This window comes from Bradyrhizobium sp. Ken64, from assembly GCF_055807555.1.
In genome coordinates, this window is sequence record NZ_JBVVPA010000004.1 from 342,464 (window position 1) to 455,846 (window position 113,383).

At 64.3% G+C, this 113,383-nt stretch carries 105 protein-coding genes (1 of these 105 only partly in view); 56 read left to right on the top strand and 49 right to left on the bottom strand.

All coding sequences use genetic code 11. From position 1 onward, the window contains the following. On the top strand, positions 1 to 218 hold the 3' end of the coding sequence (locus tag AC0L2F_RS09745; protein WP_473248239.1) for an LLM class flavin-dependent oxidoreductase. 796 nt of this gene lie to the left of the window's left edge; 218 of the gene's 1,014 nt are visible here — the last part of the coding sequence; its start codon lies beyond the left edge, outside the window; it ends in the stop codon at positions 216 to 218. 45 nt (positions 219 to 263) lie between these two features. Here the strand turns inward: AC0L2F_RS09745 and AC0L2F_RS09750 are convergent, their stop codons facing one another. Together AC0L2F_RS09750 and AC0L2F_RS09755 are read right to left on the bottom strand one after the other, a co-directional pair. After that, positions 264 to 1,109, bottom strand: a complete 846-nt coding sequence (locus AC0L2F_RS09750; protein ID WP_473248240.1) for a prephenate dehydratase — start codon at positions 1,107 to 1,109, stop codon at positions 264 to 266. 21 nt (positions 1,110 to 1,130) lie between these two features. Continuing rightward, entirely contained in the window at positions 1,131 to 1,871 is a 741-nt protein-coding gene (locus AC0L2F_RS09755; protein WP_007605349.1) for a 3-deoxy-manno-octulosonate cytidylyltransferase, read from the bottom strand. A 218-nt stretch (positions 1,872 to 2,089) separates the two neighbouring features. Here AC0L2F_RS09755 and AC0L2F_RS09760 point away from each other — a divergent pair, with 218 nt between their 5' ends. From AC0L2F_RS09760 to AC0L2F_RS09785, 6 genes are all read left to right on the top strand, one after another. Then, positions 2,090 to 2,644 (top strand): c-type cytochrome, encoded by a 555-nt coding sequence (locus AC0L2F_RS09760; RefSeq protein ID WP_473248241.1) that lies wholly within the window; start codon positions 2,090 to 2,092, stop codon positions 2,642 to 2,644. A 209-nt stretch (positions 2,645 to 2,853) separates the two neighbouring features. Then, positions 2,854 to 4,755 (top strand): extracellular solute-binding protein, encoded by a 1,902-nt coding sequence (locus tag AC0L2F_RS09765; protein WP_473248242.1) that lies wholly within the window; start codon positions 2,854 to 2,856, stop codon positions 4,753 to 4,755. A 14-nt stretch (positions 4,756 to 4,769) separates the two neighbouring features. Next, the gene (locus AC0L2F_RS09770; protein ID WP_473248243.1) at positions 4,770 to 6,650 is read left to right on the top strand and encodes an extracellular solute-binding protein; all 1,881 of its coding nucleotides are present in this window, start codon (positions 4,770 to 4,772) and stop codon (positions 6,648 to 6,650) included. After that, positions 6,647 to 7,756: a microcin C ABC transporter permease YejB gene (locus AC0L2F_RS09775; protein WP_007605353.1), complete on the top strand. Its 1,110-nt coding sequence runs from the start codon at positions 6,647 to 6,649 to the stop codon at positions 7,754 to 7,756. The genes AC0L2F_RS09770 and AC0L2F_RS09775 overlap by 4 nt, the downstream gene beginning before the upstream one ends. Further along, a complete protein-coding gene (locus AC0L2F_RS09780; RefSeq protein ID WP_473248244.1) occupies positions 7,756 to 8,937 on the top strand; it encodes an ABC transporter permease in 1,182 nt (393 codons plus the stop codon). Before AC0L2F_RS09775 ends, AC0L2F_RS09780 begins: the two co-directional genes overlap by 1 nt. Positions 8,938 to 8,941: 4 nt before the next feature. Continuing rightward, positions 8,942 to 10,579 carry an ABC transporter ATP-binding protein gene (locus AC0L2F_RS09785; protein WP_473248245.1) on the top strand — a complete coding sequence of 546 codons (1,638 nt, stop codon included), beginning with the start codon at positions 8,942 to 8,944 and terminating at the stop codon, positions 10,577 to 10,579. Between the two features lie 6 nt (positions 10,580 to 10,585). Here AC0L2F_RS09785 and AC0L2F_RS09790 read toward each other — a convergent pair whose 3' ends face one another. Then, entirely contained in the window at positions 10,586 to 11,440 is an 855-nt protein-coding gene (locus tag AC0L2F_RS09790) for a C40 family peptidase (RefSeq protein WP_473248246.1), read from the bottom strand. Then, positions 11,433 to 12,806, bottom strand: a complete 1,374-nt coding sequence (locus AC0L2F_RS09795) for a leucyl aminopeptidase family protein (RefSeq protein WP_473248247.1) — start codon at positions 12,804 to 12,806, stop codon at positions 11,433 to 11,435. The genes AC0L2F_RS09790 and AC0L2F_RS09795 overlap by 8 nt, the downstream gene beginning before the upstream one ends. A gap of 202 nt (positions 12,807 to 13,008) precedes the next feature. Here AC0L2F_RS09795 and AC0L2F_RS09800 point away from each other — a divergent pair, with 202 nt between their 5' ends. The 3 genes from AC0L2F_RS09800 (at position 13,009) to AC0L2F_RS09810 (ending at position 15,904) form a co-directional block, all read left to right on the top strand. Continuing rightward, complete coding sequence (locus tag AC0L2F_RS09800) at positions 13,009 to 13,212, top strand: hypothetical protein (RefSeq protein WP_063994676.1); 204 nt, start codon at positions 13,009 to 13,011, stop codon at positions 13,210 to 13,212. A gap of 268 nt (positions 13,213 to 13,480) precedes the next feature. After that, positions 13,481 to 14,980, top strand: coding sequence for a metallophosphoesterase family protein (locus AC0L2F_RS09805; RefSeq protein ID WP_473248248.1), 1,500 nt, complete (start codon positions 13,481 to 13,483; stop codon positions 14,978 to 14,980). Positions 14,981 to 15,076: 96 nt separating this feature from the next. After that, positions 15,077 to 15,904, top strand: a complete 828-nt coding sequence (locus AC0L2F_RS09810) for a tetratricopeptide repeat protein (RefSeq protein ID WP_063994677.1) — start codon at positions 15,077 to 15,079, stop codon at positions 15,902 to 15,904. Positions 15,905 to 15,981: 77 nt separating this feature from the next. Here the strand turns inward: AC0L2F_RS09810 and AC0L2F_RS09815 are convergent, their stop codons facing one another. The 10 genes from AC0L2F_RS09815 to AC0L2F_RS09860 form a co-directional block, all read right to left on the bottom strand. After that, positions 15,982 to 16,956 (bottom strand): type II secretion system F family protein, encoded by a 975-nt coding sequence (locus AC0L2F_RS09815; RefSeq protein WP_007605386.1) that lies wholly within the window; start codon positions 16,954 to 16,956, stop codon positions 15,982 to 15,984. A 9-nt stretch (positions 16,957 to 16,965) separates the two neighbouring features. After that, positions 16,966 to 17,943 (bottom strand): type II secretion system F family protein, encoded by a 978-nt coding sequence (locus AC0L2F_RS09820; protein ID WP_007605387.1) that lies wholly within the window; start codon positions 17,941 to 17,943, stop codon positions 16,966 to 16,968. Positions 17,944 to 17,959: 16 nt separating this feature from the next. Further along, positions 17,960 to 19,423, bottom strand: a complete 1,464-nt coding sequence (locus AC0L2F_RS09825; RefSeq protein ID WP_007605388.1) for a CpaF family protein — start codon at positions 19,421 to 19,423, stop codon at positions 17,960 to 17,962. 21 nt (positions 19,424 to 19,444) lie between these two features. Continuing rightward, positions 19,445 to 20,713 (bottom strand): CpaE/TadZ family protein, encoded by a 1,269-nt coding sequence (locus tag AC0L2F_RS09830; RefSeq protein ID WP_007605389.1) that lies wholly within the window; start codon positions 20,711 to 20,713, stop codon positions 19,445 to 19,447. Then, complete coding sequence (locus tag AC0L2F_RS09835) at positions 20,710 to 21,447, bottom strand: CpaD family pilus assembly protein (protein WP_063994679.1); 738 nt, start codon at positions 21,445 to 21,447, stop codon at positions 20,710 to 20,712. Before AC0L2F_RS09835 ends, AC0L2F_RS09830 begins: the two co-directional genes overlap by 4 nt. Before the next feature lie 17 nt (positions 21,448 to 21,464). Next, positions 21,465 to 22,940: a type II and III secretion system protein family protein gene (locus AC0L2F_RS09840; protein WP_007605391.1), complete on the bottom strand. Its 1,476-nt coding sequence runs from the start codon at positions 22,938 to 22,940 to the stop codon at positions 21,465 to 21,467. Between the two features lie 11 nt (positions 22,941 to 22,951). Continuing rightward, on the bottom strand, positions 22,952 to 23,749 hold the full coding sequence (cpaB, locus tag AC0L2F_RS09845; RefSeq protein WP_473248249.1) for a Flp pilus assembly protein CpaB: 798 nt from the start codon (positions 23,747 to 23,749) through the stop codon (positions 22,952 to 22,954). Positions 23,750 to 23,876: 127 nt separating this feature from the next. Further along, entirely contained in the window at positions 23,877 to 24,401 is a 525-nt protein-coding gene (locus tag AC0L2F_RS09850) for an A24 family peptidase (RefSeq protein WP_035974674.1), read from the bottom strand. A gap of 122 nt (positions 24,402 to 24,523) precedes the next feature. Beyond that, complete coding sequence (locus AC0L2F_RS09855; RefSeq protein ID WP_167552274.1) at positions 24,524 to 24,670, bottom strand: hypothetical protein; 147 nt, start codon at positions 24,668 to 24,670, stop codon at positions 24,524 to 24,526. 67 nt (positions 24,671 to 24,737) lie between these two features. Beyond that, positions 24,738 to 24,902 (bottom strand): Flp family type IVb pilin, encoded by a 165-nt coding sequence (locus tag AC0L2F_RS09860; RefSeq protein WP_007599783.1) that lies wholly within the window; start codon positions 24,900 to 24,902, stop codon positions 24,738 to 24,740. A gap of 261 nt (positions 24,903 to 25,163) precedes the next feature. Here AC0L2F_RS09860 and AC0L2F_RS09865 point away from each other — a divergent pair, with 261 nt between their 5' ends. The 4 genes from AC0L2F_RS09865 to AC0L2F_RS09880 all read left to right on the top strand — a co-directional run bounded on the left by AC0L2F_RS09865 (position 25,164) and on the right by AC0L2F_RS09880 (position 28,136). Further along, a complete protein-coding gene (locus tag AC0L2F_RS09865; protein ID WP_007605401.1) occupies positions 25,164 to 25,991 on the top strand; it encodes a sterol desaturase family protein in 828 nt (275 codons plus the stop codon). Between the two features lie 153 nt (positions 25,992 to 26,144). After that, complete coding sequence (locus AC0L2F_RS09870) at positions 26,145 to 26,639, top strand: pilus assembly protein N-terminal domain-containing protein (RefSeq protein ID WP_007605403.1); 495 nt, start codon at positions 26,145 to 26,147, stop codon at positions 26,637 to 26,639. Positions 26,640 to 26,925: 286 nt separating this feature from the next. Then, on the top strand, positions 26,926 to 27,498 hold the full coding sequence (locus tag AC0L2F_RS09875; RefSeq protein ID WP_007605404.1) for a TadE/TadG family type IV pilus assembly protein: 573 nt from the start codon (positions 26,926 to 26,928) through the stop codon (positions 27,496 to 27,498). A gap of 23 nt (positions 27,499 to 27,521) precedes the next feature. Further along, positions 27,522 to 28,136, top strand: a complete 615-nt coding sequence (locus AC0L2F_RS09880; protein WP_035974676.1) for a TadE/TadG family type IV pilus assembly protein — start codon at positions 27,522 to 27,524, stop codon at positions 28,134 to 28,136. Positions 28,137 to 28,247: 111 nt separating this feature from the next. Here the strand turns inward: AC0L2F_RS09880 and AC0L2F_RS09885 are convergent, their stop codons facing one another. The 3 genes from AC0L2F_RS09885 to AC0L2F_RS09895 all read right to left on the bottom strand — a co-directional run bounded on the left by AC0L2F_RS09885 (position 28,248) and on the right by AC0L2F_RS09895 (position 30,581). Next, the gene (locus AC0L2F_RS09885; RefSeq protein WP_007599788.1) at positions 28,248 to 28,460 is read right to left on the bottom strand and encodes a cold-shock protein; all 213 of its coding nucleotides are present in this window, start codon (positions 28,458 to 28,460) and stop codon (positions 28,248 to 28,250) included. Positions 28,461 to 28,728: 268 nt separating this feature from the next. After that, entirely contained in the window at positions 28,729 to 29,016 is a 288-nt protein-coding gene (gene infA / locus AC0L2F_RS09890) for a translation initiation factor IF-1 (protein ID WP_007599789.1), read from the bottom strand. 23 nt (positions 29,017 to 29,039) lie between these two features. Then, positions 29,040 to 30,581, bottom strand: coding sequence for a DEAD/DEAH box helicase (locus tag AC0L2F_RS09895; RefSeq protein ID WP_050992548.1), 1,542 nt, complete (start codon positions 30,579 to 30,581; stop codon positions 29,040 to 29,042). A 479-nt stretch (positions 30,582 to 31,060) separates the two neighbouring features. On the opposite strand from AC0L2F_RS09895, the gene urtA reads away from it, so the two are divergent. The 15 genes from urtA (at position 31,061) to AC0L2F_RS09970 (ending at position 45,178) form a co-directional block, all read left to right on the top strand. Then, a complete protein-coding gene (urtA, locus tag AC0L2F_RS09900) occupies positions 31,061 to 32,383 on the top strand; it encodes an urea ABC transporter substrate-binding protein (RefSeq protein ID WP_473248250.1) in 1,323 nt (440 codons plus the stop codon). An 84-nt stretch (positions 32,384 to 32,467) separates the two neighbouring features. Beyond that, positions 32,468 to 34,075 (top strand): urea ABC transporter permease subunit UrtB, encoded by a 1,608-nt coding sequence (urtB, locus tag AC0L2F_RS09905; protein WP_473248251.1) that lies wholly within the window; start codon positions 32,468 to 32,470, stop codon positions 34,073 to 34,075. Then, the gene (gene urtC / locus AC0L2F_RS09910; protein ID WP_063994681.1) at positions 34,072 to 35,250 is read left to right on the top strand and encodes an urea ABC transporter permease subunit UrtC; all 1,179 of its coding nucleotides are present in this window, start codon (positions 34,072 to 34,074) and stop codon (positions 35,248 to 35,250) included. Before urtB ends, urtC begins: the two co-directional genes overlap by 4 nt. Further along, on the top strand, positions 35,247 to 36,008 hold the full coding sequence (gene urtD / locus AC0L2F_RS09915; RefSeq protein ID WP_027515450.1) for an urea ABC transporter ATP-binding protein UrtD: 762 nt from the start codon (positions 35,247 to 35,249) through the stop codon (positions 36,006 to 36,008). Before urtC ends, urtD begins: the two co-directional genes overlap by 4 nt. Positions 36,009 to 36,011: 3 nt before the next feature. Continuing rightward, a complete protein-coding gene (urtE, locus tag AC0L2F_RS09920) occupies positions 36,012 to 36,707 on the top strand; it encodes an urea ABC transporter ATP-binding subunit UrtE (protein WP_007605420.1) in 696 nt (231 codons plus the stop codon). 31 nt (positions 36,708 to 36,738) lie between these two features. Further along, entirely contained in the window at positions 36,739 to 37,569 is an 831-nt protein-coding gene (locus AC0L2F_RS09925) for an urease accessory protein UreD (RefSeq protein ID WP_007605422.1), read from the top strand. 24 nt (positions 37,570 to 37,593) lie between these two features. Continuing rightward, positions 37,594 to 37,896 carry an urease subunit gamma gene (locus tag AC0L2F_RS09930; RefSeq protein WP_007605424.1) on the top strand — a complete coding sequence of 101 codons (303 nt, stop codon included), beginning with the start codon at positions 37,594 to 37,596 and terminating at the stop codon, positions 37,894 to 37,896. A 111-nt stretch (positions 37,897 to 38,007) separates the two neighbouring features. Then, entirely contained in the window at positions 38,008 to 38,313 is a 306-nt protein-coding gene (locus AC0L2F_RS09935) for an urease subunit beta (protein ID WP_007599812.1), read from the top strand. Positions 38,314 to 38,370: 57 nt separating this feature from the next. Beyond that, positions 38,371 to 38,910, top strand: coding sequence for an HD domain-containing protein (locus AC0L2F_RS09940; protein WP_063996794.1), 540 nt, complete (start codon positions 38,371 to 38,373; stop codon positions 38,908 to 38,910). 37 nt (positions 38,911 to 38,947) lie between these two features. After that, positions 38,948 to 40,663 carry an urease subunit alpha gene (ureC, locus tag AC0L2F_RS09945; RefSeq protein WP_063994684.1) on the top strand — a complete coding sequence of 572 codons (1,716 nt, stop codon included), beginning with the start codon at positions 38,948 to 38,950 and terminating at the stop codon, positions 40,661 to 40,663. Between the two features lie 142 nt (positions 40,664 to 40,805). Further along, positions 40,806 to 41,105: a putative quinol monooxygenase gene (locus tag AC0L2F_RS09950; RefSeq protein ID WP_007599815.1), complete on the top strand. Its 300-nt coding sequence runs from the start codon at positions 40,806 to 40,808 to the stop codon at positions 41,103 to 41,105. Positions 41,106 to 41,119: 14 nt separating this feature from the next. Further along, complete coding sequence (locus AC0L2F_RS09955) at positions 41,120 to 41,731, top strand: urease accessory protein UreE (RefSeq protein ID WP_063994685.1); 612 nt, start codon at positions 41,120 to 41,122, stop codon at positions 41,729 to 41,731. Beyond that, positions 41,712 to 42,440, top strand: coding sequence for an urease accessory protein UreF (locus AC0L2F_RS09960; RefSeq protein ID WP_473248291.1), 729 nt, complete (start codon positions 41,712 to 41,714; stop codon positions 42,438 to 42,440). The genes AC0L2F_RS09955 and AC0L2F_RS09960 overlap by 20 nt, the downstream gene beginning before the upstream one ends. Before the next feature lie 159 nt (positions 42,441 to 42,599). Beyond that, complete coding sequence (ureG, locus tag AC0L2F_RS09965; protein ID WP_007599817.1) at positions 42,600 to 43,223, top strand: urease accessory protein UreG; 624 nt, start codon at positions 42,600 to 42,602, stop codon at positions 43,221 to 43,223. Between the two features lie 296 nt (positions 43,224 to 43,519). Beyond that, positions 43,520 to 45,178: a CHASE domain-containing protein gene (locus AC0L2F_RS09970; RefSeq protein WP_473248252.1), complete on the top strand. Its 1,659-nt coding sequence runs from the start codon at positions 43,520 to 43,522 to the stop codon at positions 45,176 to 45,178. A 7-nt stretch (positions 45,179 to 45,185) separates the two neighbouring features. Here AC0L2F_RS09970 and AC0L2F_RS09975 read toward each other — a convergent pair whose 3' ends face one another. From AC0L2F_RS09975 to AC0L2F_RS09995, 5 genes are all read right to left on the bottom strand, one after another. Continuing rightward, positions 45,186 to 45,794: a TetR/AcrR family transcriptional regulator gene (locus tag AC0L2F_RS09975; RefSeq protein ID WP_473248292.1), complete on the bottom strand. Its 609-nt coding sequence runs from the start codon at positions 45,792 to 45,794 to the stop codon at positions 45,186 to 45,188. Positions 45,795 to 45,881: 87 nt separating this feature from the next. Next, entirely contained in the window at positions 45,882 to 47,024 is a 1,143-nt protein-coding gene (locus tag AC0L2F_RS09980; protein WP_473248253.1) for an OpgC domain-containing protein, read from the bottom strand. 188 nt (positions 47,025 to 47,212) lie between these two features. Then, a complete protein-coding gene (locus AC0L2F_RS09985) occupies positions 47,213 to 47,668 on the bottom strand; it encodes a hypothetical protein (RefSeq protein ID WP_007605433.1) in 456 nt (151 codons plus the stop codon). A 76-nt stretch (positions 47,669 to 47,744) separates the two neighbouring features. Continuing rightward, positions 47,745 to 48,116 (bottom strand): ElaB/YgaM/YqjD family protein, encoded by a 372-nt coding sequence (locus tag AC0L2F_RS09990; protein ID WP_007599824.1) that lies wholly within the window; start codon positions 48,114 to 48,116, stop codon positions 47,745 to 47,747. A 78-nt stretch (positions 48,117 to 48,194) separates the two neighbouring features. Further along, entirely contained in the window at positions 48,195 to 49,307 is a 1,113-nt protein-coding gene (locus AC0L2F_RS09995) for an AI-2E family transporter (protein WP_063994688.1), read from the bottom strand. A 209-nt stretch (positions 49,308 to 49,516) separates the two neighbouring features. Here AC0L2F_RS09995 and AC0L2F_RS10000 point away from each other — a divergent pair, with 209 nt between their 5' ends. Beyond that, positions 49,517 to 50,335 (top strand): L,D-transpeptidase, encoded by an 819-nt coding sequence (locus AC0L2F_RS10000; protein WP_473248254.1) that lies wholly within the window; start codon positions 49,517 to 49,519, stop codon positions 50,333 to 50,335. A gap of 17 nt (positions 50,336 to 50,352) precedes the next feature. Continuing rightward, on the top strand, positions 50,353 to 51,006 hold the full coding sequence (locus tag AC0L2F_RS10005) for a DUF2865 domain-containing protein (protein ID WP_473248255.1): 654 nt from the start codon (positions 50,353 to 50,355) through the stop codon (positions 51,004 to 51,006). A 160-nt stretch (positions 51,007 to 51,166) separates the two neighbouring features. Here AC0L2F_RS10005 and AC0L2F_RS10010 read toward each other — a convergent pair whose 3' ends face one another. Next, on the bottom strand, positions 51,167 to 53,260 hold the full coding sequence (locus AC0L2F_RS10010; RefSeq protein ID WP_063994689.1) for a methyl-accepting chemotaxis protein: 2,094 nt from the start codon (positions 53,258 to 53,260) through the stop codon (positions 51,167 to 51,169). Positions 53,261 to 53,535: 275 nt separating this feature from the next. On the opposite strand from AC0L2F_RS10010, the gene AC0L2F_RS10015 reads away from it, so the two are divergent. Continuing rightward, positions 53,536 to 53,691: a Thivi_2564 family membrane protein gene (locus AC0L2F_RS10015; protein WP_007599832.1), complete on the top strand. Its 156-nt coding sequence runs from the start codon at positions 53,536 to 53,538 to the stop codon at positions 53,689 to 53,691. 67 nt (positions 53,692 to 53,758) lie between these two features. On the opposite strand, the gene AC0L2F_RS10020 is transcribed toward AC0L2F_RS10015, so the two are convergent. The 3 genes from AC0L2F_RS10020 to cysD form a co-directional block, all read right to left on the bottom strand. Then, positions 53,759 to 55,924 (bottom strand): malate synthase G, encoded by a 2,166-nt coding sequence (locus tag AC0L2F_RS10020; protein WP_473248256.1) that lies wholly within the window; start codon positions 55,922 to 55,924, stop codon positions 53,759 to 53,761. Between the two features lie 378 nt (positions 55,925 to 56,302). After that, positions 56,303 to 58,240 carry an adenylyl-sulfate kinase gene (gene cysC / locus AC0L2F_RS10025; RefSeq protein WP_063994691.1) on the bottom strand — a complete coding sequence of 646 codons (1,938 nt, stop codon included), beginning with the start codon at positions 58,238 to 58,240 and terminating at the stop codon, positions 56,303 to 56,305. Positions 58,241 to 58,259: 19 nt separating this feature from the next. Next, entirely contained in the window at positions 58,260 to 59,054 is a 795-nt protein-coding gene (gene cysD, locus AC0L2F_RS10030; protein WP_473248293.1) for a sulfate adenylyltransferase subunit CysD, read from the bottom strand. A gap of 245 nt (positions 59,055 to 59,299) precedes the next feature. On the opposite strand from cysD, the gene cysG reads away from it, so the two are divergent. From cysG to AC0L2F_RS10090, 12 genes are all read left to right on the top strand, one after another. Beyond that, positions 59,300 to 60,724: a siroheme synthase CysG gene (cysG, locus tag AC0L2F_RS10035; RefSeq protein WP_473248257.1), complete on the top strand. Its 1,425-nt coding sequence runs from the start codon at positions 59,300 to 59,302 to the stop codon at positions 60,722 to 60,724. Next, complete coding sequence (locus AC0L2F_RS10040) at positions 60,721 to 61,038, top strand: DUF2849 domain-containing protein (RefSeq protein ID WP_007605455.1); 318 nt, start codon at positions 60,721 to 60,723, stop codon at positions 61,036 to 61,038. The genes cysG and AC0L2F_RS10040 overlap by 4 nt, the downstream gene beginning before the upstream one ends. 11 nt (positions 61,039 to 61,049) lie before the next feature. After that, complete coding sequence (locus AC0L2F_RS10045; RefSeq protein ID WP_063994693.1) at positions 61,050 to 62,705, top strand: nitrite/sulfite reductase; 1,656 nt, start codon at positions 61,050 to 61,052, stop codon at positions 62,703 to 62,705. Next, a complete protein-coding gene (locus AC0L2F_RS10050; protein WP_473248258.1) occupies positions 62,692 to 63,207 on the top strand; it encodes a DUF934 domain-containing protein in 516 nt (171 codons plus the stop codon). The genes AC0L2F_RS10045 and AC0L2F_RS10050 overlap by 14 nt, the downstream gene beginning before the upstream one ends. Further along, on the top strand, positions 63,204 to 63,935 hold the full coding sequence (locus AC0L2F_RS10055; RefSeq protein ID WP_063994695.1) for a phosphoadenylyl-sulfate reductase: 732 nt from the start codon (positions 63,204 to 63,206) through the stop codon (positions 63,933 to 63,935). Before AC0L2F_RS10050 ends, AC0L2F_RS10055 begins: the two co-directional genes overlap by 4 nt. Positions 63,936 to 64,055: 120 nt before the next feature. Then, positions 64,056 to 65,057, top strand: a complete 1,002-nt coding sequence (locus AC0L2F_RS10060) for a sulfate ABC transporter substrate-binding protein (protein ID WP_473248259.1) — start codon at positions 64,056 to 64,058, stop codon at positions 65,055 to 65,057. A 36-nt stretch (positions 65,058 to 65,093) separates the two neighbouring features. Then, a complete protein-coding gene (gene cysT / locus AC0L2F_RS10065) occupies positions 65,094 to 65,930 on the top strand; it encodes a sulfate ABC transporter permease subunit CysT (protein ID WP_081747971.1) in 837 nt (278 codons plus the stop codon). A gap of 9 nt (positions 65,931 to 65,939) precedes the next feature. Next, positions 65,940 to 66,851 (top strand): sulfate ABC transporter permease subunit CysW, encoded by a 912-nt coding sequence (cysW, locus tag AC0L2F_RS10070; RefSeq protein WP_473248260.1) that lies wholly within the window; start codon positions 65,940 to 65,942, stop codon positions 66,849 to 66,851. Next, positions 66,841 to 67,878 (top strand): sulfate/molybdate ABC transporter ATP-binding protein, encoded by a 1,038-nt coding sequence (locus AC0L2F_RS10075; RefSeq protein WP_473248261.1) that lies wholly within the window; start codon positions 66,841 to 66,843, stop codon positions 67,876 to 67,878. Before cysW ends, AC0L2F_RS10075 begins: the two co-directional genes overlap by 11 nt. Before the next feature lie 90 nt (positions 67,879 to 67,968). Continuing rightward, positions 67,969 to 68,472 carry a CAP domain-containing protein gene (locus AC0L2F_RS10080; protein ID WP_063994697.1) on the top strand — a complete coding sequence of 168 codons (504 nt, stop codon included), beginning with the start codon at positions 67,969 to 67,971 and terminating at the stop codon, positions 68,470 to 68,472. Between the two features lie 78 nt (positions 68,473 to 68,550). Then, on the top strand, positions 68,551 to 69,726 hold the full coding sequence (locus AC0L2F_RS10085; protein ID WP_473248262.1) for a DUF3734 domain-containing protein: 1,176 nt from the start codon (positions 68,551 to 68,553) through the stop codon (positions 69,724 to 69,726). A 1-nt stretch (position 69,727) separates the two neighbouring features. Beyond that, positions 69,728 to 70,516 carry a 3-hydroxybutyrate dehydrogenase gene (locus tag AC0L2F_RS10090; protein ID WP_007605472.1) on the top strand — a complete coding sequence of 263 codons (789 nt, stop codon included), beginning with the start codon at positions 69,728 to 69,730 and terminating at the stop codon, positions 70,514 to 70,516. Between the two features lie 234 nt (positions 70,517 to 70,750). Here AC0L2F_RS10090 and AC0L2F_RS10095 read toward each other — a convergent pair whose 3' ends face one another. The 3 genes from AC0L2F_RS10095 to AC0L2F_RS10105 form a co-directional block, all read right to left on the bottom strand. Further along, the gene (locus AC0L2F_RS10095) at positions 70,751 to 71,575 is read right to left on the bottom strand and encodes a sulfite exporter TauE/SafE family protein (RefSeq protein WP_007605473.1); all 825 of its coding nucleotides are present in this window, start codon (positions 71,573 to 71,575) and stop codon (positions 70,751 to 70,753) included. A 197-nt stretch (positions 71,576 to 71,772) separates the two neighbouring features. Beyond that, on the bottom strand, positions 71,773 to 73,140 hold the full coding sequence (locus AC0L2F_RS10100; protein WP_473248294.1) for a flippase: 1,368 nt from the start codon (positions 73,138 to 73,140) through the stop codon (positions 71,773 to 71,775). 265 nt (positions 73,141 to 73,405) lie between these two features. Next, the gene (locus tag AC0L2F_RS10105; RefSeq protein ID WP_063994700.1) at positions 73,406 to 74,245 is read right to left on the bottom strand and encodes a protein-disulfide reductase DsbD domain-containing protein; all 840 of its coding nucleotides are present in this window, start codon (positions 74,243 to 74,245) and stop codon (positions 73,406 to 73,408) included. A gap of 142 nt (positions 74,246 to 74,387) precedes the next feature. Here AC0L2F_RS10105 and AC0L2F_RS10110 point away from each other — a divergent pair, with 142 nt between their 5' ends. Continuing rightward, positions 74,388 to 75,032 carry a YqgE/AlgH family protein gene (locus tag AC0L2F_RS10110; RefSeq protein ID WP_007605477.1) on the top strand — a complete coding sequence of 215 codons (645 nt, stop codon included), beginning with the start codon at positions 74,388 to 74,390 and terminating at the stop codon, positions 75,030 to 75,032. A 136-nt stretch (positions 75,033 to 75,168) separates the two neighbouring features. Here the strand turns inward: AC0L2F_RS10110 and AC0L2F_RS10115 are convergent, their stop codons facing one another. Both AC0L2F_RS10115 and AC0L2F_RS10120 read right to left on the bottom strand, forming a co-directional pair. Then, positions 75,169 to 76,056 (bottom strand): TauD/TfdA dioxygenase family protein, encoded by an 888-nt coding sequence (locus AC0L2F_RS10115; RefSeq protein WP_473248263.1) that lies wholly within the window; start codon positions 76,054 to 76,056, stop codon positions 75,169 to 75,171. 202 nt (positions 76,057 to 76,258) lie between these two features. Beyond that, the gene (locus tag AC0L2F_RS10120; protein WP_063994702.1) at positions 76,259 to 77,038 is read right to left on the bottom strand and encodes an SDR family NAD(P)-dependent oxidoreductase; all 780 of its coding nucleotides are present in this window, start codon (positions 77,036 to 77,038) and stop codon (positions 76,259 to 76,261) included. Positions 77,039 to 77,136: 98 nt separating this feature from the next. Here AC0L2F_RS10120 and AC0L2F_RS10125 point away from each other — a divergent pair, with 98 nt between their 5' ends. Next, complete coding sequence (locus tag AC0L2F_RS10125; protein WP_063994703.1) at positions 77,137 to 77,874, top strand: SDR family NAD(P)-dependent oxidoreductase; 738 nt, start codon at positions 77,137 to 77,139, stop codon at positions 77,872 to 77,874. A gap of 73 nt (positions 77,875 to 77,947) precedes the next feature. Further along, entirely contained in the window at positions 77,948 to 78,322 is a 375-nt protein-coding gene (locus AC0L2F_RS10130; protein WP_063994704.1) for a CsbD family protein, read from the top strand. A gap of 170 nt (positions 78,323 to 78,492) precedes the next feature. Here AC0L2F_RS10130 and AC0L2F_RS10135 read toward each other — a convergent pair whose 3' ends face one another. Both AC0L2F_RS10135 and AC0L2F_RS10140 read right to left on the bottom strand, forming a co-directional pair. Beyond that, positions 78,493 to 80,181 (bottom strand): SGNH/GDSL hydrolase family protein, encoded by a 1,689-nt coding sequence (locus AC0L2F_RS10135; RefSeq protein ID WP_473248264.1) that lies wholly within the window; start codon positions 80,179 to 80,181, stop codon positions 78,493 to 78,495. A gap of 188 nt (positions 80,182 to 80,369) precedes the next feature. Further along, positions 80,370 to 81,764, bottom strand: a complete 1,395-nt coding sequence (locus AC0L2F_RS10140; protein WP_473248295.1) for a lytic murein transglycosylase — start codon at positions 81,762 to 81,764, stop codon at positions 80,370 to 80,372. A 206-nt stretch (positions 81,765 to 81,970) separates the two neighbouring features. Here AC0L2F_RS10140 and AC0L2F_RS10145 point away from each other — a divergent pair, with 206 nt between their 5' ends. Further along, positions 81,971 to 82,846: a UTP--glucose-1-phosphate uridylyltransferase gene (locus tag AC0L2F_RS10145; RefSeq protein ID WP_027515491.1), complete on the top strand. Its 876-nt coding sequence runs from the start codon at positions 81,971 to 81,973 to the stop codon at positions 82,844 to 82,846. Positions 82,847 to 83,037: 191 nt separating this feature from the next. Here the strand turns inward: AC0L2F_RS10145 and AC0L2F_RS10150 are convergent, their stop codons facing one another. Continuing rightward, the gene (locus AC0L2F_RS10150) at positions 83,038 to 84,534 is read right to left on the bottom strand and encodes a sensor domain-containing diguanylate cyclase (protein ID WP_473248265.1); all 1,497 of its coding nucleotides are present in this window, start codon (positions 84,532 to 84,534) and stop codon (positions 83,038 to 83,040) included. Positions 84,535 to 84,678: 144 nt separating this feature from the next. On the opposite strand from AC0L2F_RS10150, the gene AC0L2F_RS10155 reads away from it, so the two are divergent. After that, the gene (locus tag AC0L2F_RS10155; RefSeq protein ID WP_473248266.1) at positions 84,679 to 84,942 is read left to right on the top strand and encodes a DUF7662 domain-containing protein; all 264 of its coding nucleotides are present in this window, start codon (positions 84,679 to 84,681) and stop codon (positions 84,940 to 84,942) included. A 175-nt stretch (positions 84,943 to 85,117) separates the two neighbouring features. Here the strand turns inward: AC0L2F_RS10155 and AC0L2F_RS10160 are convergent, their stop codons facing one another. Both AC0L2F_RS10160 and AC0L2F_RS10165 read right to left on the bottom strand, forming a co-directional pair. Then, positions 85,118 to 87,994: an EAL domain-containing protein gene (locus AC0L2F_RS10160; protein WP_473248267.1), complete on the bottom strand. Its 2,877-nt coding sequence runs from the start codon at positions 87,992 to 87,994 to the stop codon at positions 85,118 to 85,120. Between the two features lie 154 nt (positions 87,995 to 88,148). Beyond that, positions 88,149 to 89,147, bottom strand: coding sequence for an NAD(P)H-quinone oxidoreductase (locus tag AC0L2F_RS10165; protein WP_007605500.1), 999 nt, complete (start codon positions 89,145 to 89,147; stop codon positions 88,149 to 88,151). A 111-nt stretch (positions 89,148 to 89,258) separates the two neighbouring features. Between AC0L2F_RS10165 and AC0L2F_RS10170 the strand changes: the two genes are divergently transcribed. Continuing rightward, on the top strand, positions 89,259 to 89,450 hold the full coding sequence (locus tag AC0L2F_RS10170) for a DUF1192 domain-containing protein (RefSeq protein ID WP_063994709.1): 192 nt from the start codon (positions 89,259 to 89,261) through the stop codon (positions 89,448 to 89,450). A gap of 552 nt (positions 89,451 to 90,002) precedes the next feature. Then, positions 90,003 to 90,512: a protease adaptor protein RcdA gene (gene rcdA, locus AC0L2F_RS10175; RefSeq protein WP_007599893.1), complete on the top strand. Its 510-nt coding sequence runs from the start codon at positions 90,003 to 90,005 to the stop codon at positions 90,510 to 90,512. Between the two features lie 154 nt (positions 90,513 to 90,666). Here the strand turns inward: rcdA and rpmE are convergent, their stop codons facing one another. Next, entirely contained in the window at positions 90,667 to 90,894 is a 228-nt protein-coding gene (rpmE, locus tag AC0L2F_RS10180; protein WP_007599895.1) for a 50S ribosomal protein L31, read from the bottom strand. Between the two features lie 230 nt (positions 90,895 to 91,124). Between rpmE and AC0L2F_RS10185 the strand changes: the two genes are divergently transcribed. Then, positions 91,125 to 92,951 (top strand): ABC transporter ATP-binding protein/permease, encoded by a 1,827-nt coding sequence (locus AC0L2F_RS10185; RefSeq protein ID WP_473248268.1) that lies wholly within the window; start codon positions 91,125 to 91,127, stop codon positions 92,949 to 92,951. A 501-nt stretch (positions 92,952 to 93,452) separates the two neighbouring features. Here the strand turns inward: AC0L2F_RS10185 and AC0L2F_RS10190 are convergent. The 4 genes from AC0L2F_RS10190 to AC0L2F_RS10205 form a co-directional block, all read right to left on the bottom strand. Beyond that, the gene (locus AC0L2F_RS10190; protein ID WP_473248269.1) at positions 93,453 to 93,674 is read right to left on the bottom strand and encodes a hypothetical protein; all 222 of its coding nucleotides are present in this window, start codon (positions 93,672 to 93,674) and stop codon (positions 93,453 to 93,455) included. 111 nt (positions 93,675 to 93,785) lie between these two features. Continuing rightward, positions 93,786 to 94,232 (bottom strand): GNAT family N-acetyltransferase, encoded by a 447-nt coding sequence (locus AC0L2F_RS10195; RefSeq protein WP_473248270.1) that lies wholly within the window; start codon positions 94,230 to 94,232, stop codon positions 93,786 to 93,788. A 164-nt stretch (positions 94,233 to 94,396) separates the two neighbouring features. Beyond that, on the bottom strand, positions 94,397 to 95,425 hold the full coding sequence (locus AC0L2F_RS10200) for a peptidoglycan -binding protein (protein WP_007599914.1): 1,029 nt from the start codon (positions 95,423 to 95,425) through the stop codon (positions 94,397 to 94,399). 4 nt (positions 95,426 to 95,429) lie between these two features. Further along, complete coding sequence (locus tag AC0L2F_RS10205) at positions 95,430 to 96,452, bottom strand: flagellar motor protein MotA (protein WP_473248271.1); 1,023 nt, start codon at positions 96,450 to 96,452, stop codon at positions 95,430 to 95,432. Positions 96,453 to 96,646: 194 nt separating this feature from the next. Between AC0L2F_RS10205 and AC0L2F_RS10210 the strand changes: the two genes are divergently transcribed. The 4 genes from AC0L2F_RS10210 to AC0L2F_RS10225 all read left to right on the top strand — a co-directional run bounded on the left by AC0L2F_RS10210 (position 96,647) and on the right by AC0L2F_RS10225 (position 103,678). Further along, on the top strand, positions 96,647 to 97,666 hold the full coding sequence (locus tag AC0L2F_RS10210) for an SAM-dependent methyltransferase (protein ID WP_473248272.1): 1,020 nt from the start codon (positions 96,647 to 96,649) through the stop codon (positions 97,664 to 97,666). A 212-nt stretch (positions 97,667 to 97,878) separates the two neighbouring features. Next, entirely contained in the window at positions 97,879 to 99,069 is a 1,191-nt protein-coding gene (locus AC0L2F_RS10215; protein ID WP_473248273.1) for an efflux RND transporter periplasmic adaptor subunit, read from the top strand. A gap of 6 nt (positions 99,070 to 99,075) precedes the next feature. Continuing rightward, positions 99,076 to 102,234, top strand: coding sequence for a multidrug efflux RND transporter permease subunit (locus tag AC0L2F_RS10220; RefSeq protein ID WP_473248274.1), 3,159 nt, complete (start codon positions 99,076 to 99,078; stop codon positions 102,232 to 102,234). Between the two features lie 298 nt (positions 102,235 to 102,532). Continuing rightward, a complete protein-coding gene (locus AC0L2F_RS10225; RefSeq protein WP_473248275.1) occupies positions 102,533 to 103,678 on the top strand; it encodes an AAA family ATPase in 1,146 nt (381 codons plus the stop codon). Between the two features lie 24 nt (positions 103,679 to 103,702). On the opposite strand, the gene AC0L2F_RS10230 is transcribed toward AC0L2F_RS10225, so the two are convergent. From AC0L2F_RS10230 to tkt, 8 genes are all read right to left on the bottom strand, one after another. Beyond that, positions 103,703 to 104,488, bottom strand: coding sequence for an inositol monophosphatase family protein (locus tag AC0L2F_RS10230; protein ID WP_007605524.1), 786 nt, complete (start codon positions 104,486 to 104,488; stop codon positions 103,703 to 103,705). An 85-nt stretch (positions 104,489 to 104,573) separates the two neighbouring features. Next, complete coding sequence (locus AC0L2F_RS10235) at positions 104,574 to 105,668, bottom strand: tetratricopeptide repeat protein (RefSeq protein WP_473248276.1); 1,095 nt, start codon at positions 105,666 to 105,668, stop codon at positions 104,574 to 104,576. An 8-nt stretch (positions 105,669 to 105,676) separates the two neighbouring features. Then, complete coding sequence (locus AC0L2F_RS10240; protein ID WP_063994717.1) at positions 105,677 to 106,366, bottom strand: thiamine phosphate synthase; 690 nt, start codon at positions 106,364 to 106,366, stop codon at positions 105,677 to 105,679. Between the two features lie 3 nt (positions 106,367 to 106,369). Next, positions 106,370 to 107,395: a class I fructose-bisphosphate aldolase gene (locus AC0L2F_RS10245; protein ID WP_473248277.1), complete on the bottom strand. Its 1,026-nt coding sequence runs from the start codon at positions 107,393 to 107,395 to the stop codon at positions 106,370 to 106,372. Positions 107,396 to 107,652: 257 nt separating this feature from the next. After that, positions 107,653 to 108,720, bottom strand: coding sequence for a class II fructose-bisphosphate aldolase (gene fba / locus AC0L2F_RS10250; protein WP_007599942.1), 1,068 nt, complete (start codon positions 108,718 to 108,720; stop codon positions 107,653 to 107,655). Positions 108,721 to 108,787: 67 nt separating this feature from the next. Next, positions 108,788 to 109,984, bottom strand: a complete 1,197-nt coding sequence (locus AC0L2F_RS10255; RefSeq protein WP_035973567.1) for a phosphoglycerate kinase — start codon at positions 109,982 to 109,984, stop codon at positions 108,788 to 108,790. A 150-nt stretch (positions 109,985 to 110,134) separates the two neighbouring features. After that, entirely contained in the window at positions 110,135 to 111,142 is a 1,008-nt protein-coding gene (gene gap / locus AC0L2F_RS10260; RefSeq protein WP_473248278.1) for a type I glyceraldehyde-3-phosphate dehydrogenase, read from the bottom strand. 146 nt (positions 111,143 to 111,288) lie between these two features. Continuing rightward, positions 111,289 to 113,274 (bottom strand): transketolase, encoded by a 1,986-nt coding sequence (gene tkt / locus AC0L2F_RS10265; protein ID WP_473248279.1) that lies wholly within the window; start codon positions 113,272 to 113,274, stop codon positions 111,289 to 111,291. Positions 113,275 to 113,383 lie beyond the last annotated feature (109 nt).

Genomic DNA, 113,383 nt, shown 5'->3' on the forward strand with positions numbered 1-113,383 from the left:
CCTATCCCTATACCGACTCGGAGCGCACCTCGATGCGGCGCAACCGCTCGCGCCTGTTCGTCGGTAACCCGGCGACGGTGCAGAAGACGCTCCAGCCGTTGATCGATGCAAGCAAGCCTGACGAGTTGATGGTGATCACCGCCGTGTACGATCACGAGGCGCGAAAGAAATCGTATTCGCTGCTCGCGGAGGCGTTCGGGCTTAAGGCGGTCGGATAAGGCTCTCGTGCTCCGGCTCGCGCTTCGCGCGTCCGGGACACGAGACTATTCCATCGTCGCGCGGAACGGGTGGCCTGGATACACGCCGACGATGCGGAATTCGCGCGAGAAGAATTTCAGCTCCTCGATCGCGAAAGCAAGGCCCTTGTCATCAGGGTGGCCGTCGACGTCGGCGTAAAACTGGGTGGCGAAGAAATTTCCGTCGACCATGTAGCTCTCGAGCTTGGTCATGTTGACGCCGTTGGTGGCAAAGCCACCGAGCGCCTTGTAGAGCGCGGCCGGCAAATTGCGCACCCGGAACACAAAAGTCGTGACCAGCGGACCGGAGCCCTGTGCGGCCCATTTCGGTTCGCGCGCGAGCAGCACGAAGCGCGTGGTGTTATGGGCCTCGTCCTCGATGTCCTCGGCCAAAATGTCGAGGCCGTAGATTTTTGCGGCGAGGCGCGAGGCGATCGCAGCCACGGTCTTGTCGTTGCGCTCGGAAATGTCGCGGGCGCTGCCGGCGGTGTCGGCGTGCACGATCGGCTTGATGCTGAGCTTGCGAATGATGCGCCGGCATTGACCGAGCGCGTGCACATGGCTCTCGACGCTCTTGATGTCTTCGAGCCTGGTCCCCTTCACCGCCATCAGCTGATGCCGGACCGGCAGAAACCATTCGCCGATGATGAAGAGGCCGGAGGCCGGCAGCAAATGATGGATGTCGGCGACGCGGCCCGCGACCGAATTCTCGATCGGGATCATACCGAGGTCGGCTTCGCCCGACGAGATCGCCGACAAGGCGTCCTCGAAGGTGGCGCAGGGCATCGGCTCGGCGTCAGGATAGGCCTCGACGATGGCGATGTGGGAATTGGCGCCAGGCTCGCCCTGGAATGCGATTTTCAGCTTGCTCATGCTCGGTCTTGTAACAGCGGCTCAGGATTTGGAAAGGATGCTGCGGGCCGTTTCCAGGTCCGCCGGCGTGTCGACCCCGCGGGGCACGGTATCGACGATGGTGAAGTCGATGCGCATTCCGGCCTCGAGCGCCCGGAGCTGCTCGAGCTTCTCCTGCAGTTCCAGCGGCGAAGGCGGAAGCCGGACGTAGCGCTCCAGCGCGGCGCGGCGATAGGCGTAGAGGCCGATATGGTGGTAACGCGGCCCGTCGCCGGTCGGCGCCGTTGCGCGGGTGAAATAAAGTGCGCGCATGCGTCTGCCGCCGAGCGAGGTCCCGATCGCCTTCACGACGCTCGGCGCGAGGTCCTCCTCCTCCGTATGGATCTGCGAAGCCAGCGTCGCGATATCCACGTCAGGGTCTTGCAGCGGCGGCAGCACCTCGCGGATGTTGTCGATCGTGATGGTCGGGAAATCGCCCTGCAGATTGACCACGATTTCGGCCTTGCCGTCCGGATCGAGCTTCTGCATGGCCTCGTGGATGCGATCGGAGCCGGACGGGTGCTCCGGGCGGGTCATCACCGCCTCGCCGCCATTGGCGGTCACGACGGACGCGATCTCCGCGGTGTCGGTTGCGACCGCGACCCGACCGATGCCGGCGGCCTCGGCGCGGCGCATCACGTGCACGATCATCGGCTGCCCCGCGATATCGGCGAGCGGCTTGCCGGGCAGGCGGGTGGCGGCCATGCGGGCCGGAATTAGCACGAGGATGCGGGGATCGATCATCGGTCAAGGGCCTGGAAACGGGGCGTTTTCCGCGCCGAGAAATGGGGTGGGGACGGGCGTGAAGCCCGCTCGCTTATACGGGTTGCCAGACCCCGGGCAAACCGATATCTCAATGGCAAAACTCGGGGAAACAGTAAGGAACGTTGATTCTCCGAGGCTCGTCCTGGCGGCCGCATTGGGCCGCTCGATCCTTCTTGCGGTGTGGGGCCTGGCCGGAAATGGACTCTTTCGAACTGAACAAGATTCTCGGTGCCGTGCTCGGCACCTGTCTCCTTTTGCTGGTGACGAGCTTCACCGCCCAGGCGTTGTTCTCGCCCAAGATGCCGGAAAAGCCGGGTTTCGAGATCGCGGTGAAGGAAGACGCCGGTCACGGCAAGGAAGGCGGCGCTGCCCCCGCGGCCGCCGAACCGATCGAAAAGCTGCTCCAGACCGCCTCGGTCGAGAAGGGCGCCTCCGCCGCCAAGAAGTGCGGCGCCTGCCACACCTTCGAGAAGGGCGGCCCGAACCGTGTCGGTCCGAACCTCTACGGCGTTGTCGGCGACCATGTTGGCGAGGGCCGCGGCGGCTTCAACTTCTCGGCCGCGATGAAGGCTAAGGGCGGCACCTGGGATTTCGAAGCCCTCAACAAGTTCATCGCAAATCCCAAGGCGGCTGTGCCGGGCACGGCGATGGGCTTTGCCGGCATTCCGAAGGATAGCGAGCGCGCCGACGTGATCGCTTACCTGAACAGTCTCTCCGACAGCCCGAAGCCGCTGCCCACCGCGGCGAAGTAAGGCCTATCGACTTCGATCTTAGTACGCGGCCAGGCTGAAAAGCCTGGCCGTTTGCTTATCCGGGCCTCGCGGCGTTGTTATCGGGGCGTTTGGCCGCAGCCATCAGCCAGCCGGCCTTCCAAGATGAGGAAAAAGCAACATATTCCGTCGAAACCTCGCCTATATTGGGAACTTAAAGGAGTAGCCTCCTTCAAGACAGGAATGTTGATTTGGCCCTTACCCGACGCGATCTCCTGCTCACCGGCACTGCTGCCGCAACGCTCCCCGCCCTTGGTTCCGTAGGGGGTCTTCCCGGCGTCGGCGCGGCACACGCGCAATCCGCCGGCGAGCCCACCTGGCGACACGCGCTGTCGCTGTTCGGACAGGTCAAATACCCAGCGGACTTCAAGCGCTTCGACTACGTCAATCCGGAAGCGCCAAAAGGCGGCGTCGCACGCCAGATCGCCGTCGGCACATTCGACAATTTCAACATCGTCGTCTCCGGTGTGAAGGGGCAAGTCGCCGGTGCCGTAGCATTCATCTACGAATCCCTCACGACGGCCGCGCTCGACGAAGTCTCGACCGAATACGGCGCGCTGGCCGAGGCCGTCAGCCATCCGGATGATTTCTCCTTCGTGACCTACCGCTTGCGGCCGCAAGCCAAATGGCATGACGGCAAGCCTGTTACCGCGGACGACGTGATCTTCTCGCTCGATTCCTTCAAGAAGCACCACCCGATGTACTCGGCCTATTACAGCCATGTGGTGAAAGCCGAGAAGGTCGGGGAGCGCGAGGTAAAATTCGTGTTCGACGCGCCAGGCAACCGCGAATTGCCGCAGATCGTCGGGCAGCTCACGGTCCTGCCGAAGCATTGGTGGGAGGGCACGGACGCGCAGGGCCGGAAGCGCGATGTCTCCGCCACCACGCTCGAAGTGCCGCTGGGTTCGGGCCCCTACAGGGTCAAGGAATTCGTTGCCGGACGGTCGATCGTGCTGGAGCGCGTCAAGGATTATTGGGGGCGCGACCTCGCGGCCAATGTGGGCCGAAATAATTTCGACGAGCTGCGCTATGAGTATTTCCGCGACGCCACTGTGGCGATCGAGGCTTTCAAGGCCGATCAGGTCGATTGGCGCACCGAGAACAGCGCGAAGAACTGGGCAACGGCCTACGACTTCCCGGCCGTCACCGACAAGCGCGTGATCCTCGAGGAGTTCGCCAATCGCAGCTCGGGCGTCATGCAGGCCTTCGTGCCGAACCTGCGCCGCGCCAAGTTCAAAGATCCGCGCGTGCGACGTGCGCTCAATTACGCGTTCGACTTCGAGGAGATGAACAAGCAGATCTTCTACGGCCAGTACAAGCGTATCAGCAGTTATTTCGACGGCATCGATGAGCTGATGGCGACCGGGCTGCCGCAGGGAAAAGAGCTCGAGATTCTCGATACGGTCCGCGCCGAGGTCCCGCCCGAAGTCTTCACCACGGCCTATACCAACCCGGTCGGCGGCAGTCCGGAAGCCGTGCGCGACAATCTGCGCGAGGCGCTGCGGCTGTTCAAGGAAGCCGGCTATGAGGTGCGCGACCGCAAGCTGGTCGACGTGAAGACCGGCACGCAGTTCTCCTTGGAATTGTTGAACTCGGATCCGAGCTTCGAGCGGATCACGCTATTCTACAAGCCGTCGCTGGAACGGCTCGGCATTGCCGTCAGCGTGCGGACGGTGGATCCCACTCAGTACGAGAACAGGACGCGCGAGTGGGATTTCGACATCGTCACCAACTCCTGGGGCGAGTCGCAGTCGCCGGGCAACGAGCAGCGCGAATTCTGGTCGTCGAAGACGGCCGACATCGCGGGTTCGCGCAATATCACCGGCATCAAGAATCCGGCGGTCGACAAGCTGATCGAGCGGGTGATCTACGCCAAGGGGCGCGACGATCTCGTCGCGGCAACCAAGGCACTCGACCGCGTGCTGTTGTGGAATCACTACGTCGTGCCGCAGTGGACTTATACGAAGGTGCGCACTGCGCGCTGGGATCGCTTCGGCCGGCCGGCGGAATTGCCCAAATACGGTCAGTCCGGCTTTCCGTTCATTTGGTGGTACGACGCGGACAAGGCGGCGCGGATCGCAAAGAAGTCGTGAAGGACATTTCTCGCATGGCGCAGCTTTCACGCCGGCATGTGCTGGCCTTGGGTGCCGGTGGCGCGTTCAGCGCTGGCTGGCTCCGGGGTGCGGCAGCGTCCGAGATGCCTGCCGAGGCCCACGGCATGTCGGCCTTCGGCGACCTCAAATATCCCGCCGATTTCCATCACTTCGACTACGTCAATGTTGACGCGCCGAAGGGCGGCACTTTCTCGCTTATCCCGTCCGTGCGCGCCTACAACCAGTCCTACCAGACCTTCAACTCGCTCAATGCCTTCATCCTCAAAGGCGATGGCGCGCAGGGCATGGACATGACCTTTGCGCCGCTGATGCTGCGCGCCAATGACGAGCCGGACGGGATGTACGGGCTTGCCGCCAAGTCTGTAAATATATCGGCAGACAGGCTGGTCTATCGCTTCACCATGCGGCCCGAGGCGAAATTCCATGACGGCACCAAGCTCACTGCTCACGATGCGGCGTTTTCGCTGACGTCGCTGAAGACGAAAGGCCATCCGCTGATCATCGTGCAGATGCGCGACATGGTCAGCGCGGAAGCGATTGACGCCGCGACGCTTGTTGTGACCTTCGCCAAGGGACGCGCGCGCGACGTGCCACTCTATGTCGCGGGGCTGCCGATCTTCTCGAAAGCCTACTATGCCTCCCGTCCGTTCGACGAAACGTCTCTGGAGATCCCCCTGGGTTCGGGGCCGTACAAGGTCGGCAAGTTCGAGGTCAATCGCTACATCGAATACGAGCGGGTGAAGGACTGGTGGGCTACTGATCTGCCCCCCTGTCGTGGCAGCTACAATTTCGACGTCGTGCGCTACGAATTCTACCGCGACCGCGATGTCGCCTTCGAGGGTTTCACCGGCAAGAACTATCTCTACCGCGAGGAGTTCACCTCCCGCCTCTGGGCGACGCGTTATGATTTTCCTGCCGTGAAGGACGGTCGCGTCAAGATGGAGGTCGTGCCCGACGACACGCCCTCCGGCGCGCAAGGATGGTTCATCAACACGCGGCGCGACAAGTTCAGGGATCCTCGCGTGCGCGAGGCATTGATCGACGCCTTCGATTTCGAGTGGACCAATAAGACCATCATGTACGGTGCTTATGCCCGCACGGTGTCGCCATTTCAGAACTCGGACCTCATGGCGAGCGACGGGCCTCCGCCGCCGGAAGAGCTGAAGCTGCTGGAGCCGTTTCGCGGCCAGGTTCCCGACGAGGTGTTCGTCGCACCGTTCACGCCGCCCGTCTCCGACGGCTCCGGGCAGGATCGCAGCCTGTTGCGCAAGGCGCAGCAATTGCTTAGCGACGCCGGCCTGCCGATCAAGGAGGGCAAGCGGGTGCTGCCAAATGGCGAGATCTTCAGGATCGAATTCCTGTTGGATGAGCCTTCGTTCCAGCCGCACCATGGACCCTACATCAAGAATCTCGCGACGCTCGGCATCGAAGCGAGCGTGCGTCTCGTCGATGCCGTGCAACACAAGGCGCGCCAGGAAGATTTCGACTTCGATCTGACCATCCAGCGCTTCAGCATGTCGGCCACGCCGGGCGATGCCATGCGCTCCTTCTTCTCGTCGCAGGTCGCGGCAACCAAGGGCTCGTACAATCTCGCGGGCGTCGCCAGTCCGGCCATCGATGCCATGATCGAGAAGATCATGGCGGCCGACAGCCGCGAGGAATTGACCGTCGCCTGCCGCGCCTTCGATCGCCTGTTCCGTGCCGGCCGCTATTGGGTGCCGCAATGGTATAACAAGACGCATCGGCTTGCTTATTGGGACCAATTCGGCCATCCGCAGAAGCCGCCGCGTTATGCCAACGGCGTCGGCGCCCCCGATATCTGGTGGCATGATGGCGGCAAGGCCGCGAAGCTCGAGCAGGCGAAGCAGCCATGAGCGCCTATATCGCCCGCCGCATCCTGCTGATGATCCCGACCTTGCTCGGGATCCTCTTCGTCTCCTTCATTGTCGTGCAGTTCGCGCCGGGCGGGCCGGTCGAGCGCGTGATCGCGCAGCTCTCGGGCGCCGACACCGGCGGCACCTCGCGCATTTCCGGCGGCAGCGACTTTGCGCAGCGCGCCCCGGGGCAGCTGGGGGCCGGCGGTGACGCCATCAATTCGAAATATCGCGGCGCGCAAGGCCTCGATCCCGATTTCATCAAGAAGCTGGAAGTGCAGTTCGGCTTCGACAAGCCGGCCCCGGAGCGCTTCGCGCTGATGGTCTGGAACTTCGCCCGCTTCGATTTTGGCAAGAGCTATTTTCGCGACGTCAGCGTCCTGCAGCTCGTCAAGGAGAAGTTGCCGGTCTCGATCTCGCTCGGCATCTGGCTGACGCTGCTGACCTACCTGATCTCGATTCCGCTCGGCATCCGCAAGGCGGTGAGGGACGGGACGCGCTTCGACACCTGGACGTCGAGCGTGCTCGTGCTCGGCTATGCCATACCCGGCTTCCTGTTCGCGATCCTCCTGATCATCCTGTTTGCCGGCGGTTCGTTCTTCAACTGGTTCCCGCTGCGCGGACTGACGTCAGACGGCTGGTCGCAGTTTCCGTGGTACTGGAAGATCATCGATTACTTCTGGCATTTGACGCTGCCGCTGATCGCCATGGGGCTCGGTGCGTTCACCACCATGACGTTCCTGACCAAGAACTCGTTTCTGGATGAGATCCGCAAGCAATATGTGATGACCGCGCGGGCGAAAGGCTGCAGCGAGAACCGGGTGCTCTATGGTCATGTCTTCCGCAACGCGATGCTGATCGTCATCGCCGGCTTTCCCAGCACCTTCATTCACGCCTTCTTCTCGGGCTCGCTTCTGATCGAGACCATCTTCTCGCTGGACGGGCTGGGACTACTCAGTTTCGAGAGCGTTCTCAACCGCGACTATCCCGTGGTGTTCGGTACGCTCTTCATCTTTTCGCTCGTCGGCCTCGTGATCAACCTGATCTCTGACCTGACCTATATGTGGATCGATCCGCGAATCGATTTCGAGGCGCGGGAGGTCTGATGACGTTGGCTGCCCCCACCACGCCGATCGAAACCACTGCGAAGTCGCCGCTCGGCAATGCCGTGCCGATCACGCGCAAACCGTTCGTGCCATCGCCACTCAACAGACGCCGATGGCAGAATTTCAAGGCGAACCGGCGCGGTTATTGGTCGTTCTGGATCTTCCTGATCCTGTTTGTGGTGTCGCTGTTCGCCGAGCTGATCGCCAACGACCGGCCGTTCCTGATCAAATATGATGGCCACCTCTATTGGCCGTCCGTCGTCACCTATTCGGAAACCACTTTTGGCGGCGACTTCGAAACGGCAGCCGACTATCGCGATCCCTATTTGCAAAAGCTGATCAAGGACAAGGGCGGCAGCATCGTCTGGCCGCTGATCCGCTATTCCTACGACACCCACAATCTCGATCTGCCGACGCCGGCGCCGTCGCCGCCGACATGGATGTTGACGGAAGCGCAGTGCAAGCCCGTCGTCGAGAAGAAGGGTCTCAAGAGCTGCCGCGATCTCGAATACAACTGGCTCGGCACCGACGATCAAGGCCGCGACGTGGTCGCGCGGCTGATCTACGGCTTCCGCATCTCGGTGCTGTTCGGCCTCTGCCTGACCATCGTCTCTTCCGTCGTCGGCATCGCGGCCGGCGCGGTGCAGGGCTATTTCGGCGGCTGGATCGACCTGTTGTTCCAGCGCTTCATCGAGATATGGACCGCGATTCCATCGCTCTATCTGCTGCTGATCCTGTCGTCGGTGCTGGTGCCCGGCTTCTTCGTGCTTCTCGGCATCCTGCTGTTGTTTTCCTGGGTGTCGCTGGTCGGACTCGTGCGCGCGGAATTCCTGCGCGGGCGCAATTTTGAGTACATCCAGGCGGCGCGGGCGCTCGGGGTGTCGAACAAGGTCATCATGTTCCGGCATCTGTTGCCGAACGCGATGGTCGCGACCATGACGTTCCTGCCGTTCATCGTGTCGAGTTCGGTGATGACGCTGACGGCGCTCGATTTCCTGGGGTTCGGACTGCCGCCCGGCTCGCCGTCGCTCGGCGAGCTGCTGTCGCAGGGCAAGTCCAACGTGCAGGCGCCCTGGCTTGGTTTCTCCGGCTTCTTCTCGGTCGCGATCATGCTGTCGCTCTTGATCTTCATCGGCGAGGCCGTGCGCGACGCCTTCGATCCGCGCAAGACGTTCAGGTAGGCCAATGGACGCGATCAACCAGCCTTTGCTAAGCGTGCGCGAGCTCTCGGTGGCCTTCCACCAGGGCGGCGTCACCACGCTCGCGGTCGACAAGGTCTCGTTCCAGATCAGGCGCGGCGAGTGCGTGGCGCTGGTCGGCGAGTCCGGCTCCGGCAAGTCGGTCAGCGCGCTCTCGATCCTCAAGCTCCTGCCCTATCCGAACGCCTCGCATCCCTCGGGCAGCATCCATTTCAAAGGCCAGGAACTGATCGACCGGTCGGAGCAGGAGATGCGGGAGATTCGCGGCAGCGACATCTCCATCATCTTCCAGGAGCCGATGACCTCGCTCAATCCACTGCACACGATCGAGGCGCAGATCGGCGAGATCATCCAGCTGCACAATCCGACCAGCAATGCCGAGGCGCGCAGGCGGACGCTGGAATTGCTGACGCAGGTCGGCATTCCCGAGCCTGAAACGCGGCTGAAGAGCTATCCGCACCAGCTCTCCGGTGGCCAGCGCCAGCGCGTGATGATCGCGATGGCGCTCGCCAACGAGCCGGACCTGTTGATCGCGGACGAGCCGACGACGGCGCTCGACGTCACCGTGCAGGCGCAGATCCTGACGCTGCTCGCAGAGATCCGCGGCAGGCTCGGCATGAGCCTGCTTTTCATCACCCACGATCTCGGCATCGTGCGTCGCATCGCCGACCAGGTCTGCGTCATGAAAGGCGGCGAGATCGTCGAGCAAGGACCTGTCGAGCAGGTCTTCAAAAGCCCGAAGCATCCCTATACGCGCGACCTGCTTGCCGCGGAACCGAAGCCGGATCCGGCGCCGCCACAGCTGGATGCGCCGGTGGTGATGTCGGCCGACGACCTGAAAGTCTGGTTTCCGATCAAGCGCGGGTTGATGCGCAAGACGGTCGGTCACATCAAGGCGGTGGACGGTGTCAGCATCGCCGTGCGCAAGGGCGAGACACTCGGCGTCGTCGGCGAGTCCGGCTCCGGCAAGACCACGCTGGGGCTCGCATTGCTGCGGCTGATCTCCTCGAACGGACGCATTGTGTTCCTGGGAAAAGATATCCAGGGTCTGCGCTTCAAGGAGATGCGGCCGTTCCGGCGCGACATGCAGATCGTGTTCCAGGATCCGTTCGGCTCGCTCAGCCCACGCATGTCGGTCGCCGACATCGTCGCCGAAGGCCTCACCGTGCATCAGCCGCAGCTCTCGCGCGGCGAGCGTGAGGAGCGCGTCGTCAAGGCGCTCGAGGACGTCGGACTGAAGCCGGATACCCGTCACCGTTATCCGCATGAATTCTCCGGCGGCCAGCGCCAGCGCATCAGCATCGCGCGGGCGGTGGTGCTGGAGCCGGATTTCGTCGTGCTGGACGAGCCAACCAGTGCGCTCGACATGCTAATTCAGGCGCAAATGGTCGATCTGCTGCGTGAATTGCAGCGCCGTCGCGATCTCACCTACATGTTCATCTCGCACGATCTGCGCGTCGTCGCCTCGCTCGCCAGCCATCTGATCGTGATGCGCGGCGGCAAGGTGGTCGAGGAAGGCCAGGCCGCCGAGCTCTTCAAGAACCCGAAGACGGATTACACCCGCGCGCTGTTTGCGGCGGCGTTCCGGCTGGAGACGGCGGGGAACGGGTCGGCAGCGACATAGCGTCCGTCAGAGCCGCTTGATCGCGGTGACCTCACTGCCGGCTTGCCTGATCCTTGCGATGGCCGGCTCGACCGGTTCGATCACCGTTGCCATGTGATGCGCATTGGCGTGAACCATGGTGCTGCCATCACGGACGATGGCGACATGCCCCTTCCAGAAGATGAGATCGCCGTGTCTCAGCTTGCTCTGCTCATGCGGTTCCAGCGCACGTCCGAGTCCGGCCTGCTGCATGTCGCTGTCGCGCGGGCAGCCGATGCCCGCTGATGTCAACGAGACCTGGACGAGGCCGGAGCAATCGACGCCGAGGCTGCTCTTGCCACCCCAGAGATAGGGCGTGCCGACGAAACGCTCGGCGACTGCGACGAAATCCGGCTCGCGATGACCAAGCGGGACGAGATGAGCCTTCGGCAGATATTGTCCGTCGCCCGTCACGGCGAAGCTGCCGTCCTCGCGCGCGACCGCGATCTTCGACCCCATCACCAGCGTGTCTGCCGGCGGCAGCTTGATCGAGGGACCGGGGAAGGCAAAGGTTCGTAAAGCACTGACCATGTGGGTCGGCGCGGCCGCGGGCTTCATGAGCGCTGCGTCCGGCAGCCAGCCGACATAGCCGTCACCGGAAAGCTGACCCCACGCCCAGCCTTCGCCGTTGCGGTCGTAGACCGTGACGCGCTCGCCGCGCAACGCTTGTGTCATCAGCATCGCGTTCGGCGACGGCTGTTCGCGCACGGGCGCGATCGCCTCGACTATCTCGAATTCCTCGCCCGTGACGAAGCGATGCGCCTGCACCTTGCCTTCGAGATATTTCGCGGCGAGGTCGCCCCGCGCCGGTGTCAGCCTTGGGTCATGTCCTGGATCATGCATAGCGCTCGCTCAGCAATGTGTAGATCGTGCGCGCGGCCTGGCACTCGCCGCCCTCGGGGCGTGCGGGCTTCGCCGACGGCGTCCAGCCGTAGATGTCGACATGCAACCAGCTCCTGGCGTGTTCGACGAAGCGTTGCAGGAACAGCGCGCAGATGATCGAGCCGGCAAAGCCGCCGGATGGTGCGTTGGTGATGGTGGCCGTCTTGGAGTCCAGCCACGCATCGTAAGGCGGCCACAGCGGCATGCGCCACAGCGGATCGCTCTCCTTCACCGCGCATCGTGCGACGTCGGCGGCAAGCGTCTCATCATTGGTGTAAAACGGCGGTAAATCCGGCCCCAGCGCGACGCGTGCCGCTCCCGTCAGCGTGCCGAGATCGATCAGCAGGTCCGGCTTTTCCTCGTCGGCCAGCGCCAGCGCGTCGGCGAGCACCAGCCGCCCCTCCGCGTCCGTATTGCCGATCTCGACCGTGATGCCCTTGCGCGAGGTGAAGATGTCGAGCGGGCGGAAGGCATTGCCCGCGACCGCGTTCTCCACGGCCGGAATCAGCACGCGCAGTCGCACCTTCAGCTTCGCATCCATCACCATGCGGGCCAGCGCCAGCACGTTGGCGGCGCCTCCCATGTCCTTCTTCATGATCAGCATGCCGCTCGACGGCTTCAGGTCGAGCCCGCCGGTGTCGAAGCAGACGCCCTTGCCGACCAGCGTCACCTTGGGATGAGCCGGGTCGCCCCAGCCGATGTCGATCAGCCGCGGCGCGCGATCCGAGGCCATGCCGACGGCGTGGATCAGCGGAAAATTCGTCTTCAAGTCATCACCGATGGTGCAGGCAAAGCTTGCGCCGAATTCGGCGGCGAGATCCTGCGCAACTGCGGCCAGCTCCTCCGGCCCCATGTCATTGGCCGGCGTGTTGATGAGGTCGCGCGCCAGCATTGCGGCGTCCGCGATGCGGTTGATCTCGGTCGCGTCGATGCCGTCGGGGGGCACGAGGCGGACCTCGGGGCGATCCGCCTTGCGGTACCGGGCGAAGCGGTAGCTGCCGAGCGCGAAGGCGAGTGCGGCCAGCCGTGCATCGTGCGGCGCATTGGCGAAGCGATAAATGCCCGGCGGCAGCAGGCCGGGCAGGGCGCCCGGTCGGAACAGGTCGCGCGATCTTGCACCTTCGTCCTCGAGGCCGAACAGCACTTGCGCGATCGAGCCATCGGGCGCGGGCAGCGCGAGATAGCCGCCCGGCTTTGCGGTAAAGGCGTTCGCGGTGGCGAACTGGCGTTGCGCCGCCGGTAGCCGCTCGGCGACCTGATCCCAACTCGATTTGGTGACGAAGGTGATCGGGATGGCGGTAGGCGACGTCTCGAAGACAGAAGGCATTGGCGGGTCCGGATCGTGAGATCGAGCGGGTCATACGAACGGACGAGATTTCGCAGAGTTTCGCCGCCGCTGCAATCAGCTTTGCTGCCACCGTTCGGCGATCCGCTACTCGCAGCAAGGGGGCCATGCTAGGTTCCGGCAAGGGCCGTCAGGTGCGGAGATCTCCGGCGGCCGACGACAAGGCCGGCCGGGAGGAAATGCAATGGAATTTGTGTGGAGCGTGGTCACATTCTTCGGCCAGGCGGTCGAGGCGATCTTTGGCTATGTCGAGCATCATCATTGGATATTCGCGTTCCTTGCCGGCGGTTACGTCTTCTATCTCCACGACCGCTCCGTTCACGCGCGGTTCGATGCACTTGACAAGCGCATTGACGAAATCCGCAAACGGCTCGCCATCGAATATTGATCGGGTGAGCGAAACCTCCATTGGGCAGGCCCGTATCTCATGCTGAGAGCTGCCGTTCACGCAAGAGCGGCCACAGGGCTTTACTAGCGTTGCGGTTGTGGCATTATTGGCCAATATTTTAGATTGTGTCGTGCGGTTCTGTACGTGGCGAGAGTCGATTCATACCCCGGCTCATCATGGCCCGGGCTGATACCGGATTGAACCTGATCGTCGAAGGCATTTTTCTCATCGTTTGCGCGGCGCGGCATTCGCGAATAAGCGACGCAAAATGGATAGATCGTTCGTCATCGTACAGATTTCCGACCTGCATCTGGACGGGTCTGGTCGACTGCTTGCGACCATCGAGACGCTCAATGCCGCAATTCGCGAGAGGATGGCGGACTTCGCGGATGTTCCCGATCGCATCCTGCTGATCACCGGCGATATCGTGGACGACCCGACGCCGCCTGCGCTCGACGAAGCGCTCGCCGTCATTGCGTCCTTCCGGCAGACCGGGCTGTTCACCGACATCCAGGCAATTGCCGGCAATCACGACGTCAAGCGCCCGAGCCAGCGTGCAGGCCGCCACGACGTCTATGATTACCTGCACTTGCCGCGCACCTCGAAGAGCGTCTACTACCGTCAGGCCGGCCTAGATCTGGTGCTGCTGGATTCCAACCGCGCGAGCCTCACGACGCTCGCGAGCGGCAACGTCGACCAGAGCGCCTATAACGCCATGGTTTCGGATTCCGCGCGGCTGAGCGTCGAGCTCGCGGGCAGCCTCGGGTCGGGCGGCCGCGCCGATTATGCCGAGCCGGTGGAAAATCTCGTGCGCGTGCTGGCGCTGCACCATCATCCACTGCCGCAGGCGACCGGAGAAGGAAAGCGGTTTCTCGGTGTGCCCGACGAGCCGCTGATGTATCTCGCCGCCCCCGCGACCTTCCTCGAAGCGGCGACATCGCTCAATGTCGATCTGGTTCTGCACGGACACCGGCATGTCGAAGGGCTGACGCGCTATTCGATTCCCGATCCGCGCGTCACGTCGAGTGAGAGCGATGAAGCATTCTGGCGCACGATCTACGTCTTGTCCTGTCCGTCGTCGACCGGGCAGGCCGGTGACGATGCCGGCTTCAACGTCATCCATTTCGGCCCGATGTCCCATGGCGACCGCACCGAGTATCGCTTCGCGATCGCCCGCTACTCACGTCCGCGCAAGGATGCTGTCTTCAGGCCGCTCGATTCCAATTTGCCGCGCGGCATCGTCAGGCTGCCGGCTGGACGGGATTTTTCCCGAGATCCGGCCGTCCAGTCGGGCATCGAGATCGACGCATGCACGACGCTGAAACCGGATCAGGTCGCAGCATTCGCGCGCCGGCTCCTGCTGCGCCGCGCCTTCTATGCCGACGGCGAGGTGGATTGGGCCAATTTGCTCCACGTCTATCTCGTCACCTCTCATGTCTGGGCCGATCTGGAAAGCAAGTTCTCGAGATCTGCACGTAAGCATGAGGTCGAGGCCGCAGCCGCGGTGACATCACTACTGCGCCGACTGATCGAGCAATCTGCAAATGTGCTCGGCATTGACGACGTGCAGCTCGACGAGCTCCGCACGAGGCGTCTGGTCAATCGTGACGATCTTCGACGCGAATTGCCGAGGGGCGTGCGCCCGGACATCGATGTCGAGATCGAGACGCGGCAACGACTGCAATTGCTGCGGGACCTGAACGAGCAGGCGAAGGCGCTCGGCCTCGATCCGGGTCTTGGCGGCAAGATGCCTCCGCAGACGCCGTAGTGACGGGCGCGGGTCGGGGCATTAACCCGCCGTTAGGGTTAACAGTCTATTGCTGGCGCGTTCGGCTCGATCAATCGGCTCGAGAGTCAAAGCGTCATGCGTCAACGGTTCAGTCGTGAGCGATTAAGTCTTGCCCGGCTTCTTGCGTCCACCTCGCTCGTCGCGGCGGTGGCCATGGGCCTCGGCGGCTGCACGGCAATGTCGAAACTCTCCGACGTCACGGGCTCGGTCGGGCCGCGGGCGGAAGCCGCTCCCACCGATCCCGCGCGCGCTGCTGAAGTCTATGGCGAGCGCTATCGTGCCAATCCCAAGGACGCCGACGCGGCGTTGGCTTACGGCCAAGCCCTGCGCGCCAACGGCCAGCGCGCCCAGGCCGCCGCCGTGCTCGAGCAGGCGACCATCGCCAATCCCGGCAACAAGGCGCTGATGGCCCAATACGGCCGCGCGCTCTCCGACAACGGCAATTTCCAGCAAGCCTTCGACGTGCTGTCGAAGGCGCATTCGCCCGATAATCCGGATTGGCGCCTGCTCTCGGTGCAGGGTACCGCACTCGATCAGATGGGCCGTCACGAGGAAGCGCGCTCCTATTACGCGAGTGCGCTCAAGATCGCGCCTGGCGATCCCGGTGTGCTCTCCAATCTCGGCCTGTCCTACATGTTGTCGAGAGATCTGCCGAGGGCCGAAGACGCGCTGCGGCAAGCCTATGCCTCGCCGCACGCAAGCGCGCGGGTGCGGCAGAATCTCGGTCTGGTCGTCGGTCTCCAGGGCCGTTTCGCCGAAGCCGAGACCATCGTGAAGGCGGACCTGCCGCCGGACCAGGCTGCGGCCAATGTCGCCTATCTCAAGGAAATGCTGACCCGCAGCGACGTCCGGCGTGGTGCGCCGAAGCGGACGCCGGTCGCCTCGCTCGGCCAGTCCGACTGATCAGACGTGAATCTTCCAATCTTGGTTTCCAGTCTTGAAGGGGCGTCCGCGGACCGTACGCCGGTCCACGTCTAGCGTCATTGCATCTCGGTGACCTTGATGCCCGTCGGTCCGAGAATGACGACGAACAGCACCGGCAGGAAGAACAGGATCATCGGTACCGTCAGCTTCGGCGGCAGTGCTGCGGCCTTTTTCTCGGCTTCGTTCATGCGCATGTCCCGGTTTTCCTGCGCCATCACTCGCAAGGATTGGCCGAGCGGGGTGCCGTAACGCTCCGCCTGCTGGAGCGCGAGACATACCGACTTCACGCCCTCGAGCCCGGTGCGCCGCGCAAGGTTCTCGTAGGCGACCTTGCGATCCTGCAAATAGGACAGCTCGGCCGTGGTCAGGGTGAACTCCTCCGACAGCGCGATCGACTGGGTCACGATTTCGACCGCGACCTTCCGGAATGCCATCTCGACCGACATGCCGGATTCGATGCAGATCAGGAGCAAGTCGAGCGCATCGGGAAAGGCGCGCTTGATCGAAAGTTGGCGCTTGGAAATCGCGTTCCTGAGGAACAGCATCGGCGCCTGAAGTCCCAGATAGGCCGCACCGACGCAGATGCCGATCTTGATCGGCATCGACTGCTGCATGTGCGCGATCAGGAACACGTAGACGACCGAACCGACGAACAGCACGATCGGGGCAACCAGGCGGGCAAACAGGAAGGTGATGTAGGGCGCCTGGCCTCGATAGCCCGCCATGATGAGCTTGTCCCGCGCAGCTTCCTGCGCGAGCCATTTGGTCAGGTTGAAGTCATCGACGACCTTCGAGACGAGCTGCTTCGGCGTCTGGCGCAGCGAGACTTTCTCACTCTTGTGGAGGCGCTCGCGCTCGCGCTGCCGGATGCGCTCACGTTCGTTCGCCACCGCCTTCATGCGCTTGGAAAGGCCTTCGCCTGCGAACAGCGGCATCACCAGTGTATAGACGGTGGCGCTGGCGGCAATGGCCGCCAGCAGCATCGTCATGAAATGGACATCGTGAAGTTTCGCTACGAGGAACTCTACCATAAGGCACCATCAGAAGTCGAAATTGATCATCTTCTTCATCACCATGATGCCGATCGACATCCAGACGACGCAGCCGACCAGCATGAGCTGGCCTGTGGGATGAGTCCAAAGCATCGAGATATATCCCGGCGTCGTGAGGTAGACGAGAAACATGACGATCGGCGGCAGCGAACCGATGATGCCGGCCGAGGCCTTGGCTTCCATCGACATCGCCTGGATCTTCTCTTTCATCTTCTTGCGGTCGCGCAGCACCTTGGACAGGTTACCGAGCGCTTCGGAGAGGTTGCCGCCCGATTTCTGCTGGATCGAGATGACGATGCCGAAGAAATTGGCCTCGGGCAGCGGCATGCGATCGTAGAGTCGCGTGCAGGCCTCGCCGAGCGGCATCCCGATCGCCTGTGTCTCGATGATGGACAGAAACTCGGAGCGTAGCGGCTCTGGCGCGTCGGCGGCGACCACCTTGATCGATTCGAACAGCGGCAGGCCCGCCTTGATGCCGCGGACGATGACGTCAACGGCATCGGGCAAGGCGGCCAGGAACTTGTTTTCACGGCGCTTCTTCAGGAAGCTGAGCGCCCAGCGGGGCAGACCGAGCCCGCCGGCAAAAGCGAAGCCGGCGGCACCGAGCAGGCCGCCGCCGATGAACAAGGCGACTGCGAACAGCACGCCCGCCACGACGGCGGACACGATCCAGAATTTCTGCGGCGCCCAGTCGAGGCCGGCCTGCGACAGGCGGACACTGAGCGGTACGCTCTTCTCCTGCTGGCGCCGCGCCTCGAGATCCTTGAGCGAGGTTTCGACCTGCTCGCGCCGCGAGCGCTGCGTCTTCTCGGCCGCGCGGGCCGTGGGCGCCTCGGCCCGCGCGATCGAGGCGCGGCGGCTCTCGGCCTTCCGTTCCCCGGACAGCATCGGATAAAGGAAGACCCAGGCGAGGCCGCCGACGGTCGCGGTGGCAAGGAAGGCGAGGGCAAGGGCTTGCATGTTCATGGCTGCGCTGACCTGCTCACGTCGGGGGCGCCACTTCCGCGGCGTCGAGCGCCGCGGCAAGGCGCTTCTCTTCGCCGTAATAGCGGGCGCGTTCCCAGAATTTCGGGCGGCCGATTCCGGTCGACCGGTGCCGGCCGATGATCTTGCCGTTGGCGTCCTCGCCGACCATGTCGTAGAGGAAGACGTCCTGGGTGATGATGGTGTCGCCTTCCATGCCCATCACCTCGGTGATGTGGGTGATGCGGCGCGAACCGTCGCGCAGGCGCGCGGCCTGGACGATGACGTCGATCGAGGCGCAGATCATCTCGCGGATGGTGCGTGAAGGCAGGGAGAAGCCGCCCATCGTGATCATGGATTCGCAGCGCGATAGCGCTTCGCGCGGATTGTTGGCGTGCAGCGTGCCCATCGAGCCGTCATGGCCGGTGTTCATGGCCTGGAGCAGGTCGAACGCCTCGGGTCCGCGGACTTCGCCGACGATGATGCGCTCGGGACGCATACGCAGGCAGTTGCGCACCAGCTCGCGCATGGTGACCTGGCCCTCGCCCTCGATGTTGGGCGGGCGGGTTTCCAGTCGCACCACGTGCGGCTGTTGCAGCTGGAGTTCGGCGGCGTCTTCGCAGGTGATGACGCGCTCGTCGTGTTCGATGTAGTTGGTCAGGCAGTTAAGCAACGTGGTCTTGCCAGAGCCGGTACCGCCGGAGATCAGCACGTTGCAGCGGACGCGGCCGATGATCTGGAGGATTTCCGCGCCCTCCGGCGAGATTGCCCCGAACTTGACGAGCTGATCGAGCGTCAGCTTGTCCTTCTTGAACTTGCGGATCGTGAGCGTGGGGCCGTCGATCGACAGCGGGGGCACGATGGCGTTGACGCGGGAGCCATCGGCCAGGCGCGCGTCGCAGATCGGCGAGGATTCGTCGACGCGCCGGCCGACCTGGCTGACGATACGCTGGCAGATGTTGAGGAGCTGCTGATTGTCGCGGAAGCGGATACCGGTGCGTTGGATCTTGCCGGCGACCTCGATGTAGACGGTGTCGGCGCCGTTGACCATGATGTCGGCGATGTCGTCGCGCGACAACAGCGGCTCGAGCGGACCGTAGCCGAGGACGTCGTTGCAGATGTCGTCAAGCAGCTCTTCCTGCTCGGCGATCGACATCACGATATTCTTGATCGCGATGATCTCGTTGACGATGTCCCGGATTTCCTCGCGCGCGGACTCCGAATCGAGCTTGGCGAGCTGGGCGAGGTCGATGGCCTCGATCAGCGCGCCGAAGATGGTCGCCTTGACCTCGTAATAATTGTCCGAGCGGCGGGCTTCCATGGTCGGCGCAGGCTTCGCCGGGGCGAGCGGCGGCGAGGAGACTGCCGGCGGCGGCGGCACGCGCGACACGGCGGGCGCCTGAACCTGTGCAGGCTCTGGCGACACGGCACCGGGCTTGGGGGCCCGGACGTCGGCGTCTGTTCCGCTACGCTTACCGAACACTTAAGAACTCCATGCGGCGACCTATTTTCCCCGCAACTTGTCAATCAGGGGTGAAAGCAGGGACGACTTTTGCTTCTTCGTTTCGCTGCGGCCGGTCAGGCGCTGGGCGATCTGAAGGAACATCTCGATCGACTTATGGTTGGCCGAGATCTCCGCGATCATCTGGCCGTTGTTGGCCGCCGAGCCGAAGATCTGCGGCTCGAACGGGATTGAGACGACCGGCTGGCTCTCGATCGCCTTGGCGAACTCCGCCGCGGCGATTTCGGGCCGTTTCGGCACGCCGACCTGGTTCAAACAGTAGAGCGGCGGACGGTCGTTGGGGCGTGCGGCCTTCAGGAGATCGAACATGTTCTTGGTGTTGCGCAAATTGGCGAGGTCGGGCGCAGCCACGATCAGGATGTCGTCCGCTCCGATCAGGGCGCGTTTGGTCCAGCCCGACCATTGGTGCGGAACGTCGAGCACGATGCAGGGCATGGTGGAGCGCAGCGTGTCGAACACGGCATCGAAGGCGTCGGCGCCGAAATCGTAGACCCGGTCGAGCGTCGCCGGCGCCGCCAGCAGGCTGAGGTGGTCGGTGCATTTCGACAGAAGGCGGTCGATGAAGGCGGTGTCGACGCGATCGGGCGAGAACACGGCGTCGGCAATGCCCTGCGGTGGATCCTGGTTGTAGTCGAGCCCGGCAGTGCCGAAGGCGAGGTCGAGGTCGGCGACGACCGCGTCCATCGCGAGATCGCGGGCGATCGCCCAGGCGACATTGTGGGAGATGGTTGACGCGCCGACGCCGCCCTTGGCGCCGACCACGGCGATGATGCGGCCGACGGCCTTGGCTTCCGGCGCCGAGAACAGGTTGCAGATCGAGCGCACGACGTCGATCGCACCGACCGGCGCGAGCACGTAGTCGCTGACGCCGCGGCGCACCAGCTCGCGGTAGAGCATGACGTCGTTGATGCGGCCGATCACGACCACGCGGGTGCCGGCGTCGCAGACGGTCGCGAGATGGTCGAGCCCGCCCAGGAGGTCGTTGCGGCCGTCGCTTTCGAGCACGATCACGTTCGGCGTGGGTGCCGAGCGGTAGGCTTCCACCGCAGCCGCCATACCGCCCATCTGGATCTTCAGATGGGCCTTGCCGAGACGGCGATCTTCGCCGGCCGACTGCACGGCGGCCGCCGTTTCCACGGTCTCGCAGAAAGCCTGGACGGAAACGCGGGGCGCCGGTGCAATATGCTCCTCGACCGGCGGGAGCGATGCCTCGGACTGTTCTTCTTGGGGCTGGCGAGCGTAGCTGATCATCTGCCGGTGTCGCTGAGTTTGGCCTTGTCGGCCTCAGGATAGGCGACCGCCGTCGGCATTCCCTTGCGATACTTCTCGAACGCGGCGGTCCGCCGCGGCGTGTAGGACGGCGTTTCGGGCCGCGGCTGCTCGAGATCCGACGGATTGTCGACCATCGCTGCGAGGTTGCGCTGATAGGCGCAGCCGTAATTGTAATAGTCCTTGTTCTCGAACCAGCTCTTGTTCTTCATCGAAGGGCCGATATCTTCCGGCCACAGGCCGCAGGGACCCGCGACTGCAGCGATCTTGGAATAGGTGAGCCGGATCGGCGGCAGGAAGCGCTTGTCTTCCGGCTGGTAAGAGCGGGCGCTGATGCCGCGCGGCGGAACGCCCGCCGCCGACAGCATTGCCTGGATTTCGCGCATGGTATCCGCGACCGGACGCGCGTTGGGCGTGCCGGACGGTACGTCGATCCGGATCGCGCCGGTGCCTTCGTGCATCCAGGCCGACGCGACGCCCATCACGTCGGCGCGCTGGGCGGCGGTCAAGCCGCCGCGAGCATGGCCGACGAAGACGACGATGGAGCGATTCTGCTCCTCGATCGCGATCGGATGGCGCTGCTTGTAGTCGTCGGGAATGGAGGCCGTGACCGCTTCGTCGTGCTGGCAACCGCCAAGGGCGAGCGCCATGCCGACGAGCGCGCCGCCGAGGTGGATGGCGCGTCTGCGAATCTGGGGTGGTCTAGTAATCTTCATGAAGTCCCCGTTCCGCCTCAGTCGGTGATGAAGCCGTAGGTGCCGCGATAGTTCTTGGCCGGTTCGGTCCGGCCGGGCACGCCGTAGATGCGGTTGATGTTGCCGAGCAGTTCGGCCTGCGGATCAGCCGGCGCGGAGAAGCCATCATCCGGCCGCGATAGATCCTTTTGCGCAACTGCGCGAACGATGTAGGGCGTCACGATCACGACCAGCTCGGTCGCGTTGTTGACGAAGTCGCGGCTACGGAACAGCGTGCCGAGGATCGGGAGCTGCATCAGACCCGGCAGTCCGCTGACCGCTTGCTTGGTCTGCTGCTGGATCAGGCCGGCCATCGCCATCGCGCCGCCTGAGGGAATTTCCAGCGAGGTTTCTGCGCGGCGGGTCTTGATCGAGGGCACCGTGAGCGAGTTGACCGAGGTTGAGGTCACGGCCTGGGACAGCGTGATCGCGTTTTCGTTCGAGAGCTCGGACACCTCGGTCATCACCCGCAGGCTGATCTTGCCCTCGGTGAGAACGACGGGGGTGAAGTTGAGCGAGATGCCGAACTTCTTGAAGCTGATCTGGGTGGTACAGACGTGCGTGGTGGGGTCGCACGCATAGCCCGCAGGCACCGGAAATTCACCGCCGGCAATGAACGTTGCCGATTCACCGGAGATCGCGGTCAGGTTTGGTTCGGCCAGCGTCCGGATCACGCCCGCGGTCTCCATCGCACGCAGCGTGGCCTGCACCGACGGGGCCGCGCCGAACTTCGTGGTCAGGTTATTGCCGTCGACGAGGTTGTGGCCGAGAGCCGTGAACGGATTGGAGTTGCTGAAGCTGACGACCGAGGTGCCGTAGCTGAGGTTGGCGGTGAGGTCGATTCCGAGCTGCTTGACGATGCTGCGCTGGACTTCCGCGACCGTCACCTTGAGCATGACCTGATCGCGGCCGCGGACCACGATCGAGTTCACGACCTTCTCGGGGCCGCCGGCGAGGCGCACTGCGAGGTCGTTGGCCTGCTGGGCTTCGGCTGGATTCGCCGCCGAGCCGGTCAAGATGATGCCGTCGCCTAGCCCGTCGATCTGGATGTCTGAGTTCGGCAGGACCTGTTTCAGCGCGGCCCGCACGCCGTTGAGGTCGCGCTTGACCGCGATGTCATAGGCCGCGATCTGCTGGCCGGCGGAATCGAAGAACACGATGTTGGTCTGCCCGATCGAGGCGCCGATGATGTAGGCACGCTGCGCCGAGCGGACGACCGCATTGGCGATCTTCGGATCGGCGACAAGCACGTCCTTGATGTCGCGCGGAAGGTCGATCACGATCGACTTGCCGATGCCGAGCGAGAGGAATCGCGCGTTCATCTGACCGTCGGCCGCAGCCTGCGCGACAGGGCGATAGTCGGCGGCGACCACAGGGGTCAGCACCGGGTTGAGCGCGAGCGCGACGGCGGCCGAAAACGACAGGGCGCGGACCACATGGGTTCGCATCGTCGCCAAATTCGCCCTGCATTTCATGTCGACAGTCCTCATCGTGCCTTCGCCGTCGAGCTTGGGATACCGTACCGAATGATCGAAACGCCCTCGCGCTTCTGTGCGGAGTCATCGAGCGTGATCTCGCTCAGCTTGACGTCGACGATACTGCGCAGCGCCAGCGACAGCGTGCCGCTCTGACGTGCGGAGGAGAGCGTCGCAGTCTGCGCCGGATTGAGTTCGAGGGTGACGGTCTTGCCGACCACCGCGTTCTGCCCGTCCTTCTCCTTGGGAGCCTGGTCGATGGCCAGGACGCGGATATTGGCCAGGATGATCTCGGACGTGATGACATCGGGAGCGCCGCTGCTCTGGTCCGGGTTTTTGAGACGGCGCGTCAGAAGCACGTCGACGCGGTCGTTGGGGAGGATGAAGCCGCCTGCGCCGGTTTCCGGCGAGATCTCGGTCGAGATCGCCCGCATGCCGGTTGGCAGGATTGCTGCCATGAAGCCGGAGCCTTCGGCCTTGACCAGCTTCTGGTCCCGGATCGGCTCACCCTGGATGAAGGGGGAGCGTGCGATCGAGCCGGTGACCTGGGTTACCCCCTCGGGGCGCTCGTTGCGGCGGATGAAGGTGGTGCTGGCGGTCGCGGACGGCCAGGTCTGCCATTGCACGTCTTCCGGCTTGACGGTCTGGCCGAGGCCGATGTCGTTCTTCGCGACCAGGACGTCGACGGTGGGAAGCTGCGCGACCGGAGCCGAAGGCGGTGCAGAATTGTCCGAGCCGCTCGCCAGATACGCGGCGACACCGCCGGCGCAGATGGCGACCGTCAGGACGACAATGCGTGCCCTATTCATACGCTTCACTTTCCAACAAACGCCGCGACGCTGACGCCGCCGTAATCGGCAGTTGACCAGCTATTCGTCAAAGCATGGTTAATGAGGCGTATCTAAATCGCCTTAACGCCGGGTTTACCCGATGCGTTCAGCGCAATGCGAGGTGAGCGAGGTCGATCGCCTTCACCCATTCGGTCTCCGGGTAGACCATCAGCGCGCTCAGTGCGAGCGCGATGCCGTAGGGAATGCCGCTCTCCTTGGCGTGCAGCCGCGCGAGCCAGGTCTGGCCCGCCAGCCCGTAAGGCAGCGGCCACTGCCGGAACTGGAGCAGGAGCAGCGTCAGCGCCCCGCCGAACAGCGAGGCGTAGAGCAGAAAGTTCATCAGCTGTGCGAACCCGAACCAAAGCGCGACGGAGGCCGCCACCTTGGCATCGCCGCCGCCGACCCAGCCCATCGCAAAACAGGTAAAGGCCACGACCAGGACGAGCGCGCCGGCGCCGACATGGCTCAGCATCTCGTAAGGTGCCATGCCACCGGCGAGAGCGAGCGCGAAAAATCCGGCGACCAGCGCCAGCGATACGCGGTTCGAGATCGTCATCGTGAAGAGATCGCTTGCGGCGGCAAACGCCATCAGGGCCGGGAAGAGCAGAAGGCGCGCAAGGTCGAGGATCATGGGCTGCGTCTTGAGGCCTGGGTTTGCCGCGGAGCTGGCGTCGCCGGATTCTAGCCGGCAGTGCTAAACAAACCGAAAACGGCGGTGGCGGTCTCGAGGGGCGGAACCAGCCGAATGCGTGCTCACCAGAGGGAGGCGATGCGTGCGGCGAGCGCGACGGTCGCAAGCAGCAGTGCCAGACAGACCCAGTAAGCCGGCGAGCCGGTCTGCGCCGCCTCCGCCGCGTCTGCCGCGACCGCGGCATCGGTTCTGTACTTGCTGAACGCCACTGTAACTCGCCGTCTGAAAAACAAAGGCCCCGGAGGCCCGGGGCTTTTGCAGTCGTTCGTCGATCGCCTACTTCAGCGAGCTGCTGATCGAGGTGAACTTGGCGTTCAGCGTGGTGCCGAGATTGTTGACGACGGTGATGATGGCCAGCGCGATGCCGGCGGCGATCAGACCGTATTCGATGGCGGTGGCGCCGGATTCATCTTTCGCGAAACGCGCAATCAGGTTCTTCATGAACAAAACTCCATCTGGGGTGGGATCGCCTCGTTCGGCGCTGTGCTTGACGCAACGACCATGAGATCCGAGCTCTTTCGGGAGAGTTAATTCGATCGGGCAAACCCGCTTGTCGCTGGCCAGAGTGAATTTCCCCTTAAGGCAACCAGCTGCAATTCGTTCCGGTTCCGGATGTGCAGCAAGCGCAGCACCGGCTTCACCGTCCCTTAAATTTGGGGGAGTACGCGTAGGCGGGACCAGCAATTCGCAAGAGAGGCGACAATGTCGAGCCTGCCCATGGAAATCGCCCTGATGCTCGGCGAGACCATCGCGAAGGTGATCCCCACGACCTTCGCACTCGCGGTGGTCTTCACCGTGCTGGAGCATGTCTGGGCCTGCAATCCCGGCGTGCCTTGGTGGCGCAAGCGGGAGATCGTCACGGACATCTGCTACTGGTTTGTCGTTCCGGTGTTCGCACGCGTCATGCGGATCGGCCTTCTGATCGTCGGTGCGAGCTTCGTCTTCAACATCCATGATGCCGACGGGCTCATCGCCTTCTACGACAATGGCCACGGCCCGCTGGCGCTATTGCCGCTCTGGGTCCAGGCCATGCTGTTCCTGGTGCTATCCGATTTCATGCTGTACTGGCTGCACCGGCTGTTCCACGGCGGCGGGTTCTGGAAGTACCACGCGATCCATCACTCCTCGGAGGAGATCAGCTGGATTTCTGCGGCCCGCTTCCATCCCGTCAATCTCGTGCTCGGTACCATCGCGGTCGACGTCGTGCTGCTGATGGCCGGCATTTCGCCGAACGCCATGGTCTGGCTCGCCCCGTTCACGACCTTCCATTCGGCCTTCGTGCACGCCAACCTGAACTGGACCTTCGGGCCGTTCAAATATGTGCTGGCGACGCCGGTGTTCCACCGCTGGCACCACACCGCGCTCGCAGAGGGCGGCGACACCAATTTTGCCGGCACGTTCCCGATCTGGGACGTGCTGTTCGGCACTTTCCGCATGCCTGAGGGGCAACTGCCGCAGGATTACGGCAAGGATGAAGCCACCATGCCGAAGGAAATCGGAGGGCAGCTTGCCTATCCGTTCCGCCGCTAGGTTCTCGAGGGCCGCGAAACGCCAGTCCGTTCAAACAATAGTCGGCGAATTTGCGGAACGTTCACGAATTGAGGGCAGGTTAGCCGGGTCGGGCACCGGCTCGGCTGTTATCTGATCGCTTCTGCCGGTTTGTGACGTCCCGGGGGTAAGAGTATGCGTAAACAACTGCTGCGCCGTCATGCGCGCGTCTGTCTTCTGGTTGCGGCCGCGGTGCTGGCATCGCCGGCTGCCGTCGTTGCCGAGTCCGCCGATGCCATCGCCGTCAATGTCGACCAGGCCAAGCTGGTGCGACTGCCTGGCAAGGTGGCAACCATCGTGGTCGGCAATCCCCTGATCGCCGACGTCACGCTCCAGCCCGGCGGCATGATCGTCGTCACCGGAAAGGGTTATGGCGCCACCAATTTCATCGCGCTCGACCGGGGCGGCGAGATCCTGGTCGACCGCCAGATCCAGGTCGAAGGTCCGAGCGATCGGCTCGTTACCGTCTATCGCGGGATCGAACGCGAGTCCTATAGCTGCGCGCCGCTTTGCCAGCGCCGCGTGACGCTCGGCGACAGCGACACCTACTTCAACAGCGCGATGAGCCAGGCCGGTTCGTTGAGCAGCTCGGCCAGCGGCAGTGCCGGTGCGGGCGCCAAGACGAATTGATTAAGACGAACTGACCAAGACGAACTGACCAAGACCAACCAAGTAAGACCAACCAGCGAGTTTGATTGGCGGGTTTGCCGGGGCAAGGATCGTCCTCGCCCGCCGCACGCGCGCGAGTTTCTCTCTCCGCGTCCTCGTCTCCATGCTCTCGTCTCCATGGTCTGGGTCGTTCGCGGTTAACGCGGCCTTAACGGCCCGGGCCGCCGGGTGCGGATCGCCTGAAACACTTAAACAATCAGTTTCCGCTATTGAACATGGCAGATGATTGCTGCTGCTGGGGAATTTGATGCCTTCGCCTGCACCTACGAGATTCACGCTCCTCGCCACGTTGCGCCGGTTTCGTGGCAGCCGCCGCGGCTCCGCAGCCGTCGAGTTCGCGCTGGTCGCGCCGATGTTCTTCGCGTTGCTGTTCGCCATCATCGAGTCGGCGCTGATGTTCTTGGCGAGCCAGGTGCTCGAGAGTGCCTCGCAGAATTCTGCGCGCGTGCTGCTGACCGGGCAGGCGCAAGGCGGCACGCTAACGGCCTGCGCGGTCTCCGGCGTCAGTACACCCTGCTCGCAAACGACGTTCAAGGCTTACGTCTGCAGCCAGATCCCGGCTCTGTTTGATTGCAGCAAGCTCTACGTCGACGTGGTGAGTACAAACTCGTTCGGAGCGCTAAGCCTCACCAATTATGGCAATTCCTGCAGCTTCAATCCAACCGGCGTGCAGTACAGTGCCGGGGCCGCCAACCAGGTCGTCGTGGTGCGGCTGTTCTATCAGTGGCCGCTCTTCGTCACCGGACTTGGCTTCAACATGGGCTGCGGCAACAAGCGGCTGCTGATTGCGACCGCGGCCTTCAAGAATGAACCCTTCTGAGACAGATGGACCCGGGCGGACAGATGCAGGCGATTGCGAATATCTGGAGGAATGCCCGTAGCTCCGTGCGCGGCTTCCTCGCCGACAGGCGTGCGATCGCGGCGACCGAGTTCGCGGTCATCGTGCCGCTGATGCTTGTGATGTTCTTCGGGACCGTCGAATTTTCATCGGCCGTCGCGATCAATCGCAAAGTCACAATGATTGCACGGACTCTGTCCGATTTGACGTCGCAGTCGACGGGGGTCGACGATGGCGACATGCAGGACACGTTCACCGCAAGCATATCGATGATCATGCCTTACGACGCTACGCTCGTGAACGGCACGGTGGTTCAGATCAAAATCGATTCAAGCAGTGTCGCCAAGATCCAATGGAGCAAGTCCGCCACCATTGCCAACGGTGCGACGCAGGCCACGCTGACGGCTCCGCCCCCGGCTCTGGCTGCTGGTACCACGGTCACCTCGATGATTCCGCCGACGCTCTTGATCCCGTCGACCTACCTCATCTTCAGTCAGGCAAGTTACCTCTACACGCCTTCCGTCAAGTTCGTCCTGAAGTCGGGCATCACGATGAGCGATGTCTCCTACACGCGGCCGCGCCAGGTCACCTGCGTTCGTTACAACAATGCAGCGTGTTAGCCGTAGTGTTGAGGTCTGCGAGCAGATAGCGGGATGAAAAAGGCCGGGCATCGCGCCCGGCCTTTTCGTTGATTTGTTCGCTTGAGCCGATCGGGGCCGTAAGCGGCAAGCTCAGCCGGCGGAGCGGAGGTTGTCCGCTGCCGACTTGCCGGAACGGCGGTCGGCAACGATCTCGTAGGAGATCTTCTGACCTTCGCGCAGCGTGCCGAGTCCTGCACGCTCCACAGCGCTGATGTGGACGAACACGTCCTGGCCGCCATCGTCAGGCTGGATGAAGCCGAAGCCTTTGGTCGCGTTAAACCACTTCACGGTTCCCATGCTCATGGGGGTAGTCCCTTCTCAGATAACACAATGTCAGAGCCCGCTTGCGCGGACAGGTTAGATCGAATTTTTGGAAGGGTCGTCAGCGTGTCTGAACCGGCTGTACCGGTGGATGCTAATGTCGTCCGGCCGAAAATCGATTAATTCATTTTATTGGAAACAGAACCCCAAAACAATGCTGACATGCACGATTTTTTGATCCGCCGTGATGGTCACGGCGGATCAGCATACACGTCGGAATTTCGGGTCTGCGCTCGCGCGCTGGCACCGACTAGCGGCGGCGGAACTGACCGCCACGCTGTCCGGGACGCGGAGGTCCGCCCATCCCGCTCGGACGTTCGTCCTTGTGGCGGAAAATCAGCCGGCCCTTTTCGAGGTCATAGGGCGACATCTCTACCGTCACGCGGTCGCCCGCCAGAGTCTTGATGCGGTTCTTCTTCATCTTGCCGGCGGTGTAGGCGACGATCTCGTGTCCGGCGTCGAGCTGCACGCGGTAGCGCGCGTCGGGGAGGATTTCGGTGACCAGTCCTTCGAACTGGATCAGCTCTTCCTTAGCCATGAATTTCTCCAGGTCGTGGACGGCTAGTGCGAATGGGGTTTGCGGGTCGGTTGGCCATTCGGCCGACTCTCGCGGCGCAAAAAGGCAACGCCTTGTATCCCATCAGACGCCCCGGCGCTATGCGCGGAACGCTGTTCCGGACGGCCGTTTGGCGACGAATGCGCCTTGCCTCCGGAGCGGCCACGAGGAGCTGCCTTCGGGCCACTGCCGGGCCTTCCGTCGCCCTGCTTGGCGGCACTGTGGTGGCGCCCGTCCGCATGCCTTTCGTCGGCGCGGCGGCCGTCAGCGTGGCGTCCCTCACCATGTCTTGCGCCTTGCGGACGCTGGCCCGGGCGGCCCGGCCGACCCTGTCGTTGCTGCTGCGGGGGAGGGCCCGCATCGCGGCGGCCGGCGTCGGTGCGGCGATCCTCACGCGGCAGCGCCACTTTGATCAGCCGCTCGATGTCGCGGAGATAGCTGAGCTCCTCGCCGCCTGCGACCAGCGAGATCGCGGTGCCCTCGGCACCCGCGCGCGCGGTGCGGCCGATCCGATGCACATAGGTCTCCGGCACGTTGGGCAGGTCGAAATTGATGACGTGGGTGATGCCGTCGACATCGATGCCGCGGGCGGCGATATCGGTGGCGACCAACGTGCGGATTTCACCGGTGCGGAACTGGGCAAGCGTCCGTTCGCGATGGTTCTGCGACTTGTTACCGTGGATAGCGCTGGCGGGAATGCCGGCCTTCTCGAGCGTCTTCACCACCTTGTCCGCGCCGTGCTTGGTGCGGGTGAAAACCAGCGCGCGGTTGACCTGCTCCTGCTTCAACAGCTGAGCGAGGAACGCCGGCTTGGCGGAGAAGTCGACCTGGATAATGCGCTGCTGGATGCGCTCCACGGTCGAGGAGACCGGGGTCACGGCGACGCGGGCGGGGTCGCGCAGCATGGCGTCGGCCAGCTCGGCGATGTCCTTCGGCATGGTGGCCGAGAAGAACAGCGTCTGCCGCTTGATCGGCAGCTTGGCGACGATTTTGCGGATGTCGTTGATGAAGCCCATGTCGAGCATGCGGTCGGCCTCGTCGAGCACGAGGAATTCGACGCTTCCAAGCTTCAGCCCGTTGCTCTGCACGAGGTCGAGCAAACGGCCGGGGGTGGCGACCAGCACCTCGACGCCCTGCATCAGCGAGCGGACCTGACGGCCCATCGGCACGCCGCCGATGGCGAGCGTCGAAGACAGGCGGATGTGGCGGCCATAGGCGTTGAAGCTGTCGAGGATCTGGCCGGACAGCTCGCGGGTCGGCGACAGCACCAGGACGCGGGCCGTCTTCGGCTGCGGCTTGATGCGATTTTCGAGCAGGCGGTGCAGGATCGGCAGCGCGAAGGACGCGGTCTTGCCGGTTCCGGTCTGGGCGATGCCGACGACGTCGCGGCCGGTCAGCGCGGTCGGAATCGTCTGGGCCTGGATGGGGGTGGGGGTGACGTAATTCTCTTCGGTGAGAGCACGGGCGATGGGCTCGGCGAGGCCGAAATCCTGAAACGAAGTCAAAAGATGGGTTCTTTCCATGTCATAAGCGGGCGCCCGGCGCATTCGGCGCGGCGCGCGCAAAAGGGTGTCGAGAGGGACACCTGCGTGTTTGGGGTGTCGGATGGCTTGATGGGATGGGGCAAGCCAGACGCCCGTAAGGGCTTAAGAACACGCGGCTCGCAACGGTCGCCTGATTCGCAGGAGACCTCGACTTCATATGGAACATTGAGGCGGCGCTTTCAAGGCACGCCCCACACAATCGGCGATCGCGGTGCAGAAATAGTTATGCTGGAAATTTAGCCAGAGTGGCAAATTTGCTCATAAATTAACCTGCCTGCCGCATTCGCATACATTTGAATTGCTCAATGTTTAGGCTGCGCAGCGCATGCGATACTTCGTTTTCTGTCAATTTCATTAGCAATATCAGTAGCTTGATTGGTGCCAAATCCATGGCACGGTTCTTGCGAATCCGTTAATCGCAGGCGGCCGTTGGGGCCGTTTCGCAGCGTTTTTCACGTCTGCGTCAGGGAGATGAGACACTCATGCATAGCAAATCCACTCACGATATAGCGGCGCCATTTAGCCGCCGTGGCATTCTCGCCGCGACCGCCGGACTGATGCTTGGTCTGGCTTCCATTTCTGGTGCGAAGGCCGCGGACGACACCATCAAGGTCGGCGTGCTTCATTCCCTCTCCGGCACCATGGCCATCAGCGAAACCACGCTGAAGGACACCATCCTCTTCCTGATCGACGAGCAGAACAAGAAGGGCGGCGTCAACGGCAAGAAGCTCGAAGCCGTGGTCGTCGATCCCGCTTCGAACTGGCCGCTGTTCGCCGAGAAGGCGCGCGAGCTGATCACCAAGGACAAGGTCTCGGTCGTGTTCGGCTGCTGGACCTCGGTGTCGCGCAAGTCGGTGCTCCCGGTGTTCAAGGAGCTGAACAGCATCCTGTTCTACCCCGTGCAGTACGAGGGCGAGGAGAGCGAGCGCAACGTGTTCTACACTGGTGCCGCGCCGAACCAGCAGGCGATCCCTGCCGTCGACTATTTGATGAAGGACGAGAAGGTGAAGCGCTGGGTGCTCGCGGGCACTGACTACGTCTATCCGCGCACCACCAACAAGATCCTGGAAGCCTACCTGAAGTCCAAGGGTGTCGCCCAGGAAGACATCATGATCAACTACACGCCGTTCGGTCATTCCGACTGGCAGACGATCGTGGCCGACATCAAGAAGTTCGGCTCGGCCGGCAAGAAGACCGCGGTGGTCTCGACCATCAACGGCGACGCCAACGTTCCCTTCTACAAGGAGCTCGGCAACCAGGGCATCAAGGCGAAGGACATCCCGGTCGTCGCGTTCTCGGTGGGTGAGGAAGAACTCGCCGGCATCGACACCAAGCCGCTGCTCGGCCATCTCGCCGCCTGGAACTACTTCCAGTCGATCAAGTCGCCGGAGAACGAGAAGTTCATCAAGGCGTGGCAGACCTACACCAAGAATCCGAAGCGCGTGACCAACGATCCGATGGAAGCGCACGTGATCGGCTTCGACATGTGGGTCAAGGCGGTCGAGAAGGTGAAGTCGACCGATCCGGACAAGGTGATCGATGCGCTCCCGGGCATCGAAGCCAAGAACCTGACCGGCGGCACCTCCAAGATGCTTCCGAACCATCACATCACCAAGCCGGTGTTCATTGGCGAAATCAAAGCCAACGGCCAGTTCGACGTGGTGTGGAAGACCCCGGGTCTTGTCGCGGGCGACGCCTGGTCGAAGGAGCTCGACGGCTCCAAGGACCTGGTCGGCGACTGGGTCGGCAAGAAGTGCGGTAACTTCAACACCAAGACCAACAAGTGCCTCGGCTCCGGCTCCTGATCCGGATCTGACGCTCCATTGCACGATCGGAGAAGGCGGCGATCCCGCCGCCTTCTCCACCCTTTTCTGCCGGGGTCTTTCACAGTGCCAGCCAATTTGTCCGCCCGCCTCTGTTCGCTCCTGCTCTCGTTGTTCCTGATCGCGATCGCAATGCCGGCCTTGGCCGGCCCGTTCGAGGATGCGGTCGCAAAATTCGCCAACGATGATTATTCCGACACGGAAGAGGCGATCGGCGTGGTCGCAAGCAGCGGCAATACGCTGGCCTTTCCGATCATCAGCGCGCTCCAGGACGGCCGGCTCATGGCCGACCCCGATAGCAAGAAGGTTTACGTCACCGGCACCGACGGCAAGTCGATCGATGCCGCGACCGGTCAGGCCGTGGCCAGCGTGCCCGACAGTGCAAGCGCGGTCCGCCTCAACAACCGCCTGCGCCGCAGCGTCGATGCCGCGATCGGCAGCCTGACTCTGCAGTCACCGGACATCGGAGCGCGGCTCCAGGCCGCGCAATCCGTCTTCAAGTCGCATGAGGAGACGTCGCTCGAAGCCGTCGATGGCGCGCTCGCCAAGGAAACCAACCGATCCGTCAAGGTTGCGCTGGGTGACGCCCGCGCAGCGATCCTGTTGTTCAAGCCTGATGCCACCGAGGTCGAGAAGCTCGAAGCTGTTGCCACCATCAAGGCGCGCGGCGACCAGGAGGCGATGGCGCTGCTCACCGGCATGGGCGACCAACCGGCCTCAGTGACCAAGGCTGCCGCGAGCGCAATCGGTTCGATCCAGAGCTCGCTCGCGGTCTGGTCGATGGTGCAGAATGCCTGGTACGGCCTCTCGCTCGGTTCGGTGCTGCTGCTTGCCGCGATCGGGCTTGCCATCACTTTCGGCGTGATGGGCGTCATCAACATGGCCCATGGCGAGATGGTGATGATCGGGGCCTACACCACCTTCGTGGTGCAGGAGGTGATCCGCACCCGCTATCCCGGCCTGTTCGACTATTCGCTGCTGATCGCCGTGCCGCTCGCCTTCCTGGTGGCGGGTGCACTCGGCGTCGTGATCGAGCGCAGCATCATTCGCTTTCTCTACGGCCGTCCCCTGGAGACGCTGCTGGCGACGTGGGGCCTGTCGCTGGTGCTGCAGCAGGCCGTGCGTACCATGTTCGGCCCGACCAACCGCGAGGTCGGCAACCCCTCCTGGATGAGCGGCGCGTTCGAGCTCGGCCAGATCACCATTACCTACAACCGGCTCTGGATCCTGGTCTTTACGCTCGCGGTGTTCGTCATTCTGCTCGCGATGCTGCGCTACACGGCACTCGGGCTCGAAATGCGCGCGGTGACGCAGAACCGCCGCATGGCGGCCTCGATGGGCATCGCGACTTCGCGTGTCGACGCGCTGACCTTCGGCCTCGGCTCGGGAATTGCCGGCATCGCCGGCGTGGCGCTGTCGCAGATCGACAACGTCAGCCCCAATCTCGGCCAGAGCTACATCATCGACAGCTTCATGGTCGTGGTGTTTGGCGGCGTCGGTAACCTCTGGGGCACGCTGGTCGGCGCCTTCACGCTTGGCATCGCCAACAAATTCCTGGAGCCGGTCGCCGGCGCCGTGCTCGGCAAGATCGCCATCCTCGTTCTCATCATCCTGTTCATTCAAAAGCGGCCGCGCGGCCTGTTCGCGCTCAAGGGCCGTGCGGTGGAAGCATGACCCCTCACATGCTGACGCGATCGCTGGACCGCGGCGCGACCATCTTCCTTGCCATCGTCGTGGCCTGCGGCATCCTCATCCCGCTCTCCAACCTGCTGCTGCCCGCGGGCTCGTTCCTGCAGGTGCCGACCTATCTCGTCGCGCTCTGGGGCAAATATGTCTGCTACGCCATCCTGGCGCTCTCGATCGACCTGATCTGGGGCTATTGCGGCATCCTCTCGCTCGGCCACGGCGCCTTCTTCGCGCTCGGCGGCTACGCGATGGGCATGTACCTGATGCGGCAGATCGGCAGCCGCGGCGTCTACGGCAATCCCATCCTGCCGGACTTCATGGTGTTCCTGAACTATTCGAAGCTGCCCTGGTACTGGTACGGCTTCGACATGTTCTGGTTTGCCGCGCTGATGGTGCTGATCGTGCCGGGACTGCTCGCCTTCTGCTTCGGTTGGCTCGCCTTCCGCTCCCGCGTCACGGGCGTGTATCTGTCGATCATCACCCAGGCGATGACCTATGCACTGCTGCTTGCCTTCTTCCGCAACGATTTCGGCTTCGGCGGCAACAACGGCATGACCGACTTCAAGGACATTTTGGGCTTCAACGTGCAGGCCGAGGGCACGCGTGCCGCGCTGTTCGCGCTGAGCTGCCTGGCGCTGATCGCTGGCTTCCTGATCTGCCGCGCCATCGTCTCGTCCAAGCTCGGCAAGGTGCTGATCGCGGTGCGCGATGCGGAATCGCGCACGCGCTTCCTCGGCTACCGCGTCGAATCCTACAAGCTGTTCGTGTTCACGGTGTCGGCCTGCATGGCCGGCGTCGCCGGCGCGCTCTATGTGCCGCAGGTCGGCATCATCAACCCGAGCGAATTCGCGCCGGGCAATTCGATCGAGGCGGTGATCTGGGTTGCGGTCGGCGGCCGCGGTACGCTGGTCGGCGCCGCGCTCGGTGCCGTCGTCGTCAACTACGCAAAGACGTTCTTCACCTCCGGCATGCTCGCGCCCTACTGGCTGTTCATGCTGGGTGCCATGTTCATCCTGGTAACGCTGCTGCTGCCCAAGGGCATCGTCGGCACTTTCAACGCCTGGTGGGACTCGTCGAAGGAAAGGCGCGACGCCGCGACCATTGCGAGCGCCGCGGCCGAAGATGGCGTCGCCGAGCCCAAAATGGCGGAGGAGGTGCAATGAACGTCATGGACACCCGCGCGACCTCCGCAATGCTGTATCTCGACGGCGTGCACGTCTCGTTCGACGGCTTCCACGCCATCAACAACCTCTCGCTGACGCTCGAGCCCGGTGAGATGCGCGCAATCATCGGCCCGAACGGCGCCGGCAAGACCACGATGATGGACATCATCACCGGCAAGACCAAGCCCGACGAAGGCACGGTGCTGTTTGACGGAGTCACCGATCTGACGCGGCTGGACGAGACCCGTATCGCCGAGCTCGGCATCGGCCGCAAATTCCAGAAGCCGACCGTGTTCGAGAGCCAGACCGTGCAGGACAATTTGCTGCTCGCGCTCAATGTCGACCACAGCGTCAAGGGCACGCTGTTCTGGCGCGGCAGCCGGGCGGAATCCGAACAGATCGACAAGGTGCTGGAGACGATCCGCCTCACCGATGCCCGCAACCGTCTCGCGGGCAGCCTCAGCCACGGCCAGAAGCAGTGGCTCGAGATCGGCATGCTGCTCGCCCAGGATCCGAAACTGCTTCTCGTCGACGAGCCCGTCGCTGGTATGACCGACGTCGAGACGCATCTCACGGCCGAGCTTCTCAAGGAAATCAACAAGACCCACACCGTGATGGTGGTCGAGCACGACATGACGTTCGTGCGCGAGCTTGGCGTCAAGGTCACTTGCCTGCACGAAGGTACCGTGCTCGCGGAAGGCACCATCGACCAGGTCTCGTCCAACGAGCGGGTCATCGAAGTCTATCTGGGGCGCTGAGCGATGCTTGAGGTCAAGGACATCAACCTGTTCTACGGCGCGGCGCAGGCGCTGCGCGGCGTGTCGATCGCGGCCGAGCCCGGCAAGGTCACCTGCGTGCTCGGGCGCAACGGCGTCGGCAAGACCTCGCTCTTGCGCGCCATGGTCGGGCAGTACCCGATCTCCTCGGGCGCGATCGTGCTCGACGGCAGTGATATCACGGGCCTGAAGCCCTATGAGCGCGCGCGCAAGGGCATCGGCTTCGTGCCGCAGGGGCGCGAGATATTTCCGCTTCTGACGGTCGAGGAGAATCTCAAGACCGGCTTCGGCCCGCTCAGGCGCGAGGACAAGCACATTCCGGACGACGTGTACTCACTGTTCCCGGTGCTGCAATCCATGCTCGGACGGCGCGGCGGCGATCTCTCCGGCGGCCAGCAGCAACAGCTCGCGATCGGACGCGCGCTGGTGATGCGGCCAAAGCTGCTGCTGCTCGACGAGCCGACGGAGGGCATCCAGCCCTCGATCATCAAGGACATCGGCCGTGCCATCTCGTACCTGCGCAACCTCGGCAACATCGCCATCGTGCTGGTCGAACAATATCTCGACTTTGCCTGCGAACTCGGCGACAGTTTTGCGGTGATGGATCGCGGCGCGGTGAAGTTCACCTGCGACCGCTCCAATCTCGACGCGAGCGAAATCAGCCGCCAGATGGCGCTGTAGGCCATTCTGCCGCGACCGGCTGGGGAGGCGGATGCGCAGCGACGTTTCAGCGACATCTTCGGTGTTCGACGCCAACCGTGCCCGCGGCGCGGTGCGCTTCGACGTCCACGCGCGCGACGGTGTGACGCGTCGCGGGATCTTGCATGAGTCCGGCTCCCTGCGCGTACGCTTCCCTTCGCCGGAGGACGAAGGGCTCTCCGGCGTGTTCGTCAACACGGCTGGCGGTGTCGCCGGCGGCGATCGCTTCGACATCGAGATCGCTGCCGCAGATGGTTCGAAGCTGACGCTGACGACGGCGGCCGCGGAAAAGGTCTATCGCGCGCCAGGGCAGGCGGCGGAGCTCAATATAGCGCTGAAGGTTGCCGCAGGCGCGCATCTCGGCTGGCTGCCGCAGGAGACTATCCTGTTCGACCGGGCGCGCGTGCAGCGCCGCTTCGACATAGACCTCGATGCGACTGCCTCGCTCCTGCTGTGCGAGATCGTGGTGTTCGGCCGTACCGCGATGGGTGAACGGATGGCGCAGGGCGAGTTCGTCGACCGCTGGCGGCTGCGTCGTGGCGGCAGGCTGGTGTTCGCCGAGACCGTCAGGCTCGACGGCAATATCGGCGCAAAGCTTGCGCGATCGGCGGTGGCGAAGGGCGGCGCTGCGATCGGGACGGCGCTGATCGTGCCCGGCGACGAGGCCCTGATCGAGCGCATCCGCGAGGCGTCGGAATCCTTCGTCGGCGAGGTCGGGATATCCGCCTGGAATGGCTTTGCAATGGCGCGGTTCTGTGCCCAAGATGCGGCGCGCCTGCGCGCCGACATGATGGCCGTGTTGGCGCGCACCGGTGCGGCGCTGCCGCGGCTCTGGTTGAATTGACGAAGTGAACGGAAGAGATTTTGTATGAACCTGTCTCCCCGCGAAAAGGACAAGCTTCTGATCTCGATGGCGGCGATCGTGGCCCGCCGCCGGCTGGATCGCGGCGTCAAGCTCAACCATCCCGAGGCGATCGCAATCATTTCCGACTTCATCCTCGAAGGCGCGCGGGATGGCCGCACCGTCGCCGAGTTGATGCAATCGGGTGCGCAGGTTCTCACCCGCGACCAGGTGATGCCGGGCATTCCCGAGATGATCCACGACATCCAGGTCGAGGCGACCTTTCCGGACGGGACCAAGCTCGTCACCGTCCACGAGCCGATCAGGTAGTTTTGAATTCGTCATTCCGGGGCGCCTGAAGGGCGAACCCGGAATCCAAAGGTTGTTGATTGAGATTCCGGGTTCTCGCTGCGCGAGCCCCGGAATGACGAGGAGGATAGAATGATCCCCGGCGAACTCTTCATCCAGGACGGCGAGATCGAGCTCAATGCCGGCCGCAAGACCGTGACGCTGACGGTTGCCAACACCGGCGACCGCCCGATCCAGGTCGGCTCGCACTACCATTTCTTCGAGACCAACCCGGCGCTGAAGTTCGACCGCAAGAAAGCCCGCGGCATGCGCCTCGACATCGCCGCCGGCACCGCCGTTCGCTTCGAGCCGGGCCAGACCCGCGACGTCCAGCTCGTCGCGGTGGCCGGCAAGAAGACCATCTACGGCTTCCGCGGCGACGTGATGGGGAAGCTGTGAAATCCACAGGAACGAGCGTGGCGCGGCATGGTTGAGGCGAAAACGGAGGACTTTGCCATGCTGTCACCTGTCCGCCTCGTCTCCGAAGCCGCCGAACTCGCCGCGCGCCGTCACAACGGGATGGCGCGCAAGGGCCGCGGTCATGAGCCTTACATCAACCACCTCGCCGAGGTCGCGAACCTGCTTGCCACTGCGACAGACGGCGCCGACGCCGAACTCGTTGCCGCCGGCTGGCTGCATGATGCGATCGAGGACACCGACACCACGCGCGAGGAGCTCGCGCAAAAATTCTCTGACCGTGTCGCGTCGCTTGTCGACGAGTGCACCGACGATATGAGCCTGCCTAAGCCGGAGCGGCGGCGGCGTCAGGTGCTCGACGCACCGAAAAAATCGGCTGGCGCCAGGCTGATCAAGATCGCCGACAAGATCAGCAATATCGGCGCGCGCGTACATTCGGATCCGACGGCCGAGGAACGTGACGACCTCGTCGATTACACCGACTGGGCCGAGCAGGTTGTCGCCGGTTGCCGCGGCGCCAACTCTTGGCTCGATATGACATTCGACGACATGGTGCTCACAGCGAGGACCTCGCTGTGAGCACCGATCCCAAATTCAAACGCAAACGGGGCTTGTGATGTCCGTCAAAATAAAGCGTTCCGTCTATGCCGACATGTTCGGCCCGACCACCGGCGACAGGGTGCGGCTGGCCGACACCGATCTCGTCATCGAGGTCGAGAAGGATTTCACCACCTACGGCGAGGAAGTGAAGTTCGGCGGCGGCAAGGTGATCCGCGACGGCATGGGCCAGTCGCAGGTTACCAACAAGCAGGGCGCGGCGGATACCGTCATCACCAATGCGCTGATCGTCGATCACTGGGGTATCGTGAAGGCCGACGTCGCGATCAAGGACGGCATGATCGCCGGCATCGGCAAGGCCGGCAATCCCGACATCCAGCCCGGTGTCACCATCATCATCGGCCCCGGCACCGACGTGATCGCCGGCGAAGGCAAGATCCTCACCGCCGGCGGCTTCGACAGCCACATCCACTTTATCTGCCCGCAGCAGATCGAGCACGCGCTGATGTCTGGCGTCACCTCGATGCTAGGGGGCGGCACCGGGCCCTCGCACGGCACGTTCGCCACCACCTGCACGCCGGGGCCGTGGCACATGGGGCGGATGATCCAGTCGTTCGACGCATTCCCGGTCAATCTCGGCATCTCCGGCAAGGGCAACGCCTCGCGGCCCGCCGCGCTGGTCGAGATGATCAAGGCCGGCGCCTGTGCGCTGAAGCTGCACGAGGACTGGGGCACGACGCCGGCCGCGATCGACACCTGCCTGTCGGTCGCCGACGACTACGACATCCAGGTGATGATCCACACCGACACGCTCAACGAATCCGGCTTTGTCGAGGATACGATCAAGGCCTTCAAGGGCCGCACCATCCACGCCTTTCACACCGAGGGCGCTGGCGGCGGTCACGCTCCCGATATCATCAAGGTCGCGGGGCTCAAGAACGTGCTGCCGTCCTCGACCAATCCGACGCGGCCCTTCACGCGCAACACCATCGACGAACATCTGGACATGCTGATGGTCTGCCACCATCTCGATCCCTCGATCGCGGAAGATCTGGCGTTTGCTGAAAGCCGCATCCGCAAGGAGACCATCGCGGCCGAGGACATCCTGCATGATCTTGGCGCGCTCTCCATGATCTCGTCGGACTCCCAGGCCATGGGCCGCCTGGGAGAGGTCATCATCCGGACCTGGCAGACTGCCGACAAGATGAAGAAGCAGCGCGGCTCGCTGCCGCAGGACAAGGGCAAGGACAACGACAATTTCCGCGTCAAGCGCTACATCGCCAAATACACGATCAATCCCGCGATCGCCCATGGCGTTTCGAAGCTGATCGGCTCGGTGGAGAAGGGCAAGCTCGCCGATCTCGTGCTGTGGTCGCCGGCCTTCTTCGGCGTCAAGCCGGATTGCGTCGTCAAGGGCGGCATGATCGTCGCGGCTCCCATGGGCGATCCCAACGCCTCGATTCCGACCCCGCAGCCGGTGCATTACCAGCCGATGTTCGGTGCCTTCGGCAAGGCGATGACCGCATCCTCGGTGGTGTTCACCTCGAAGGCCGCGATCACGGGCGGCCTCGCGCGAAAGCTCGGCATCGACAAGAAGCTCTATGCGGTCCAGAACACCCGCGGCAGGATCTCGAAGAAGAGCATGATCCACAACGACGCTACGCCCAATATCGAGGTCGATCCGGAGACCTATGAGGTCCGCGCCGACGGCGAGCTCTTGACCTGCGCCCCCGCCGAGGTGCTGCCGATGGCGCAGCGATATTTCATGTACTGAAATAGTGCCTCGACGCATGTCTCAGGAACATGTCCTGGCCGCATATCCGGGAGCAGCTTTTCCGGGTTTTGCGTTCGATCGCGCTTGGTCTAAGGTCCCGCCCGGTATCTGAAGCCCAGAAGAAAAGCCGGGAGGATTTCTCGTGATCTACGTCGTTGCCACCCTGACCATCAAGCCCGAAACGCGCGCCGAATTCATTGCAGCCGCCACCGCCTGCATCAAGGAGACGCGGAAAGAGCCCGGCAACATCGCCTATGATCTGCATGAGAGCGTCACCGATCCCGCCAAGATGGTGTTCGTCGAGCAGTGGGAGAATGCCGAGGCGCTGGTGCCGCATCGCGCCATGGAGCACATGAAGACGTTCGGCCGCGTCGCGGTGAAGTGTTTTACGGCGCCACCGAAGATCGAAGTGATCACGCCCGAGAAGGTCGAGACACGGTAACGGGGTAAAAGCGCATGATCCGGGCGACGCAGGTCAGGGGACAACACCGCTTCGCGGAAGCGCCGGCGGATACGGTCGTGCTCGATTTCGACGATCGACACCGCCGCCGCATGGCGATGACGGGGACGCGGGGGCTCGAATTCCTGCTCGACCTGGAGAATGCCGTCGCGCTGCGCGGCGGCGATGCGCTGGTGTTGGAGGACGGCCGGCTGGTCGAGGTGGTCGCCGCGCCCGAGCCGTTGCTCGAGATCCGCGGCCACGATCCGCACCACCTTATTCGCGTCGGCTGGCATCTCGGCAATCGCCATCTGCCGACGCAGATCATGGCCAAGGGCCTGCGCATCCGCCGCGACCACGTCATCGAAGCCATGGTGAAGGGCCTCGGCGCACGTGTGATCGAGATCGAGGCGCCGTTCGATCCCGAAGGCGGCGCCTATGCCGATGCCGGTCATGCGCATGGACACGACGGCCACGCGCATCACGATCATGGCCACGATGATCATCACGGTCATGATCACCACCATGATCATGCCGCTCATGGCGACGGTCACGCTCACCACCACGACGAGCATTGCGATCACCCCGATCATCACCACGGCCACAAGCATGCTCATGACCACAAATGAGCCGCTCGCGGCCCGCGACCTCGCGGAGCGCGAGGCGGCGGCGCTTTACCGGCTGATGACCTGGCTGTCGCCCGCGTTTCCCGTCGGGGGCTTTTCCTACTCCAGCGGCATCGAATGGGCGGTCGAGGCCGGCGACATAGCCGACACCGCGTCGCTGGCGGACTGGCTCGATGCGATGCTTCGCGATGGCTCTGGCTTCTGCGATGCGACGTTTCTGGTCCACGCCTATCGCGCCACTGAAGCGGGTGAGGGCGACACCTTGGGCGATATCGCAGAGCTCGCCGCGGCCTTCGTGCCGTCGCGCGAGCGGCAGCTGGAGACGACATCGCAGGGCCGTGCCTTCATCGACATCGCCCGCGCCGCATGGGATGCCGATGGGCTGGATGCCATGGTTTCGGCATGCTGCACCCCATTGGTCTATCCAGTTGCTGTTGGCGTGGTCGCCGCGATGCACGGCGTGCCGCTGGCGCCGACGCTGCACGCCTTCCTGCATGCGCTGGTCTCGAACTGGATTTCCGCGGCCAGCCGGCTCATTCCGCTCGGCCAGACCGACAGCCAGCGCGTGCTGGTGAGGCTGGAAGCCGCGGTTGCGGCGACGGCGAATCGTGCGCTGAATGCGACGTTGGACGATGTCGGCGGCGCGGCATTTCGCGCCGACCTCGCCAGCCTGCGGCACGAGACGCAATATACGCGGCTGTTTCGGTCATGAGCAGGGTGAGCTGCTTTCCGCCGTCGTCCTGGCGAAAGCCAGGACCCATAACCACGAGTGCGCGTGGCTGTGCACAGATGTGGCTGCAGCGTACCGTGACAATCGGGTTCAGTGGTAATGGGTCCTGGCTTTCGCCAGGACGACGATAGGAAAGACTCAATGCCTACTTCTCACGGCCCCTTGCGTGTCGGTATCGGCGGTCCGGTCGGATCGGGCAAGACCGCGCTGATGGACCTGCTCTGCAAGACCATGCGCGAGCGCTACGACATCGCCGCGATCACCAACGACATCTACACCAAATGGGATGCGGAATTCCTGGTACGCTCCGGCTCGCTGACGCCGGATCGCATTGCCGGGGTCGAGACCGGCGGCTGCCCGCACACCGCGATCCGCGAGGACGCCTCGATGAATCTCGCCGCGGTGGCGGATATGCGCGCCAAGTTTCCCGGGCTCGATCTCGTGCTGATCGAATCCGGCGGTGATAACCTCGCTGCCACTTTTTCCCCCGAGCTCGCCGATCTCACCATTTACGTCATCGACGTGGCCGCCGGCGACAAGATTCCGTCCAAGGGCGGCCCCGGCATCACCCGGTCCGACCTCCTTGTCATCAACAAGATCGACCTGGCGCCCCATGTCGGCGCCTCCCTGGAAAAGATGGAGACGGACGCCAGGCGCATGCGCGGCGAGCGGCCGTTCGTCATGACCAACCTGAAGAAGAGCCAGGGGCTGGACCGCATCATCGGCTTCATTGAGGCCAAAGGCGGCTTGAAACGGGCCGGCTGACCGCCGCGACGACCTAACGCAGGCGTTTCCCCCGTTAACGCGTTGGGCAAAGCCGTGTCCGCGGAACAAATTTCGGTCACGGCAATTGATTACCTCCGGTGCCCGGAGCAAATCCATCCCGGCCCGACCATCGGCGGGCCGATTTAAGCTTCTCAGGCGACCAAGTTGCGTACCGATGCCTCCTCCTTCATTATCCCGGCCATTGGGGTTCACCCTGTTTCGGCACGTGCCCGTTCGAGCGGCGTCCATATGCTCCGTGTTTATTGCCGACCTCCTGCTTTCGCCTGAGTAGTCGCGTGGTCAGGCTGGGTTTCATCATTGGCTTCATTGCTCTGCTCGGAGCCCTGCTCTCCGGGCTTGCGGCTTATCGCGTCCACGACCAGGAGCTGGCGCTGGACCGGATCGCGCTGGCACGCGCGATCGACGTCCATGCAAGCCTGGTCCAGGACCGGCTCACCGAGCGCGAACTGCTCGCGCGGGTTGCCTCCGGGCTGTTCCGGGCGCCGTCGGTGCTCAAGCCCAACATGCTCGAGCCGCTGCGCTCGGCCATCTACGCCTTCAAGACCGATTTCGTGGTGGCGGGCTGGATCGCCCGACTGAAGCCGAACGAGCTTGCCGCAGCGCAGGCCGCCATCGCGAGCGCCGGCTTCCCCAATCCGCGAATCCGCAGCTATGACGACAAGCCGATCGATCCGGCAGGTGTCACCCAGCCGATCGACGTGCTGATGGATCTCGAGCCGCGAAGCAACGAGACCAAGGGGCTGCCCGGCCGCAGTTACGACCAGGATCAGGTGCGCGGCGCCATGCTGGCGCGCGCCAGAGTGGAGAAGAGGTCGGTTGCCTCAGAACCGGTTGCCCTCCTGCGTAGCGGCGGGCCGATCGGCATCATTGTGGCCGCTCCCGTCATCCCAGAGGGCGCAACGGAGCCGGCGGGCTTCATCACATTTTCCTACGAGCTCTCTTCCCTGATGCTGACCAACGACGACATGTCGTTGTTCGCGGTCGCGCTGAAGGATCCGCGCCGGGAGGGTGGCGAGCTCGTCGCCAACGATCAAGGCGTGGTCTCGGCCCGCACGACGGCGGCGGATGGGCCGGCGCCGTCGGCGACGCGCACGGTGAGCTTCGGTGGTCGCGACTGGCAGCTCGGCTATTACGCCAAGACCAATTCGGCGCGCCGCGCCGAGCAGACTGCGATTATCGTGGCGGCGATCGGCCTTGCGATCACCGCGATGGTGTGCGGCTTGTTCGGCTATGTCGCCTACAACAATTTGCGGCTCAGCCGAGAAATCCAGGTCAGAATCGGTTTCGAGCGCCGGCTGACGGCTGTCATCGACGAGCTCAACCACCGGGTCAAAAACATCCTGGCGGTGATCCAGTCGATCGTGACCCGCACGCTGCGCCATGGCTCCGACATCGATGTCGCGCGCGAGCTCCTGATCGGCCGCATTCACGCCATGTCCAACGTCGTCTCGCTGCTGAGCGAGAGCCAGTGGCAGGGTGTCAAGCTGAAGGGCCTGTTCGAGGCGCGCGCCATCCCGCATGCCGACCGCATCGCCGTCACCGGCCCTGATATCGCAGTCAGCGCGCGCGCGGCGCAGAGCCTGTCGCTGCTGTTCTTCGAGCTCGCCTCGCACTCCGACGAGGGCCTGTCGCTGGTCGGCAAGCATCCGCACATCACTGCCAATTGGACGGTGACGAACGAGGGGGCCGGCGAGGTCTTCTATTTCCGCTGGGAGGAGTTCAACACCAGCGAAGCGACGCGCCGCCCCGATTCCGACTTCGGCCTGATCCTGCTCGACCGCGTCGCGCCCGAGGCGCTCGGCGGCACCGCCAAGCGCTATTTCACCGACGTCTCCTATGTCTACGAGCTGACCGCGCCGATGGAGACGGTCGAGGACATGACCGAGCGCGACCGCACCGACAAGCTGTCAGCACCGATCCGGCCGGCGCGGTAATTCCAGGCTAGCTCGTCGGCCGCAGCACGAGGTCAACCAGAGTCCGCGCGTAGGCCGGCGTGATCGGCGCGATGCCGAAGACGTAGCGGTAGAACAGGCTGCCATAGATCGCGTCGTAGAGATCCTGCGGCGGTGCTTCCGCCAGAATGCTGCCGTCGCTCTGGCCTGCGGCGATCATCTCGATCAGCGCGTCACGGCGGAATTGCAGGTAGCGGGCGTAGAACAGCTCCGCCGAGCCGGTCTTGGAGATGCATTCGGAGATGACGGCGAGCTGGACCTTGCCGAACTCGCCCTGGAGGGCTTCGGCATAGGCGGCGGCATGGCGGCGTGCGCGCGCGGCGGGGCTGCCCGAGCTTGCAGGCGGCAGCGGCAGCATCTGCGCGGCATGGTGAAGAAAGGCGTCGATCAGCAAGGCTTCGCGGGACGGCCACCATTTGTAGATCGTCATCTTGGAGACGCTGGAGTGGCGCGCGATCGCGTCGATGGTGGTGGCGGCAAGGCCGGTGGTGGCCATCAACGCATAGGCGCTTTGGAGGATGGCGTTGGTGGTCTCGATCGACCTTGGCCGGCCGCGCCGGGGCGCGGTGTCGGCTCCCTCACCCCCGCCATTCGCCATCACCACGCCGGCCTCCTCGCGCAATCCGCTGCCGCTCCGCATAGCCCAGCCGTGATGGCGGGCCTAGCGGAATCGGAAGGTGCCGGGCTAGGCCTGTTGCCGCAAGGCCGCGGGCAGGTCCTGCCGCTTCGACCAGGCGATGTAATATGCGACCGCGGCCATCGCCGCGAAGCCGGCCAGACTCACGGCGATCTGCATCACCACCAGATTGGCGCCGGTGATCAGGATGAGATGGCCGGCGAGGGACAGCAATACGCCGACGCAGAACACCGCGAGCCATTCCTCGCCGCATCGGATGACCGCCCGTAGCGATCTCCATTGCAGGCCGGGATGATCGGCCGGGACGAGATGTGTCGCGATGAAAGCGAGCGCGAGGAAGTGGACCACGCGATACGGTGCGAGGTTTTCCTTGTCGGTCGGCGTGATGTTGTCGAGCACGATGTCCGGCAGGTAGGCGGCAAGCGCCGGCGAGTGGCGCATCAGCGTGATCGCCATCCCGAATACGAGATAGGCGCCTGCAAGCACGCGCAGCCAGGACAGGCCGTGCAGCGCGCGGCCCGACGCTCCGGTCACGGCGAACCAGCCGCCCAGCACCATCAGCATCTGCCAGCAGAATGGGTTGAAGGTCCACTCCTGGTCCGGATAGACATGGAAATTCCAGTCGAACCAGCGCGCCGCGACGTACAGCGCGACCGATGCCGCAAGCGTCAGGTTCGGCCGCCGCAACAGCCCCCACAGCGCGAACGGAAAGAAGGCCATCAGCGGGATCATCAGCTGCAACAGATCGAGATTCAGCGGCTCCTCCTGGAGCACGAGGCCACGCACCAGGATGCGCAGCGGGTGCTCGAGAATTCCCGATATGTTGTATTCGTGGATGATTTCGGGCGCCTTGGATTGCGAGGCGACATAGGCGATGGTGTCGATATAGATCACGAACAGGACGACATAGGCGGCGTAGAGCCGCCACATGCGCTGGAAGATGCGCGTCGCCGCGACGACGTAACCGCGCTCCAGGGCGATCTTGCCGTGAATGATGGCCATGCCATAGCCGGCCACGAATACGAACAAGTCTGCGGCGCCGCTGAAGCCGAAGTTGCGCAGCGTCAGCAAATTGACGACGTTGTTCGGGATGTGGTCGACGAAAACCGACCAGTTGGCGATGCCAAGCGTCAAATAGAGCCGGGGGTCGTGATGGAATGCGGCGAGGTTCGCCTGGACGGACGGTTTCATCGAAAAATGACTTTTGGAATCAGGGGCGCTGCTTTTAGCGGCAACCGCCTGCCTATCCGAGTAGCGTTTGCGTGAGTGGGGGACATTCGCGCCGGGCGACGGAAATTTGGCGCGGCGCCGCCAGCGTCGAATTCCGAAAGATTGCGCTTGCGGGACCTACGACGAAATATTCTAACGCGCGCTAGCCGCTACTCGGCAGGTTCAGCCGAGACCTCGTCGGGTGCGCCGGCGCGGCTCGCCATGATTCCGAGGGCGACGCCGCCGATCGCCAGGATCGGCAACAGCCGCTTAATCCCGACGGCGCGAACGATCTGGAGTCCGGTGGCGAGCAGCATGGGATCCGCGAGCATGCTCGAGGCCGCCGACTTCGTGGCGCGCTCGGCCGCGATATGAGCTTGCTTGCGCAACTGCCGTTTGTAGACCCAATAGCTCACCGCCGCGGCCAAGGTCAGCAGAAAGAAAACGCCTGCACCGGCAAGGCAGGCCTGCACCGGACCATATTTGTTGAGCACCGAGATGAATGCCGCCGCGCACAGGAAGCACGTGGTGATGAACAGTGCGAACGCCGCGCCTGCTGCCAGCGAGGTCAGCCGCACAGTGGTGCCGGTGGATGCGCTGATCCCGTCGATGATGCGCTGAAACATGGCGTTGCTCCTCAAATCCCCACAAGCCGGCACCGGCGGCGCCGCTGCGCCACCGTCTCGATACAAGTTCGCGACCTCAGCGGCGCCAGGCCGCGCCGATAAGGAAGCCGATGCCGAGCGCGAGCCCGACGGTCGCGAGCGGCCGCTGGCTGATCGCGTCCTCCAGCGTCTCCTCGATCGAGCCGTAGGCCTCCTGTGCCGCGCCCATCATCGCGCTACCGCGCTCCGACATGTCGTCGATCGCGGAATCCACGTTTTCGCGCGCTTGGCGATAGCCGCGGCGGGCCTGCTTGCCGGACGAGTTGGCAAAAGTATTGAGCGCGTCAGTGATCTGATCGGTGAGGGCGGCGATATCGCTTTTCACGGCTGCTACATCCTTCTCGAGGCGTTCTCGGGTGGCTTTGTCGGTCCAGTCTCTCATCCCGGCTTCGGCATTGGTGGTGGACATCAGGGGCTCCGAGCTGTTGACGGTTGAGACAGCCGGGAAACGTTTCGTCGTCGGGTAAGTTCCGTTCACGGAAACCGGTCAGTCCTGCGGGAGCTGCGGCGAATCCTGCGGCAACAGATGCTCCTTCAGGATCAGGGCGACGATCAGCAGCGGCGACGACAGGAACGCGCCCATCGGGCCCCACAGCCAGGTCCAGAACGCCAGCGCCAGCAGCACCGCGAGCGCATTGAGCGCCAGCCGCCGGCCGATGATGGTCGGCGTGACGAAATGTCCCTCCAGGAAGGTGATGCCGCCAAAGGCGAGCGCCGCCATCAGGCCGCCGCTGACGGTCGGGAAGGTGACCAGTCCCACCACGACCAGAATGGCGAACATGGCCACCGGTCCGATGATCGGAATGAAATTGAGGGTGGCCGCGAGCGCGCCGAGGCCAGCCGGATTGGGCATTCCGGTGAGCGCGCAGACGATGCCGGCGGCGACGCCGACGCCGACATTGATCAGGGTCACGGTCAAGAGATAGTTGCCGAGATGGACCTCGATCTCATTGAGGATGCGAAGCGTGCGCAGCCGTGCCTCATGATCGCTGAAGGTCATGATCATTGCCCGTCGCAGGTCCCGCCAGCTGGCGATGAACAGGATCAGGGTGACGAAGAACAGCAGAAATTCGGTAAAGGTCGGTGACAGGAATTCGATCGTCGGCTGCACCCAATCGAATTTCGGCATCTGGAAACTCGGCAAACCCTCCGAGCCGCCGAGCATCAACTGCAGCTCTCGCCACAGCGCCAGCGGCCGGTCGAACACGTGGACCTTGTCTTTCAACTGCGCGCCGAGTTCGGGCAGGCGCGAACTCCATTCCATCGCCGGCGAGGCAATCAGCGCGACGATGAAGCCGACTACGGCGGTCACCGCGAACACGATCAGCGCGGCGGCGAGGCTCCGCGGCACTTTCCGTTTCTCCAGGAAGGTCGCTGCCGGCGAGAGCATCGTGCCCGTGACGAACGCCATCACCACAGGCAGAAAGAACGCCTTTCCGACATAGAGCACCGCGACGATTGCGATGAGGAGCAGTCCGGCGAGCGAGAAGGCGACGAGCTCGGTGCGGCGGATCACCGGCGGGAGTTCGCCGTGGCTCTCGGGAAGCGGAGTGCCTTCGCCGTTGCCGGAAGTCATACGTTCACTGGGAAGGACGCGCACAATACCTCTCCGGCACGGAGTCTTCGGTCCTCGCGCCCATGATCAGGAGAGAACGTCAAAGCGCCCTGCGGGTTCCATCGCGGCTTCGTGAAGAAGCGCTCTCTTGACTGTGACGTGGCTGCTGCATCGCGCCGCGGAACTTGTGGCGGTTCGACCGCGTTGATCAAACCAGCGCATCACCCTGATGCAGGCATCCAACGGGGCAGCACATGACGAAGTTCTCTCCAGTCCGACGCCGCTTATCGCCGCGCCGCATCACCGCTTTCGCGTTCGCAACCGCTTTGCTGGCGGTGCCGTTCGGCGCCGCGAGCGCACAGACGCTGGGCTACACCTATTCGCAGGACCAGGCCTACCCGCAGGACCAAGGCTATTCGCAGGGTTATGCGAGCCAAGGCTATGCGAACCAGGGCTATGCGAACCAAGACTATGCAAGCCAGAGCGCGCAGGCGCCCGACGAGGATGCCGCGCTGCCCGATCGCCTGCGGAAGCGGATTGTCAGTTTCGACCGGAGCGAGCCGGCCGGTACCATCGTCATCGATACCAACAATACTTATCTTTACTACGTGCTCGGCCAGGGCCGCGCGATCCGTTATGGCGTCGGCGTCGGGCGCGAAGGTTTCACCTGGTCGGGCGTGCAGAGCGTCAGCCGCAAGGCGGAGTGGCCGGACTGGCATCCGCCGGCTGAGATGATTGCGCGCCAGCCCTATCTGCCTCGCTTCGTCGCAGGCGGCCCCGGCAATCCGCTCGGCGCGCGTGCGATGTATCTCGGGTCGAGCGAATACCGCATCCATGGCACCAATGATCCCAGCACGATCGGCAAGTTCGTCTCGTCCGGCTGCATCCGCATGACCAACGAGGACGTCACCGACCTGTTCGGACGTGTCAATGTCGGCGCCAAGGTGGTCGTACTGCCGAAGAACGCGCCGCTGATGGCGAAAGGCGGCGATTCCGTGCGCAAGCGCCCGGCAGTGACGGCGCTGCCCTCGGGCCGGCAGGCGCTGAACATTTCGAATTCGGCCGTGAACTAAGGGTCGAGCGAGGTCACATGAAGAGACGTTCGATCGGCAAACTCGCCGGTGGCGCGGCGGCATTCGTCGCCGTTGCCTCCTTCGGCCTCGCGCTGACGCCATCGGCCCATGCGGAGGACTTTTTCTCGGCGCTATTCGGCGGCTTCCGCGGGCGGGCGGCGCCCGAGATCCGCATGCCGTTCCAGACAGACGACACGCCGCGCTATGACACGCCGCGCCAGCGGGCCTCCTATGGCGGTGGCACGGCCTATTGTGTGCGCGGCTGCGACGGACGTTATTTCCCGGCGCAGGGAAATGATTCCGAGAGCAAGGCGCAATCCTGCAAGAGCTTCTGCCCGGCCTCGGAGACCTCGCTGGTCTATGGCGGCAACATCGACGACGCGACGACGGACAAGGGGAAATCCTATTCCGACCTGCCGAACGCCTTCCGGTACCGCAACGAGATCGTGGCGGGCTGCACCTGCAACGGCAAGGATCCGGTCGGGCTCGCCCAGGTCAAGATCGACGACGATCCCACCTTGCGCAAGGGCGACATCGTCGCGGGCGCCGACGGTCTGGTGGTCGCCAGCCGCAATGCCAATGACCGCCGCGGCGTCGCGATGAATTTCTCGCCGCTGCCGGATTCGGTGCGCGCAAGATTCCGCCAAGTGCCGGTGGTGGCGAAGGAGTAGCCCTCAACGTCGTCCTGGCGAAGGCCAGGACCCATTACCCCAAATGCCGATGTGGGCCCGCACCGCTAACCACCAGCCTGCCTATTGCGGACGGCGGTGGTTATGGGTCCTGGCTTTCGCCAGGACGACATCGAGGCCTGTGTGGCTCTAGATACCTACCCTACGCCGCGCGGATCTTGCCGAGGAAGTCGCTGACCTCATGGCCGAGCTGGCGGCTCTGGCTCTCCAGCATCTCGGAGGCATGCTTCACGTTGTCGGCGGCGGCGGCCGCAGCGTCAGCATCGGATTTGACGCCGGTGATGTTGTCCGAGACGTTCCTGGTGCCCTGCGCCGCAAACTGGGTGCTGCGGGTGATCTCTTGCGTGGCCGCACCCTGCTCCTGCACGGCGGCAGCGATTGCGGTCGCGACCTCGTTCACTTCGCCGATGATGCCGCCGATGGTCTGGATCGCGCTGATGGCGTCGCCCGCGACCTTCTGGATATCGGCGATCTGCTCGGAGATCTCCTCGGTCGCCTTGGCCGTCTGGCTCGCCAGCGACTTCACCTCCGAGGCGACCACGGCAAAGCCGCGCCCCGCTTCGCCGGCGCGGGCCGCCTCGATCGTGGCGTTGAGCGCGAGCAAATTGGTCTGCTGCGCAATGGTGTTGATCAGGCCGACGACCTCGCCGATGCGGCCGGCCGACTTCTGAAGTCCCTGCACCGTGCCGTCGGTGTCGCGCGCCTGGGTCACGGCGCGGCTGGCGATGCCCGCGGCATGCGCGGCCTGCTGGCTGATGTCGTTGATCGAGGCGCTGAGCTCTTCGGCAGCGGCGGCGACGCTGTCGACGCTCATGGAGGCGTCATTGGAGGCCTTGCCCGCGACCTGCACGCGGTCGTTGGTCTGCCGCGACACCGCGGAGAGATCGCCCGAGGTCTTGCGCATCTCGCCGGAGGCTTCGCTCAATTCGCCGAGCGTCTTGCGCACCGCGCCCTCGAACTCGCCGACATAGGTCTCGACCGCGCGCTGGCGCGCGGAGGCGCCCGCATTGCGTTCGCGCTCCTGTGCCTCGATCTTGAGCTTCTCGTTGGCCTGCTCCTTGAACGTCTCCAGCGCGCCGGCAAGCGCGCCGATTTCGTCGCTGCGGTCGAGATAACCGCTGTCGACGGCAAGGTCGCCGCCGGCGACCTTCAGCATGGCGTCCCGAATGGTATTGAGCGGAGTGATGACGCGGCGGCTGACCAGCATGATCGCGCCGACGGCAAGCCCCACGGCGAGCGCCAGCAGCGTCAGTTGCACGAACAGTGCGCGCTCTGCGGCGCCGCGCTGCTCCTGGGTGTGGATCTTGGCAGCATCGAGCGCACCTTCTGCTACTGCGACCGCGCTCGCCATGCGGCCGACCGTGACCGGGCTCCATTGGTTCGCCGTCATCTCGGGCTTCTCACCCTTGACCAGCGCGTCGGCGAGACGGTCGCGCAAGGCCAGATATTGCGGCTCGAAATAGGAGGTCTTGGCGGAGGCCATCGCGGAGGCGAGCCCCGCCGGCAACTGCATGCCGGACGTCGACAACTCCAGCGCCTTCCACATTGCGCTCGTGCCGCCGACATATTGGGTATAGGCGTAGCGGCCTTCCGGCGTGATTTTGCCGGCGGCAAGCCCGGTCGAGACGATCAGCGACGCCTCGCCTGCGGTGTTGCGGAGCAGCCAGGCGTTCTGCTTGATCGACAGGAGCTGGTCGATCGTGGCGTCCAGGTGATTGACCGTGGCGGCCAACGTGTTCGAGAGCTTGTCGAGCGTGTCGAGCAGGCCCTGCGTCGTCTCCATGTATTCCTTGGGCAGGCCGGCGCGGCGCTGGTCCTTCGGCTTGGCCACATCCTCCCAGAACTGCTTCTGCTCTTCGGTCAACAATTTGAACAGACGCGCGAGCTCCGGTACCAGGGTGCCCGACTGTGGGAAGTCCATACTGGGCAGCAGCTCGAGCGCGCGCGCCATGGCGGGCATTTGGGCATCGCGCAAGGCGCGCAGGTATTTTTCGATCTCGCCGTCCATCGGCTCGGTCGCGTTCAGGAGGCGGTTGGTCGTCGAGCGGTCGGTGCGCAGATTGTGCATCGCCTTGAACAGATCGGCGGACGTGACGGCGATCTGCGAGATGCGGTTGGCGGTCTTCAGGCGATCCCAGGACTCGTAGGCGGTGAGCGAGAGTGCGATCACCACGCAAACCGACGTGATCGCGATCACCGCCTTCAGCAGCGCGGATACGGTCAGACGATTCAGCATCGAAGTCCCCCAATTCCCATGACAAAGTTCGTGAAATCGCCCCGGGCAACATCGGAAAAGAGGGGCACGCAAGACCAGGCAATCGCATGCCGTTTGTGGCTCAGGGCCCAAACGGTGACTGCATCTGAAAGGAAAAGGGTAAAGTTTTAGGCAGGCCGACTGACGGTAGAAGTACGGAATTACTAGAAGTTGCAGAGGGTTGCATCAATGGAACCGGCACGGGAGTTGTGCGTTGAGAGAGCGTCCGCAACTGGCCTAAAAGGGGGGTCCTAGCAATGTTGGTCGGCGTCCTCGTCACCTTTCTCGTCGTCATTCTCGTACTTTACCTCATCAACATGCTGCCGATGGACGGCCGCGCCAAGCAGATCGCGCGCGTTGTCGTCATCATCATCGGTATCGTGTCGCTGCTGAAATATTTGGCAGTGTTCTAGCCGGGCTACTGCTCCAACAAAAAAGCCCCGGCGTGAGCCGGGGCTTTTGGTGCTCGCTTATTCGGGCCTATCCCGCCGCCTTCGCCTCGCGGCGGCGGGCGGTGAGGATGTATTCGGTGTAGCCGTTGGGCTGCTCGCGTCCCTTGAAGATGAGGTCGCTCGCCGCCTTGAAGGCTGTGCCGTCGAAGGCGGGCGCCATCGGCTTGTAGACGGGATCGCCGGCGTTCTGCTTGTCGACCACGACCGCCATGCGCTTGAGCGATTCCATCACCTGCGCTTCGGTGATGACGCCCTGGTGCAGCCAGTTGGCGAGGTGCTGGCTCGAAATGCGCAAGGTGGCACGGTCTTCCATCAGACCGACGTCGTGGATGTCAGGCACTTTGGAGCAGCCGACGCCCTGGTCGATCCAGCGTACGACATAGCCCAGAATGCCCTGGCAGTTGTTGTCGATCTCCTGCTTGACGTCGTCGGGCGCCCAGTTCGACTTCGACACCGGGATGGTGAGGATGTCTTCGAGCTTTGCGCGCGGGCCGCCCTTGGCGAGCTCCTGCTGGCGCGCGGTGACGTTGACCTGGTGGTAGTGCAGCGCGTGCAGCGTCGCGGCCGTCGGCGAAGGCACCCAGGCGGTGGTGGCGCCGGCCTGCGGATGGGCGAGCTTCTGGGCCAGCATGTCCGCCATCTTGTCCGGCGCGGCCCACATGCCCTTGCCGATCTGGGCATGGCCGGGCAGGCCACAGGTCAGGCCCATATCGACGTTCCAGTCCTCATAGGACTTGATCCAGGGCTGCGCCTTCATCTCGTTCTTGCGGATCATCGGACCCGCCTCCATCGACGTGTGGATCTCGTCGCCGGTGCGGTCGAGGAAGCCGGTGTTGATGAACATGATGCGCTTGGAGGCGCGCTGGATGCAGGCCTTGAGATTGACGGTGGTGCGCCGCTCCTCGTCCATGATGCCGACCTTGAGCGTGTTCTCGGGCAGCGACAACATCTTCTCGACGCGGTCGAAGATCTCGCAGGTCAGCGACACCTCGTCGGGGCCGTGCATCTTGGGCTTGACGATATAGGCCGAGCCGGTGCGGCTGTTCTTGACCTTGGAGTTGCCTTTCAAGTCGTGCACGGCAAGAAGCCCGGAGACGGCGGCGTCGAGCAAGCCTTCCGGAATCTCCTCGCCCTTGTCGTCCAGCACCGCGTCGGTGAACATGTGGTGACCGCAATTGCGCATCAGGAGCAGGCTGCGGCCGTGCAGCTTGACCTCGCCCTTGCCGTCAGGCGTCTTGTAGCTGCGATCGGCATTGAGCGAGCGCGTCAGCGTCTTGCCGCCCTTCTCGAAATCGGCCGACAGCGTGCCGTTCATCAGGCCGAGCGTGTTGCGATAGACCAGCACCTTGTCCTCGGCGTCGACCGCCGCGACCGAGTCTTCCATGTCGAGAATGGTTGAGACCGCGGACTCCATGACCATGTCCGCGACGCCGGCCGGATCGTCCTTGCCGATCGCGCTGGTGCGGTCGATCTTCAGCTCGACATGCAGGCCGTTGTTGGCGAGCAGCACCGCGCTCGGTGCGGCCGCATCGCCCTGGAAGCCTGCGAATTGGGCGGCGTTCTTCAGCGCGGTGGCATTGCCGCTCTTCAGCTTCACCGCGAGCTGGCCCGCGACCACGCTATAGGCGGTGACGTCGGTGTGGCTGCCGGTCGCCAGCGGCACCGCGGCATCGAGGAACGCTTTTGCCTTGGCGATGACCTTGTCGCCGCGCGCCTTGTTGTAGCCCTTGCCGCTCTCGGACGGATCGTGGGGGATCGCGTCGGTGCCGTAGAAGGCGTCATAGAGCGAGCCCCAGCGCGCATTCGCCGCGTTCAGCGCATAGCGTGCGTTGGTCAGGGGCACGACCAGCTGCGGGCCGCAGATCTTGCCGATCTCCTCGTCCACATTGGCGGTCTCGACCTTCTGCGTCGCCGGCTCAGGGACGAGATAGCCGATCTCCTTCAGGAAGGCGGTATAGGCATTGAGGTCGAACGCCTTGCCCTTGTTGGCGCGGTGCCAGTCGTCGATCTTGGTCTGCAGCGTGTCGCGCTCCGCCAGCAGCGCGCGGTTCTTCGGCCCCAACTCCTTGGTGATGGCGGCGAGCCCGGCCCAGAACGCATCCGGCGCGATTCCCGTCTTCGGGGCCGCTTCCTTGGCGATGAAATCGAACAGGACGGGAGCGATCTTCAATCCGTGGGCATCGACGCGTTTCATGATGGGCTTTCTCGTTGGAAATGGCTGTTTTTGGCTGCTTTTGACCCGACAGCAGCAAAATGCGCCCATAAGGGGCGGCTTTCAGGGTCTTATTAGCCCCAAAATCGGGGCCGTGAGAAGGCCCCCAAAAGTTGTCAAAATGTCAAGGCGGTGGGGCAGGCCGGCGAGGAAGGCACCTAGGCGTCAAATGCCAAAGCAATGAGCGTGATCTCTCCCCGGCGTCGTCCCGGCGAAGGCCGTTACCCATAACCACAGGGAGAAATTTGACAAAGATTAGTAGTCCGGGATTCGCACCCCATCCCCACCGACAGATCGCGCGGTATGGGTCCCGGCCTTCGCCGGGACGACTCCGATGATGTGGCGCGATAATCGGCGCCGTCAAATATTCGCGGCGAGGTCCACGACTTCGTCGAACAGCACGCCGGTCGTCTTGAGCATCTGTTCAATCTCGTCCGCCGCCTCGGCGACCGTCCGCGTCGAGGTGTCGATCACGAGCTCGGCTGCTTGCGGCGTCTCGTAGTTGTTGAGGATACCGGTGAACGACGCGAGCGTGCCGGCGCGGGCCTTTTTGTAGTGGCCCTTGGGGTCGCGCTCCTCGCAAATTTCCGCCGGCGTCGCGACGTGGATCTCGCGGAACGAAGTGTCGGCGATGCGGCGCGCGGTGGCGCGGTCCTCGCGGGCGGGCGAGACCGCAGCGACAATGGCGATGTGGCCGTTACGGGCGAGATGTGTCGCGACTTCGGCGAGACGGCGGATGTTCTCGCTGCGATCGGCGGCGGAGAAGCCGAGATCGCTGTTGAGCCCGGCGCGCAGCGTGTCGCCGTCGAGCAGGATCGGTGAGCCGCCATTGCTGAACAGCCGCCGCTCCAGCGCTTTTGCGAGAGTCGACTTGCCGGAGGCGGGGAGGCCAGTGAGCCAGACCACGGCGCCGTTGTGACGATAGCGCGCGGAGCGTTCGTCGGGCCGCAGCGCGGATTCCACCGGCACGATGTCGACGGGCACGGCGCGCTGGCCGGCATCGACCGACAGCACCAGACCGCCGCCGGCGATGCGCCCGGACACCTCGATCACGAGACGGCCGGTGCGCGGATTTTCCGTGTAGGGATCGGTGGCAATCGGATTCGAAAGGGAAATGTCGATCTCGCCGACATGGTTGCGGCCGATCGCCTTGTTCTCGACGCTCGACAGCTCGCCCGGATCGACCGCCTTCTCGATCGCGACGACAGTGGCACGGCTTTCCTTCGGTCCGCAGCGAACCAGGAGCTGGTCGCCCTTGGCCAGCGGCTTGTCGTGCAGCCAGAAGATCCGCGCGCGCAGCCGTCGCGTCTCGCGCGGCGCGCGCTTGGTATGCGCGATGATATCGCCGCGTTCGAGGAACAATTCGCGGTCGAGCGTGATGCCGACCGAGCGGCCAGCACCCTGTCGGCCCGCGACCGGCGTCACCGGCCAGCTCTCGACCGTCTTGATCCTGGCGATCTTGCCGGCCGGCATGATCACGATTTCGTCGCCGGCGATGAGGCTGCCGGATTCGATCCGGCCCGCAACGATGCGGCGATCATCAAATTTGTAGATCGCTTGCACCGGCAAGCGCAGCGCCAGCGCTTCCAGCGGCCGCGCCGGTTCGAGCCTGTCAAGCGCCTCGACCACGGTCGGACCCTTGTACCAGCCGATGCGGTCGGTGCGCTCGGCGACGCCGTCGCCGTCGCGGGCGGAAATCGGAATCACGGCCGTGGGCTTCACGCCGAGGCCTTGCAGATGCGCCGAGATCTCGTCGCTGATCTCCTTGAAGCGCTCGGCGGAGAAGTCGACGCGGTCCATCTTGTTGACGACGACCGCGACCTGCTTCACGCCGAGCAGATGCAGGAGATAGCCGTGCCGCCTTGTCTGGTCGCGCACGCCTTCGAGCGCGTCGATGATCAGCACCGCGCCGTCGGCCTGCGAGGCGCCGGTGATCATGTTGCGCAGGAATTCGGCGTGGCCCGGTGCGTCGATCAGCACGATGTCGCGCGAATTGGTGCGGAAGCGGATCTGCGTGGTGTCGATGGTGATGCCCTGGTCGCGCTCGGTCTGAAGCGCGTCGAGCAGGAACGACCATTCGAACGGCATGCCGCGCCGCGCGCTGACGGCCTTGAGCATCTCGAGCTTGCCGTCGGGCAGGCTGCCGGTCTCGTGCAAGAGGCGGCCGACCAGCGTCGACTTGCCGTGATCGACATGGCCGACAATGACGATGCGGACCTGCGGTCGCGTCGTGCCATTTGGCATCGACGTGGTGCCGTTCGGAGTGGCGGGCGAAGCGGGGGTGACGATCATGTTCATACGACGCTCGCGTCCTTGATCAGAGATAGCCGGCGACACGCAGGCGCTCGAATGCATCCTCGGTCTCGTGGTCGAGCGCGCGGCCGGAACGTTCCGGCACCCTGGTCTGCTCGAGCTCGATCAGGATCTCGTCGATCGTCGACGCGTTTGAGGCGACCGGATTGGTGATGTCCTGATCGCCCAGCGAGCGATAGCGCTTGCCGTTTTGCGACAGATACAACGGGATGATCGGGATGTTTTCGCGCTTGGTGTAGGCCCAGATATCGGACTCGGTCCAATGCAGGATCGGATGGATGCGCAAATGCGCGCCTTGCGGCGGCGAGGCGTTGAAGTGATCCCAGAATTCCGGCGGCTGGTCGCGCACGTCCCAATTGCCTTCGAGCCCGCGTGGCGAGAACACGCGCTCCTTGGCACGCGTCGCCTCCTCGTCGCGGCGGATGCCGGCGATCAGGCCGTCAAAACCGTATTTGCCGAGTGCCATCTTGAGGCCCTCGGTCTTGCGCGCCGCGGAACGGGCAGCCGGCGGCAGCGTTGGGTCGACGGCATCAATCGGCGGACAGGGCTCGACGCGCAGATCGAGATCCCATTCCTTCCCGTAGTGATCGCGGAAGCGATACATCTCCGGAAACTTCTTGCCGGTGTCGACATGGAGGGCCGGGAACGGCAGACGGCCGAAGAACGCCTTGCGCGCCAGCCAGATCATGACGTTGGAGTCCTTGCCGAGCGACCACAGCAGGGCGATCTTCTTGAGGCGGCCGAAGGCTTCGCGGAAGATATAGATGCTCTGGGCCTCGAGTTGGTCGAGATGGTCCATGCTCGGGGCAAGGTCGGCAGAAAATTCTTGCGTGCGCGTGCGCTCGACCGCGGCCGGGTTGCCCAACCCGACAGCACTGGAATTGTCCTTGAGAAGATGCATCTCTGCCACTTTGCGTTTGAAGGCGAAAATTCTATAGTTGCGGTACAAGAGAGAAGAAAAAATTTTCTCTTTGCGCGCTCGAAACGACACATATATAGAAAATAATTCCAGTCAACCCCGGATCTGGGGGGAGCGAGTATCGTATGCGGTTCTTGCCGGTGTTCCTCGATCTCAAGGCCGGTCCGGTGGTCCTCATCGGCGTGGGTGAGCTTCTGCGCGCCAAGCTGCGCGTGCTCGCTGCGGCCGGTGCACGCATTCGCGTGCATGCGATCGACGGCAATCAGGACTTGGGTTTGAGCTCCGGGGATGCGGCGCGTATCGACATCGCGGCCGTCGATCCGCTCACCGCCGATCTCTCGGGAATCATCGCGGTCGTTTGCGCCGGCGCAGGCGACGTCGGCGTGGCGATGTCGGCCCGTGCCAAGGCGCTCGGCCTGCCCGTCAACGTCATGGACGATCTCGAGCATTCGAGCTTCATCTTCCCGGCGATCGTCGATCGCGGCGATGTCGTCGTCGCCGTCGGCACTGGCGGCACGTCGCCGGTGGTGGCGCGGCGCGTGCGCGAGAAGATCGAGGCACTGCTGCCGGCGCGCATCGGCGAGCTCGCCGAGTTCATCGGCGGCTTCCGCAAATCCATCAACGAACGTATTGCCGAGTTTCCGCTCCGCCGCCGCTTCTGGGAGCGCGTCATCGACGGTCCGATCGGCGCCGCCGTTCTGGCCGGCCGCAAAGGCGAGGCGGACGCAGCGCTCAAGGCGATTTCCGATCCATCCGCGTTCGCGCGCGCCGACAAGCCGGAAGGCTCGGTCGCGCTGGTTGGCGCCGGTCCGGGGGATCCGGATTTGCTCACCATCAAGGCGCTGCGCGCGCTCCAGGACGCCGACATCGTCTTCCATGACGAACTGGTCTCGCCTGAAGTTCTCGACCGCATCCGCCGTGACACCACGCGCGTGCCGGTCGGCCGTCGCGTCGGCAAGCCCGGCATCGGGCAGGACGCCATCAACACGCGCATGATCGAGGCCGCGCAATCCGGCCAGCGTGTGGTGCGGCTGAAGGGCGGCGATCCCTTCGTGTTCGGCCGCGGCGGCGAAGAAGTCGAAGCGTTGCGTGCCGCCGGCGTTGCCTATTCGATCATTCCCGGCATCACCGCAGGGCTCGGCGGTGCCGCCGATTTCGAGGTGCCGCTCACCTATCGGAACGAAGCGACCCGCATCACCTTCCTCACCGCGCACAAGGCGCGCGACGCGGAAGTCGTGGACTGGTCGACGCTGACCGACGCCAGGATGACCGTCGTGGTCTACATGGGCATGACGGCTGCGCCGGCCATACGCGCCGGCCTCTTGGCCGCCGGTCGTTCGCCGGAGACGCCGGTCGGCGTGTTCGCCCGCGTCACGCGGCTCGATGCGCAAGGCGCGATCGGCACGCTGCGCGACCTGCCTGAGCTGGTCCGCCGGACCAACGGCGGTCCCGCCATTCTCATCATCGGCGATGTGCTCCGGCATGCCGGTTCGCTTCGTCGCCAAACCCCAAAGCAAATCATCTCTGACCTATTGGATGCAGCCGAATGACCTCCCCGCTTGAACAGAAGAAGATCAAGATCGCCGGCCCCTCGGTCGTGACCGCCAACCGCACCTGGGACGGCATCGTGGTTTACCGCACCGCCGCCAAGAGCTGGTCCGCGGACTTGTCGGAAGCCGCGATCGTGCGCAACTCCGACGAGGCGAAAGCGTTGCTTGCGGAGTCCGTGGCCGATGACGTCGGCGCAATCGGTCCCTATATCGCGCCGGTGCAGGTCGGCGCGGACGGCAAGATCGAGCCCGGCAATCTGCGCGAACAGATCCGCCGCACCGGCGTGACCATCGGACAGCCGGTCCAGGTTTAAGGCATTCTCTCATGTACGCTTACGACGAAATCGACCGTACGCTCGTCAACGAGCGCGTCTCGGAATTCCGCGACCAGGTGAAGCGCCGCCTGTCCGGCGAGCTCACCGAGGACGAGTTCAAGATCCTGCGGCTTCAGAACGGCGTCTATCTGCAACTGCACGCCTACATGTTCCGCGTCGCGATCCCCTACGGGACGCTGGCGTCGAACCAGTTGCGCGCGCTCGCCCACGTCGCGCGCAAATACGACCGCGGCTACGGCCATTTCACGACCCGGCAGAACATCCAGTTCAACTGGATCAAGCTTGCCGAGCTGCCGGATGCGCTGGCCGATCTCGCCGAGGTCGGCATCCATGCGATGCAGACCTCCGGCAACAACATGCGCAACGTCACCTCGGACCAGTGGGCCGGCGTCGCGCCCGGCGAGATCGAGGATCCCCGCATCTGGTCGGAGCTGATCCGCCAGCACACCACGCTGCATCCGGAATTCTCGTTCCTGCCGCGCAAGTTCAAGATCGCGATCACCGCGTCGGACCACGACCGCGCCGCGATCAAGATCCACGACATCGGGCTGAAGCTGATCAAGAACGAGAAGGGCGAGACCGGCTTCGAGGTGCTGGTCGGCGGCGGGCTCGGACGCACGCCGTTCATCGGCAAGACCATCAAGCATTTCGTCCACGGCCGCGACATTCTCAGCTATATCGAGGCGATCCTGCGAGTGTATAATCAGTACGGCCGCCGCGACAACATCTACAAGGCGCGCATCAAGATCCTCGTGCACGAGCTCGGCATCGAGAAGTTCTCGCGCGAGGTCGAGGAGGAGTGGCAGCATATCCGCAACTCCTCGCTCCAGATCGACGACGAGGTGGTCGAGGACATCCGCTCGCGCTTCACCTATCCCGCCTACGAGAAGCTGCCGCACATGCCGGACGAGCTACGGCAGGCCGCGGCCGATCCCGATTTCGAGGCATGGCGCAAGAACTCGGTGGCCCCGCACAAGGTCCAGGGCTATTCCATCGTCACGATCTCGCTGAAGCCGATCGGCGCGCCTCCGGGCGATGCCACCGCCGAGCAGATGGATGCGCTTGCCGATCTCGCCGACAGATATTCGTTCGGTGAGATCCGCGTCGGCCACGAGCAGAACCTCGCTTTGCCGCATGTCGCCAAGCGCGACCTGCCGGCGCTGTGGAAGGCGCTCGACAAGCTCGGGCTGGCGACCCCGAACGTCAATCTGATCACCGACATCATCGCCTGCCCGGGTCTCGACTATTGCTCGCTGGCCAATGCGCGCTCGATCCCGATCGCGCAGGAATTGACGCGGCGCTTCGCCAATCACGAGCTGGCCAATCTGATCGGCCGGCTGCACATCAATATCTCCGGCTGCATCAACGCCTGCGGCCATCACCATGTCGGTCACATCGGCATTCTCGGCGTCGAGAAGAACGGTGAGGAGGTCTACCAGATCACCATCGGCGGTCGCGCCGACGAGAGTGCCGCACTCGGCAATCTGATCGGACCCGGCGTCAAGTTCGACGAGGTCGCCGATGTCGTCGAGGACATCGTGGAAGCCTATCTGGCGCTGCGCGAGCGGCCCGAAGAGCTGTTCATGGACACCGTAAAACGCCTCGGCGTCGAACCCTTCAAGGAGCGCGTTTATGCCACTCGTTAACGGCGGAAAGATCGCCGACGACAGCTTCGTCAAGCTCGCCGTCGACACGCCGCTGCCCGAGGGCGGCGACATCCTGGTGCCGGCCGAGCGCTTCGTCGCCGAGGCGGATGCGTTGCTCAAGCGGACCGGCAAGGTCGGTGTGATCTGGCCGAACAATCGCGACATCGCCGAGCTGGTGCCCTATCTCGGCAAGATCGCCGTCGTCGCGCTGGTGTTCCCGACCTTCCGCGACGGACGCGCTTACAGCCAGGCGCGGCTGCTGCGCGAGCGCTACAATTACCGCGGCGAATTGCGTGCGACGGGCCAGATCCTGCGGGACCAGTTCGTGTTCATGCTGCGTGCGGGCTTCGATTCCTTCGACGTCAAGAAGCAGGCTGACGCCGAAGCCTTCATGAAGACCGCGAAGCGCTATTCGGTGTTCTACCAGCCGACCGGTGACGGCCGCATCACGGCGCTGCACCGGCGCATGCAACTGCGTCACTCCCAAGGTGTCGGCACGTGAACGCAATCGCGCCCCCAGTTTCGTCAATCTCCGCCTCTGCGCTGCCCTCGGCGGAGGAGCTCGATCGTGCCTTGCGCGATGCCTCGCCCGCCGAAATCATCGCCGCTGCGCTGAAGGCGGTCGGGCGCGACAAGCTTGCGCTGGTGTCGTCCTTCGGCACGGAATCGGCGACGCTGCTCAAGGTCATGGCGGATGTCGATCCGGCGATCCCGGTGATCTTCCTCGACACCGGCTGGCTGTTCGAGGAGACGCTGGCCTATCGCGATGCGCTGATTGCGATGCTCGGCCTGAAGGATGTCCGCTCGATCACGCCCGCCGAGGAGACGCTGTCGCGCGAAGATCCCGACCGCGACCTCTGGTTCTCCGATCCCGACGCCTGCTGCCGTATCCGCAAGGTCGAGCCGCTGGCGCGGGCGCTGAAGCCGTTCGACGCATGGCTCAACGGCCGCAAGCGCTTCCAGGGCAACTCGCGCGCCGACATCCCGGTGGTCGAGGACGACGGCGCGCGGTTGAAGTTCAATCCCTTCGCCAATGTTTCGCGCGAGGAACTCGAGGCGATCTTCGCCCGCGCCAAATTGCCGCGTCATCCTCTGGTTGCGTCGGGATTTCTGTCGGTTGGGTGTATGCCATGCACGAGCAGAACGACTGAGGGCGAGGATGAGCGTGCGGGTCGCTGGCGCGGCCGGGCCAAGACGGAATGCGGCATCCACACGATGAAGATTTCGTAGCAAAGTTACGCTGCCCGGCTACGAACAAGAAAATCCGGTTCCGTTGACTTAAGCGTGTTTCGACCCGAGTTATGCCTGCCATCGATGACGCCGACGTCATTGATGTGAATGGAGATGGACATGATGCGTCGTATCGTTCCGCTCGCTGCAGGACTACTCGTGACAGGCATGTTGGCAAGCTCGGCTCTCGCCGCCGACATCAATCTGCTGAACGTATCGTACGATCCGACGCGTGAGCTCTATGTCGAGTTCAACAAGGCGTTCGCGAGTGCCTATCGGAAAGAAACCGGCAAGAGCGTCGAGATCAAGCAGTCGCATGGCGGCAGCGGTTCGCAGGCGCGCGCCGTGATCGACGGATTGCAGGCCGACGTGGTGACGCTTGCGCTCGCCTACGACATCGACGCCATCGCGGGCAAAGGCCTCACGACGGCTGACTGGCAGAAGCGCCTGCCGCAGAATTCGTCGCCCTACACCTCGACCATCGTGTTCCTGGTCCGCAAGGGCAATCCGAAGGGCATCAAGGATTGGGACGATCTCCTCAAGCCGGGTGTCGCCGTGATCACGCCGAACCCGAAGACGTCAGGCGGCGCGCGCTGGAATTATCTCGCGGCATGGGGCTTTGCGCAGAAGAAATACGGCTCGGCGGACAGGGCCAAGGACTTCATCGGAAAGCTCTATCAGCAGGTGCCGGTGCTCGACACCGGCGCGCGCGGCGCGACCGTGACCTTCGTCGAGCGCGGCGTCGGCGACGTGCTGCTCGCCTGGGAGAATGAGGCGTACCTGGCGCTCAAGGAATTCGGTCCGGAGAAATTCGAGATCGTGGCGCCGCCGCTCTCGATCCTGGCGGAACCGCCGGTGACGATCATCGACAAGGTTGCCGATAAAAAAGGCACCCGCAACGCCGCCGACGCCTACCTGCAATATTGGTACACCAAGGAAGGTCAGGAAATCGCGGCGCGCAACTTCTATCGTCCGCGCGATCCCGAGATCGCCAAAAAACACGAAAACTCCTTCGCGAAGGTCGAGCTGTTCACGATCGACGAACTTTTCGGCGGCTGGACCAAGGCGCAGAGGGAACATTTTGCCGACGGCGGCGTCTTCGATCAGATCTACAAGAACTGATCGGGCGCTGTCGGCGGGGCTTAAACAGGGGGCCTGGTGAGCGCAATCGCAGCACGACGCCGGACATTGCCGGGCTTCGGTCTCACCATGGGGCTGACGCTCTCCTGGCTGTCGATCATCATCCTGATCCCGCTCGCCGGCTTGTTCCTGAAATCGCTCGAGCTGAGCCCCGAGCAGTTCTGGAACATCCTCTCCAGCCGCCGCACTCTGAACGCCTTGCGCGTGTCCTTTGGGCTCGCCTTCGCGGCCGCCTGCGTCAATCTGGTGATGGGCAGCATCATCGTCTGGGCACTGGTGCGGTACCGCTTTCCGGGAAGGCGGCTGTTCGACGCCATCGTCGACGTGCCCTTTGCGCTGCCGACGGCGGTCGCCGGCGTCGCGCTGACCGCGTTGTTCGCCGAGAAGGGCTGGCTCGGCGCGCCGCTCGCGGCGGCCGGCATCAAGGTGGCGTTCACACCGGTCGGCATCTTCGTCGCCATGATCTTCATCGGCATCCCCTTCGTGGTGCGCACGGTGCAGCCGGTGCTCCAGGATCTCGATCCCGAGATCGAGGAGGCCGCGGGCAGCCTTGGCGCGAGCCGTTGGCAGACCATCATTCGCGTGATCCTGCCCTCGCTCGGCCCGGCGCTGCTCACCGGGCTCGCGCTCGCCTTCGCCCGCGCCGTCGGCGAATACGGCTCCGTGATCTTCATCGCCGGCAATCTGCCGAACGTCTCCGAAATCGCGCCGCTGCTGATCGTGATCCGGCTCTCTGAATTCCGCTATGCCGACGCGACCGCCATCGCGGTGGTCATGCTGGTCGTCTCCTTCGTCATCATCTTCGCCGTCAACCGGCTTCAGCGCTGGGCGCAGAGCCGGATCCCGGCACGCTGAGGGCGGATCATGACGATGCAGATCGCAGATTCCGTCTCACTCTCGGCCCCCGAAGCCAAGGCACGCGCCCATGCGGCGGCCGCGCGGAACAACCTGCGCACCGAGCCGAGGGCGGTTCGCATCGTCATCATCGCGCTGGCGATGGCCTTTCTCTCAGTCTTCGTCGTGCTGCCGCTGGTCGTGGTGTTCGCGCAGGCCTTCTCGAAGGGAATTCTCGCTTATCTCGCCGCGCTGGCCGACCCGGAGGCGCTGTCCGCGATCAGGCTGACGCTGGTGGTGGCGGCGATCTCGGTCGGCCTCAATCTCGTCTTCGGCCTGGTCGCGGCCTGGGCCATCGCGAAGTTCGAGTTCAGGGGCAAGACCTTCCTGATCACGCTGATCGATTTGCCGTTCTCGGTCAGCCCGGTGATCTCGGGCCTCGTCTTCGTGCTGCTGTTCGGCGCGCAGGGCTATTTCGGCGGCTGGCTGCGCGATCATGACGTCCAGATCCTGTTCGCGGTGCCCGGCATCGCGCTTGCGACCACCTTCGTGACCTTCCCCTTCGTGGCGCGGGCGTTGATCCCGCTGATGCAGGAGCAGGGCACGCAGGAGGAGGAGGCCGCGATCTCGCTCGGCGCCTCAGGCCTGCAGGCCTTCTTCCGCGTCACGCTGCCCAACATCAAATGGGGCGTGCTCTACGGCGTCCTGCTCTGCAACGCGCGCGCGATGGGCGAGTTCGGCGCGGTGTCCGTCGTCTCCGGCCATATCCGCGGCGAGACCAACACGATGCCGCTCCTGGTCGAGATTCTCTACAACGAATACCAGTTCGTCGCGGCGTTCGCGATCGCCTCGCTGCTGGCGATGCTGGCGCTGATCACGCTGATCGTGAAAACCGTTCTCGAAAATCACCTCGACGAAGGACATGACGCAAGTGAGCATTGAAGTCAGGAATCTCGTCAAGAAGTTCGGCAGCTTCGCAGCCCTCGACGGCGTCGACCTCAAGGTCAACGACGGCGAGCTGCTGGCGCTGCTCGGGCCGTCCGGCTCGGGCAAAACGACGCTGCTGCGGATCATCGCCGGGCTCGACTGGCCCGATTCCGGCGAGGTGTCTTTCAACGGCGAGGACGCGCTGGCGCAGGGCGCGCGCGAGCGGCACGTCGGATTCGTATTCCAGCACTACGCGCTCTTCCGCCACATGACGGTGTTCGAGAACGTCGCCTTCGGGCTCCGCGTGCAGCCGCGCGCGATCCGCAAGGATGAAGCGACCATCCGCGCGCGCGTCAAGGAGCTGCTCGATCTCGTGCAGCTCGACTGGCTCGCCGACCGCTATCCGAGCCAGCTCTCGGGCGGCCAGCGCCAGCGCATCGCGCTGGCCCGCGCGCTCGCGATCGAGCCACGTATCCTGCTGCTCGACGAGCCCTTCGGCGCGCTTGATGCCAAGGTGCGCAAGGAGCTGCGCAAATGGCTGCGCTCGCTGCACCACGAGATCAACGTCACCTCGATCTTCGTCACCCATGACCAGGAGGAGGCGCTCGAAGTCGCCAACCGCGTCGTCGTGATGGACAAGGGCAAGATCGAGCAGATCGGCTCGCCCGATGACGTCTATGAGAGCCCGGCGACCGCCTTCGTCCACAGCTTCATCGGCGAATCCATCGAGCTTCCGGTCCTGATCGCCGAAGGTCTCATCACGCTCGGCGACCGGCCGCTGCGGCTCGCGGCAGATGGCCTTGCGCCTGGCGCGTCAAGACTGTTCGTGCGGCGACACGACATGCTGGTCGGCCCGCCCGGCAGCGGCGCCTTCGAGGGCGCCGTGCGGCATGTCCGGAATTTCGGCCCCGTGCAGCGGGCCGAGGTGGCACTATCAGGCGGAGAGACCATCGAGATCGATGCTCCCCGCGGCAGGGAACTGCGCGCCGGCGACACGATCGGCCTGGAGCCCCGGCGCTACCGGATATTTGCGGGCGCCTAAGCGGGGCCAACCGGTCAATTTTTCCTCAATATTCACCTTTCAGCCACGGTTGGTATGCAACAACGGCCCCTGATTTGGGGGCTCCTGTTCATGCGCGCCGCGGCCGCGATATCAATCCTTTTGCTGCTCGCCGGCTGTGCCGGCAACGAGGCACCGGTCCAGCAGCCCTCGATGTATGCCGATATGGCTGTCCCGGGCGCAAAGCTCGATGCGCAGGCGGCAGCGATCATGATCTCGCAATACCGCCAGAACAACGGGCTCGGCACCGTCGTGATCGATCCTGCCCTGATGAGTCTCGCCGAATCTCAGTCCCAGGCCATGGCTGCCGCCAACAAGATGGACCATGACGTCCGCGCACCGCTGGCCAAGCGCCTCAGCGCCGGCGGCTATCCGGCGACCGTTGCGGTCGAGAACGTCTCGGCCGGCTATCATACGCTGGCGGAAGCGTTTTCCGGCTGGCGCGACTCGCCCCCACACCGCGCCAACATGCTCAAGAGCGGTGTCACAAAATTGGGCATCGCGGCGGGCTATGCTCCCGGCACCAAATACAAGGTGTTCTGGACCATGATCCTAGCCTCGACGGACGCCCGATAAGCCAGACTTGATCCCGGGATGCATTGACGCCGCGGCAGACTGTCGCCACGGTCGCTCGCCATCTGCTATTGTTCCCACATGACCGATCATAGTCCAGAAGTCGCAACGATCCCCGCGAACGCGCAACGTGTCCTGGTCCTCCAGGGCGGCGGCGCGCTCGGCTCCTATCAGGCCGGCGCCTATCAGTCGCTCTGCCATGCCGGCTTCGAGCCGGACTGGGTCGCCGGCATCTCGATCGGCGCTGTCAACGCGGCGATCATCGCCGGCAACGAAGGGGAGACGCGCGTCAAGCGGCTGAAGGAATTCTGGGAGATGGTCTCCGCGCCGGTGCCGTGGAAGCCGATCGGCAAGAGCGACCACAGCCGCGAGCTGTTCAACTCGACCAGCGCCGCATTGATCGCGACCTTCGGCGTCCCCGGTTTCTTCACGCCGCGCATTCCGCCCGCGCCGCTCTGGCCGCCCGGCAGCCCGCAGGCCGAGAGCTATTACGACACCGCACCGCTGAAGAAGACGCTGGAGCGTCTGGTCGACTTCGACCGCATCAACAATCTGAAAACGCGGCTGTCGGTCGGTGCGGTCGGCGTCACCTCCGGCAACTTCAAATATTTCGACAATTTCGAGTTCAGGAAGCTCGGCAAGAAAATCGGCCCCGAGCACATCATGGCCTCCGGCGCGCTGCCGCCCGGCTTTCCGTCCGTCGTGATCGAGGGCGAGCATTATTGGGACGGCGGCATCGCCTCCAACACACCGCTCGACTTCGTGCTGGACGCCGAGACCGACCGCGATCTCCTGATCTTCCAGGTCGACCTGTTCAGCGCCCGCGGCGATCTGCCGACCTCGCTGCTCGAGGCGACCGAGCGCGAGAAGGACATCCGCTTCTCCAGCCGCACGCGGATGAACACCGACAAGAACAAGCAGGTGCACAACGCCCGCAGGGCCGTGCGCGACCTGATTTCCAAATTGCCCGATTATCTCAAGAACGACCCTTCCGTGGAATTCCTTGCCAAGGTATCGCGCGAAAGCACCGTGACTGTGGTGCACCTGATCTACCGCAGCAAGAACTACGAATCCTCGTCCAAGGATTACGATTTCTCACATGTCGCCATGGTCGAGCATTGGGAAGCCGGCGTGCGTGACGTGCATCTGTCGATGCGCCACAAGGACTGGCTCGAGCGGCCGCAATCCGGCGAGACCATGGTGACCTACGATCTCACGGGGGACGTCACTGCGCCCCCGGCAAAAAGGAGCGACTAATATGGGTAGTCTGTCAGGCAAGAACGCCGTCGTGACCGGGTCGACCAGCGGCATCGGCCTCGCCTATGCGCGCGCCTTCGCCGCCGCCGGTGCCAATGTCGTCATCAACGGGTTCGGCTCGCCGGAGGACATCGAGAAGGAGCGCGCCAAGATCGAGTCCGACTTCGGCGTTAAGGCGGTCTATTCGCCGGCTGACATGACCAAGCCGGCCGAGATCGCCGGGATGATCGCGCTCGGCGAGAAGAGTTTCGGTTCGGTCGACATCCTCGTCAACAATGCCGGCATCCAGTTCGTCTCGCCCATCGAGGAATTCCCGCCGGAGAAATGGGACCAGATCATCGCGATCAACCTGTCCTCGGCCTTCCATTCCATTCGCGCCGCCGTCCCCGGCATGAAGAAGAAGGGCTGGGGCCGCATCATCAATACCGCTTCCGCGCACTCGCTGGTCGCCTCGCCCTTCAAGTCGGCCTATGTGTCGGCCAAGCACGGCATCGCCGGCCTGACCAAGACCGTGGCGCTGGAGGTCGCGACCCACAAGATCACCTGCAACTGCATCAGCCCCGGTTATGTCTGGACGCCGCTGGTGGAGAAGCAGATCCCCGACACCATGAAGGCCCGCAACCTCACGCGCGAGCAGGTCATCAACGACGTGTTGCTCGACGCGCAGCCGACCAAGGAGTTCGTCACCTCCGAGCAGGTCGCAGCCCTCGCGCTGTTCCTGTGCGGCGACGATGCCGCGCAGATCACCGGCACTAACCTGTCGATCGACGGCGGCTGGACCGCGGAGTAGTTCGCGTCAACCCAACAACTCTCGGTGATGCCCCGCGACCCGGCTACGCCAAGGCTTCGCCGGGGCTGAGGTCTAGGGGCGCCGAAGCTTTAGCGTAGGCGGCAGCCGGGGGATCCAGTACTCCGCAGCTTCTCGGCCAATCACAACGGTCTCGGCGTACTGGATCGCCCGCCCCAGTGCGCAATTGCGCACAAGGCGGGCGATGACAGTGAGAGTGGTGCAGCCGTTCTCTGTCTAATGTGTCCAGGCCAGCGCCGTCTCGAACGCCGAGGACAGGTGCAGCTCCGCGAACATGATCTTGCCGGCGACCACGAACAGCACGCAGGCAAGTGTCAGGCGCAGCACCGTCTCAGGCACGCGCGTCGCGCTGAAGCTGCCGACGACGATACCGGGCAGCGAGCCCAACAGCAGCACGCCCATCAGCGCCCAATCCACGTCGCCAAGCGCCCAGTGCCCCATTCCGGCGATCAGCGTCAGCGGGACCGCATGGGCGATGTCGGAGCCGACGATGGTCGCCACCGGCAGGCGCGGATAGAGCAGCAGCAGAACGGTGACGCCGACCGCGCCGGCGCCGACCGATGAAATCGAAACCAGCACGCCGAGCACGATTCCGGTGACGACTGTCGCAATCGCGGTGGTGCGGTCATCGACCTGCTCCAGGCGCCGGCGAAAGCGCTCCATGATCGATCTGCGGAAAATCAGCGAGGTCGCGGTCAGCAGCAGTGCGAAGCAGAGCACGAGGTTGACGAGATTGCGCTCGGAATCGCTCTTGAGGTCGAGCTTCCACAGCACGAGCAGCGTCAGCGCGCTCGCCGGAAGGCTGCCGCAGGCGAGCCGCAGCACCGCCGGCCAGTGCACGCTGCGCGACCAGCCATGCACCACGCTGCCGCCGGTCTTGGTGGCGGCGGCATAGAGCAGGTCGGTGCCGACCGCGGTCGATGGGTGAATGCCGAACAGCAGGATCAGCAGCGGCGTCATCAGCGAACCGCCGCCGACGCCGGTCATTCCAACCAGCAGGCCGACGCCGAACCCGGAGGCGACGTAGAGTGGATCTATCATGTCCAGGGAATCTTAGGTTTATCTCGTCAGTTGGGCAATATGACGTAGAATAAACTTTCCCTGCAGAGCAACTGTTTGGGAGCAATAAGAAAAATCGTGCTGTCCTCGCTGAACGGGCAGGGGTTTAGCCGCGCTCCCCAGCGTGCCGCGAAACGGTTGTTCCCCAGCGGAAGCGCGGAAGAGCAGGGGCGCTGGTCCTATTTCCCGAACGCCAGCACGTGCAGGCCGAGCCGCTGTCGCACGATCCAGAACAGCAGCACCGTCTCGAAACTGAGCGAGATCGAGGTCGCGGCCGCAGCGCCGTGGCCGCCGAAGCGCGGCACCAGCGCGATGCAGAGCACCAGGTTCATCGCAAAGGCCAGCGCATAAGCCAGCGCGCAGATCTTCTGCTGGCCGAGCATGTTGAGCAGCCGTTCGACGGGGCCGATCGCGGAGCGCACCACGAGGCCAATGGCGGCGACGAACATGATGTCGTAGCCGACCACGAATTGCGGCCCGAACAGCCACAGCAGCGGCTTGCCGAGCGCGAGCAGCACGATGGTCGCCGCCAGCGACGGCCAGAACGTCCAGTTGATGGCATGCGCCACATAAGCCGACAGCCGCGCCTTGTCGCCGCTTGCGTTGTATTCGGCAAAGCGATGCGCGGTCGTCGCCGACATCGCGTAGTGGATGAAAGAGACCAGCGCCAGTGTCTTCACCACGGCGAAATAGACGCCGACCTCGTCGGAGGGGCGGAACTGCTGAAGCACCAGCACGTCGGTATAGGACAGCAGCAGGTAGAAGCTTTCGACCAGCAGGATCGGCAGCGAGACGGCGAGCCAGCCGCCGACGTCGTAGGCCTTGGGGCCGGGCTCGATGTGATCGGTGAGCCTGCGGTTCAGCACCACCATCTGCCCGGTCATCGCGATCCACACCGCGCCGGCACTCGCGACCATCGCGGCGACCGCGCCGAGATGATAGCCGAGCAGGAAGGCGCAGGCCGTGATGCCGATGATCAGGGCCTGGCGGATGATGAATTGCGGCATCAGGCCGAGCTGCATCCAGTCATGCGAGCGCGCGATGCCGTCCTGGGTGTTGGCCACGACGAAAGCGGGCAGCGTCATGCAGCCGATATAGAGCGGCAGCACCTCGGCCGGATCGATCCAGGGTGACAGCAATTTGACGAGACCGGCGAGGCCGAGCGACACCAGTGCGGAAACGGCAAAGGTCAGCCAGCGGCTGCCCGAGAGAAAGCCGCGCAGCAGCGCATGCTCGCCACGGGCGCGGTATTCCGGAATGATCTTTTGCGCGGAGGCCGAGATGCCAAAGTCCATCATGCTGCCGAGCAGCAGAACCCAGGTCCAGACATAGACATAAATGCCGTAGTCCGACGTCCCCATCCAGCGCGCGAGCAGGACCTGCGAGAAATATGCAAGGCCGGCGCTGATCACGCGGATGACGAAGATGGTGCCGGCCAGCCGCCGCGTCAGCGATGCCTCGCTCGACCCGCCCGTCAATTTTTCGCGCAGCCGCGCGATGAGGCCGGCAGGTCCGGTCGTTGCGGGGTCTGCATCCATTACGGCCAATTCGAAGGATCCCCAGGCGTCTTGCATGCGGCGATAACCTTGGGGATTAGCAACCATTCGTTAAGATTCGGTTGGGTGGACGTCCCATCCTCGGTGTCGTCCCGGCGAAGGCCGGGATCCATAGCCGCAGTGAGAAGTTGTTGCGCTCGCTGATGGCTCCGAGTCTTCGCCAAACCACTCCCTGTGGCTATGGGTCCCGGATCGGCGCTCCGCTTCGCTGCGCTTGTCCGGGACGACAGCTGAATGCCCGGCGCCAGCAGCGCAATCACTCCAAATTGGTATTGAACTCGTACGACTTCTCCCGCCCGACCAGCGTGAACTTCAGCGCAGCACCGTCGGCCTTGGCGCCCGGCGGCAGTCCGTCGAGTTCGAAAGAAAACCGCTTCACGCCCGGTGGGCTGGGCTCGACCGGTGCCGGGATGGGCAACGCCCAATCGGGCGTCGGGCCTTCCACGTAGAGATTGACGGTGCGTGCATCCGGCGCGACCACGTCGACGACGACATTCTTGGGCCCGTCACGCTTGACGTCGCGGATGGTGAGCGGGTTGGGATCGCCGATGGTGGCAGGCTTGGGCACGGTGTCGAGCGCTGCACGCAGATTGGCGTCCTCGGTCGAGGCGACGCTGTTGAAGCCAAGCTCGGCGCGGGCCTCGACCGGAATGCAAAGCTTTTCGCACACCGCATAATTGATCTCGGCGCGCAACGTCACCGGCTTGTCGGCCGCCTTGGCGATGATGCGCAGGGGCAGCACGATCTGGTCGTGATAGCCGATCGAATGGCCGCCCGCGCCGTCGTCGAATTTCTGCGGGGCCGGCCACATCACCGTCACCGCTTCGACATTGTCAGATTTCGAGAAATCGAAGCGCGGCGGAACGCCGGAATCGCCCGGCATGCGCCAATAGGTTTTCCAGCCGGGCTGGATCTGGAAGGCGATACCGCCGAGCAGGACGGCGCCGCTGCGCGATCCCGCCAGCAACCGCACCGCGGAATGTCCGTCGCGCTGCCACGGCGATGCGTCGTCGGCATGGGCCGCAAGCGCCAGCGACGACGCGAGCAGGGTTGTCGCGACGCCAATCGCCGCACGCCGGGGAACTCTTGTCAGCATGGTACGTCTTTACAGGGTCGCCCCGCGGCAAACCATTGAATTGCTTGTGATGGATGCACTTGAATCAAGTCCCTGCAAGCCTTGATTTGACAGCCGGCCGGCCCGACATCAGGATAGGAATTGAAACCGGAGTGCTTTACCGATGGCTCCCACAGGCAAGAGGACGGGCGAAAGCACCCGCAAGTCAGCCCCCGCGCTCCCCAGTTCGGCGGGTTACCTCGACGGCCAGCTGTTGATCGCCATGCCCGTGATGGGCGACGAGCGCTTCGAGCGCTCGGTGATCTATCTCTGCGCCCACTCCGCCGAAGGCGCGATGGGCATCATCGTCAACCACCCGGCCGGCAGCATCGACTTCCCCGAGCTGTTGCAGCAGCTCGGCATCATCAACAAGGGCGAGCACATCAAGCTGCCGGAGAACGCCGAAAGCATGAAGGTGCTGCGCGGCGGTCCGGTCGATACCGGCCGCGGCTTCGTGCTGCATTCCAGCGATTTCTACATCGAGAACGCGACGCTCCGGATCGACGACGGCGTCTGCCTCACCGCGACCGTCGACATCCTGCGCGCGATCGCCAACGGCTCCGGCCCCAAGCACGCTATCCTCGCGCTCGGCTATGCCGGCTGGGCGCCGGGCCAGCTCGAGACCGAAATCCAGAGCAATGGCTGGCTGCATTGCGACGCGGATTCGGATCTGATCTTCGGCGACGACGTCGACGAAAAATACGGACGCGCACTGCGCAAGATCGGCATCGATCCCGGCATGCTGTCGAACGAGGCGGGCCACGCGTAGCCTTGTATGTCGTCACGGCGAAGGCCGGGACCCATAACCACCGAACGAGGTTTGGCGATGATTCGGAGTTATCAGATTCGTCCGATAACTTCGTCTCTGGAATATGGGTCCCGGCCTTCGCCGGGACGACAACAAGCTACTCCGCCGCCTGCTGCTGCACCGTCGGCTCCGTGCCCGCCACCGTCGCGCGGCGCATGTCGCGAGGCTGCGACTGGTCGTAGCGGCGGACGCGGTGCATGGTCTGGCGGTTGTCCCACATCACGAGGTCATGCAGCTTCCATTTGTGGACGTAGACGAACTCGCTTTGCGTCGCGTGCTCGTTGAGATCGCGCAGCAGCAACCTTCCCTCGGGGACGCTCATGCTGACGATCTTGCCGGCATGCGATGAGAGATAGAGCGACTTGCGGCGATGGATGGGATGGGTACGCACGAGCCGTTGCAGCACCGGCTTGAACATCTGCTTCTCGTCATCGGTGTATTCGGTGAAGCCGAGCGATCCCCGCGAATACATCAGAGAGTGCTCGCAGACGAGGTCCTCGATCTCCGCCTTGGTCTCGTCGTCGAGCGCGTCATAGGCCGCGCGCATGTCGGCGAATTCGGTATTGCCGCCCTTCGGGTTGAGCACGCGGGCCGACAGCAGCGAGAACTTCGCCGGGATGGGACGGAACGAGCTGTCGGAATGCCACAGGCAGTTGCCGAGATTGAACAGATGCGCGCGGCTGTCCTTCGCCAGCGGCTTGCCGTCCTTGCCGAGATTGGAGACGTCGTTCAGGCCCGATTGGAGCCGGTAGTCCTTTTCCTTCGTGACAGTGCCGCCGCGGGCGTCCTCGCGCTGGCCGAAATTCAGCGCAAAGGCCATCTGCTGTTCGTCGGTGATGTCCTGGTCGTGGAACACCAGCACCGCATATTTGTCCATGGCGGCTTCGATCTCGCGCGCCTCGGCCTCGGTGAGAGGTTGCCGCAGGTCGAGGCCCGAGACCTCGCCGACAAAATGTTTGTGAAGCTGCCGGATGGCGATCGTCATGGCGTTTTCTCCCGGGCGTGCGAGCGGTTGGTCCCGCTCTGTCGTGGAAAAAGTTACTCCCGTAACAGGCGATGTCAACGCTGGGCGCGCATGGCTGCCCGTAGCCCGGATGGAGCGAAGCGCAATCCGGGGGAGTCTTCCCGCGAGGTGAGAAGCCCGGATTGCGCTGCGCTCCATCCGGGCTACCGCCCTTTGATGCCGCTCACGCGTTGCGCGCCATCAGGCCGCCATCGACGGGGATGACCGCACCGGTGAGGAAGGACGCTGCCGGCAGGCACAGGCTCAGCGTCATGTGCGCGACTTCCTCGGGATCGCCGTAGCGGCCCAGCGCCGTGCGGCGTCTGGCGTAGATGGTCTTGTGCTCTTCCGAGATCCGGTCGGTGATGGCGGTGCGGACCGGCCCCGGGCAGATGCAATTGACGGTGATCCCTTCGCGGCCGAGCTCCACTGCGAGCGAACGGGTGAGGCTGGCGACGCCGCCCTTCGCCGCGGAATAGGGGCTGTGCAATGCGGTGGCGCCGAGCGCCTCGGTCGAGGCGATGTTGACGATGCGCGGACTGTTCGACTTGCGCAAGTGAGGCAGCGCGGCGCGGATGATGCGCGGATGCGCCGTCAGCATCACCGCGAGGCCCTTGGTCCAGGCGTCCTCATAGGCCTCGTCGTCGATCGCGACGCGCACGGAGATGCCGGCATTGTTGACGATGATGTCGAGCCCGCCGAAATGCGCGGCGACGTCGCCGACCACGCGCTTGATCTCATCGCCATCGGCAACGTCGAGCTTCCAGGCTTTCGCGGCTCCGCCGCTTGCCGCGATCTCGTTCGCGACGGCCAGCGCGCCCTGCTGGTCATAATCGGTGACGGCGACGTTGGCGCCCTCAGCGGCGAACACGCGTGCCGTCGCGCGTCCCATGCCGCTGGCCGCGCCGGTGACGAGAACGGTCAGGCCCTTCACGGATCGGCTGAGCTGCTTGAAATCGGACATGCTGTTTCCTCGTGCCTTGCTTGTTCTTGTTGTGATTGACAAGGCTGGCATCGATCCGCAGACAGGTCAAACAAGCAAGACGATCGGGGAGGCCAGCAATGACGAACGAGCTCGATTTCTCAGGCAAGCAGGTGCTGGTCGTCGGCGGATCCAGCGGCATCGGCAACGGCATTGCGCAAGCCTTTCGTGTCAGGGGCGCGCAAGTTGCGGTCTGCGGCACGCGTGCCCACGCGAAGGAATATTCGCAAGAGGAGGGCTCGGATCTCACCGGTCTCTCCTACGCGCAGCTCGACGTCGGCAATGCCGGAGCGGTCGAAGCGTTCAAGCCGTCGTTCGATCGGCTCGATATTTTGGTGCTCGCGCAGGGTGCGGTGCTCTATCGCCGCGGCGAGTTCGAGATGGCGGGCTTTCGCAAGGTCGTCGAGGTCAATTTGATGAGCCTGATGGCCTGTGCCACGCGCTTTCATTCCATGCTGCGGGACGCGCGGGGATCGCTGATCATGGTGTCCTCGACCGCGGCCTATCATTCCACCATGGGCAATCCCGCTTACAACGCGTCGAAGACCGGCGCGGTCGGATTGACACGGACGCTGGGCGAGGCCTGGGCCGAAGATGGTATCCGCGTCAACGGCATCGCGCCCGGTCTTGTCGATACCAAGATGACCAAGGTCACGACCGACAATCCCAAGCGGCTCGAAGGTGCACTTTCACGCATTCCGCTGCGGCGATTGGGCACGCCGGCTGACATGGCGGGCGCGGCGCTGTTTCTTGCATCGCCGCTGTCGTCCTACATCATCGGCCAGACATTGGTCGTCGACGGCGGGCTTATTCTTTGAGTCCAATTTCAAGTCAGATGGAACTGTGCCGCTCCTGATCGGTTACTTGGGCTGACCCCCGAGGAGGAGCATCATGGATAAGGATCGGATTGTCGGATCGGCCAAGGAATTCGCCGGACGCGCGGAAGGCGCCATCGGAGACATGGCCAGCGATACGCAGACACAGGCGTCGGGCAAGGCGCGTGAGGCCGCAGGCACCGTGCAAAATCTCTACGGCCAGGCCAAGGATGCCGTACGTGACGCCACGGACACCGCGGCCAGTTATGCCAAGGACGCCTACGACAAGCCGGCCGAAACCTTGCGCGACGGCTCGCAGGCGATTGCCCAGAAGGTGCAGGACAACCCGCTTGGCGCACTGCTGGTCGCCGGCGGCATCGGCTTTGCCCTCGCGCTGCTGATGGCGCGCCCCGCCCGCCGTCCGCCGCCGCGCTGGCGCTATTACGGCTAGTTGCTGTAACTCGATCTCTCGTGCCCCGGACGCAATGCGGCGTGTAAACGCCGCATTGCTGAGCCGGGGCCGATTCTTTTTGTGACTGTCGGACGTGCTGGGTCCCGGCTCTGCGCAGCAGCGTTTCACGCTGCAGCGTGTCCGGGACACGAGACCTCAGCTTAGAAAAATTATCGGAACACTTCCGCCGATCGCCCGACATTGCCAGGCGGACGCGGGATCGCCGGGTTGGGATTCGGATTGCGGGGCGCCGGTGCCAATTGACGCGGCGGGGGCGGCGGCGAGCCAAAGCCGAAGAAATCGCGCATCGATGGCGCTGCTTGTGCCGGTTGCTGCGGCGCTGGTGGCTTCTTCGGCGCAAGCTTTGGTGGGGCGATCGCTGCGGCCGCACCCGGCGTACCGCCATCGGGCGTCGTCGCGGCGACCGGCGTATCGCCCTTGGCCTGCTCGCGGCCGACTTCGCGGCGCGGCCAAGCATAATCGTCGGCACGGCCGGCGGGCGCAGCCAGTGGCTCGCCCTTTACCATCGTCTTCGCAGCGAGCGCATCGACGGCGGCAGGACGTGAGCCCGGCCCACCCAGCAATTGATCGGTCGAGATCGAGGCCGCAACCAGCGGGACGATCGGGCCGGCCAGCGGCCGCGGCGCGGGCTTGCCGGGTTCGGCACTGGTGTCGGGGGTCGCCGGCTCGCTCGGCAGCGCGATCGGGCCGGAGCGCCCGGCGAGCAGGCGGGTGATCTCGCGCTCGACATAGTGGGCGAGCTTGCGCGCGCCGGGTTTCGTGAAATAGACGCCGTCACCGCTGCGGAGCTGACGGATCTGGCCTTCGAAGTCCGGGCCCTTCTGCAGGAAGCGGCCGGCCTCGTCGACAAAGCCGTCCCAGACGTCGACATAGGTGATGCCGGCCTTGGCCGCGCCTTCGCGATAGAGCGAATCCAGGAACAGCATATCCGCGGTGCCCTTGGGACCGCGGATCGCGGGCAGGCCGACCCAGAGCACCGGCACGCCCTTGGACTTGAGGACGTTGGCGAGCTCCTCGATCTTCTTGCCGTAGAGCTCGACCCAGCGCTCGTCGCGGAATTCGTAGAGGCCGTTCGGGTTGCGCGCAGTCTTCTCGGGCGCCGCGACCGCCGGTGCGTCGGCGTTGTCGGCATCATCCTGCGGCAGGTCGGCATCGGCCGGCTTGTCGTCCGACTTCGCGGCGGTGTCGCCGGGCTTGGCATCGCCGGGCTTGGCCGGTGGTTTGCCGCGTGCGCCCTTGTCGTTCTTTTTGTCCTTGTCCGTCGCCTTGTCCGATTTCTCAGGTGCTGCCGCCTCGCGGATCGCAATGCGGTCGTTGAGGCCGAGCATCACCACGATCACGTCGGGCTTCTCGGTCTCGAGAATGCCCTTCGCAGCAGCGGTCCAGTCCGAGGGCTCACCCTTGGGCTGATACTTGATCAGGCCGGACGTGGTCTTGTGCTTGCGGATCACGCCCATGTCGGGCTGCTCGGTGTAGGCGTCCTCCAGGCCATAGGCGAGCCAGTCGGCCATGGCGTCGCCGATCACCAGCACGTTCCTGTCGGGAATGGTGTCGCGCTTGGCCGGCGCCGGCGCGCGCGAAAAGTCCTGACGTGGTGCTTGCGGCTGTTGCTGCTGGAACGGCGCGAAGAAGTCGCCGCCGAACCATCCGCCGCCTCCGCCTCCACCGTTCCGCGATGGCGGCGGAGCCGCGCGCTGCGGCGGGCCGCCGAAGCCGGGGAAGTTGAAGAACTGCGCCGAGGCGGGTCCCGCGACCGACACCAGAATCGCAAGCGCCGTCCCCAGCGCGATCAGCGGGCCGGTCTCGGTCAGCACCTTGAACAGGGACTTCTTCGACATGCGATCTCGGCACGGGCAATAGGGATCGGGACAGGCTCAATATAATAACGGAATCGGGCGCCAAACGGGCAGATTCTCTTTTCAGATTCTCTTCAGATACTGAGATCCTTGGCCCATACACGGTGAACCGCCGTCCCGGTCAAGGCTGCCGGCCAAAATCCCTGTTCAGGGTTACTTTCAGCGCGATTTTACCGCCCGCGCAGCCTTTCCAGCGCGTCGGAGGAGGCAAATCCGTCCGCGGGGACCCCGATCGAGGCCTGGAAGCTGCGCAGGGCCTCCCGGGTCTGGCCGCCGAACTGGCCGTCCGGGGTGCCCTTGTAGAAGCCGCGCTGGGCCAGAAGCTGCTGCAGTTCCAGCCGCTCGGTGCGGGACAATTCCCGTTCCTGCCGCGGCCAGGGCTGCACGAAGGGCTGGCCGCCGCGGAGGCGATCGGCGAAATGGCCGATCGCCAGCGCATAGGCCTCGGCCGGGTTGTACTTCATGATCACCCGGAAATTCTGCAGCATCAGGAAGCCCGGCCCCTGGGCACCGGCCGGCGCCAGCAGATAGGCCTTCTCGGTTGGATGCGGGAAGGGTTGGTTGGCCGGACGCTTGAGCCCGAGCTTTTCCCATTGCGCCACCGTCATCGCCTTGGCGCGATCGGCCAGCATGTAGTTGAAGCCCTGGGGCACCACGACCTCGTAGCCCCAGGTCTGGCCGGCCTGCCAGCCGTCCTTCTTCAGATTGTTGGCGGTCGACGCGATCAGGTCGGAGGGATTGTCGACGACGTCGCGTCGTCCGTCGCCGTCGCCGTCCACGGCGAAGCGCTTGAACGCGGTCGGCATGAACTGGGTCGGACCGAAGGCGCCGGCCCAGGAACCGCGCAATTGTTCGGGCCTGAGATCGCCGCGGTTGAGGATCTCCAGCGCCGAGAGGAATTCGTCCTTGAAGTAAGCCTGGCGTCGCCCGATGCAGGCGAGCGTCGCGGTCGATTGCAGCACGCTGCGGTCGCCCATCTGCGTCGAGTAGTTGGACTCGATGCCCCAGATCGAGGCGATGATGTAGCGGTCGACGCCGGTGGCTTTTTCAGTGGCGTCGAACTGCGCCTTGTATTTGGCCAGGACCTCGCGGCCCTTGGCGAGGCGGTTGTCGTTCACGAGGATGTCGAGATAATCCCAGATCGACTTGGTGAACTCGGGCTGCGAGTCCATGAGGTCCATGATGCGCAGATCGGGCGCGAGGCCTGCCGTGAAGCGCTGGAAATTTTCCGGCGTGATACCGCGCCGTGCGGCATCGGGCCACATGCCTGCGACGCAATTGTTGAAGTTACCCGCGGCCTCCCGGATCGCGGCGGCTGTCATCAGCGGATGGCCGGAGGCGCCGTCCTCGCCGGTCCAGGGTTGAACTCCCGTTTGAGCGCCGCCGGGCCCGGGCGCTGCTTGGGAAGGCGCCGGGTTCGGGCCGGAGAAAATACCGCCGAACAGATTGGACAGACCGTTCTGAGCCTGTGCGCCGGCGGGAAGCGGGAACAGCAGGGCGGCCGCAATCATCGTCGCACCGATCACGGACCCGCCCCGTTTCGCCAGCTCTGCCATTGATTGCATCATGTCCACACCTGTCCGGCCAAAATCCGCCCTCAGGAGGCCTGGTTACGGTTGCCAACAGCTTAACAAAGGTGAAATTTTGATGGTGGCCTTTTTCTTAACTCTGTGAGGATGAGGCCCCACATCCGCCTTTGTTGGCGGCTGCAAACAAGCTAGCAAGATGGCATTGCTCCCTTCACGTGTTCCTCAGGTATTCGATCAATCCCATGAAAATCCGCAAAGCCGTATTTCCCGTTGCCGGCCTCGGCACCCGCGTCCTGCCCGCCACCAAGGCGATGCCGAAGGAAATGCTGACGATCGTCGACAAGCCGCTGATCCAGTACGTCTATGACGAGGCGAGGGAAGCCGGCATCGAGCACTTCATCTTCGTCACCGGCCGCAACAAAAGTGTCATCGAAGATCATTTCGACCGGATGTTCGAGCTCGATGCGACGCTGGCCGCGCGCGGCAAGAAGACCGAGCAGGACGTTCTGGCGCAGAACCAGCCCGAAGCCGGCGCCGTCAGCTTCACCCGCCAGCAGGCGCCGCTCGGCCTCGGTCACGCGGTCTGGTGCGCGCGCGACATCGTCGGCAACGAACCGTTCGCGGTCGTGCTGCCCGACGAACTCGTGCTCAATTCGCCCGGCTGCCTGAAGCAGATGATCGACACCGCCAGCAAGCTCGGCGAAAAATCCAATGTCATCGCGGTCGAGGCGGTGCCCGATCATCTGACCCATCAATACGGCATCTGCGGCGTCGGCAAACGCACCGGCAAGATGTTCGAGGTCGACGGCATGGTCGAGAAGCCGGCCAAGGGCACCGCGCCCTCCAACCTCTCGATCACCGGCCGCTACATCCTGCAGCCGGAGATCTTCAAGATCCTGGAGACCCAGGAGCGCGGCGCCGGCGGCGAGATCCAGCTCACCGACGCCATGATCGGCCTCGCCAGATCGCAAAAATTCTACGGCGTCGAGTTCGAGGGCGAGCGCCACGATTGCGGCTCCAAGCCCGGCTTCCTCCGCGCCAACATCGCCTACGGCCTGAAGCGGCCGGAGCTGCGTGACGGGCTCATTGCGGAAATGAAGAAGTATTTGGGGCAGTAGTCGTCGTCGTCCCGGCCTAGTGCGCAATTGCGCACGGGGGGCCGGGACCCATCCCCCCAGGGAGCAGTTTGGCGAAGACTCGTCGTTCGGTACTTCTATCGGTTTGCGATCGATAGACCTCGCGGTATGGGTCCCGGCCTTCGCCGGGACGACACTGAGTTGTGGCGAGCGACACGCTCCGATGCCGAGACTCACGCCACCAGCGACAGCTTCGGCAGGCTTGCGACCACCGACTGGTTGCGGCCGCCGGCTTTTGCGGCGTAGAGGGCCTTGTCGGCGGCGGCGACCAGGAGCGGCCAGTCCATTCCGGTGGTGGGAACGAGACTCGCGATGCCGCAGGACACCGTCGAGTTCGTGTGGTCGTCGGACCATCCCTGCACCTTGGCGCGGATATTCTCGGCCACTGTGAGGGCGTCGGTGACCGAAGTACCCGGCAGCAGCACGGCGAATTCCTCGCCGCCATAGCGCGCGGCGCAGTCGCCGGCGCGGCTCACCGAATCGGAAATGCAGATGGCGATGCCGACCAGCACCTGGTCGCCGGCCTGATGGCCGAACGTGTCGTTGTAGGCCTTGAAGTGATCGGCATCGATCATCAAGAGCGCGATCGGCGTCTGCTGCCGCATCGCGCGGCGCCATTCGACGTCGATCACCTGGTCGAACTTGCGGCGGTTCTTCAGGCCGGTGAGCGCGTCGGTCGTCGCCATCTCCTCGAGCTTGCGCTCGGCCTCGGCGCGCCGGCCGATCTCGCGCGCGAGCACCAGCGTCGATGCCAGCATGAACAGGCTGAGCGCCAGGACCACGGCGCCGATGCGGTAGGCTTCCCTCTGCCAGAGCTCGAACACGGCGGCGAGCGGTTTGCCCGCCACCACGAATAGTGGGCTGGTCCCACTGCTGCGGACATAGAGCCGCGGCGTGCCGTCGATCGGCCCCTGTCCGGCGAATGCGCCGCCGACCTTCAGATTATCGGCCTTCCAGACCGGCCGGGCGGCCAGATTCGTGCCTATCACATCGAGATCAAACGGCCGCCGCATCATGACGGTACGGTCGCGCTTGAGCACGGTGATGGTGTCGTCGGGATCGAGGCTCAGCCGCTCGAACAATTCGTGGAAATAGCTGAAGCGGATCGATCCGGCGACGACGCCGAGGAAGCCGCCGTCGGTGTCGCTGATGCGCCGGCTCAGCACGATCGAATAAGCGCCGCGGAACAGCATCGGCCGGCTGATGAAGAGCCCGGCTTGCGGATTATCGCGATGGACCTTGAAGTAATCCTCGTCGATGCGGTTTTCGGCAACGGGATCGAGCGTGGAAGCGTCGATGGTCAGCCTGCCCTCGGCGTCGAACACCTGGATCGCGCCGAAATGCCTCGCCGTGGTCGCATGGTCGAACAGGATGAGCTGACGGATCGGCTTCGAGACCGTGGCGATCTCCGGCAGCAGCATGTTGCTGGCGACCGCCTTGAGGGCCAGGTCGTAGATCTCGATGTTGCGGCTGATGTCGGAGTCGATGGTCGTCGCCAGGTTTTCCAAGGTCTGGCGGGCGAGCGCCTCCTCGCCGTGGCGCATGTCCAGCATGACGTTGACGCAAATGGCGGAAAAGCCGATCACCGTCACCACGGACGAGATGATCAGCAGCTTCGCCGAAAGCCGCCATGGCCGGCGGGCCGTGACGTCGCGCCATCGAGACAACATCGTTTGCTCCCGACATTAGTGAATGCGCCCGAAAGCTTGAGCAGTGTTTAAGCCGGGACGGCGCTGCCGGAATGAGTTAAAAATTGGTTTCCGCGGCTGACGGTTTTGGGCAAAGCGGGACTTCGACCAGCGAAGAGGACAGCGGTGAACGACTACGACGCGTTGCGCGATTATCTGATGCGGCAGAAGCAGGCGGAATTCGTGCTGACCTATGAACAGATCGAAGAGATCATCGGCGCGGCCCTGCCGCGCGCGGCGAATCGTGCCTCATGGTGGGACAGCCTGCGCAGCCCGGACATTCAGATGCCGCAGCGCGAAGCCTGCCTCGCCGCGGGCTTCGTGGCGATGCGGATGCCGGACGGTGCGAGCGTGCGGTTCACGAAGCGGAAGAGTGACCGGCGGCGTTGATATCGAGGAGAGGTGCGCTCTTCCTCTCTCCCCCTGTGGGAGAGGGTGGCTCGCCGCGTAGCGGCGAGACGGGTGAGGGGTCTCTGTCCTCACGTCAGCGTTTCAATTCGTAGAGACAACCCCTCATCCGGCGCTTCGCGCCACCTTCTCCCACAAGGGGAGAAGGTGAGAAGGATCAGCTCGCCGCTTCCAGGCGCACTTCCGTGAGCAGGCGCATTGCGGCATCGGCGTCCATGGGTTCGCCGAAGGCAAATCCTTGCGCGTATTCGCAGCCCATCTGGTAGAGCTCGACCGCGTCGGAATCGGTCTCGGCACCTTCGGCGACCACGTCCATGCCGAGGTCGTGCGCGAGCGCGATGATCGACTTCAGGATCACCGGGCGGGTGCCGCGGGTGGTGGTGCGCACGAAGGATTGGTCGATCTTGATGGTGTCGAACGGGAAGCGCTGCAGATAGGCCAGCGAGGAATGGCCGGTGCCGAAATCGTCGAGCGAGAGCCCGGTGCCGAGCTCGCGGATGCGCGTCAGCATCTGCGCCGCGTGCTCCGGATTCTCCATCACCAGCGATTCCGTCAGTTCCAGCTTCAACGTGCCGCGCGCGACCGAGGAGCGTGACAGCACGGTGCGGATGTCGTGGATCAGGTCGTGGCGCAGCAATTGCCGCGAGGAGACGTTGACGGATGCGAAGATCGGCTCGCGCGAGCGCATCGCGCGCTGCCAAATCGAGAGCTGCTTGGCGGTCTGGTCGAGCACGAACATGCCGAGGTCGATGATCAGGCCGGTCTCTTCCGCGATGGTGATGAATTCCGACGGCGCCATGCGTCCGAGCTTGGGATGATCCCAGCGCACCAGCGCCTCGAAGCCGGCGACGGAGCGGTCTTCGAGCCGCACGATCGGCTGGTACAGGATCGTGAGCTCCTGCCGCTCGATGGCGCGGCGCAGTTCGCTCTCCAGCGTCAGCCGGTCGGTTTTTCGCGCGCGCATCGCGGCCTTGTAAACGTCGATGCGGTCGCCGCCGATGCGCTTGGAGTGATACATCGCAAGCTCGGCGTCCTTGATGATCTCGTCCGTGAGCTGAACTTGCGGATCGGATAAGGCGAGGCCGATCGAGGCCGTGAGAAAGATTTCGCGTTCGTTGAAGGCGATCGGCGCGCGGATGGTCTTGCGGATGGTCTCGGCGAAAGCGGTGATGCGGGCGGGGTCCTGCTCCGAGAGCAGGATCAGGCCGAACTGGTCGCCGGCGAGCCGCGCCAGCGTATCCTGCGGCTTCAGGATGCGGGTGAGGCGGCGGGCCAGCGTCAGCAGGATGGAATCGCCAACCGCGATGCCGACGGAATCGTTGACCTGCTTGAAGCGGTCGAGGTCGATCACCATCAGCGTCGGCCGCAGCGTCGGCATGGTCTTGGCGAAATGCGCGACGGCGCCGAGCCGGTCCATGAACAGCTTGCGGTTGGGCAGGCCGGTGAGATTGTCATGCACGGAATCGTGCAGCAGGCGCTCCTCGGCGTTGCGCAGCTCGGTGACGTCGGTGAGGGTACCGACCACGCGCGAGACCTCGCCGTCGGAGCCGACCACCGGGCGCGCCTTCAGCGCGAACCACATGAAGTGACCGTCCGGCGTGCGCAGGCGGAAATCCTGCACCAGGCGGCCGCGGCGCTGGTCGAGCACGCTGTCGAGCGCGGCGCGGAAACGGTCCTGGTCGAGCGGGTGCAGCACTTCCAGCCAGGACGCGGCCGGGCCTTCCAGTGTGCCGCGCTTGAGGCCGAGCAGGGCCTCGGTCTCGGGGCTGGTGAAGACCTTGTCGGCGGAAACGTCCCAGTCCCAGATCAAATCGCCGGAGCCGGCCAGCGCCAGCGCGCGGCGCTCGATGTCGGAGACGACGCCGGTGGTGGCGCCGCCGCCAGCGAACGCATGCTGCATCACCGTGAAGCCGATCAGCATCACGATCAGCACGAGACCGCCGAGCAGGGCGGGGCCGACGATGTCGTTGGTGACGGAGCCCGCGACCGTCATGCCGGCCGCGACCACCCAGACCACCAGCAGGAACCAGGTCGGGATCAGCAGCACCGCGCGGTCGAAGCCATGGGTGGAGAGATAGACGATCAGCGCGAAGCCCGCGAAGGCGATCAGCACCAGCGATATGCGCGCGATGCCGGAGGCCACCGCAGGGTCGAACAGGGCCAGCGCAACGAGAGAGCCCAGGAACGCGAGCCAGCCCACCGTGATATGGGAATAGCGCACGTGCCATCGACTGAGATTGAGATAGGCGAACAGGAACACCAGCAGCGTCGCCGCCAGGATCGCCTCACCCGCCGCGCGCCAGATGCGCTCGGCGTTGTTCGACATGTCGAGCACCTTGCCCCAGAAGCCGAAATCGACCCCGATATAGACCAGCACCGCCCAGGCCAGCGCCGCGGCGGCCGGGAACATGATGCTGCCCTTGACCACGAACAGGATGGTCAGCACCAGCGCCAGCAAGCCGGAGATGCCGATCACGATGCCCTGGTACAGCGTGAACGAGTTGACCTTGTCCTTGTAGGATTCCGGCTCCCACAGATAGAGCTGCGGCAGCTTGTCGGTGCGCAGCTCCGCGACGAAGGTGACGACGGCGCCGGGATCGAGGGTGATGCGGAAGACGTCGGCGGTCGGGCTCTCCTGCCGCTCCGGCCGGTCGCCGATCGAGGGCGTGATGGTCGCGATGCGCGACAGCCCGAGGTCGGGCCAGAGCAGCCCCGAGGAGACGATGCGGTAATGCGGGGCGACGATCAGGCGGTCGAGCTGGTCGTCGGTGTTGTTGGCGAGCGCGAACACCACCCAGTTCTGGCCACCCTCGCGGGCGCGCACCTCGATGCGGCGGACGATGCCGTCGGTGCCGGGCGCGGTCGAGACCTGGATGCGGTCGGCGTCGCTGCGCTGATGCTCGAGCACGCCGGTGAGGTCGATCGCGGGCGCGTCACCGCGGACGCTGACAGCGTCGAGCGCGCGCGCCGGGAACGCGTAGACGAGAATCATGAGGCCCAGCGCTATGGGCGCGAGGCACCTGATCAGACGCAAGGTCAGTTCTCCGCGTTCGACGCAAACTCTTCGGTGCAGGCTCTTCGGTGCACGGCGTTTTCCGAACGGAACAAGGGGGTTCGGTGCGTCGCGATAGATGCCACGAAAGCAAGGAAAATCAAAGGGTTTCCGGCTTGGCCTGTGGGCCGTTGGCCTAGACCTCCAACACAATTTTGCCAATATGTGCCGAGGTCTCCATCCGCCGGTGCGCGTCGGATGCCTTTTCCAGCGGGAAAGTGCTGTCCATCAGCGGCTTGACCCGGCCTTCGCGCAAAAGCGGCATCACTTTCGCCTCGATCGCGGCCACCATCGCCGCCTTGTCCGCATTACTACGGGGGCGCAGCGTCGAGCCGGTATGGGTGAGGCGCTTCACCATCACCTTGGCGATGTTGACGGTGACCTTGGGCCCGTTGAGGGTCGCGATCTGCACGATGCGGCCGTCGAGCGCGGCGGCGTCATAGTTGCGATCGACATAGTCGCCGGCGACCATGTCGAGGATCAGATTGGCGCCGGCATTGTTCGTCTCCGCCTTGACCACGGCGACGAAGTCTTCCGTCTTGTAGTTGATGGCACGATCGGCGCCGAGCTTGAGGCAGGCATCGATCTTGTCCTGCGATCCCACGGTGACGATCACCTTGGCGCCGAACGCTTTTGCGAGCTGGATGGCCATGGTGCCGATGCCGGAGGAGCCGCCATGGATCAGCAGCGTCTCGCCGGCCTTCAGGCCGCCGCGCTCGAACACGTTGTGCCAGACCGTCATCAGCGTTTCCGGCAGCGCACCGGCTTCCTTGATCGAGAGCGACGGCGGCACGCTCATCGCCTGACCATCCTGGGCGATACAGTACTGCGCATAGCCGCCGCCGGCGACCAGCGACATCACCTTGTCGCCGATCTTGTGCCGCTTGGCGTTGCTGCCGACAGCCACCACTTCGCCGGCGATCTCGAGGCCGGGCAGGTCGCTGGCGCCTGGCGGCGGCGGATACGCGCCGGAGCGCTGCGCGACGTCGGGCCGGTTGACGCCGGCGGCCTGCACCTTGACCAGGATCTCGTCGGGGCCGGGCTGCGGCAGCGCCCGCTGTTCCGGCACCAGCACTTCCGGTCCGCCGGGTTTCGAGATGGCGACCACGGTCATTTGCGCGGGCAGCTTGTCCATGATGTGTCCTTGAGCAAAGGTGCGGGATGGAACGAGGCCATTGCTTAGCCAGCGCGGTGCAGGCTTGCAACCGCCTCAGCCGCTTGTGATGCGAACGCAGGAGGAACAAGGATGGCGATGGAAGACGACGACCGTCCGCGCAGGAAGATCAGCCATGACATCGGACAGGATCTCTCACTCTTGTCAGTGGAGGAACTGACCGAGCGTATCGCGCTGCTCAAGGGCGAGATCGCAAGATTGGAAGAAGCCGCAACAAAGAAGCGCGCCTCGCGCGATGCGGCCAACAGCGTTTTCAAGAAGTAGGCATCGACGCTCCACTCTCGTGTCCCGGACGCGGTGCGTCACGCAGTGACGCTCCGCAGAGCCGGGACCCATGCGTCTCCAAACACGTCAGCTAAAGGCCCTGGGCCCCGGCTCAGCAGTGCAGCACCATAGCGTGTCGAAGACGCGCGTGAACGCGCTTCTGGTGCCGCACTGCGTCCGGGGCACGAGAAGCCCACTCGGCCACTGACCGACATGGCTAACGAACCCTCAAAATAATCGCTCGTTTACTCCACATTAAGCTTTCGAGTTTATGACTGGGAACTGTCCTTGTTTGGACACCGAGTGGCTCCTGTCCACTCTGTTTGACGCCTCCCTGTTATCAACTTTCAAAGCCGCCGGTTTTCCGGCGGCTCTTTTTTTGCGCCTGGCTCCGCCTTTTTACGTCTCGTCCCGGTTGAATTCCGAGCAAAGACCCGCGGAAACCATATCCGCGCTTGTCACTGGACTCGGCGCTCCCCGCGCGCAATGATTTGTTCATCATAAGCCGGCGCCAAGCCGGGCAGTCAGACAGTTGCGTAAGGGGCGTTAACCATGGAACGTTTGCAAGCCGAAGGCGCTCTCGTTCAACTCAGCGAGCGGTTCACCAATTCTGCGGCGTTCGGCGTCCTGTTCCGTGAGGGCATGGACCTGGTCGAGGAGACCGCGGCCTATCTCGATGGCGCCGGCCGTACCGAGGCCAAGGCGCTCGATCGCGCCGTCAGCCTCACTTATGCGACCGAGAGCATGCGCCTGACCACCCGCCTGATGCAGCTGGCTTCGTGGCTGCTGCTGCACCGCGCAGTGAAGGAAGGCGAGATGACGCTGGGCCAGGCCAACCGCGAAAAAACCAAGGTCAAGCTTTCCGCCGCGGATCCCGGCTCCACCGACAGCATCGAGAAGCTGCCGTCGCAGCTCCAGGATCTGATCCATCGCTCGATGAGCCTCCAGACCCGCGTGCGTCGCCTGGACACCACCATCCACACCCCGCCGGTCGATCATTCCTCGATCGGCAACCCCCTGGTGCCGCATCTCAACGCGCTGAAGGCCGCGTTCGAGCGGTAGGGCCTCCGTCATTCCGGGGCGCGCGAAGCGCGAACCCGGAATCTCGAGATTCCGGGTTCGGCTCTCCGAGCCGCCCCGGAATGACAGTGATAGAAAACAAAAAACGCCCCCGGCTCTCCGGGGGCGTTTTCGTCTCCAGCCGCGAGGGGCCGGATCAATCCTTTTTGAGAAAGCCCGAAAACTTCTTCTGGAAGCGCGAGACGCGGCCGCCGCGATCCATCAGCTGCGCGTTGCCGCCGGTCCAGGCCGGGTGCGACTTGGGGTCGATGTCAAGGTTCAGCGTGTCGCCTTCCTTGCCCCAGGTGGAGCGGGTCAGGTACTCGGTTCCGTCGGTCATCACGACCTTAATCGTATGATAGTTCGGGTGAATTTCGGCTTTCATGGCAATTCCTCGGCGCCCCGGCGCCTCACTTGAGTGGCTATCGAATGACGGATTTGGCGCGGTCTATACCCCACGAGGCCCTTTAAAACAAGCTGTTGCAAGGTTGGGGCAAGGCCTTTTGAGGCCTTGGGGGACCGGGCGGCCCCCTAAGGGACATCCCGGATTTGCCACTCCCGCTCGCTCGGCCTATCTGGAGCAGACTACCTCTCTTTGTCTTTTGGTCGGATCTCATGAGCGCAGTAGAACGGCTTGAAACCGGGCCCGCGGAAGCCCCGTCGATCGAGGCCGACCTGATCGAGGCGCCGGCGAAAAGCCGCGCGAAGCTGCGGCCGCTGCTGGCGCTCGCGCCCTATGTGGCGCGCTATCGCGGGCGGGCGGCGCTGGCCTTCGTGGCGCTGACGATCGCGGCGCTGACCACCCTGCTGGTGCCGGTCGCGGTGCGCAGGATGATCGATTTCGGCCTGACGCCTGAAGGCATCGAGCTGATCAACAGCTACTTCTCGGTGATGATCGCGGTGGTCGCCGTGCTCGCGCTGGCGAGTGCTGCGCGCTACTACCTCGTGATGACGATCGGCGAGCGCATCGTCGCCGATCTCAGGCGCGACGTCTTCGCCCATCTGCTCTCGCTCTCGCCGGCCTTCTTCGATTCCGCGCGCAGCGGCGAGCTGGTGTCGCGCCTCACCGCCGACACCACCCAGATCAAATCCTCCGTCGGCGCCTCGGTCTCGATCGCGCTACGCAACCTGATGATGTTCTTCGGTGCCGCGGCGATGATGGTGATCACCAGCCCGCGGCTGTCAGGCTTCGTGCTGCTGGCCATTCCCCTGATCGTGCTGCCGCTGGTCGCCTTCGGGCGCTGGGTGCGGCGGCTGTCGCGCAATGCGCAGGACACGCTGGCCGAGGCCTCCGCCTATGCCGGCGAGCTGGTCGGAGCGATCCGCACCGTGCAGGCCTATACCAGCGAGAGCCTCGCCGAGAGGCGCTTCGGCGGCGAGGTCGAGCAGGCCTATGAAGCCGCGCGCACGTCCACGCAGGCGCGCGCCGTGCTCACCGCCATCATCATCTTCATCGTGTTCGCAAGCGTGGTCGCGATCCTCTGGATCGGTTCGCACGACGTGCTGACCGGCACCATCACGCCGGGCCGACTCGGCCAGTTCGTGCTCTATGCGGCCTTTGCCGCGGCCGGCCTCGGCCAGCTCAGCGAGGTCTGGGGCGAGATCTCGGCGGCATCCGGCGCTGCCGAGCGCCTGTTCGAGATCCTGCATGTGCAGCCCGACATCACCGCGCCCACCTCGCCGCGCGCGCTGCCGGTGCCGGCGCGTGGCGAAGTCGGCTTCGACCACGTCAGCTTCGCCTATCCGGCGCGGCGCGACGTCAATGTGCTCGATGCCGTCTCGTTCACCGTGCGCCCCGGCGAGAAGGTCGCGATCGTTGGCCCGTCCGGCGCCGGCAAGAGCACGATCTTTCATCTGCTGTTGCGCTTCTACGATCCGCGCGGCGGCGCGATCTCGCTCGACGGCGTGCCGGTCAAATCCGCCGATCCCCGTGATTTCCGCTCGCGCATTGCGCTGGTGCCGCAGGAATCCAATGTGTTCGCGGCGAGCGCCCGCGACAACATCCGCTTCGGCCGGCCCGATGCCACCGACGGCGAGGTCGAGCGCGCCGCCGAGCTCGCGCACGCCGCCGAGTTCATCCGCCGCCTGCCTGAAGGTTTCGACACTCCGCTCGGCGAGCGCGGCGTGACGCTATCCGGCGGCCAGCGCCAGCGCATCGCGATTGCGCGTGCGATCCTGCGCGATGCACCGTTGCTGCTGCTCGATGAAGCCACCTCCGCGCTCGATGCCGAAAGCGAGACGCTAGTGCAGACCGCGCTGGAAGAGCTGATGCGCCACCGCACCACGCTCGTCATCGCGCACCGCCTCGCCACCGTGCTGTCGTGCGACCGCATCCTGGTGATGGACCAGGGCCGGATCGTCGAGCAGGGCACGCATGCGGAGCTGGTCGCCGCGAACGGGCTCTATGCCAGGCTGGCGAGGTTGCAGTTCGAGGGGGCGTGAGGCGGAGTAGCCCGGACTGCTACCCCACTCACAGTGTCATCGCCCGCGAAGGCGGGCGATCCAGTACTCCGAGACAGCAGTGAGCAATCGAGAAGCCGCGGCGTACTGGATTCCCCGCCTCCGCGGGGAATGACAGCGGAGATTTTGGTAGGCGCGTCGCGCCACATCGTCTTCCTTTGGAGCGAGCGGATGAGTGGATGAACCTTGCAGTTCCCCCGGATGTGGCGCCTAATGAGGTATCGCCGGCCAAAGGCTCGTCCGTAGGCGTCGGTGCCTGAGAGATGATTTGTGCTCCCGCCTCAACGGGAGTGCGCCTCATGGCCCAGCGATTCAGCAAGGAAACCAACGAACTTTTGGAGCGGGCGCAGCGAGCGATCGAGGAGTCGATCCGGCTTTGCGAAGACAGCCACCGCGCGATCCGCCAAGCCGAAAGCTGGCATTTCGATCTTGAGCTCCGCTTGAGCCGAGAGTGCCTCGCGGCGAGTTACGCGACAGCGCCGCTCATCGACACTTCGGCGAGAGCGCCGGCACATTCGGCCATGGCCAGTTCTTCCAGCTCCCGTCCTCACCGACGCAGGCCGATGGCCCAAGGCCATTCGTCGGAGCACTCGTCGTCTTGACCGGCGTGGCGAGGCGCTGGTCGACATAGCTGGTCGAGACATATCCGGCGACGATGACGCCGAGCAGGACCGAAGACCCCTTGGCCAGATCGCTCAGTTTCATGGGGCATCTCCATCCGCTTGCCGGCTCAACTTCCGGGCACAACGACTAGCCGACGTCCCGGGATCCCGACGTGACGGGCGTCACGCCCGCCAGAATCAAGGTCGCCAGAATTTAAGGCTGCCATTCCATCTTCAGCACGGGCCGGCCCGAGGTCGGATTCACCTCGTCGCCGGCATGGGCAAAGCCGTTGCGCTCGTAGAAGCGGATGGCGCGGCTGTTGTCCTTGTTGACGAGCAGCGTCACCCCCGTCGGTGACAGGCGCTTGGCCTCGTCCACCAGCAGCCGCGCCGCATCGGAGCCCCAATGCGCGGGATCGACCACGAGCTGGTCGAGATAGCCGTCGCCGTCGATGGTGACGAAGCCGGTCAGCGCGCCGTCCTGCTCCGCGACCACGATGGAAGCCTTCGGCACCAGATCCTTGCGCCAGCGCTCGCGCCACCAGTCCAGGCGGGCCGCGAAGTCGATCTGCGGATAGGCCTGCTGCCAGGTGCGATGCCACAGATCGATCGCGGCGGCCTCGTCCTCGGGGCGGTAAGGGCGAAGGTGAAGCGCGGTCATTTTACCATGGCCGTCATGCCCGGGCATAGCCGTCCGAAGGACGGCGTCGCTTCCGCTCGCCTATGCCCGGGCATCCACGTCTTTGTTCCGGCGCGGACCGAAGAACGTGGATGGCCGGGACGAGCCCGGCCATGACGCTGGGATGAGCGTTGAGCTAATCCCACCTATCGCTCCGTCAGCTTCAGCTCGATACGGCGGTTGCGCTTATAGGCTTCCTCGGTGTTGGCGGTGTCGAGCGGCTGGAATTCGCCGAAGCCGGCGGCGACCAGGCGCTGGGCGGGCACGCCGAGCGAGATCAGGTACTGCACCACCGAGATCGAGCGGGCGGCCGAGAGGTCCCAGTTCGACTTGAAGTTCGGCCCGTTGACCGGGCGCACGTCGGTGTGGCCGTCGACGCGCAGCACCCAGGGGATCTCGTTCGGGATCTTCTTGTCGAGGTCGATCAGCGCGGTCGCGAGCGTGTCGAGCTCGGCGCGGCCTTCGGGCAGCAGCACCGCCTGTCCGGTGTCGAAGAACACTTCGGACTGGAACACGAAGCGGTCGCCGACGATGCGGATGTCGGGGCGGTTGCCGAGGATAGCACGCAGGCGGCCGAAGAATTCCGAGCGGTAGCGCGACAATTCCTGCACGCGCTGCGCCAGGGCGACATTCAGGCGAGAGCCCAGATCGGCAATTCGATTCTGCGATTCCTTGTCGCGCTTCTCGGAGACGTCGAGCGCTTCCTCCAGCGCCGCCAATTGCCGCCGCAGCGCGCTGATCTGCTGGTTCAGCACCTCGATCTGCGCCAGCGCGCGGGCCGAAACCGCCTTCTCGGAGTCCAGCGCCTTGCCGAGCTCGGAGGATTTGCCCTGCGCGTCGTTGCCAGCGGCGGCGAGCCCCTCATAGAGGCCCTTGATGCGGTCGCGCTCGCTCTCGGCCGAAGCGAGGCCGGCTTTCAGCGACGAGACCTGGTCGTCGAGCGTGAGCTTGCCGAGCTTCTCCAGCGACAGCAGCTCGTTGAGCTGCGCGATCTTGGCGTTGAGCAGCTCCAGGGCCTTGTCCTTGCCGGTGACCTCCTGTGACAGGAAGAACTGCACGACCAGGAACACCGACAGCAGGAACACGATCGACAGCACCAGCGTCGACAGCGCGTCGACGAAGCCGGGCCAGTAGTTGAAGGAGGTATCGCCGCGGCGGCCGCGCGCCAGTGCCATGTCGCTAACCCTTCTCGGGCTGACGCGCGATGCGCTCCAGCAGGCGCCGGATCTCGCGGTTCTGCTCGCCCTGGCCGTCGGCCCATTCGCGGATCATCTGCTGCTCGGTCCGCATGTGCGAGACCAGCGCCTGGATGGCTTCGGCAAGGCTCGCCATCGCCGCGGTGGTGCCGCGGCTGCCGCTGCCTTCCTCGAGCACCGAGCGCAAGCGCTCGACGACGGCCTGAAGCTCGCCGCTGGCAATGCCGCCGCCACCGCTGGCGGCGACAGCCACCTCGCCGTTGCCATATTCGCGCACGGTGGTGGCAAGCCAGTCTTCGAGATCGGTGTAGAAACGGTTCTGCGCCTGGCTCGATTGCAGGTCGAGGAAGCCCAGGATCAGCGAGCCGGCGAGGCCGAACAGCGAGCTCGAGAACGAAATGCCCATGCCGCCGAGCGGGGCGGCCAGCCCCTCCTTCAGCGTGTCGAACAGGGCGCCGGAATCGCCCCCGACCTTGAGCCCGTCGATCACCTTGCCGACCGAGCCGACCGTCTCGATCAGGCCCCAGAAGGTGCCGAGCAGGCCGAGGAACACCAGAAGCCCGGTCATGTAGCGGGAGATGTCGCGGGCCTCGTCGAGGCGGGTCGCGATCGAATCGAGCAGGTGCCGCATGGTGGTCTGGGTGATCGACATCCGCCCGGTGCGCTCGCCGCCGAGGATCATCGCCATCGGGGCCAGCAGCTTGGGGTGACGGGCGGGCGCAAGGCCGGGATCGGCAATGCGGAAATTGTTGACCCAGGAGACCTCGGGGTAGAGCCGGATCACCTGGCGGATGGCCAGGATGATGCCGATGAACAGCACGCCGCCGATCAGGGCATTGAGCCCGGGATTGGCGAAGAAGGCCTGGATGATCTGCTTGTAGAGCACCACCCCCACCAGGGCGCAGAGCACCAGAAAGACCAGCATCCGCACCAGAAAGACGCTGGGCGAGGATAGCTTGGTGTATTCGATGTCGAGGGAAGTGCGGGGCGAGGCGCCTGGCGGCATGGCCGGTATCATCCGTTAACTTGCTTGCGGGGCGCACTATGGCACAGCGCCAGCCCAAAAAAAGCGCCGGATGCGCCGATTTCGGGGAGAGCTGGGGAACCCAGAGTTGAAACGGGGCTTTGGTACGGACGTACTTTCCAAATCGTCGGCATTCCACAGCTTTTCCCCCTGCCGCCCAAAGACGGAGTCGTCGCATGAGCGTCGTGTCCGCGATCATCGGGACTGCCGAACGGGTGCCGCTGCCTGATATCGTGATCCGCGCGGCGATCCAGCGCCTGTGCTCGCGCACGGTGACCCGGCTGTCCGCGCTGGGCGGGGCCGACGATGCCGCCTTCGCCGGGCGGATGATGCTGCGGCCGATCGCCGAGGACCCGGATGTCGGCCATGACGAGGTGCCGGCTTCGTTCTTTGCGAAGGTGCTCGGTCCCAACCGCAAATACTCGTCCTGCTTCTACAAGACCGACGCGACCACCTTGCAAGAGGCCGAGGAGGAGGCGTTGCGCCAGACCGCCGAGCATGCCGCTCTCGCCGATGGTCAGATCATCCTCGAGCTCGGTTGCGGCTGGGGCTCGCTGTCGCTGTGGATGGCGCGGCAGTTTCCGCACGCCAAGGTGACGGCGGTGTCGAGCTCGCAGGCGCAGCGCGCCCATATCGAGGAAGAGGCGCGGCTGCGCGGTCTTCTTAATCTGCGGGTGGTCTGCGCGGACATCAACGTGTTCGCGCCGGACGGGCAATTCGACCGCATCGTCTCGGTCGAGATGTTCGAGCACGTCATGAACTGGCGCAAGCTGATGACGCGCCTGCGATCATGGCTCGCGCCGGAGGGGCGGTTCTTCATGCACATCGTCGCCCATCGCTCCGGCTCTCACCTGTTCAACGGGGCCGATCGCGACGACTGGATCGCACAGCACGTCTTCGCCGGCGGGCTGATGCCGAGCCATCATCTCATCAGGCAATTCGACGATATCTTCGCGGTCGAGAAGGAATGGTGCTGGAGCGGCACGCATTATCAGCGCACCGCCAACGACTGGCTCGGGAATTTCGACACGCATCGCTGTTTCATCGAAGCGGCCTTGCGCAACGTCCATGGCGAGGAGACCGGCCTGCGGATGCGACGCTGGCGCTGGTTCTTGCTCGCGACGGCAGGCCTGTTCGGCTACGCCGATGGAACCGAGTGGGGCGTCAGCCACTATCGGATGAAGGCGGCGGGGTAATTGCGCTGTTCCGTCGCAGCACGCCGCGAGGGAACTCGATTCACGATCCGGTGACTTTCCGAAACACTCGTTTTTTGAACGGGATAGCTCGTGTGACAATGAGCCGCCCAAGCTCTCATTGCGTCGCAGCAAACACCGATTATTTTCCTTTTCAAATCAGACTGTCCGGAACTTCTTCGGAAGACCAGCGATAGAACGGGGCAACTACCCTTATGTCAGCACTTCACGCGCGATCCGCCTGCATGGCCATAATGCTCGCGGTCGCGGCACCGCTTCTTGCGGGCTGCGATGAATCAAACTCTGCGATCGTCCAGGCGCAACCGACCGAACCCGACGTGAGCATCGTGACCGTAAGGCCGCAGCCGCGCGCGGTCGTGCGGGAACTCCCTGGCCGAATCGCGCCGACACGAGTCTCCGATGTTCGGCCCCGGGTTTCGGGCATCGTTGTTGAGCGCCTGTTCCACCAAGGCAGCGAAGTGAAAGCCGGCGATCCGCTCTACCGCATCGATCCGCGCCCGTTCGAGGTCGAGGTATCGGCCAACGAAGCCGCGCTCGCCAAAGCGGAGGCTGGGCTGATGCAGTCCCAGCAACAGGCGCGCCGCATCGCCACGCTCACAGCCCAGCGCGCCGCGCCCGAAGCGGAGAACGAGAAGGCGATCGCGGCCGAGCGCCAGGCTCATGCCGAGGTCGAGGGCCGCAAGGCCGACCTTGCGCGGGCAAAGCTCAATCTCGATTATGCCACGGTGCGTGCGCCGATCGACGGCGTCGTCGGCGCCGCGCTGGTCAGCGAGGGGGCGCTCGTGGTCCAGAACGAAACCAACCTGGCCACCATTCAGCAGCTCGATCTGATCTACGCCGACTTCACCCAGTCGGTGAACGAGCTCCATCAGCTCCGCCGCGCCTTCGAGAGCGGCGATCTCGAACGTATTGCGCCCGGTGCGGTCAAGGTGCGTCTCGTGCTCGACGACAACACGATCTATCCGCTGAACGGCACGCTCCTGTTCTCCGATGCCAAGGTCGACGCCAACACCGGTCAGGTGACCTTGCGCGGTGAATTTCCCAATTCGAAGCGTGAATTGCTGCCCGGCATGTACGTTCGCGTACGAATCGAGCAGGGCATCGACAGCGACGCGATCGCGGTGCCGCAGCAGGCGATCCAGCGCAACGGCGGCGGCGGCAGCGAAGTCTTCGTCGTCAAGGACGATCACCGCGTCGCGGTGCAACAGGTGCGCATCGGTTCGGCGCAAGACGGCTTCTGGTTCGTCACCGAGGGCCTGAAGGCCGGTGACAGGGTCGTGGTGGAAGGCTTCCAGAAGTTCGCAGCTGGCGACAAGGTCAAGCCGCAATCCTGGGCCGAGGCCGAAGCCATCGTGGAAAGTCAACGCGCACAGATGATGCAGTAAAGCATCATGGCGAGCTTCTTCATCGACAGGCCGATCTTCGCCTGGGTCGTCGCGCTGTTCATCTGTCTGGTCGGCGCAATTTCGATTCCGCTGTTGCCGATCGCGCAGTATCCGATCATCGCGCCGCCCTCGATCTCGATCTCGACCAGCTATCCCGGCGCCTCGCCCGAGAACCTCTACAACAGCGTCACGCGGCTGATCGAGGAGGAGCTCAACGGCGCCTCCGGCATCCTCAATTTCGAATCGACCAGCGACTCGCTCGGCCAGGTCGAGATCATCGCCAATTTCCAGCCGGGCACAAACACCAACGACGCCTCGGTGGAGGTGCAGAATCGCATCAAGCGGGTCGAGGCGCGCCTGCCGCGCTCGGTGATGCAACAGGGCATCCTGGTCGAGGAAGCCTCCAGTGCGGTGCTCCAGATCATCACGCTGAGCTCGACCGACGGCAGCCTGGACGAGGTCGGGCTCGGCGACTTCATGATCCGCAACGTGCTCGGTGAGATTCGCCGCATCCCCGGCGTCGGCCGCGCCACGCTCTATTCGACCGAACGTTCGCTTCGCGTCTGGGTCGATCCGGCCAAGCTGGTCGGTTATGGGCTGACCGCCGACGACGTCAACAAGGCCATCGCCGCGCAGAACGCGCAGGTTGCTTCGGGCAGCATCGGCGCCGAGCCGTCGACCTCGACCCAGCGCACCTCCGCGCTGGTGCTGGTCAAGGGTCAGCTCTCGTCCCCGGATGAATTCGGCACCATCATCCTGCGCGCCAATGCCGACGGCTCGACCGTGCGCCTGCGCGACGTCGCGCGCATCGAGGTCGGCGGCCTCAGCTACCAGTTCAACACCCGTCTCGATGGCAAGCCGACCGCCGGTCTGTCCGTGTTGATGTCGCCGACCGGCAACGCGCTGGCGACCGCGAGCGCCGTCGAAGAGAAGATGAAGGAGCTGTCGCGCTTCTTTCCGGCCAACATTTCGTACGAGATCCCCTACAACATCACGCCCGTGGTCGAGGCCTCGATCAAGAAGGTGCTGTCGACGCTGGTCGAAGCCGTGGTGCTGGTGTTCGTGGTGATGTTCCTGTTCCTGCAGAACATCCGCTACACCATCATTCCGACCATCGTGGTGCCGGTGGCGCTGCTGGGCGCCTGTACCATTCTGCTGCTCGCCGGCTACTCCATCAACATGCTCTCGATGTTCGGCATGGTGCTCGCCGTCGGCATCCTCGTCGACGATGCCATCGTCGTGGTCGAGAACGTCGAACGCATCATGAGCGAGGAGGGGCTGCCGCCGAAGGAGGCGACGCGCAAGGCGATGTCGCAGATATCGGGCGCCATCATTGGCATCACGCTGGTTCTGATGGCGGTGTTCGTGCCGATGGCGTTCTTCCCGGGCTCGGTCGGCATCATCTACCGCCAGTTCTCCGTGACCATGGTCGCCGCGATCGGCTTCTCCGCCTTCCTCGCGCTGTCGCTGACGCCGGCGCTGTGTGCGACGCTGCTCAAGCCCGTCGCTGCCGGCCACGGTCACGCCAGGAGGGGCGTGTTCGGCTGGTTCAACCGCATGCTCGACCGCAGCAAGGAGGGCTATTCCAGCACCGTCGGCTTCTCGCTGAAGCGCACCGGACGCTTGATGCTGGTCTATGTCGCGCTGCTCGCCGGCCTGTCCTGGGCCTTCGTCAACCTGCCCGGCGGATTCCTGCCCGTCGACGACCAGGGCTTCGTCACCACCGACGTGCAGACGCCGTCGGATTCGTCCTATGGCCGGACCGAGGCGGTGATCGAGAAAGTGGAAAAATACCTGGCGCAGCGCCCGGGCGTCGACAACGTCACCTTCCTCACCGGCTTCAGCTTCTCCGGCCAGGGCATGAACACCGCGCAGGCCTTCATCACCCTGAAGGACTGGTCGGAGCGCGGGCCGAAGGACTCGGCTGCGGCGATCGTCAATGACATCAACCGCGATCTGTCGTCGTCGATCCGCGACGCAAAAATCTCCGCGCTGCAGCCGCCGCCGATCGACAATCTCGGCAACTCCTCGGGCTTCTCGTTCCGCCTGCAGGACCGCGGCCAGAAGGGTTATCCGGCCTTGATGCGCGCGGCCGACCAGCTGATCGCGGAGGCCAATGCCAGCGCCGTGCTGCAGAAGGTCTATGTCGAAGGCCTGCCCGAGGCCGGCGTGGTCAATCTCGTGATCGACCGCGAAAAGGCCGGCGCCTTTGGCGTCACTTTCGAGGATATCAACAACACGATCTCGACCAATCTCGGCTCGAACTACATCAACGACTTCCCGAACCGCGGCCGCATGCAGCGCGTCGTGGTGCAGGCCGATGCCCGCGACCGCATGCGGACCGAGGACATCCTCAACTACAACGTCAAGAACAGCCGCGGCCAGCTGGTGCCGTTCTCGTCCTTTGCCACCGTGGAATGGGCGCGCGGACCGACGCAGATCGCCGGCTTCAACTATTATCCGGCGGTGCGCATCTCGGGCGAGGCGAAACCCGGCTTCACCTCGGGCGATGCCATCGCCGAGATGGAACGGCTCGCCGGCAAGCTGCCGCGCGGCTTCGGCTATGAATGGACCGGGCAGTCGCTTCAGGAAAAGCTGTCGGGCTCGCAGGCGCCGTTCCTGCTCGGGCTCTCGGTGTTCGTGGTGTTCCTGTGTCTCGCGGCGCTGTACGAGAGCTGGACCATCCCGCTCGCGGTGCTGCTCACCGTGCCGCTCGGCATCGTCGGCGCGGTGGTCGCAGCGATGCTGCGCGGCCTGCCCAACGACGTCTATTTCACCGTCGGCCTGATCACCATCATCGGGTTGGCGGCCAAGGACGCGATCCTCATCATCGAGTTCGCCAAGGATCTGCGGAAAGAAGGCAAGCCGCTGGTGGACGCCACCATCGAGGCCTGCCGCCTGCGCTTCCGCCCGATCCTGATGACCGGCCTCGCCTTCATCTGCGGCGTGCTGCCGATGGCCATTGCGCACGGCGCCGGCGGCGCCAGCCAGCAGGCGCTCGGCAGCATCGTGATGGGCGGCATGATCGCGGTAGTGATTTTGGCGCTGCTGATGGTGCCGGTGTTCTTCGTCTCGGTGCAGCGCGTGCTGGGCGGCGATCGGGAGAAGGTGGCGGAGGGGACCGAGACGTACGGGCCGCCGGCGCCGGCAAGGGCCGGTCACTGAACCTATGGTTTGCAGATGGGGCAGCATCGATAGTGGGCTCCCTCTCCCGCTTGCGGGAGAGGGTTGGGGAGAGGGTGTCTCCACGTCGGGATTGCCGAGAATTGCGGAGGATGCCCCCGTGTGGTGAGAGCCCTCACCCGCCGCGCGGTCCTCGTGTCATCCATATGCGACTGCTGTGAACACCGGATCGGTCGGCTTGATTTCTCGGAGGCCTCAATCCAGACTGCATCCCTGGATTGAAACAACGTGTTGGCACCGCCCCGCGAATGCACAGGCGCCTGCCGATTGAGAGCATGTCATGCGTCCGACCGACATTGCGATCTCGAACTATCGCTCCATTCGGCGGCTCTCCATACCCATCCATCCCTTGTCCGTGTTTGTCGGCGAGAATGGAGTCGGCAAATCCAATCTGTACAAGTCCCTGTCGCTGCTGCGCGACGCGGCGACCGGTCAGATCACCCGCACGATCGCCGATGAAGGCGGGTTGAATTCGGTCTGCTGGTCCGGCCTACGCAAACGAGGCGAAGACGGTCGGCTGCGGCTGTCGGCCACATTCGACAGCATGAGCTATTCCATCGAGCTCGGATTTCCGAGCCCGCTTCAGGCCGCGTCTTCCGGCGAGCCGATGATCAAGGCCGAAATGATCGAGGCGACTCACGGCAAACGAACCGTCAAGCTGATGGAGCGCATCAATTCGCTCATCAGCGTCCGCGGCGAGAGCGGCGCCTGGAGCAGCCACAAGGATGCGGTGCTGCCGTCAGAGACCGCGCTTGCGGCTTTTTCCGACGGCAAGCAATGCCCGGAGATCGACCTGATCAGAAATGCGATGCTGGGCTGGCGATTCTATCACGACTTCCGCACGGATCCGGCGTCACCCATACGAAAGCCTTGTCTCGCGATCGCAACGCCCTCGCTCAGCGCCGATGGCATCGATCTGGCTGCCACCCTGGCGACTCTCTATGTCATTCGGGAAGATGCCAACGATCTGCAGGACGCAATCCAGGATGCCTTCCCGGGCGCCGAACTCCGCGCATGGGAACAAAACGGCAGGTGTGAATTCGATCTGCAATTGCCGGATATGCCGCGGCCTTTCAGGGCTCATGAACTATCCGACGGGACGCTGAAATACATCTGCCTGCTCGCGGTGTTCATGGGTTACCGGCTGCCGCCCTTCATTGCGCTGAACGAACCCGAGACCAGCCTGCATGCGTCGCTGCTGGCGCCACTGGCCCGGCTCATCGCCAAGGCGTCACGCCGCGCCGACATCTGGATCGTCACCCATTCGGAACAGCTGATGGACGCACTGCGAAGCGAGAGTTCGGTCCCGCTTCGCCGGGTGATCAAGTCGAAAGGCGCCACGGCCATCGAGGGCCTGACCATCGGCGGTGAATATCGCGACGAGGAAGAGGATGACGAGGACGAGGACGAGGACGACGATTCTTGAACGTCGCCGTCGAACTGCTGCGGCCTACTTCCGCAAAATCTTCACCAATTCCCCGTGCACGAATTCATTCCCGCACACGACATTGCCCGTCACCAGCGCATCGCCGGGCGTGTCGATGTCGGTGATCGTGCCGCCCGCCTCGCGCAGCATGATGATGCCCGCCGCGATGTCCCAGGATTGCAGATTGCGTTCCCAATAGCCGTCGAGGCGGCCGGCGGCGACGAAGGCGAGGTCGAGCGAGGCGGCGCCGAAGCGGCGCAGGCCGGCGACGCGCTCCTGCATCGCGGTCATCTCGCGGCGGAATTCCTCGTGGTCGCCGCGGCCGATATGGGGAAGGCCGCAGGCCACCACGCATTCGTTGAGCTGGCGGCGGCCGGCCACGCGCAGGCGTTGGTCGTTGAGGAAGGCGCCCTTGCCACGCTCGGCGATGTAGAGCTCGTCATTGGCGGGATTGTAGATCACGCCGGCGATGATCGTGCCTTCGCGCGAAAGCCCGATCGAGATCGCGAATTGCGGGATGCCGTGCAGGAAGTTGGTGGTGCCGTCGAGCGGATCGACGATCCAGGTGTGGCTCTTGTCGGAGCCCTCGCGCGTGCCGCCTTCCTCGCCGATGAAGCCGTAGCCGGGCCGGGCCTTGGCGAGGTCCTGGTAGAGGATTTCCTCGGCGCGCTTGTCGGCCAGCGAGACGAAATTCGCCGGCCCCTTCAGCGAGACCTGCAGATGCTCGATCTCGCCGAGATCGCGCTTGAGGCTGCGGCCGGCGCGGCGCGCGGCCTTGACCATGACGTTGATAGTTGCGGAATACAGCATGAGCTTCCGGTCTTGATCGGGGGAAATGGCGCGAAATCGCGCGTGTTTGAGGGATGGGGTGCCCTGCGAGGGGCCTAAGGTCAAGTCATTTGGTCCCGAGCCATTTCCTGGCGGCGGCCTCGGCCTTGGCCCGGTCCTCGGCCGGCAGATCGGACAATTGCTTGTCCAGCTCCGGATCGCCCTTGCCCGCGGTCTTGGCCACCAGGTGCCATTTGAAGCCCTCGACCTTGTCCACGGCCGTGCCCATGCCGTTGATCAGCACCCAGGCCAGCCGGTTCTGCGCGATCGCGCTGCCCTGTCGGGACGCCTTGCGGAGCAGGGCTACGGCCGCCGGCTGGTTCTTCGGCGTGCCGGTGCCGTTGAACAGCGCGATGGCGTATTCGACCTCGGCATCGACATTGTCGGTCAGCGTGGCGACCTGGAGCAAACGCACCGCCCGTTCCAGGTCTTTCGGCACGCCGGTGCCTTCCTTGTAGAAGGTCGCGAGCGCGTATTGCGCCTCCGGCAGGCCGGCATCAGCCGCCTGGCGCAGCAGCTCGGCGGAGCGCTTGACGTCCTGCGGCAGGGTCTGGCCGTCGAGATAGAGCAGCGCGAGATTATAGGCCGCCTTGGGCTCGCCGAGCTTGGCGGCGGACGCCATCAGCTTGACCGCCTCGTTCTTGTCGACCGGACCGCCGCGGCCGGTCATCCTGAGCATGGCGAGCGCGAACATCGCCTCGCGGTCGCCGGCATCAGATGCGCGCTTGTACCATTGCAGCGCCTTGGCGTAGTCGCGCCGGATGCCCATGGCGTTGGAGTAGAGCTCACCCAGCATGGTCATCGCTTTGGCATCGCCGGCCTCGGCACGGGCGGTGGCGAGTTCGAAGGCGGTCTTGTACTGGCCGCGCTGATAGGCGCCGTACACCAGATCGACGTTGGGATTGTCGGTCGGAGGCGCCGGAATCACCGTCGCCGCTGGTGCAGGCTTTGGGGACGCTGAAGGTTTGGGGGAGGCTGACGGTTTGGGTGCCGGCGCCGCTTCCTTCTTCTTGGTGATGGTGTGCTGCGTGGCCTTCGGCTTGTCCCTGGTTTTCTCGGCCGAAGGGTTCGGCGTTGCCACGGGCGGCGTGATCTGGAGCTGCGCGGCCGCGGGCACTGTGAGCAGCAGCGTGGCCAGGATGGTGATGCGCGGGAGCTTCATGTCGGGCACTAGCCGTGCTCTTGACCCGCAGGATTTTGGCCCGCAAGCGCAGTCGCATGGGCCTTCTTGATCGCAGCGTCGATCTCGACCAGCGCGGCCTTGGGTCCGCGCGGATCGGCCCAGATGAAGTCGTCCACCAGCACGAAATCGGCGCCGCTGGCGGCGAATTCGTGGGCCTCTTCCAGCGACATGGCAAAGCCGACGCAGGGCGGCTCGAACAGCTCGGCCCACCAGTCCAGCCGCTCGGCGATCGCTTGCGACGACGGCCGCTGGCCCTTTGCGTCGGGCTCGCCGAACAGCAAATAATCCGCGCCGATCTCGCCCGCATCCATCGAATGGTGCCGCGTCGTCAGCCCGCCGACTCCGGCGATGCGATCGGGCTTGAGCGATGGCAGCGCCTCTTTCAGCGCGGCGATGCCGGGCAGGTGCGCGCCGTCGGCGCCGCCGCGCGCGACGAGCTCAGGATGGCCGTCGACGAGCAGCGCGGCGCCCGCTTTCTGAACCGGCGGCGCGAGCGCCTTGATCCGCGAGATCATGGTGCGCTGATCGGTTTCCTTCAGCCGCAACAGCACGGCCGCCACATCGGCGGCGGCGAGCAGGCCGGGCAGCTCGGCCAGAAGCGAAGCGGGATCGTCGACGACGGGCGTCGCGAGATAAAGGCGCGGCGCCGGGCGCGGCGGAGGAGATTTGTTCGACAAGATCTAGGCCGCTTTCTGTTCCAGGCTGCTTTGCCATTCGCCTTTGGAGGCGAGGCCATTCATGCGCGCGCGGTGACTGAATGCGCTTTGTCCGGCCGCGACGTTCTCGGCCTTGCCCGACCAGGCCTTCTGCGGCGCGGCCTGGAGTGCGCGACCGTAGGAGAAGGTCAGGCCCCAGGGCAGCGGGCCGAGCTTGTGCATGGCGTTGAGATGCGCCGTTGCCTCTTCATCCGACTGGCCGCCGGAGAGGAAGGCGATGCCGGGCACCGCCGCGGGCACGCACGCCCTGAGCAGCCGTATCGTCTTCTCCGCGACCTCCTCGACGGAAGCCTGTTTCGCAGACTTCTTGCCGGGGACTACCATGTTCGGCTTCAGCACCATGCCCTCGAGCGCAACGCGCTGCACGCGCAATTCCTGAAACGTCTTGTTGAGCACACGGCTCGTCACCTCATAGCAGCGATCGATGTCGTGGTCGCCGTCCATCAGCACTTCGGGCTCGACGATCGGCACGATCTGCGCGGCCTGGCACAGCGCTGCGTAGCGCGCCAGCGCGTGGGCGTTGACGCTGATCGCGGTCATCGAGGGAATGCCGCTGCCGATGTCGATCACCGCGCGCCATTTGGCGAAGCGTGCGCCGCGCTCGTAATATTTCTTCAGCCGTTCGGCGAGCTTGTCGAGCCCGACGGTGACGAGCTCTCCCGGGCACATCGGCAGGGGTTGCGTGCCCTCGTCGACCTTGATGCCGGGAATGGCGCCGCTGGTCTCGATCAGCTTGACCAGGGGCGTGCCGTCCTTTGCGTTCTGCCAGATCGTCTCGTCGTAGAGGATGACGCCGGAGATATAGCGGCTCATGGCTTCGTTCGAGCGGAACAGCATCTCGCGATAGTCGCGGCGGTTCTCCTCGGTCGATTCCACGCCGATCGCGTCGAAACGCTTCTTGATGGTGCCGGAGGATTCATCGGCGGCAAGGATGCCCTTGCCGGGCGCGACCATGGCAGTCGCGATCCTGTTGAGCTCAGTCAGATTCATCGAGATGTCCTCCCAAAACGATTCTGCCCTTGCCGGTGAAAATAGACCGTTCTCGGGCAAATGCCGAGTTAACGTTCGTCGCAGGGTAAGGGGGGAGGGGGCCTGTTACCTCTCCCCGCTTGCGGGGAGAGGTCGGATTTTACGCGCCGCGTAAAATCCGGGTGAGGGGGTACAGGTCTATTGATAGGGCACAACTCGCGGAGCGAGCCCCTCACCCCAACCCTCTCCCCGTAAGAACGGGGAGAGGGAGGGATAAATCACGCCACCTTCGGGGCGAGCTCGCCCTTGGCGTAGCGCTTGGCCATCTCGGCCGTCGTCAGCACCTTCTTGATCTTGGAGGCTTGCCCTGCGGTATTGAATTCCTGGAGCCGCTGCTTGCACAGCTTGGTCATCGCTTCCATCGCGGGCTTCAGGTATTTGCGCGGATCGAACTCTTCCGGATTGTCCTTGAGCACTTTCCGGATCTGGCCGGTCATCGCCATGCGGTTGTCGGTGTCGATGTTGATCTTGCGCACGCCGTTCTTGATGCCGCGCTGGATCTCGGCAACAGGCACGCCCCAGGTCGGCTTCATCTTGCCGCCATAGGCGTTGATGATGTCCTGGAGGTCCTGCGGCACCGACGAGGAGCCGTGCATGACGAGATGCATGTTCGGCAGCTTGCGGTGGATCTCCTCGATCACGTTCATGGCGAGGATGTCACCGTCGGGCTTGCGGGTGAATTTGTAAGCACCGTGAGACGTCCCCATCGCGATCGCGAGCGCGTCGACCTGGGTCTCCTGCACGAACTTCACGGCTTCATCCGGATTGGTCAGGAGCTGGTCGTGGCTGAGCTTGCCCTCGGCGCCGTGGCCGTCTTCCTTGTCGCCCATGCCGGTCTCGAGCGAGCCGAGCACGCCGAGCTCGCCCTCGACCGAGATGCCGCCGAGATGGGCCATGTCGGTCACGGTCTTGGTCACGCCGACATTGTAGCCCCAGTCGCCGGGGGTCTTGCCGTCGGCCTTGAGCGAGCCGTCCATCATCACCGAGGTGAAGCCGGCCTGGATCGCGGTCATGCAGGTTGCCGGCTCGTTGCCGTGGTCGAGATGCACGCAGACCGGAATGTGCGGATAAATCTCGGTCACCGCGTCCATCATGTGCTTGAGCATGACGTCGTTGGCGTAGGAGCGCGCACCGCGCGAGGCCTGGATGATGACGGGCGCGTCGACCTGGTTGGCCGCGTCCATGATCGCCAGTGCCTGCTCCATGTTGTTGATGTTGAAGGCCGGGACGCCGTAATCGTTCTCCGCCGCATGGTCGAGCAATTGACGCAACGTGATCCGAGCCATCTGTGTTTTTCTCCCGTTTGGGCCTGCTAGGCCACTGCTTGAAGGCGGCTGACGACTTGCCGACCGATTACTTGGTGCGCAGAACTTCGACGCCGGGCAGGGGCTTGCCTTCCATCCATTCAAGAAATGCGCCACCGGCGGTCGAGACATAGGTGAACTGACCGGCCACATGCGCCTGGTTGAGGGCCGCGACGGTGTCGCCGCCGCCCGCGATCGAGATCAGCTTCTTGGCCTTGGTGCGCTCGGCGGCATGCTTGGCGGCGGACATCGTGCCGCGGTCGAACGGCTGCATTTCGAACGCACCGAGCGGTCCGTTCCAGACCAGCGTCGCCGCATCGTCGATCGCGGCGTGCACACGTGCGATCGATTGCGGACCGACGTCGAGGATCATGCCGTCGGCCGGGATCGCGTCAAGGCCATAGGCGTGCGACGGCGCGTTGGCCGCGAAATGATAGGCGACGGTGGCGTCGACCGGCAGGATTATGGCGCAGTTGGCGGCTTCCGCCTTTTCCATGATGCGCAGCGCGGTCGCGGCGAGATCCTTCTCGGCCAGCGACTTGCCGATGCCGACGCCCTGGGCGTGCAGGAAGGTGTTGGCCATGCCGCCGCCGATCACCAGCGCGTCGACCTTGGTCACGAGGTTTTCGAGCAGGTCGATCTTGGTCGAGACCTTGGCGCCGCCGATGATCGCGATGACGGGCTTGGTCGGTGAGCCCAGCGCCTTCTCCAGCGCAACCAGCTCGGCCTGCATCGTGCGGCCGGCATAGGCGGGCAGCTTGTGGCCGAGGCCTTCGGTCGAGGCGTGGGCGCGGTGCGCGGCCGAGAACGCGTCATTGACCCAGATGTCGCCGAGTTTTGCGAGTTCCGCGACAAAGGCGGGATCGTTCTTCTCTTCCTCTTTGTGGAAGCGGGTATTTTCCAGACAGAGAATGTCGCCATCCTTCAAGCCGGCAACGGCCGTGGCCGCGGGCTCGCCGATGCAGTCGTCGGCAAACGCAACCGGCTTCTTCACGACCTTGGCGAGCGCCTCGGCCACGGGCTTGAGCGAGTCCTTGGCATCGCGCCCTTTCGGCCGGCCGAAATGCGCGAGCAGGATGACCTTGCCGCCCTTGTCCGAGATTTCGGTGATGGTCGGCGCGACGCGCTCGAGCCGGGTGGCGTCGCTGACGCGCCCGTTCTCCATGGGCACGTTGAGATCAACGCGTAGCAGCACGCGTTTGCCCTTCACATCGACGTCGTCGAGGGTGCGGAATTTGTCGGTCATCTCTGGCTCTCTCGTCCCGGGCGCGGCGCAGCGCGAAGCGGTGCGCTGCAGAACCGGGACCCACATGCAGCGAGTCCCGCGGCTGAATGGGTCCCGGCTCTGCGGAGCAGCGCTTCGGCGCTGCACCGCGTCCGGGACACGAGACCTTGCTTAGATCACCTTCGCCATCGCGACGGCGGTATCCGCCATGCGATTCGAGAAACCCCACTCGTTGTCGTACCAGGACATCACGCGCACCAGCGTGCCGTTCTGCACCTTGGTCTGGTCCATGTGGAACGTCGAGGAGTGCGGGTCGTGGTTGAAGTCGATCGAGACGTTCGGCGCGGTGGTGTAGCCGAGGATGCCCTTGAGCTGCTGCTCGGAGGCACGCTTCATCGCCTCGTTGATTTCCTTCGGATCGGTGGCGCGCTTCGCCACGATCTTGAGGTCGACGACCGAGACGTTCGGGGTCGGCACGCGGATCGCGACGCCGTCGAGCTTGCCCTTGAGTTCCGGCAGCACGAGGCCGATCGCCTTGGCGGCGCCGGTCGAGGTCGGGATCATCGACATCGCAGCCGCGCGGCCGCGATAGAGATCCTTGTGCATGGTGTCGAGCGTCGGCTGGTCGCCGGTGTAGGCGTGGATCGTGGTCATGAAGCCGGTCTCGATGCCGACGAGGTCGTTCAGCACCTTGGCGATCGGCGCAAGACAGTTGGTGGTGCAGGAGCCGTTGGAGACGACCAGATGTTCCCGGGTCAGCGTGTCGTGGTTGACGCCGAAGACGATGGTGGCGTCGGCGCCGTCGGCGGGCGCGGAGACCAGCACGCGCTTGGCGCCGGCGGTCAGATGCGCGGAGGCCTTGTCCTTCGAGGTGAAGATGCCGGTGCATTCCATCGCGATGTCGATGCCGAGATCCTTCCAGGGCAGCTTCGAGGGATCGCGCTCGGCGGTCACCTTGATCTTCGCACCGCCGAGGCTGATCGTGTCGCCATCGACGGTCACGGTGCCGGGGAAGCGGCCATGGACGCTGTCGAAGCGAAGCAGATGCGCATTGGTTTCGACCGGGCCGAGGTCGTTGATGCCGACGACCTCGATGTCCTTGCGGCCGGACTCGGCAATGGCCCGCAGGATGTTGCGGCCGATGCGGCCAAAACCGTTGATTCCGACGCGGACTGCCATGTTTCGTCTCCTTCAATGACCGTTGTCATCCCGCACAACGCGCTAGCGCGCCTGCGAGGGTTTTTTTAGGGCGGACGCCCGGTTCGGCCGGGCGGGGCTTGATCATATGGGAGTTAGGTAGTCCTTTTTTTCGGCAATCTCAACTCTCAGGAAACGCGTTTCAGAACGGCGTTAACCGCGGCCTCGGCGGTAATGCCAAAGTGCTGGAATACCTTGTTGAGAGGGGCGCTGGCGCCGAAGGAGTGCATGCCGATAAATTCGCCATCCTGGCCGATCACGGCGTCCCAACCCCAGCGCACGGCGGCCTCGATCGCGACCTTGATGGGGGCGTTGCCGATGATCTCGTCGCGGCGTTCCTTTGGTTGCGCTAGCAGGAGCTCGAGCGAGGGAACCGAAACCACCCGGGTCGGAATGCCGCGCTCGGCGAGCTGCTTCTGGGCGGCCACGGCCATCTCCACTTCGGAGCCCGAGGCGAACAGCGTCGCCTTGGCTTCGCCCTGGGCGGCCACCAGCTCGTAGGCGCCAAACCGGCAGGGACTCTCGTTCGGTGCGGCGGTGCGCAGCTGCGGCAGGTTCTGCCGGGTCAGCGCCAGCACTGTCGGGCCGTCGATGCGGTTGAGCGCGAGCTCCCAGCACTCGGCAACCTCGATGGAATCGCACGGGCGGAACACGCGCATGTTGGGAATGGCGCGAAGCGCCGAGAGATGTTCGACCGGCTGGTGGGTCGGGCCGTCTTCGCCGAGGCCGATGGAATCGTGGGTCATGACATAAACGACCCCGGTCCCCATCAACGCGGCGAGCCGCATCGCCGGCCGTGCATAATCCGTGAACACCAGGAAGGTCGCGCCGTTCGGCGCAAAACCACCGTGCAGGAAGATGCCGTTCATCGCCGCGCACATGCCGTGCTCGCGGATGCCGTAATGGATGAAGCGGCCCTTCGGCGTCTTGGCCGAGAACGCGGTTGCCGACTTCGCCTTGTTGTTGTTGGAGCCGGTGAGGTCGGCCGAGCCCGCCAGAAATTCCATCGGCATCGCGCCGGCAATCACTTCGATCACGGCTTCGGAGGATTTGCGGGTCGCCGCATTCATCGGCTTTTCCAGCAGCTCCTTCTTGTAGCCTTTGAACGCCTTTGCCAGCGCTGCCGGGCGCTCGTGGCGCAGGCGACGCTCGAACTCGGCGCGCTTGCGGCTGCCGAGTTCACCGAGCCTTGCTTCCCATTCCTGTCGTGCCGCCGCGCCACGGCTGCCGGCTGCGCGCCAGGCCTTGAGCACGTCGTCGGGCACCGAGAACGGCTGCAGCGAAATGCCGAGATTTTCCTTGGCGGCCTTGAGCTCGTCGGCGCCGAGCGCTTCGCCGTGGACCTTGTTGGTGCCGGCCTTGTGCGGGGCGCCGAAGCCGATGGTGGTGCGGCAAGCAATCAGCGTGGGCTTGTTTGATTTCTGCGCGCGCGTGATCGCGGCTGCTATCGCGGCCTGGTCGTGGCCGTCGATCTTTTCGGCCGCCCAACCCGCCGACTTGAAGCGCTTCACCTGGTCCACGGAATCGGAGATCGAGGTCGGACCATCGATCGAGATGCCGTTGTCGTCATACAGCACGATCAGCTTGTTGAGCTTCCAGTGCCCGGCCATCGCGATCGCTTCCTGCGATACGCCTTCCATCAAATCGCCGTCGGAAGCGATCACATAGGTGTGGTGATCGACGATCTTCTTGCCGAACTCGGCGGCGAGCATTTTCTCGGCGAGCGCCATGCCGACGGCGGTGGAAATGCCTTGGCCGAGCGGACCGGTGGTGGTCTCGATGCCCTTGGTGTGGCCATGCTCGGGATGTCCTGGTGTCAGCGACCCCAACTGACGAAAGTCCTTGAGCTGGTCGATCGTCATCTCGGGGCTGCCGATCAGATACAGCAGCGAATAGATCAGCATTGAGCCGTGCCCGGCCGAGAGCACGAAGCGGTCGCGGTCCGGCCAGTCCAGCGCGGCGACGTCGAATTTCAGGAATTGCGTGAACAGCACGGTCGCCATGTCGGCGGCGCCCATCGGCAGGCCCGGATGACCCGATTTCGCCTTCTCGACGCCGTCCATGGCAAGGCCGCGGATCGCATTGGCCATACGGTTGTGATCGACCTGCGTCATGTCTGAAAATCCGTCTGAAATGAGGCGCTTGTGGCTGGATTTGGCCGCGCCGGAAGGAGCCTTTCGGCCGCTGGGGTCGCGGCTGGGATAGCATCTCGGTTCCGGCAGG

Coding starts and splice junctions, on each gene's coding strand:
- AC0L2F_RS10040 (WP_007605455.1), top strand. CDS start 60,721: ATGACCTCCCCGCTTGAACAGAAGAAGATCAAGATCGCCGGCCCCTCG.
- AC0L2F_RS10220 (WP_473248274.1), top strand. CDS start 99,076: ATGGCGAGCTTCTTCATCGACAGGCCGATCTTCGCCTGGGTCGTCGCG.
- rcdA (WP_007599893.1), top strand. CDS start 90,003: ATGGAACGTTTGCAAGCCGAAGGCGCTCTCGTTCAACTCAGCGAGCGG.
- AC0L2F_RS09875 (WP_007605404.1), top strand. CDS start 26,926: ATGCCTTCGCCTGCACCTACGAGATTCACGCTCCTCGCCACGTTGCGC.
- AC0L2F_RS09940 (WP_063996794.1), top strand. CDS start 38,371: ATGCTGTCACCTGTCCGCCTCGTCTCCGAAGCCGCCGAACTCGCCGCG.
- AC0L2F_RS10010 (WP_063994689.1), bottom strand. CDS start 53,260: ATGCTGAATCGTCTGACCGTATCCGCGCTGCTGAAGGCGGTGATCGCG.
- ureC (WP_063994684.1), top strand. CDS start 38,948: ATGTCCGTCAAAATAAAGCGTTCCGTCTATGCCGACATGTTCGGCCCG.
- AC0L2F_RS10200 (WP_007599914.1), bottom strand. CDS start 95,425: ATGGCACTGGCGCGCGGCCGCCGCGGCGATACCTCCTTCAACTACTGG.
- AC0L2F_RS09925 (WP_007605422.1), top strand. CDS start 36,739: ATGCGCAGCGACGTTTCAGCGACATCTTCGGTGTTCGACGCCAACCGT.
- AC0L2F_RS09850 (WP_035974674.1), bottom strand. CDS start 24,401: ATGATCCTCGACCTTGCGCGCCTTCTGCTCTTCCCGGCCCTGATGGCG.
- cysC (WP_063994691.1), bottom strand. CDS start 58,240: ATGAACATGATCGTCACCCCCGCTTCGCCCGCCACTCCGAACGGCACC.
- AC0L2F_RS09865 (WP_007605401.1), top strand. CDS start 25,164: ATGTCGAGCCTGCCCATGGAAATCGCCCTGATGCTCGGCGAGACCATC.
- AC0L2F_RS10195 (WP_473248270.1), bottom strand. CDS start 94,232: ATGACCGCGCTTCACCTTCGCCCTTACCGCCCCGAGGACGAGGCCGCC.
- AC0L2F_RS09885 (WP_007599788.1), bottom strand. CDS start 28,460: ATGAGCATGGGAACCGTGAAGTGGTTTAACGCGACCAAAGGCTTCGGC.
- AC0L2F_RS10130 (WP_063994704.1), top strand. CDS start 77,948: ATGGATAAGGATCGGATTGTCGGATCGGCCAAGGAATTCGCCGGACGC.
- AC0L2F_RS10125 (WP_063994703.1), top strand. CDS start 77,137: ATGACGAACGAGCTCGATTTCTCAGGCAAGCAGGTGCTGGTCGTCGGC.
- AC0L2F_RS10230 (WP_007605524.1), bottom strand. CDS start 104,488: ATGCTGTATTCCGCAACTATCAACGTCATGGTCAAGGCCGCGCGCCGC.
- AC0L2F_RS10255 (WP_035973567.1), bottom strand. CDS start 109,984: ATGACCGACAAATTCCGCACCCTCGACGACGTCGATGTGAAGGGCAAA.
- AC0L2F_RS10245 (WP_473248277.1), bottom strand. CDS start 107,395: ATGAATCTGACTGAGCTCAACAGGATCGCGACTGCCATGGTCGCGCCC.
- AC0L2F_RS09815 (WP_007605386.1), bottom strand. CDS start 16,956: ATGGTAGAGTTCCTCGTAGCGAAACTTCACGATGTCCATTTCATGACG.
- AC0L2F_RS10215 (WP_473248273.1), top strand. CDS start 97,879: ATGTCAGCACTTCACGCGCGATCCGCCTGCATGGCCATAATGCTCGCG.
- AC0L2F_RS10145 (WP_027515491.1), top strand. CDS start 81,971: ATGAAAATCCGCAAAGCCGTATTTCCCGTTGCCGGCCTCGGCACCCGC.
- AC0L2F_RS09935 (WP_007599812.1), top strand. CDS start 38,008: ATGATCCCCGGCGAACTCTTCATCCAGGACGGCGAGATCGAGCTCAAT.
- AC0L2F_RS09990 (WP_007599824.1), bottom strand. CDS start 48,116: ATGTCCACCACCAATGCCGAAGCCGGGATGAGAGACTGGACCGACAAA.
- AC0L2F_RS09790 (WP_473248246.1), bottom strand. CDS start 11,440: ATGCATGATCCAGGACATGACCCAAGGCTGACACCGGCGCGGGGCGAC.
- AC0L2F_RS09750 (WP_473248240.1), bottom strand. CDS start 1,109: ATGAGCAAGCTGAAAATCGCATTCCAGGGCGAGCCTGGCGCCAATTCC.
- AC0L2F_RS10020 (WP_473248256.1), bottom strand. CDS start 55,924: ATGAAACGCGTCGATGCCCACGGATTGAAGATCGCTCCCGTCCTGTTC.
- AC0L2F_RS10165 (WP_007605500.1), bottom strand. CDS start 89,147: ATGGACAAGCTGCCCGCGCAAATGACCGTGGTCGCCATCTCGAAACCC.
- AC0L2F_RS09840 (WP_007605391.1), bottom strand. CDS start 22,940: ATGAAATGCAGGGCGAATTTGGCGACGATGCGAACCCATGTGGTCCGC.
- AC0L2F_RS09755 (WP_007605349.1), bottom strand. CDS start 1,871: ATGATCGATCCCCGCATCCTCGTGCTAATTCCGGCCCGCATGGCCGCC.
- AC0L2F_RS10190 (WP_473248269.1), bottom strand. CDS start 93,674: ATGAAACTGAGCGATCTGGCCAAGGGGTCTTCGGTCCTGCTCGGCGTC.
- AC0L2F_RS10135 (WP_473248264.1), bottom strand. CDS start 80,181: ATGTCGAAGAAGTCCCTGTTCAAGGTGCTGACCGAGACCGGCCCGCTG.
- AC0L2F_RS10015 (WP_007599832.1), top strand. CDS start 53,536: ATGTTGGTCGGCGTCCTCGTCACCTTTCTCGTCGTCATTCTCGTACTT.
- AC0L2F_RS10205 (WP_473248271.1), bottom strand. CDS start 96,452: ATGCCGCCAGGCGCCTCGCCCCGCACTTCCCTCGACATCGAATACACC.
- AC0L2F_RS10150 (WP_473248265.1), bottom strand. CDS start 84,534: ATGTTGTCTCGATGGCGCGACGTCACGGCCCGCCGGCCATGGCGGCTT.
- gap (WP_473248278.1), bottom strand. CDS start 111,142: ATGGCAGTCCGCGTCGGAATCAACGGTTTTGGCCGCATCGGCCGCAAC.
- cpaB (WP_473248249.1), bottom strand. CDS start 23,749: ATGAATAGGGCACGCATTGTCGTCCTGACGGTCGCCATCTGCGCCGGC.
- AC0L2F_RS09895 (WP_050992548.1), bottom strand. CDS start 30,581: ATGCGCCGGGCGCCCGCTTATGACATGGAAAGAACCCATCTTTTGACT.
- AC0L2F_RS10045 (WP_063994693.1), top strand. CDS start 61,050: ATGTACGCTTACGACGAAATCGACCGTACGCTCGTCAACGAGCGCGTC.
- AC0L2F_RS09805 (WP_473248248.1), top strand. CDS start 13,481: ATGGATAGATCGTTCGTCATCGTACAGATTTCCGACCTGCATCTGGAC.
- AC0L2F_RS10170 (WP_063994709.1), top strand. CDS start 89,259: ATGGCGATGGAAGACGACGACCGTCCGCGCAGGAAGATCAGCCATGAC.
- AC0L2F_RS09870 (WP_007605403.1), top strand. CDS start 26,145: ATGCGTAAACAACTGCTGCGCCGTCATGCGCGCGTCTGTCTTCTGGTT.
- urtD (WP_027515450.1), top strand. CDS start 35,247: ATGAACGTCATGGACACCCGCGCGACCTCCGCAATGCTGTATCTCGAC.
- AC0L2F_RS10225 (WP_473248275.1), top strand. CDS start 102,533: ATGCGTCCGACCGACATTGCGATCTCGAACTATCGCTCCATTCGGCGG.
- AC0L2F_RS10110 (WP_007605477.1), top strand. CDS start 74,388: ATGGCTCCCACAGGCAAGAGGACGGGCGAAAGCACCCGCAAGTCAGCC.
- infA (WP_007599789.1), bottom strand. CDS start 29,016: ATGGCTAAGGAAGAGCTGATCCAGTTCGAAGGACTGGTCACCGAAATC.
- AC0L2F_RS10060 (WP_473248259.1), top strand. CDS start 64,056: ATGATGCGTCGTATCGTTCCGCTCGCTGCAGGACTACTCGTGACAGGC.
- AC0L2F_RS10115 (WP_473248263.1), bottom strand. CDS start 76,056: ATGACGATCGCCATCCGGCAGCTTCACAAACATTTTGTCGGCGAGGTC.
- tkt (WP_473248279.1), bottom strand. CDS start 113,274: ATGACGCAGGTCGATCACAACCGTATGGCCAATGCGATCCGCGGCCTT.
- AC0L2F_RS09980 (WP_473248253.1), bottom strand. CDS start 47,024: ATGAAACCGTCCGTCCAGGCGAACCTCGCCGCATTCCATCACGACCCC.
- AC0L2F_RS09775 (WP_007605353.1), top strand. CDS start 6,647: ATGAGCGCCTATATCGCCCGCCGCATCCTGCTGATGATCCCGACCTTG.
- AC0L2F_RS09795 (WP_473248247.1), bottom strand. CDS start 12,806: ATGCCTTCTGTCTTCGAGACGTCGCCTACCGCCATCCCGATCACCTTC.
- AC0L2F_RS09770 (WP_473248243.1), top strand. CDS start 4,770: ATGGCGCAGCTTTCACGCCGGCATGTGCTGGCCTTGGGTGCCGGTGGC.
- AC0L2F_RS09835 (WP_063994679.1), bottom strand. CDS start 21,447: ATGAAGATTACTAGACCACCCCAGATTCGCAGACGCGCCATCCACCTC.
- fba (WP_007599942.1), bottom strand. CDS start 108,720: ATGGCTCGGATCACGTTGCGTCAATTGCTCGACCATGCGGCGGAGAAC.
- urtE (WP_007605420.1), top strand. CDS start 36,012: ATGCTTGAGGTCAAGGACATCAACCTGTTCTACGGCGCGGCGCAGGCG.
- AC0L2F_RS10095 (WP_007605473.1), bottom strand. CDS start 71,575: ATGATAGATCCACTCTACGTCGCCTCCGGGTTCGGCGTCGGCCTGCTG.
- AC0L2F_RS09785 (WP_473248245.1), top strand. CDS start 8,942: ATGGACGCGATCAACCAGCCTTTGCTAAGCGTGCGCGAGCTCTCGGTG.
- AC0L2F_RS09960 (WP_473248291.1), top strand. CDS start 41,712: ATGCTCATGACCACAAATGAGCCGCTCGCGGCCCGCGACCTCGCGGAG.
- urtC (WP_063994681.1), top strand. CDS start 34,072: ATGACCCCTCACATGCTGACGCGATCGCTGGACCGCGGCGCGACCATC.
- AC0L2F_RS10235 (WP_473248276.1), bottom strand. CDS start 105,668: ATGAAGCTCCCGCGCATCACCATCCTGGCCACGCTGCTGCTCACAGTG.
- AC0L2F_RS09975 (WP_473248292.1), bottom strand. CDS start 45,794: ATGGCGAATGGCGGGGGTGAGGGAGCCGACACCGCGCCCCGGCGCGGC.
- AC0L2F_RS10090 (WP_007605472.1), top strand. CDS start 69,728: ATGGGTAGTCTGTCAGGCAAGAACGCCGTCGTGACCGGGTCGACCAGC.
- cysD (WP_473248293.1), bottom strand. CDS start 59,054: ATGGACCATCTCGACCAACTCGAGGCCCAGAGCATCTATATCTTCCGC.
- AC0L2F_RS10120 (WP_063994702.1), bottom strand. CDS start 77,038: ATGTCCGATTTCAAGCAGCTCAGCCGATCCGTGAAGGGCCTGACCGTT.
- AC0L2F_RS10085 (WP_473248262.1), top strand. CDS start 68,551: ATGACCGATCATAGTCCAGAAGTCGCAACGATCCCCGCGAACGCGCAA.
- AC0L2F_RS09780 (WP_473248244.1), top strand. CDS start 7,756: ATGACGTTGGCTGCCCCCACCACGCCGATCGAAACCACTGCGAAGTCG.
- AC0L2F_RS09760 (WP_473248241.1), top strand. CDS start 2,090: ATGGACTCTTTCGAACTGAACAAGATTCTCGGTGCCGTGCTCGGCACC.
- AC0L2F_RS10185 (WP_473248268.1), top strand. CDS start 91,125: ATGAGCGCAGTAGAACGGCTTGAAACCGGGCCCGCGGAAGCCCCGTCG.
- AC0L2F_RS09800 (WP_063994676.1), top strand. CDS start 13,009: ATGGAATTTGTGTGGAGCGTGGTCACATTCTTCGGCCAGGCGGTCGAG.
- AC0L2F_RS10105 (WP_063994700.1), bottom strand. CDS start 74,245: ATGCTGACAAGAGTTCCCCGGCGTGCGGCGATTGGCGTCGCGACAACC.
- cysG (WP_473248257.1), top strand. CDS start 59,300: ATGCGGTTCTTGCCGGTGTTCCTCGATCTCAAGGCCGGTCCGGTGGTC.
- AC0L2F_RS09810 (WP_063994677.1), top strand. CDS start 15,077: ATGCGTCAACGGTTCAGTCGTGAGCGATTAAGTCTTGCCCGGCTTCTT.
- AC0L2F_RS09880 (WP_035974676.1), top strand. CDS start 27,522: ATGCAGGCGATTGCGAATATCTGGAGGAATGCCCGTAGCTCCGTGCGC.
- rpmE (WP_007599895.1), bottom strand. CDS start 90,894: ATGAAAGCCGAAATTCACCCGAACTATCATACGATTAAGGTCGTGATG.
- cysW (WP_473248260.1), top strand. CDS start 65,940: ATGACGATGCAGATCGCAGATTCCGTCTCACTCTCGGCCCCCGAAGCC.
- ureG (WP_007599817.1), top strand. CDS start 42,600: ATGCCTACTTCTCACGGCCCCTTGCGTGTCGGTATCGGCGGTCCGGTC.
- AC0L2F_RS10005 (WP_473248255.1), top strand. CDS start 50,353: ATGAAGAGACGTTCGATCGGCAAACTCGCCGGTGGCGCGGCGGCATTC.
- AC0L2F_RS10210 (WP_473248272.1), top strand. CDS start 96,647: ATGAGCGTCGTGTCCGCGATCATCGGGACTGCCGAACGGGTGCCGCTG.
- AC0L2F_RS09955 (WP_063994685.1), top strand. CDS start 41,120: ATGATCCGGGCGACGCAGGTCAGGGGACAACACCGCTTCGCGGAAGCG.
- AC0L2F_RS09820 (WP_007605387.1), bottom strand. CDS start 17,943: ATGAACATGCAAGCCCTTGCCCTCGCCTTCCTTGCCACCGCGACCGTC.
- AC0L2F_RS09985 (WP_007605433.1), bottom strand. CDS start 47,668: ATGTTTCAGCGCATCATCGACGGGATCAGCGCATCCACCGGCACCACT.
- AC0L2F_RS09860 (WP_007599783.1), bottom strand. CDS start 24,902: ATGAAGAACCTGATTGCGCGTTTCGCGAAAGATGAATCCGGCGCCACC.
- AC0L2F_RS10080 (WP_063994697.1), top strand. CDS start 67,969: ATGCGCGCCGCGGCCGCGATATCAATCCTTTTGCTGCTCGCCGGCTGT.
- AC0L2F_RS10000 (WP_473248254.1), top strand. CDS start 49,517: ATGACGAAGTTCTCTCCAGTCCGACGCCGCTTATCGCCGCGCCGCATC.
- AC0L2F_RS10050 (WP_473248258.1), top strand. CDS start 62,692: ATGCCACTCGTTAACGGCGGAAAGATCGCCGACGACAGCTTCGTCAAG.
- AC0L2F_RS10140 (WP_473248295.1), bottom strand. CDS start 81,764: ATGCAATCAATGGCAGAGCTGGCGAAACGGGGCGGGTCCGTGATCGGT.
- AC0L2F_RS09930 (WP_007605424.1), top strand. CDS start 37,594: ATGAACCTGTCTCCCCGCGAAAAGGACAAGCTTCTGATCTCGATGGCG.
- urtA (WP_473248250.1), top strand. CDS start 31,061: ATGCATAGCAAATCCACTCACGATATAGCGGCGCCATTTAGCCGCCGT.
- AC0L2F_RS09830 (WP_007605389.1), bottom strand. CDS start 20,713: ATGATCAGCTACGCTCGCCAGCCCCAAGAAGAACAGTCCGAGGCATCG.